Origin of the sequence: Gluconobacter frateurii, from assembly GCF_002723955.1 — a bacterium.
Lineage (GTDB): Bacteria > Pseudomonadota > Alphaproteobacteria > Acetobacterales > Acetobacteraceae > Gluconobacter > Gluconobacter frateurii.
On record NZ_BEWN01000004.1, the window covers coordinates 1 to 115,343 of the forward strand.

General features: G+C 56.3%; 103 protein-coding genes, 5 tRNA genes, 1 other RNA gene and 1 pseudogene (1 of these 110 running past the window's edge). 53 read left to right on the forward strand and 57 right to left on the reverse strand.

Going from position 1 to position 115,343, the window contains the following annotated elements:
- Nucleotides 1-812: 812 nt before the first annotated feature.
- Nucleotides 813-1,301, reverse strand: a complete 489-nt coding sequence (locus tag GFR01_RS16185) for a type VI secretion system baseplate subunit TssG (protein WP_099182508.1) — start codon at nt 1,299-1,301, stop codon at nt 813-815.
- A gap of 529 nt (nt 1,302-1,830) precedes the next feature.
- The gene (locus GFR01_RS10825; RefSeq protein WP_240284391.1) at nt 1,831-1,962 is read right to left on the reverse strand and encodes a winged helix-turn-helix transcriptional regulator; all 132 of its coding nucleotides are present in this window, start codon (nt 1,960-1,962) and stop codon (nt 1,831-1,833) included.
- Between the two features lie 39 nt (nt 1,963-2,001).
- Between GFR01_RS10825 and GFR01_RS16190 the strand changes: the two genes are divergently transcribed.
- Nucleotides 2,002-2,328 carry a DUF1348 family protein gene (locus GFR01_RS16190; protein WP_099182510.1) on the forward strand — a complete coding sequence of 109 codons (327 nt, stop codon included), beginning with the start codon at nt 2,002-2,004 and terminating at the stop codon, nt 2,326-2,328.
- A gap of 715 nt (nt 2,329-3,043) precedes the next feature.
- On the opposite strand, the gene GFR01_RS10835 is transcribed toward GFR01_RS16190, so the two are convergent.
- On the reverse strand, nt 3,044-6,787 hold the full coding sequence (locus GFR01_RS10835) for a glycoside hydrolase family 99-like domain-containing protein (protein WP_099182511.1): 3,744 nt from the start codon (nt 6,785-6,787) through the stop codon (nt 3,044-3,046).
- 129 nt (nt 6,788-6,916) lie between these two features.
- Here GFR01_RS10835 and metX point away from each other — a divergent pair, with 129 nt between their 5' ends.
- The 4 genes from metX (at nt 6,917) to GFR01_RS10855 (ending at nt 11,267) form a co-directional block, all read left to right on the forward strand.
- Nucleotides 6,917-8,110, forward strand: a complete 1,194-nt coding sequence (gene metX, locus GFR01_RS10840) for a homoserine O-acetyltransferase MetX (protein WP_063905549.1) — start codon at nt 6,917-6,919, stop codon at nt 8,108-8,110.
- Nucleotides 8,110-8,709, forward strand: a complete 600-nt coding sequence (gene metW, locus GFR01_RS10845; protein WP_063905550.1) for a methionine biosynthesis protein MetW — start codon at nt 8,110-8,112, stop codon at nt 8,707-8,709. Before metX ends, metW begins: the two co-directional genes overlap by 1 nt.
- A gap of 459 nt (nt 8,710-9,168) precedes the next feature.
- Nucleotides 9,169-10,473: a DEAD/DEAH box helicase gene (locus tag GFR01_RS10850; protein ID WP_063905551.1), complete on the forward strand. Its 1,305-nt coding sequence runs from the start codon at nt 9,169-9,171 to the stop codon at nt 10,471-10,473.
- Between the two features lie 101 nt (nt 10,474-10,574).
- Nucleotides 10,575-11,267 (forward strand): TIGR00266 family protein, encoded by a 693-nt coding sequence (locus tag GFR01_RS10855; RefSeq protein WP_244902267.1) that lies wholly within the window; start codon nt 10,575-10,577, stop codon nt 11,265-11,267.
- 192 nt (nt 11,268-11,459) lie between these two features.
- On the opposite strand, the gene GFR01_RS10860 is transcribed toward GFR01_RS10855, so the two are convergent.
- Nucleotides 11,460-11,549 (reverse strand) — tRNA-Ser (locus GFR01_RS10860).
- 236 nt (nt 11,550-11,785) lie between these two features.
- Between GFR01_RS10860 and GFR01_RS10865 the strand changes: the two genes are divergently transcribed.
- From GFR01_RS10865 to GFR01_RS10920, 12 genes are all read left to right on the forward strand, one after another.
- A complete protein-coding gene (locus tag GFR01_RS10865; RefSeq protein ID WP_244902268.1) occupies nt 11,786-12,307 on the forward strand; it encodes a Spy/CpxP family protein refolding chaperone in 522 nt (173 codons plus the stop codon).
- A gap of 130 nt (nt 12,308-12,437) precedes the next feature.
- Nucleotides 12,438-13,853, forward strand: coding sequence for a signal recognition particle protein (ffh, locus tag GFR01_RS10870; RefSeq protein ID WP_099182513.1), 1,416 nt, complete (start codon nt 12,438-12,440; stop codon nt 13,851-13,853).
- A 40-nt stretch (nt 13,854-13,893) separates the two neighbouring features.
- Complete coding sequence (rpsP, locus tag GFR01_RS10875) at nt 13,894-14,247, forward strand: 30S ribosomal protein S16 (protein WP_007283494.1); 354 nt, start codon at nt 13,894-13,896, stop codon at nt 14,245-14,247.
- Between the two features lie 31 nt (nt 14,248-14,278).
- Nucleotides 14,279-14,821 carry a ribosome maturation factor RimM gene (gene rimM, locus GFR01_RS10880; RefSeq protein ID WP_063905554.1) on the forward strand — a complete coding sequence of 181 codons (543 nt, stop codon included), beginning with the start codon at nt 14,279-14,281 and terminating at the stop codon, nt 14,819-14,821.
- Nucleotides 14,818-15,522, forward strand: coding sequence for a tRNA (guanosine(37)-N1)-methyltransferase TrmD (gene trmD, locus GFR01_RS10885; RefSeq protein ID WP_062016200.1), 705 nt, complete (start codon nt 14,818-14,820; stop codon nt 15,520-15,522). The genes rimM and trmD overlap by 4 nt, the downstream gene beginning before the upstream one ends.
- Nucleotides 15,523-15,546: 24 nt before the next feature.
- Entirely contained in the window at nt 15,547-15,939 is a 393-nt protein-coding gene (gene rplS / locus GFR01_RS10890) for a 50S ribosomal protein L19 (RefSeq protein WP_007283497.1), read from the forward strand.
- 20 nt (nt 15,940-15,959) lie between these two features.
- On the forward strand, nt 15,960-17,387 hold the full coding sequence (gene leuC / locus GFR01_RS10895; RefSeq protein ID WP_063905555.1) for a 3-isopropylmalate dehydratase large subunit: 1,428 nt from the start codon (nt 15,960-15,962) through the stop codon (nt 17,385-17,387).
- Nucleotides 17,387-18,013, forward strand: coding sequence for a 3-isopropylmalate dehydratase small subunit (gene leuD / locus GFR01_RS10900; RefSeq protein ID WP_010503995.1), 627 nt, complete (start codon nt 17,387-17,389; stop codon nt 18,011-18,013). Before leuC ends, leuD begins: the two co-directional genes overlap by 1 nt.
- The gene (leuB, locus tag GFR01_RS10905) at nt 18,010-19,119 is read left to right on the forward strand and encodes a 3-isopropylmalate dehydrogenase (protein ID WP_099182514.1); all 1,110 of its coding nucleotides are present in this window, start codon (nt 18,010-18,012) and stop codon (nt 19,117-19,119) included. Before leuD ends, leuB begins: the two co-directional genes overlap by 4 nt.
- Before the next feature lie 164 nt (nt 19,120-19,283).
- The gene (locus GFR01_RS10910) at nt 19,284-20,486 is read left to right on the forward strand and encodes a pyridoxal phosphate-dependent aminotransferase (RefSeq protein ID WP_167384246.1); all 1,203 of its coding nucleotides are present in this window, start codon (nt 19,284-19,286) and stop codon (nt 20,484-20,486) included.
- Nucleotides 20,483-21,694 carry a pyridoxal phosphate-dependent aminotransferase gene (locus GFR01_RS10915; protein WP_099182516.1) on the forward strand — a complete coding sequence of 404 codons (1,212 nt, stop codon included), beginning with the start codon at nt 20,483-20,485 and terminating at the stop codon, nt 21,692-21,694. Before GFR01_RS10910 ends, GFR01_RS10915 begins: the two co-directional genes overlap by 4 nt.
- 42 nt (nt 21,695-21,736) lie before the next feature.
- Entirely contained in the window at nt 21,737-23,425 is a 1,689-nt protein-coding gene (locus GFR01_RS10920; RefSeq protein WP_099182517.1) for a M3 family oligoendopeptidase, read from the forward strand.
- A 46-nt stretch (nt 23,426-23,471) separates the two neighbouring features.
- On the opposite strand, the gene GFR01_RS10925 is transcribed toward GFR01_RS10920, so the two are convergent.
- Nucleotides 23,472-23,996, reverse strand: coding sequence for a thioredoxin family protein (locus GFR01_RS10925; RefSeq protein ID WP_373317609.1), 525 nt, complete (start codon nt 23,994-23,996; stop codon nt 23,472-23,474).
- A gap of 72 nt (nt 23,997-24,068) precedes the next feature.
- On the opposite strand from GFR01_RS10925, the gene GFR01_RS10930 reads away from it, so the two are divergent.
- Nucleotides 24,069-24,401 carry a hypothetical protein gene (locus GFR01_RS10930; protein WP_099182763.1) on the forward strand — a complete coding sequence of 111 codons (333 nt, stop codon included), beginning with the start codon at nt 24,069-24,071 and terminating at the stop codon, nt 24,399-24,401.
- On the opposite strand, the gene GFR01_RS10935 is transcribed toward GFR01_RS10930, so the two are convergent.
- Nucleotides 24,396-24,833, reverse strand: a complete 438-nt coding sequence (locus tag GFR01_RS10935) for a DUF423 domain-containing protein (RefSeq protein ID WP_099182518.1) — start codon at nt 24,831-24,833, stop codon at nt 24,396-24,398. The genes GFR01_RS10930 and GFR01_RS10935 overlap by 6 nt on opposite strands.
- Before the next feature lie 119 nt (nt 24,834-24,952).
- Here GFR01_RS10935 and GFR01_RS10940 point away from each other — a divergent pair, with 119 nt between their 5' ends.
- The 3 genes from GFR01_RS10940 (at nt 24,953) to GFR01_RS10950 (ending at nt 26,942) form a co-directional block, all read left to right on the forward strand.
- Nucleotides 24,953-25,546 carry a DUF4142 domain-containing protein gene (locus tag GFR01_RS10940; RefSeq protein WP_099182519.1) on the forward strand — a complete coding sequence of 198 codons (594 nt, stop codon included), beginning with the start codon at nt 24,953-24,955 and terminating at the stop codon, nt 25,544-25,546.
- Nucleotides 25,547-25,562: 16 nt separating this feature from the next.
- The gene (locus GFR01_RS10945) at nt 25,563-26,123 is read left to right on the forward strand and encodes a cob(I)yrinic acid a,c-diamide adenosyltransferase (RefSeq protein WP_063905563.1); all 561 of its coding nucleotides are present in this window, start codon (nt 25,563-25,565) and stop codon (nt 26,121-26,123) included.
- Between the two features lie 240 nt (nt 26,124-26,363).
- A complete protein-coding gene (locus tag GFR01_RS10950; RefSeq protein ID WP_099182520.1) occupies nt 26,364-26,942 on the forward strand; it encodes a hypothetical protein in 579 nt (192 codons plus the stop codon).
- Between the two features lie 4 nt (nt 26,943-26,946).
- Here the strand turns inward: GFR01_RS10950 and GFR01_RS10955 are convergent, their stop codons facing one another.
- The 3 genes from GFR01_RS10955 to GFR01_RS10965 all read right to left on the reverse strand — a co-directional run bounded on the left by GFR01_RS10955 (nt 26,947) and on the right by GFR01_RS10965 (nt 31,190).
- Nucleotides 26,947-28,842, reverse strand: a complete 1,896-nt coding sequence (locus GFR01_RS10955; RefSeq protein WP_099182521.1) for an OPT family oligopeptide transporter — start codon at nt 28,840-28,842, stop codon at nt 26,947-26,949.
- Between the two features lie 73 nt (nt 28,843-28,915).
- Nucleotides 28,916-30,616 carry an alginate export family protein gene (locus GFR01_RS10960; RefSeq protein ID WP_099182522.1) on the reverse strand — a complete coding sequence of 567 codons (1,701 nt, stop codon included), beginning with the start codon at nt 30,614-30,616 and terminating at the stop codon, nt 28,916-28,918.
- Entirely contained in the window at nt 30,600-31,190 is a 591-nt protein-coding gene (locus GFR01_RS10965; RefSeq protein WP_099182523.1) for a hypothetical protein, read from the reverse strand. The genes GFR01_RS10960 and GFR01_RS10965 overlap by 17 nt, the downstream gene beginning before the upstream one ends.
- A gap of 101 nt (nt 31,191-31,291) precedes the next feature.
- Between GFR01_RS10965 and ispH the strand changes: the two genes are divergently transcribed.
- The 4 genes from ispH (at nt 31,292) to GFR01_RS10985 (ending at nt 33,886) form a co-directional block, all read left to right on the forward strand.
- Nucleotides 31,292-32,293 carry a 4-hydroxy-3-methylbut-2-enyl diphosphate reductase gene (gene ispH / locus GFR01_RS10970; RefSeq protein ID WP_061510492.1) on the forward strand — a complete coding sequence of 334 codons (1,002 nt, stop codon included), beginning with the start codon at nt 31,292-31,294 and terminating at the stop codon, nt 32,291-32,293.
- A 6-nt stretch (nt 32,294-32,299) separates the two neighbouring features.
- On the forward strand, nt 32,300-33,262 hold the full coding sequence (locus GFR01_RS10975) for a homoserine kinase (RefSeq protein ID WP_099182524.1): 963 nt from the start codon (nt 32,300-32,302) through the stop codon (nt 33,260-33,262).
- A complete protein-coding gene (gene rnhA, locus GFR01_RS10980) occupies nt 33,255-33,701 on the forward strand; it encodes a ribonuclease HI (protein ID WP_010503976.1) in 447 nt (148 codons plus the stop codon). The genes GFR01_RS10975 and rnhA overlap by 8 nt, the downstream gene beginning before the upstream one ends.
- A 109-nt stretch (nt 33,702-33,810) precedes the next feature.
- Nucleotides 33,811-33,886 (forward strand) — tRNA-Asn (locus GFR01_RS10985).
- Nucleotides 33,887-34,008: 122 nt separating this feature from the next.
- Here the strand turns inward: GFR01_RS10985 and GFR01_RS10990 are convergent.
- Nucleotides 34,009-35,235, reverse strand: coding sequence for an MFS transporter (locus tag GFR01_RS10990; protein WP_099182525.1), 1,227 nt, complete (start codon nt 35,233-35,235; stop codon nt 34,009-34,011).
- 61 nt (nt 35,236-35,296) lie between these two features.
- Here GFR01_RS10990 and gpt point away from each other — a divergent pair, with 61 nt between their 5' ends.
- From gpt to GFR01_RS11005, 3 genes are all read left to right on the forward strand, one after another.
- The gene (gpt, locus tag GFR01_RS10995) at nt 35,297-35,812 is read left to right on the forward strand and encodes a xanthine phosphoribosyltransferase (RefSeq protein ID WP_063905571.1); all 516 of its coding nucleotides are present in this window, start codon (nt 35,297-35,299) and stop codon (nt 35,810-35,812) included.
- Between the two features lie 50 nt (nt 35,813-35,862).
- Nucleotides 35,863-35,939 (forward strand) — tRNA-Pro (locus GFR01_RS11000).
- Nucleotides 35,940-35,957: 18 nt separating this feature from the next.
- Nucleotides 35,958-36,034 (forward strand) — tRNA-Arg (locus tag GFR01_RS11005).
- A gap of 156 nt (nt 36,035-36,190) precedes the next feature.
- Here the strand turns inward: GFR01_RS11005 and GFR01_RS16195 are convergent.
- The 27 genes from GFR01_RS16195 to rnpB all read right to left on the reverse strand — a co-directional run bounded on the left by GFR01_RS16195 (nt 36,191) and on the right by rnpB (nt 68,099).
- Nucleotides 36,191-36,877 carry an extensin-like domain-containing protein gene (locus tag GFR01_RS16195; protein ID WP_099182526.1) on the reverse strand — a complete coding sequence of 229 codons (687 nt, stop codon included), beginning with the start codon at nt 36,875-36,877 and terminating at the stop codon, nt 36,191-36,193.
- 39 nt (nt 36,878-36,916) lie between these two features.
- Nucleotides 36,917-38,026: a Gfo/Idh/MocA family protein gene (locus GFR01_RS11015; protein WP_099182527.1), complete on the reverse strand. Its 1,110-nt coding sequence runs from the start codon at nt 38,024-38,026 to the stop codon at nt 36,917-36,919.
- Nucleotides 38,027-38,113: 87 nt separating this feature from the next.
- Nucleotides 38,114-39,727 (reverse strand): dihydroxyacetone kinase subunit DhaK, encoded by a 1,614-nt coding sequence (locus GFR01_RS11020; RefSeq protein WP_099182528.1) that lies wholly within the window; start codon nt 39,725-39,727, stop codon nt 38,114-38,116.
- Nucleotides 39,728-39,831: 104 nt separating this feature from the next.
- Nucleotides 39,832-40,245: an Ivy family c-type lysozyme inhibitor gene (locus tag GFR01_RS11025; RefSeq protein ID WP_099182529.1), complete on the reverse strand. Its 414-nt coding sequence runs from the start codon at nt 40,243-40,245 to the stop codon at nt 39,832-39,834.
- Between the two features lie 19 nt (nt 40,246-40,264).
- Complete coding sequence (locus GFR01_RS11030) at nt 40,265-40,831, reverse strand: nicotinamidase (protein WP_099182530.1); 567 nt, start codon at nt 40,829-40,831, stop codon at nt 40,265-40,267.
- 80 nt (nt 40,832-40,911) lie between these two features.
- Nucleotides 40,912-42,255: a hemolysin family protein gene (locus GFR01_RS11035; RefSeq protein ID WP_099182531.1), complete on the reverse strand. Its 1,344-nt coding sequence runs from the start codon at nt 42,253-42,255 to the stop codon at nt 40,912-40,914.
- 86 nt (nt 42,256-42,341) lie between these two features.
- Nucleotides 42,342-44,378: an NAD-dependent DNA ligase LigA gene (gene ligA, locus GFR01_RS11040; RefSeq protein ID WP_099182532.1), complete on the reverse strand. Its 2,037-nt coding sequence runs from the start codon at nt 44,376-44,378 to the stop codon at nt 42,342-42,344.
- Complete coding sequence (gene recN, locus GFR01_RS11045; RefSeq protein WP_099182533.1) at nt 44,375-46,093, reverse strand: DNA repair protein RecN; 1,719 nt, start codon at nt 46,091-46,093, stop codon at nt 44,375-44,377. The genes ligA and recN overlap by 4 nt, the downstream gene beginning before the upstream one ends.
- Before the next feature lie 45 nt (nt 46,094-46,138).
- Nucleotides 46,139-47,038: an outer membrane protein assembly factor BamD gene (locus tag GFR01_RS11050; protein WP_099182534.1), complete on the reverse strand. Its 900-nt coding sequence runs from the start codon at nt 47,036-47,038 to the stop codon at nt 46,139-46,141.
- A gap of 68 nt (nt 47,039-47,106) precedes the next feature.
- Nucleotides 47,107-48,144, reverse strand: coding sequence for a UDP-3-O-acyl-N-acetylglucosamine deacetylase (lpxC, locus tag GFR01_RS11055; protein WP_099182535.1), 1,038 nt, complete (start codon nt 48,142-48,144; stop codon nt 47,107-47,109).
- A gap of 128 nt (nt 48,145-48,272) precedes the next feature.
- Complete coding sequence (gene ftsZ, locus GFR01_RS11060) at nt 48,273-49,814, reverse strand: cell division protein FtsZ (RefSeq protein WP_099182536.1); 1,542 nt, start codon at nt 49,812-49,814, stop codon at nt 48,273-48,275.
- A 57-nt stretch (nt 49,815-49,871) separates the two neighbouring features.
- Entirely contained in the window at nt 49,872-51,269 is a 1,398-nt protein-coding gene (gene ftsA, locus GFR01_RS11065; protein WP_063905583.1) for a cell division protein FtsA, read from the reverse strand.
- Nucleotides 51,266-52,249, reverse strand: coding sequence for a cell division protein FtsQ/DivIB (locus GFR01_RS11070; RefSeq protein WP_099182537.1), 984 nt, complete (start codon nt 52,247-52,249; stop codon nt 51,266-51,268). The genes ftsA and GFR01_RS11070 overlap by 4 nt, the downstream gene beginning before the upstream one ends.
- Nucleotides 52,249-53,160 (reverse strand): D-alanine--D-alanine ligase, encoded by a 912-nt coding sequence (locus GFR01_RS11075; RefSeq protein ID WP_099182538.1) that lies wholly within the window; start codon nt 53,158-53,160, stop codon nt 52,249-52,251. The genes GFR01_RS11070 and GFR01_RS11075 overlap by 1 nt, the downstream gene beginning before the upstream one ends.
- The gene (gene murB / locus GFR01_RS11080; RefSeq protein ID WP_099182539.1) at nt 53,157-54,071 is read right to left on the reverse strand and encodes a UDP-N-acetylmuramate dehydrogenase; all 915 of its coding nucleotides are present in this window, start codon (nt 54,069-54,071) and stop codon (nt 53,157-53,159) included. Before murB ends, GFR01_RS11075 begins: the two co-directional genes overlap by 4 nt.
- On the reverse strand, nt 54,068-55,504 hold the full coding sequence (murC, locus tag GFR01_RS11085; RefSeq protein ID WP_063905587.1) for a UDP-N-acetylmuramate--L-alanine ligase: 1,437 nt from the start codon (nt 55,502-55,504) through the stop codon (nt 54,068-54,070). Before murC ends, murB begins: the two co-directional genes overlap by 4 nt.
- A gap of 40 nt (nt 55,505-55,544) precedes the next feature.
- The gene (gene murG / locus GFR01_RS11090) at nt 55,545-56,642 is read right to left on the reverse strand and encodes an undecaprenyldiphospho-muramoylpentapeptide beta-N-acetylglucosaminyltransferase (RefSeq protein WP_099182540.1); all 1,098 of its coding nucleotides are present in this window, start codon (nt 56,640-56,642) and stop codon (nt 55,545-55,547) included.
- Nucleotides 56,639-57,832, reverse strand: coding sequence for an FtsW/RodA/SpoVE family cell cycle protein (locus tag GFR01_RS11095; RefSeq protein ID WP_099182541.1), 1,194 nt, complete (start codon nt 57,830-57,832; stop codon nt 56,639-56,641). Before GFR01_RS11095 ends, murG begins: the two co-directional genes overlap by 4 nt.
- 5 nt (nt 57,833-57,837) lie before the next feature.
- A complete protein-coding gene (gene murD, locus GFR01_RS11100) occupies nt 57,838-59,184 on the reverse strand; it encodes a UDP-N-acetylmuramoyl-L-alanine--D-glutamate ligase (RefSeq protein WP_099182542.1) in 1,347 nt (448 codons plus the stop codon).
- Complete coding sequence (gene mraY, locus GFR01_RS11105; RefSeq protein ID WP_007283537.1) at nt 59,181-60,272, reverse strand: phospho-N-acetylmuramoyl-pentapeptide-transferase; 1,092 nt, start codon at nt 60,270-60,272, stop codon at nt 59,181-59,183. The genes murD and mraY overlap by 4 nt, the downstream gene beginning before the upstream one ends.
- Complete coding sequence (locus GFR01_RS11110; RefSeq protein WP_099182543.1) at nt 60,272-61,648, reverse strand: UDP-N-acetylmuramoyl-tripeptide--D-alanyl-D-alanine ligase; 1,377 nt, start codon at nt 61,646-61,648, stop codon at nt 60,272-60,274. The genes mraY and GFR01_RS11110 overlap by 1 nt, the downstream gene beginning before the upstream one ends.
- Nucleotides 61,645-63,096, reverse strand: coding sequence for a UDP-N-acetylmuramoyl-L-alanyl-D-glutamate--2,6-diaminopimelate ligase (locus tag GFR01_RS11115; RefSeq protein ID WP_099182544.1), 1,452 nt, complete (start codon nt 63,094-63,096; stop codon nt 61,645-61,647). The genes GFR01_RS11110 and GFR01_RS11115 overlap by 4 nt, the downstream gene beginning before the upstream one ends.
- 8 nt (nt 63,097-63,104) lie before the next feature.
- On the reverse strand, nt 63,105-65,075 hold the full coding sequence (locus GFR01_RS11120) for a peptidoglycan D,D-transpeptidase FtsI family protein (RefSeq protein WP_099182545.1): 1,971 nt from the start codon (nt 65,073-65,075) through the stop codon (nt 63,105-63,107).
- An 84-nt stretch (nt 65,076-65,159) separates the two neighbouring features.
- Complete coding sequence (gene ftsL, locus GFR01_RS11125) at nt 65,160-65,975, reverse strand: cell division protein FtsL (RefSeq protein WP_099182546.1); 816 nt, start codon at nt 65,973-65,975, stop codon at nt 65,160-65,162.
- Nucleotides 65,972-66,943 (reverse strand): 16S rRNA (cytosine(1402)-N(4))-methyltransferase RsmH, encoded by a 972-nt coding sequence (gene rsmH / locus GFR01_RS11130; protein ID WP_099182547.1) that lies wholly within the window; start codon nt 66,941-66,943, stop codon nt 65,972-65,974. Before rsmH ends, ftsL begins: the two co-directional genes overlap by 4 nt.
- On the reverse strand, nt 66,940-67,410 hold the full coding sequence (mraZ, locus tag GFR01_RS11135) for a division/cell wall cluster transcriptional repressor MraZ (protein ID WP_010503946.1): 471 nt from the start codon (nt 67,408-67,410) through the stop codon (nt 66,940-66,942). Before mraZ ends, rsmH begins: the two co-directional genes overlap by 4 nt.
- Nucleotides 67,411-67,696: 286 nt before the next feature.
- Nucleotides 67,697-68,099: RNase P RNA component class A (rnpB, locus tag GFR01_RS11140), an RNA gene on the reverse strand.
- A 74-nt stretch (nt 68,100-68,173) separates the two neighbouring features.
- Between rnpB and GFR01_RS11145 the strand changes: the two genes are divergently transcribed.
- The gene (locus GFR01_RS11145; RefSeq protein ID WP_099182548.1) at nt 68,174-69,169 is read left to right on the forward strand and encodes an alpha/beta hydrolase; all 996 of its coding nucleotides are present in this window, start codon (nt 68,174-68,176) and stop codon (nt 69,167-69,169) included.
- Nucleotides 69,170-69,182: 13 nt separating this feature from the next.
- On the opposite strand, the gene GFR01_RS11150 is transcribed toward GFR01_RS11145, so the two are convergent.
- Both GFR01_RS11150 and zwf read right to left on the reverse strand, forming a co-directional pair.
- Nucleotides 69,183-69,563 carry a hypothetical protein gene (locus tag GFR01_RS11150; protein ID WP_082872800.1) on the reverse strand — a complete coding sequence of 127 codons (381 nt, stop codon included), beginning with the start codon at nt 69,561-69,563 and terminating at the stop codon, nt 69,183-69,185.
- Nucleotides 69,564-69,647: 84 nt separating this feature from the next.
- Nucleotides 69,648-71,117 (reverse strand): glucose-6-phosphate dehydrogenase, encoded by a 1,470-nt coding sequence (zwf, locus tag GFR01_RS11155; protein WP_099182549.1) that lies wholly within the window; start codon nt 71,115-71,117, stop codon nt 69,648-69,650.
- 269 nt (nt 71,118-71,386) lie between these two features.
- On the opposite strand from zwf, the gene GFR01_RS11160 reads away from it, so the two are divergent.
- Nucleotides 71,387-71,653 carry a DUF2312 domain-containing protein gene (locus GFR01_RS11160; RefSeq protein ID WP_007283547.1) on the forward strand — a complete coding sequence of 89 codons (267 nt, stop codon included), beginning with the start codon at nt 71,387-71,389 and terminating at the stop codon, nt 71,651-71,653.
- Between the two features lie 49 nt (nt 71,654-71,702).
- Nucleotides 71,703-72,284 carry a chromosomal replication initiator protein DnaA gene (locus tag GFR01_RS11165; protein ID WP_063905598.1) on the forward strand — a complete coding sequence of 194 codons (582 nt, stop codon included), beginning with the start codon at nt 71,703-71,705 and terminating at the stop codon, nt 72,282-72,284.
- A gap of 16 nt (nt 72,285-72,300) precedes the next feature.
- On the opposite strand, the gene proB is transcribed toward GFR01_RS11165, so the two are convergent.
- The 4 genes from proB to rplU all read right to left on the reverse strand — a co-directional run bounded on the left by proB (nt 72,301) and on the right by rplU (nt 75,132).
- Nucleotides 72,301-73,437 carry a glutamate 5-kinase gene (gene proB / locus GFR01_RS11170; protein ID WP_099182550.1) on the reverse strand — a complete coding sequence of 379 codons (1,137 nt, stop codon included), beginning with the start codon at nt 73,435-73,437 and terminating at the stop codon, nt 72,301-72,303.
- Entirely contained in the window at nt 73,434-74,444 is a 1,011-nt protein-coding gene (gene obgE / locus GFR01_RS11175) for a GTPase ObgE (protein ID WP_023942804.1), read from the reverse strand. The genes proB and obgE overlap by 4 nt, the downstream gene beginning before the upstream one ends.
- A gap of 78 nt (nt 74,445-74,522) precedes the next feature.
- A complete protein-coding gene (gene rpmA, locus GFR01_RS11180) occupies nt 74,523-74,789 on the reverse strand; it encodes a 50S ribosomal protein L27 (protein ID WP_007283551.1) in 267 nt (88 codons plus the stop codon).
- A gap of 28 nt (nt 74,790-74,817) precedes the next feature.
- Nucleotides 74,818-75,132 (reverse strand): 50S ribosomal protein L21, encoded by a 315-nt coding sequence (rplU, locus tag GFR01_RS11185; RefSeq protein ID WP_099182551.1) that lies wholly within the window; start codon nt 75,130-75,132, stop codon nt 74,818-74,820.
- Between the two features lie 283 nt (nt 75,133-75,415).
- Here rplU and GFR01_RS11195 point away from each other — a divergent pair.
- Both GFR01_RS11195 and GFR01_RS11200 read left to right on the forward strand, forming a co-directional pair.
- Nucleotides 75,416-75,505, forward strand: a tRNA-Ser gene (locus GFR01_RS11195).
- A gap of 500 nt (nt 75,506-76,005) precedes the next feature.
- The gene (locus tag GFR01_RS11200; RefSeq protein WP_099182552.1) at nt 76,006-76,179 is read left to right on the forward strand and encodes a DNA-binding protein; all 174 of its coding nucleotides are present in this window, start codon (nt 76,006-76,008) and stop codon (nt 76,177-76,179) included.
- A 1,009-nt stretch (nt 76,180-77,188) separates the two neighbouring features.
- Here GFR01_RS11200 and GFR01_RS15495 read toward each other — a convergent pair.
- The 7 genes and pseudogenes from GFR01_RS15495 to GFR01_RS16200 all read right to left on the reverse strand — a co-directional run bounded on the left by GFR01_RS15495 (nt 77,189) and on the right by GFR01_RS16200 (nt 87,967).
- Nucleotides 77,189-77,845: a DUF2971 domain-containing protein gene (locus GFR01_RS15495; RefSeq protein ID WP_102856504.1), complete on the reverse strand. Its 657-nt coding sequence runs from the start codon at nt 77,843-77,845 to the stop codon at nt 77,189-77,191.
- A gap of 473 nt (nt 77,846-78,318) precedes the next feature.
- Entirely contained in the window at nt 78,319-79,599 is a 1,281-nt protein-coding gene (locus GFR01_RS11215) for a hypothetical protein (protein WP_099182553.1), read from the reverse strand.
- Between the two features lie 502 nt (nt 79,600-80,101).
- Nucleotides 80,102-81,049, reverse strand: a complete 948-nt coding sequence (locus tag GFR01_RS15545) for an HNH endonuclease (RefSeq protein WP_145994569.1) — start codon at nt 81,047-81,049, stop codon at nt 80,102-80,104.
- Between the two features lie 1,026 nt (nt 81,050-82,075).
- Complete coding sequence (locus GFR01_RS11225) at nt 82,076-83,542, reverse strand: hypothetical protein (protein WP_099182554.1); 1,467 nt, start codon at nt 83,540-83,542, stop codon at nt 82,076-82,078.
- On the reverse strand, nt 83,539-85,800 hold the full coding sequence (locus GFR01_RS11230; protein ID WP_099182555.1) for a KGGVGR-motif variant AAA ATPase: 2,262 nt from the start codon (nt 85,798-85,800) through the stop codon (nt 83,539-83,541). Before GFR01_RS11230 ends, GFR01_RS11225 begins: the two co-directional genes overlap by 4 nt.
- A complete protein-coding gene (locus tag GFR01_RS11235; protein WP_099182556.1) occupies nt 85,787-86,506 on the reverse strand; it encodes a helix-turn-helix domain-containing protein in 720 nt (239 codons plus the stop codon). The genes GFR01_RS11230 and GFR01_RS11235 overlap by 14 nt, the downstream gene beginning before the upstream one ends.
- 674 nt (nt 86,507-87,180) lie before the next feature.
- Nucleotides 87,181-87,967 (reverse strand): annotated as a pseudogene (locus GFR01_RS16200) (FkbM family methyltransferase).
- A gap of 51 nt (nt 87,968-88,018) precedes the next feature.
- On the opposite strand from GFR01_RS16200, the gene tnpA reads away from it, so the two are divergent.
- The 7 genes from tnpA to GFR01_RS16035 all read left to right on the forward strand — a co-directional run bounded on the left by tnpA (nt 88,019) and on the right by GFR01_RS16035 (nt 95,340).
- Nucleotides 88,019-88,666, forward strand: coding sequence for an IS66 family insertion sequence element accessory protein TnpA (tnpA, locus tag GFR01_RS11245; protein ID WP_099182557.1), 648 nt, complete (start codon nt 88,019-88,021; stop codon nt 88,664-88,666).
- A complete protein-coding gene (gene tnpB / locus GFR01_RS11250; protein ID WP_099182558.1) occupies nt 88,663-89,025 on the forward strand; it encodes an IS66 family insertion sequence element accessory protein TnpB in 363 nt (120 codons plus the stop codon). Before tnpA ends, tnpB begins: the two co-directional genes overlap by 4 nt.
- A 52-nt stretch (nt 89,026-89,077) precedes the next feature.
- Nucleotides 89,078-90,604 carry an IS66 family transposase gene (tnpC, locus tag GFR01_RS11255; RefSeq protein ID WP_099182559.1) on the forward strand — a complete coding sequence of 509 codons (1,527 nt, stop codon included), beginning with the start codon at nt 89,078-89,080 and terminating at the stop codon, nt 90,602-90,604.
- Between the two features lie 578 nt (nt 90,605-91,182).
- Nucleotides 91,183-91,650, forward strand: a complete 468-nt coding sequence (locus tag GFR01_RS15550) for a hypothetical protein (RefSeq protein ID WP_145994570.1) — start codon at nt 91,183-91,185, stop codon at nt 91,648-91,650.
- 34 nt (nt 91,651-91,684) lie between these two features.
- The gene (locus GFR01_RS11260; RefSeq protein ID WP_145994571.1) at nt 91,685-94,042 is read left to right on the forward strand and encodes an endonuclease toxin domain-containing protein; all 2,358 of its coding nucleotides are present in this window, start codon (nt 91,685-91,687) and stop codon (nt 94,040-94,042) included.
- Nucleotides 94,042-94,632: a contact-dependent growth inhibition system immunity protein gene (locus GFR01_RS11265; RefSeq protein ID WP_099182561.1), complete on the forward strand. Its 591-nt coding sequence runs from the start codon at nt 94,042-94,044 to the stop codon at nt 94,630-94,632. The genes GFR01_RS11260 and GFR01_RS11265 overlap by 1 nt, the downstream gene beginning before the upstream one ends.
- 435 nt (nt 94,633-95,067) lie before the next feature.
- A complete protein-coding gene (locus GFR01_RS16035) occupies nt 95,068-95,340 on the forward strand; it encodes a hypothetical protein (protein WP_244902272.1) in 273 nt (90 codons plus the stop codon).
- A 382-nt stretch (nt 95,341-95,722) separates the two neighbouring features.
- On the opposite strand, the gene GFR01_RS15735 is transcribed toward GFR01_RS16035, so the two are convergent.
- The 4 genes from GFR01_RS15735 to GFR01_RS16240 form a co-directional block, all read right to left on the reverse strand.
- Entirely contained in the window at nt 95,723-95,878 is a 156-nt protein-coding gene (locus GFR01_RS15735) for a hypothetical protein (RefSeq protein ID WP_167384247.1), read from the reverse strand.
- Between the two features lie 152 nt (nt 95,879-96,030).
- Entirely contained in the window at nt 96,031-97,323 is a 1,293-nt protein-coding gene (locus GFR01_RS11275) for a tyrosine-type recombinase/integrase (RefSeq protein WP_099182562.1), read from the reverse strand.
- A gap of 449 nt (nt 97,324-97,772) precedes the next feature.
- On the reverse strand, nt 97,773-100,022 hold the full coding sequence (locus GFR01_RS11280; protein WP_099182563.1) for an FUSC family protein: 2,250 nt from the start codon (nt 100,020-100,022) through the stop codon (nt 97,773-97,775).
- 31 nt (nt 100,023-100,053) lie between these two features.
- The gene (locus tag GFR01_RS16240; protein WP_099182564.1) at nt 100,054-101,316 is read right to left on the reverse strand and encodes a UdgX family uracil-DNA binding protein; all 1,263 of its coding nucleotides are present in this window, start codon (nt 101,314-101,316) and stop codon (nt 100,054-100,056) included.
- Nucleotides 101,317-101,517: 201 nt separating this feature from the next.
- Between GFR01_RS16240 and GFR01_RS11290 the strand changes: the two genes are divergently transcribed.
- The 3 genes from GFR01_RS11290 (at nt 101,518) to GFR01_RS11300 (ending at nt 103,351) form a co-directional block, all read left to right on the forward strand.
- Nucleotides 101,518-101,982, forward strand: a complete 465-nt coding sequence (locus tag GFR01_RS11290) for a MucR family transcriptional regulator (RefSeq protein WP_063904803.1) — start codon at nt 101,518-101,520, stop codon at nt 101,980-101,982.
- Nucleotides 101,983-102,054: 72 nt separating this feature from the next.
- Complete coding sequence (gene sppA, locus GFR01_RS11295; protein ID WP_099182565.1) at nt 102,055-103,008, forward strand: signal peptide peptidase SppA; 954 nt, start codon at nt 102,055-102,057, stop codon at nt 103,006-103,008.
- Nucleotides 103,009-103,045: 37 nt separating this feature from the next.
- Nucleotides 103,046-103,351, forward strand: coding sequence for an integration host factor subunit beta (locus GFR01_RS11300; RefSeq protein ID WP_063904801.1), 306 nt, complete (start codon nt 103,046-103,048; stop codon nt 103,349-103,351).
- Nucleotides 103,352-103,825: 474 nt separating this feature from the next.
- Here GFR01_RS11300 and GFR01_RS11310 read toward each other — a convergent pair whose 3' ends face one another.
- Together GFR01_RS11310 and trxB are read right to left on the reverse strand one after the other, a co-directional pair.
- The gene (locus tag GFR01_RS11310) at nt 103,826-104,722 is read right to left on the reverse strand and encodes a LysR family transcriptional regulator (protein ID WP_063904831.1); all 897 of its coding nucleotides are present in this window, start codon (nt 104,720-104,722) and stop codon (nt 103,826-103,828) included.
- A gap of 117 nt (nt 104,723-104,839) precedes the next feature.
- Nucleotides 104,840-105,814 (reverse strand): thioredoxin-disulfide reductase, encoded by a 975-nt coding sequence (gene trxB / locus GFR01_RS11315; RefSeq protein ID WP_099182566.1) that lies wholly within the window; start codon nt 105,812-105,814, stop codon nt 104,840-104,842.
- 98 nt (nt 105,815-105,912) lie between these two features.
- Between trxB and GFR01_RS11320 the strand changes: the two genes are divergently transcribed.
- The 6 genes from GFR01_RS11320 to GFR01_RS11345 all read left to right on the forward strand — a co-directional run bounded on the left by GFR01_RS11320 (nt 105,913) and on the right by GFR01_RS11345 (nt 112,983).
- The gene (locus GFR01_RS11320) at nt 105,913-106,395 is read left to right on the forward strand and encodes an Lrp/AsnC family transcriptional regulator (RefSeq protein WP_007283564.1); all 483 of its coding nucleotides are present in this window, start codon (nt 105,913-105,915) and stop codon (nt 106,393-106,395) included.
- Nucleotides 106,395-107,510 carry a glycosyltransferase family 2 protein gene (locus GFR01_RS11325; protein WP_099182567.1) on the forward strand — a complete coding sequence of 372 codons (1,116 nt, stop codon included), beginning with the start codon at nt 106,395-106,397 and terminating at the stop codon, nt 107,508-107,510. Before GFR01_RS11320 ends, GFR01_RS11325 begins: the two co-directional genes overlap by 1 nt.
- 1 nt (nt 107,511) lies before the next feature.
- A complete protein-coding gene (locus GFR01_RS11330; protein WP_244902274.1) occupies nt 107,512-108,909 on the forward strand; it encodes an ArnT family glycosyltransferase in 1,398 nt (465 codons plus the stop codon).
- 50 nt (nt 108,910-108,959) lie between these two features.
- A complete protein-coding gene (locus GFR01_RS11335; protein WP_099182568.1) occupies nt 108,960-109,889 on the forward strand; it encodes a flagellar motor protein MotB in 930 nt (309 codons plus the stop codon).
- Between the two features lie 26 nt (nt 109,890-109,915).
- Nucleotides 109,916-110,782 carry a flagellar motor stator protein MotA gene (gene motA / locus GFR01_RS11340; RefSeq protein ID WP_063904797.1) on the forward strand — a complete coding sequence of 289 codons (867 nt, stop codon included), beginning with the start codon at nt 109,916-109,918 and terminating at the stop codon, nt 110,780-110,782.
- Nucleotides 110,783-110,850: 68 nt separating this feature from the next.
- Nucleotides 110,851-112,983, forward strand: a complete 2,133-nt coding sequence (locus GFR01_RS11345; RefSeq protein ID WP_099182569.1) for a prolyl oligopeptidase family serine peptidase — start codon at nt 110,851-110,853, stop codon at nt 112,981-112,983.
- Nucleotides 112,984-113,128: 145 nt separating this feature from the next.
- Here GFR01_RS11345 and rpsU read toward each other — a convergent pair whose 3' ends face one another.
- Nucleotides 113,129-113,332, reverse strand: coding sequence for a 30S ribosomal protein S21 (gene rpsU, locus GFR01_RS11350; RefSeq protein WP_007283570.1), 204 nt, complete (start codon nt 113,330-113,332; stop codon nt 113,129-113,131).
- A 189-nt stretch (nt 113,333-113,521) separates the two neighbouring features.
- Between rpsU and def the strand changes: the two genes are divergently transcribed.
- The 4 genes in view from def to GFR01_RS11370 are tightly spaced (each overlapping or abutting the next) and all read left to right on the forward strand, a layout consistent with a single transcriptional unit that may run on beyond the window.
- Nucleotides 113,522-114,034: a peptide deformylase gene (def, locus tag GFR01_RS11355; protein WP_099182570.1), complete on the forward strand. Its 513-nt coding sequence runs from the start codon at nt 113,522-113,524 to the stop codon at nt 114,032-114,034.
- The gene (locus GFR01_RS11360; RefSeq protein WP_015073864.1) at nt 114,031-114,519 is read left to right on the forward strand and encodes a MarR family winged helix-turn-helix transcriptional regulator; all 489 of its coding nucleotides are present in this window, start codon (nt 114,031-114,033) and stop codon (nt 114,517-114,519) included. Before def ends, GFR01_RS11360 begins: the two co-directional genes overlap by 4 nt.
- Nucleotides 114,516-115,214 (forward strand): response regulator, encoded by a 699-nt coding sequence (locus GFR01_RS11365; protein WP_099182571.1) that lies wholly within the window; start codon nt 114,516-114,518, stop codon nt 115,212-115,214. Before GFR01_RS11360 ends, GFR01_RS11365 begins: the two co-directional genes overlap by 4 nt.
- On the forward strand, nt 115,192-115,343 hold the 5' end (the start) of the coding sequence (locus GFR01_RS11370) for an ATP-binding protein (RefSeq protein WP_063904792.1). The gene runs 1,216 nt beyond the window's last position; 152 of the gene's 1,368 nt are visible here — the first part of the coding sequence; it begins with the start codon at nt 115,192-115,194; its stop codon lies beyond the right edge, outside the window. Before GFR01_RS11365 ends, GFR01_RS11370 begins: the two co-directional genes overlap by 23 nt.

Below are 115,343 nucleotides of genomic sequence, written 5' to 3' on the forward strand. Positions count from 1 at the left end.
TATAGAACTCGGCCGCTCAAGCATCGCACTACCAATGATGAAAAAAGTGGATCGTCGTGGAAGGCGTATTTTTTGAGGGTTGGAAAAACAGCCTGTCAGCGCAATCTACAAAGGTCGCTATGCGGGAGCCACACAGCATTGAGCGTTTGGGCGAATACAGCCTATCGCTTTCGAGCGAATGAAGCCCTCATAGAAAAGCATGGCTTTGTCTCGAAGGTCCACAGTAAAAAGCTGCCTCTCAAACCTAGGCCCGGCATATCCAGCGGTCCAATATCAGGGCGTCCGTCATCCCAATCCCGCGTTGAGCGTATTGTTGACGCATTAAAAATACAGAAGGACTGGTCTGGCTAATATCGTCTACAACATGCGTCGCTTGCTTTCCTCCGAAAAGATCAGAGCCGCCGCGTAGCAAACCCGATCACGATACCTCCTCCATATGCAGAGCGAAAGTCATCATTTAGAGTCCGCATTCGTCATCTGCGGGGCTTAAAATCAGATTCCAAGATCTTCAATCAGCGGTTCTTTGATCGCTTCATATAATTTATCCACATTGTTCAACACATTTAATTGCATCAACAGAATCTCTGGTGTGGGCGGTAGGATGAGGAGGCCAACTGTCGGCGCTTAGTTTGATGCAACCATACTAAAGCGGCGGAATTTCTTCCCTCATTAGTTCCCAACTCACGATACATTTGACATCATCATCAATGAATGTCCGTGCCAAGCATATAAGAAGTTCATGGTCCGAAGCATGCAGCAAAAAGCGACGATACTTTTCCAAGGTAAGGGGACAGATCTAAATTTCGATACGCCTATTCATGTCCCACATCTGTGCGCCGGCCCTTGTTTACATTCGGTAAGCAGGACCGCTGATCCGCAGGGACAGTGGTGCAGTGTCCGGAAAATTGATTGGTTGTGACGGGGGAGCTTATCCGTTCTCTCCAAGAGAGGGCAGAGCATCGTTCCGGCTCGGAAATCCCATTAGAGCAAGTAATTGCCCGGGTGGTAAGCTGCTCGCTATTCTCTGGTGTATCGGAGTTTCTAATACTTCGTGCTGTATATTTTGTTCCAGCTTTTGCGAATGGTATTCTTGGACGCTGTGCAAGCGTATCAAGGAAAGCGCTCAGGCCGGTCAAGCGAACTCGACGTCCATCAATCAAGGCACTAAAAAATCGTGGGAGGATACCGTCATGGCCAGTAAGGCCACCAAAGCCTGTCACGACCCTGAATTTTCCATCCGGTAAAGCATCTACGCTGATGATATCACTGGTAGGTGTTATTAATCCGAAAGTGAACGACATCTGGAAGAGGACAGTTACCCACTACTTGCTCGAAAATGGCCATGGCTGCGTCGAACGGCTTCAGGAGTTTGTTAATCGTCAGATTGGTCAGATGCAAACGGCCCTGATAGATTTCCGGGAGGTTTCATACCGACCTGCCGCGAGGGAGTCTGACCGTTAAGTTGACCATAGACTAGACGTCCAACGGGTCTCCCATCACCCAGTCAATCACCTACGTTTATGCTGGCAAGCATACTGTCGTAATTTCAACGGCTACTGCTAGTCATACAGAACTTTCCAAGATGGAACCGCAGCTTTCGAATGTCCTGAAATCTGCATTGGAACGCCACATAATCGTTAATATTTTTATCATTTTCCGGACTTCCGGTTGTTGCGCCCATAAAACAGCCTACAAAAGCGCATCAGCCTGAATTCCCATTCTGCCCGCATTGATCGCCTTAATGTGTTGAAGGGTTAGAGATCCCCTTCATGTCAAATCGGTTCAAGGTAATCCCATGGTATAAAGAAAGAAGACCGTAACATAGTCGCATCAACATTCTCGTCGCACCTGTACACTGAGAATGTATTCCACTTTTCGCGGAATTTCCGAGTAAACCGTCCGCAACACGAACCCATCTTGGTAGAGTTCGCGAAGCTGCGTTGTCCGCGTAATATTAGGCAAGTGCTTGCGGATGGGAAAGGTTTACTGTGCGTTTGGCGTATGAGTGACCCGCCAAGGAGGGGGTGGTTCCGGTCTTTTGGCAACGAGCGCTGGGAGCTCGACGAGAACGGCCGGATGGCACGTTGCGGTGCCTTGATCAATGACCTGCTGATTGATGTGGGTGCCTGGCTTTTTTGGTTGGTCGCAGAGGAAGCAACCGGACTCTCATCCGGGCCTTCAGATATTGGGTGTTGGGCTTTGAATGGCCGCATGACAGTGGGCCAAAACTTTCCCTGTTTCAGTCATTTGGCTCCGCTGCCAGACGTTCAACGAGCCCGCTCACAAGTAGGTGGATGCATTGGTTGCATGCCTTTGCAACCGCTTTAACGAAGCCCCGCTATCTCAGCGAAAGAGCGGGGTTTTCGGTGGTGCGCTCCACACGACACACCTTAAGGATTTGACTTCGGTAGGCTCAAATCAGGGAGCCATTTTTTCACCACACAAGCCTACCTGGCATGTCCAATCACATCGGGAGCATCCGGCCACATTGGTAATTGTTCCATTCTAGGCATGTCTGAGAATGGCATGAATGTTCGTGTTCCCCATTAGAGAACGAACCATCTGGCCTAGAGGTGCCCACCGGGTGCGTGCAAATGATGAGTGATCTGTCCGATGGAAAAATAAGGCCAAAGACAGTCATAATGATACGAACGTTCTTAAAACGTATATTGCTTTGCTTTACCTATTCTGTATACCGCTATCCACATCAACCGCCATATACGTGGTTTCTATACCCCTGGCGAGTTAGGTAAATAATTGTACATAAATTTATTTTCGCGTTGGTAACCTTATATGATGCCATGAATTCTGACAGATCTATGGATAAGTTGTTAACTGTCAGCACAAACTCTTTGGAGGGGAAAAGCACTAAAACAGGCATTCCAGACCAAGACAGACCCGAAAAATTTATCAGATACCTCGAAAGAAAATATAAGTTTCGCAGTAGTCATCCTGTTCGTATAAGCCAAAAAATATATTTAGTACGTTTTGAGAATATTAACAGATGAAAATTTGTTATTTTAAAAAAATACTCCAATCATTATTAATCTTGAATATCAAATTGGTTCATAATTTTCTTCTGGTATATCTCCTGCTGTTTCATTATTTGGCTGGAAATTTTCATTCTTCTCGAAATAATCCCGTGCATAAATTTTATCTCATTGACATGTCGGCCCTTGTTCAAAAGGTAGGTTGCTGAATTTGTATGGCGTCTATGGATATTCAAGGCTTCCTTAACATAAACAATACCTGTTTCATCCTGGTCCAGAAGCTCAAGATAAATTCGCCAGTCACCTGCAACGCTGAGTGTTCTGAGATCTTGCTGGCATCTTGAAAGGGCTGCCCGCATATGATCGCGTCTGAAAACAGCTCCACTCACATTTAGTATGAGATTTCGTTCTGAAAGGCATGCTTTCAGAAAATCTCTTCCCTGGAAATATCCATCATGATCTAGAATGCTCCCAGCAGTTTCAGAGCAATAGTTACGATAGGACGAGGTGAGGGGAGCACCACTCGCATCAATTGATCTGCTATCGCTGAACGCCATGGTGGCATCAGTATGTTGTTGTAAGGCGTCGAATAATTTTTCCAGAAATTGTGGATCAGACAAATCATCTGCTTCTGCAATCCAGACCCATTCCCCACGGGCTTCCTTCAAGCCTTTTTCCCACTGGCGAAAGACTGATCCAGAAGGTTTACGTCCTTTAATTATGCGTATTTCACGCTGCCATTCATGGGCAGTGTTTTGAGCGACCTCGACGCTGTTGTCTGTCGAGGCATCATCCAGAATAATAATCTCAAGCACTGGGAGTGTTTGGGTAAAAATAGAGACCAGGCGACTCTCGAGATAACGGGCGTAGTTATAGGATGGTACGACAACGGAAATTTTCGGTAGTTGCGAGATGGCACGATACAGAAGAGTCTCAACGTAAGGTTTGAAATGAATCTTGCGCTGCATTTTTCGTGCAATCTTTTTACGTTGAAGAAATAATTGTTTTTTCGATTTGCTCCCAAGTTCGAAAACGCTTTTCAGCATTGCATTGACGTCACCAAATGGCACGATTGAGTGTTTGAGGCTGCCTTCCGAATTCAAGGTTTCCAGAAAATCTGGAATACCGCCATTGTCTTTGAAGGTAATGCACGGCAGGCCAGCGCCAACAGCTTCAAGAGTAACGGACGGATAGGGATCTTCACGGGATGTCAGAACGAAGACGTCTGCTGCGGACAGCCAGTCCGACATGTTTCTGACATGTCCAGGCAGGTGAAAATTCCCTGATTTCAACGCCACATCCAGTTCGGAGCGCAGGCCATCCTTAAGGTTCGTGTCCATACCTCCCAGCCAGACGAAATGTGCTTGGTGCTGCGATGTTCGCCACAATTGAAGAAAAAGATCGAAGCCTTTCCGAATATCTGCGTAGCCTGCACCGAGCACAAGAATATCCGTTTCCCTCAGGCCCAGTCGCTGTCGAAACGAGCGTCGTGCCCGGACTTCAAGAGTGGGGGGGTGATAAAGGCCTTGTGGCAGGATCTGCAGTTTCGGATGGTTTTCAAGCCCGAGGCGCTGAGCGACAGTTTGTGCTGGTAACACGACTGAATGTGCCAGATCGCAGCTCGTTTTTGTCGCGTGCTCCAAATTTCTTGCTTTTAAGATATTCGGCAATTCGTGGATTAGAAACGTGTAGCCAATTTCAGCCTGCGCGAGTTTGGGTGCCAGGGCAGAAGATGCTGCGCTGTTTAGAATAGCCTGCTGGAAACCTTCTTTTTCCAGTGTGGCCAGGCGTCTACTCGTCTCTGGAGAGGTCACGGAAAGAATCTCTACAGGCGCAACACCTCTGTATTCATCGATCATCGCGCCTCCTTCCAGAAGGATAAAGCGAATATCCACTCCAAAAGATTTGCGAAGAGTCCGGCCTGTTTCAAGAAGAAGCCTTTGCGCTCCTGCGGGAAAGGCATCATGGCCGATCAGAAGAAGCCGGGCCCTGTTCAAAGAGCTTTTAAAGCCCGTACATGCTCTGGCGGTTGCATTCAGATAGGCGCTCCCGAAATGCACATCGGGTTCGAGATATGCTCCTTCCGCCCATTCGTTCCAAGCATTGATGCAAACAATCGGGTCCCCAAAAAACCGCTCTTTCTGGGCTTGATTGACGAGCCCCGTAAGCCAGCGTTCATAGAGCTCCGGCGTAGATCCATGGAGCACCAGTCCCTGTCCCTGGCGGCGTGCATCGTTATCCCAGGATGGGGAGGCTGTTCGTATCAAAGGGTAGGAGGTCGGGGGCTGCTTGAGAGCATTCTCGACAATGTCCGAGTAATCGTAGATCTGGCCTCGGAAATCTTCGTCCATGAGCTGAACGTGTTCGTTGATGAGGCTGCAATTCGAGACAACTTTATGGGGTGGAAATTCGATCGCTCCATCCACCCCGAAATCACGCGGATTTTCTGCATTGAAAGCCTGTCCCATGACGAAGATCGGGTTCAGGTGATGCCGTTTCCTGAACAGCCGGCGCCAGCGTTCAAAAGCCTGAGGAGCATCCGGAATTGTTCCTGGCCTGTAAACCATCAGCAAGGGGCGCCCCTGCACCTTGATGTAGCGAGGATCACGCATGTGCCGTGCGAAGCAATCGATCAGGGCAATATCGTCTTCTGGGCGATAATCCTGCGCGATGAGAATGTCGTTGTCAGAGCCGTCCCATCGACGGCTCCAGTTTTCATTGGCCCACATCAGACAGAACGGCAGGTTAATGTGCGGATTAGCCAGAAGCATCTCCAGCGGCCCATCGAGAAGTCGCTTGCGATTGAACCAGTAGAAATAGAAGACAAAGCCTTCAATCCCGGCGGCTTTGGCCATACGGGCCTGCGTGGCCAGTAACTCGGGAGAAGTCAATGTGTAATGCCCGAGGTCTCGGGGAATACGCGGCTGATAATGGTCAGCAAACCGGGGTAGGGCACGGGAGGTGTTGGTCCATTCCGTAAAGCCATCGCCCCACCAGGCATTGTTTTCTGGCGTAGCATGGTATTGCGGCAGGTAGTAAGCGAGCACGCGTGCCCGGCGAATTGCACTTTCTGGCAGAGGTTGGGTGTTTTCGAAAAGTGGGCCAGGGGCGCTGCGACGACGGACTTCCCGAAAAACCGTTACTTCCCCCTGCGGGCTTGCAGGATGGATGCTGGGTTTGTGCCTGTTTTCCAGATAATGCAGCAGGGGGTTGCTGTCTGGTTCGTGACGTAGGTAATTCTTGCGGTAGTAGACGGGATCAAACGCTTCAAAAGGCTGTCTGGCCTCCCGAAAGCCCTGGATCATATAGTGTTCCAGGGGATCAATGCCTGCTGCGGCGACGTCTGGATAAGTTTTCAGATAAAAAGCCGGATCGAACTCCGCGATAGGGCGCAGTGTCTGAGTATGACGGTTTAGCAGATAGTGCGCGAGAGCCAGCATCCCTTCGGGAATGGTGTAAGTCTGGGTGTACCAGGACGGATCAAACCACATGATTGGCCGACGGCCTTCCTTTTCTCCATGCGTAACGTAATGAAGCAAAGGATCGCCGAGAACGTCCCGGTACTGACTCAAATACCAGCGGGGATCAAAGAATGGATTGGGTTTGCGTCCCTCTTTCCAGCCACACTCATGATAATGCCGCAGGACAGCTGTGCCCAGATTTTTGAGATCAGGGTTGGTCTTCAGGTAATAGGCAGCATCGAAGGTCCCTGAATATCCGAGGATTTGCAGGACTGTGGGGCGCGTAGAGGCAGCTGGGGGGCTGGAACGAACGCAGGTTGCGAGACCGTCTGGCATGAGAGGTTTTTTTACTGTTTCTTAACAAATTTCAAGTGCGTTAATTTATCGTCAATAGAGAAAGAAATTTGCTGTGTCGCCGGGACAATGTCATACCGTCCGCCCCGGAGGCAGTTGAGGTAGAAACTGATGGACCGCAGTGTGTCTCCTTCCGTTGAGGAAGGTCCTGTCTACACGCATCAAACCATGTGTCTGGAAGAGGGGATGGCGCTGGAATGCGGTGCACATCTGGCCCCTCTGGAAGTCGCATACTGTACTTACGGAACGCTGTCTGCCGCTCGCGATAACGCTATTCTCGTTTGTCATGCGCTAACCGGTGACCAGTACCTTGCGGAACCCAACCCCCTGACGGGAAAGCCTGGCTGGTGGAGCCGTATGGTCGGTCCTGGCCTGCCCATTGATACGGACCGCTTCTTCGTGATCTGCCCGAATGTCCTGGGTGGATGTATGGGCTCGACGGGCCCTCGATCGATCTGTGCCGAGACGGGCAAGGCGTGGGACAGTGAGTTCCCTCCCATCACAATGCACGACATCGTGGCGTCTCAGGTTCGTTTGGTGGATTATCTGGGAATTAACCGCCTGTTTGCGGTGGTTGGCGGATCAATGGGGGGGATGCAGGCGCTGACATGGGTTGCGGATCATCCAGAGCGGGTTTTCGCAGCACTTCCCATCGCGACGTCGCCCTTTCATTCCGCGCAGAATATTGCGTTCAACGAAGTCAGCCGTCAGGCGATTTTTGCGGACCCTCACTGGCATGATGGCCATTATCGCGATTTTGGCGCCATTCCGGCGCGTGGCTTGGGGGTTGCGCGCATGATGGCGCATATCACCTACCTGTCTGAAGAGGCGCTCAGTCGTAAATTTGGGCGTCGGGTTCGCAAGGAAGCGGCCACGGCTGTTCCGGCCGCAAGTAGTCCGTCTTTGTTCGGTGAAATGTTTGAGGTCGAGAGCTATCTCCGGCATCAGGGGTCGACATTCGTGCGGCGGTTTGATGCGAATTCCTATCTGACCATCACGCGGGCCATGGATTATTTTGATCTGGCTGCAGAACACGACGGTGACCTGTCAGCACCCTTTGGAAAGTGTGAGACACGTTTTTGCGTGGTGTCCTTCAGCTCCGACTGGCTCTTCCCGACCTCTCAGTCACGTCTTCTGGTTCGTGCTCTGAACAAGGCCGGGGCCAACGTCTCTTTCGTGGAAATTGAAAGCGATCGTGGGCATGATGCTTTCCTGCTTGATGAACCTGATCTGGATCGAACGGTGCGCGGGTTCCTGAATGGTGCAGCCGAACATGCTGGTCTGACCAAGGTGGAGACACTCTGATGCGCGTTGATCAGCGTTTGATTGCGGAGATGATCCCTGCGAAGGCCAGGGTTCTGGATGTCGGTAGCGGTGACGGAACTCTGATTGACTATCTGTACCGCACCCGTGGCTGCGATGCTCGGGGGATCGAAATCGATATGCAGAGCGTTACCCAGTCGGTCGCTCACGGTCTGCCGGTTATGCACGGTGATGCCGATCACGATCTTGCTCACTATCCGGATGATGCTTTCGATTATGTTGTTCTTCAGAGAACGTTGCAGGCAGTGGAGCGTCCACGGGAAGTGTTGCGGCAGATGCTTCGCATCGGACGTCATGCCATTGTCTCTTTCCCGAACTTCGGTCATTGGAGGCTTCGGCTCCAGCTTCTGACGACAGGGCGTATGCCCATGACGTCTGTCTGGAGCACGCCCTGGTATTCCACGCCGAATATTCATCCCTGCACGATCAGGGATTTTCTCGCTCTTTGTGAAGAAGACGGGTATGTTGTGCAGCAGTGGCTTGCTGTTGACGAAGATGGACTGAAGGCGCCCTGGAGGCGGTCCATCCGATTTGCCAATCTGTTTGGCGAGCAGGCTCTCTTTCTTCTCAGTCGCGGGTAAGCTTTCACCTGAAGAAGGCACTTTCCATTTTGACAGGTGTGGAGAGCGTTCTTTTCTCCTACTGCATTCTTCTGCTGCTCATGATTCACGGCTTTGCAAAACGCGTGAAATAATAATGATTTTTTGTGAATCCAGGGGGCGTTTCTCTTGCGGCAGGGGGGAACGTGCCCTACATCAATCCGCAGATATTCCCGTTATTAACGCGGGGAGATGCTGACGGTTTCTTCGTTGTGCTGGTTAGTTTTGGCGCTCAGGTATCAGGCTTCATGATCCTCTTGGAAAAATGAAGTGGCCAAGGTGTGCCGGTCTCTGTGACTGGCAGGCAGGTTATGATGCTGTCTGACATCAGCTGAGGAACGTCTCTCATCAACTCTAGGCTCAAAGCAGGCGTCCTTTCGTGCTCCAAAAGTGCGACCCGGGCTGTGCGAGCCAGGCCTTGTTATCCCTCAGGAGGGGTCCATGACCAGTTTCGCAGAGCTCAATCTTGCCGAACCAATCCAGAAGGCGCTTGCCGAAGAAGGATATACGACACCGACCCCTATCCAGGCCGGAGCTATTCCTCATCTGCTGGAAGGGCGGGATCTCTTAGGTCTCGCTCAGACAGGTACCGGAAAAACAGCGGCTTTCGCCCTGCCGATCCTCGACTATCTTCTGCGGAACCGTCGTCCCCCCGCACCGAAGACGGTTCGTGTGCTTGTCCTGGCTCCGACGCGTGAGCTTGCCTCCCAGATTGACGAAAGCTTCGGGGCTTATGCCCGTCACATGAAGCTGTCTCATGCCGTTGTCTTCGGTGGCGTAGGGCAGGGGCGTCAGATCGAGGCAACCCGCCGTGGCGTTGATGTGCTGGTTGCAGCGCCGGGCCGACTGCTGGACTTGGTGGGGCAGGGTTATATTGACCTGTCGGCCCTCGAAGTGCTGGTGCTTGATGAAGCCGACCGGATGCTGGATATGGGCTTCGTCCGCGATATCCGTCGCATCATGGCGCTTCTGCCGGCACGTCGTCAGACGGTTCTGTTCTCCGCAACAATGCCGCAGTCCATCAGTGATCTGGCGCACTCCCTGCTGAGTAACCCTGCGACGGTTCAGGTTACGCCTGAATCCAGCACGGTGGATCGGATCCGGCAGGCTGTCATGTTTGTTGAGTCAGAGAAGAAGAAAGACGCGACACTGATGCTCGTTGAGAGCTCAAACGTTGTGCGTGCTGTCGTCTTCACGCTGATGAAGCATGAAGCGAACAAGGTTGCGGAGTTCCTTAACAAGAACGGCATTACCGCGGAGGCCATTCACGGGAACAAGTCACAGGGCGCTCGTGAGCGTGCCATGTCGGGTTTCCGTAACGGCACGGTCAAGGTACTCGTCGCCACGGATATTGCGGCACGTGGTATCGATGTCGACGACGTATCCCACGTTTTCAACTACGATCTGCCGAACGTCCCTGAATCCTATGTTCATCGTATCGGCCGTACGGCTCGTGCGGGACGTGACGGCTGGGCCGTGTCGCTCTGCGATGCCGAGCAGCGTGCATGGCTGAAGGACATTGAAAAGAAGATCGACAAGGCCATTCCGGTCGTAACCGATCATCCTTATCATTCTGATGCGGCCCAGAATTCCACAATGCGTCCTCCGGTTCTTGGTGGCGGACGTGGCGGCGGTCAGCGCGGTGGTGGAAATGGTGGCGGTGGCCGCCGTCGTTCCGGGCCGCCGGCGGCAGCTCGTGGAGCTGCGGGACGTCGTGGTGGCGCGCGTTCTGCAGGGCATCGCTGACTTTTTGAGAGATGCAGGTTTTGGGCGATAATTCGTTCTGAATCCTGTTTCTTCTGTAAAGATCGATTAGACTCCGTTCGATTGTCGGGCGGAGTTTTTTTATGCAAAGTGATATCAGCGGTACCGTCATGCCGGTGCTCCGCATTCTTCTGGATGCTGGAGAAAGCATTCTGGCAGAGACAGGAGAGTTTGCCTGGAAAAGCTCTCACATCTCCATGCAGACTGTTACAAGTGGGGCAGGACAAAGTGGCCTGTTTGGTGTCGTCACCCGGGCGCTAGCCGGGGGAGGGTTATTTATGACCCGATTTACGGCGCATTCTCAGCCGGGTCTGATCGCCTTCACGTCAAAAATTCCAGGTCACATTACTGAACATGATCTGCGGGGTAAGGCTTACCTCGTGCACCGGCATGGTTTTATCGCCGGTACGGAAGACGTTCGGATGGAACTGGCTTTCCAGCGAAATTTGGGCGCGGGTGTCTTTGGCGGGGACGGCTTCCGATTACAGAAGCTTTCGGGCACCGGCCGGTTCTGGTGTTCTCTGGGTGGAGAGGTCATCACGCACGATCTGGCTCCGGGCGAGCAGATCGACGTTCATCCCGGTCATGTCGGTATGTTCGAAGAAAGCGTGCAATTCGATATCACCGTGATCCCGGGACTTCGGAACAAACTTTTCGGCGGAGACGGATTTTTCATGGCGCGTCTCACCGGGCCGGGGAGGATATGGCTTCAAACCATGACGCCTTCTGGGCTGGCGCACGCATTGATGCCTTACCTGGGCACCCGCGGGGAGTAGTGACCCAAGGCTCTTCGCATCCTGTTCGCATATTTGCAGATCAGGATGGTTAAGATCTTATCGTGTGAGGGGACTGATGCAGGAAGCAACGGATTGCTTCCAAGCGCTGCTCAAGCAAGGCCTTTTAAGGGCGAGTTTTACCCGAAGTGAGCCCGTAGAGATTAAATTCTATTTGGTGCTGTTGCAGTAAAGTGGCGGAGAGGGTGGGATTCGAACCCACGGTACGCTTCCACGCACGGCGGTTTTCAAGACCGCTGCCTTAAACCACTCGGCCACCTCTCCTGACATCTGCTCTAAATATGAAAAAGGAGCAGAGTCGTATCCTGTTTTCAGGATGTGGGCGCTTCATGCAATGAGGAGGAAAGGACGTCAAGGGGTGTTATGAGTTACATACCCCTACGAGGTTTACGTTTCGAAACAGGAGTGGGGGAGTTTTGTAACAAGGAACGTGTCATCTTGATTGTCAGGGAAGCGGGAGTGCGCTTCCGTCTCCGACAACCCTCAAGGATATGACATCCATGACGGCCTTTCGTCTTTTTGCTTTTCTTCCTGTCGCTGCGTCTGTCGGGCTTCTGGCTGCGCCGCTTCTGGCTCAGGCCTATCCGGGTCAGCCGGCTCCGCCACATGCGGGAATGCATGGTGACCACGGTCCTGGCGATATGCCGCCTCCGTTTCCACCTGGTATCACCTTGACGGATGCGCAGAAGGCGCAGGTCCATACGATCTTCAAGCAGGCGCATGAGGATATGAAGGCTCAGCATGAAAAGCTGAAGGCCCTCCGTGACAAGATCCGCACAGAGCTGTCCGCTGAAGGGGATCTCAATCGGTCTCTGCTTACAGACCTGACACGTCAGGAGAGTGAGCTGCATACGCAGGAAGCACAGGCGCGTCTTGCAACGCAGGAAAAGCTCCACGATGTGCTGACGCCTGACCAGCGTCGTCAGGCGAATGCCACGATGGAGAAAATCCGTTCGCTTCATGAGCAGTTGGATGCCATTATGGGTCACCCGCCGGAAGATGGCCCACCGCCGGCTCCCTGATTTCCTGACTGAACCCCGCTCTATTGCTTGACGTCAGCGTCTCAAGGCGATAGAGCGGTCTTGTTTTCGGACACGCCACATCGCGAAGGCTCGCGCAGTGGCGTGTTTCTGTTTGCTGTAAGGTGGCCCGTTGTTCGATCAACTCTCAGGCAAGATGTCCGGTGTCCTCGAAGGACTTTCCAAGAATGGAAAGCTTACTGAGGGTGATGTCACCGAGGCAATGCGCGAAGTCCGTCTGGCTATGCTGGAAGCTGACGTTGCGCTGCCAGTGGTGCGTGATTTCGTCAACAAGGTACGCGAACGGTCTGTCGGGCATGAAGTGCTCGAAAGCGTGTCTCCAGGTCAGGCCGTTGCGAAGATCGTCAACGATGCCCTGATTGATGCGCTGGGCGGTGCAGGTGCAGTTCCACTGAACCTCGCTGCTGTGCCGCCTGTTCCTGTGCTGATGGTCGGTTTGCAGGGTTCGGGTAAAACCACGACATCCGGCAAGATTGCCCTGCGCCTGTCGCAGCGTGAAGGCAAGAAGGTTCTTCTCGCCAGTCTGGACGTCTATCGTCCGGCTGCTCAGCTCCAGCTTCAGCAGTTGGCAGAGCGCGTCAATGCCATCACGAAGCGTGTCACTGCCCTTCCGATTGTTGCCGGACAGTCGCCAGTAGAGATCGCCAAGCGCGCGCTCGATACAGGGCGCCGTGAAGGCTACGACGTCGTTATCCTCGATACTGCAGGCCGTCTTTCCATCGACGAAGCCCTGATGGACGAGGTGCGTCAGATTCGCGCTGTCACGAACCCGGCTGAAACGCTGCTGGTCGTGGATGCCATGACGGGTCAGGACGCGGTCAATACGGCCAAGTCCTTTAATGAGGCTGTTGGCATCACCGGCGTCGTCATGAGCCGTATGGATGGTGACGCACGTGGTGGTGCGGCTCTGTCCATGAAGGCCATCACGGGGGCGCCGATCAAGCTGACCGGCTCTGGTGAAAAGCTGGAAGCCCTCGAAGAATTCCATCCGGAACGCGTGGCCGGCCGTATTCTCGGTCTGGGTGACGTGGCTGGCCTCGTGGAACGTGCGGCCGAGACGCTCGACCACGAGGAAGGCGAGCGCGTCGCCAAGAAGATGCTCGCTGGCAAGTTTGATCTGGATGACTATGTCTCCCAGATCAACCAGATCAACCGCATGGGATCAATCTCGGGTATTCTCGGCATGCTTCCGGGTATGGGTAAGATCAAGGATATGCTGGGTGACAAGGAGATCGACACCTCGATCTTCAAGCGTCACAAGGCCATCATTTCCTCGATGACCCAGCAGGAACGCAAGACGCCGGGAATCATCAAGGCATCCCGCAAGAAGCGGATTGCCGCGGGTTCCGGAACGACGGTTCAGGAAGTGAACCGTCTGCTCAAGCAGTTTGACGACATGTCCACAATGATGAAGCGCATCAGCAAAATGGGCCTTGGTGGCCTGATGCGTGGCATGAGTGGGGCAGGTGGTCTGGCTGATATGATGAAGGGCATGGGCAAGCCAGGTGGCCGCCCGCCTTTCGCCTGATCAGTCTCAAGTTTTCAAGTTTGTCCTTCAGGAGTTTTTCATGAGCCTTAAGATTCGCCTTGCACGCGCAGGTGCCAAGAAGCGCCCTTACTACCACATCGTTGTTGCTGACAGCCGCAGCCCGCGCGACGGCCGTTTCATCGAGAAGGTTGGCGCATACAACCCGATGCTGCCTTCCGACCATGCTGACCGTATCCGCCTCGATGGCGAGCGTATCACGCACTGGCTGTCCAACGGCGCACAGGCCACGGATCGCGTTGCACGCTTCCTTGGTAATGCTGGTCTGGCTCCGAAGCCGACATACAGCGAGCAGCCGAAGCAGTCCGCTCCGAAGGCAAAGGCACAGAAGCGCGCTGCTGACGCCGCTGCTGCCGCTGCTGCTACGGCCGGCTGAGCAACTGCTGACGCACCAGGACGCCTGACCCGTGCCCCGCTTCAATCCTGACAGTGATGTTCTGATCGCCACCATCGGTCGCCCGCATGGTGTTCGCGGTCTGGTGCATCTGCATGCCGCCACCGACGATCCGGAAACGGTCGAAACGATCGGTGTGCTGCATGACGAGCATGGAGCAGCATGGACGGCGCGCTGGGTTTCTCCAGGTGTCGCAGCTCTGACGGACGGGCAGGGTAATACTCTGCCAGACCGGACGGCTGCTGAACGGGTTGTCAACCGCCGCTTATATGTTGTGCGCGACGTTCTGCCTGCCGTTGAGGAAGACGAGTTCTATCATGCCGATCTGATTGGCATGACGGCTGTTTCTGAAGATGGTGACGTTCTTGGAACCATTGCCGTGGTCCATGACTATGGCGCCGGTGTCAGTCTCGAGATTGATCGGGGTCTGATCGTTCCATTTACGATGGCTTGTGTGCCGCATGTCGATCTCGCGCAGCGTCGCGTGACCGTCGTGCCGCCGATCGAAGTCGAGGTTGAAGGTGATCTCGATGGAGAGGTTCAGGTCCGGGCATGAGCTGGCGCGCTGATATCCTGACCCTGTTCCCGGATATGTTTCCGGGTCCGCTGGGTTTTTCCCTGGCGGGCAGGGCGCTGGAGCGCGGGATCTGGTCTTGTGAATCGCATGATCTGCGTGAACATGGACTGGGTCGTCATCGCGCTGTGGATGACACGCCGTTTGGCGGCGGGGCTGGCATGGTGATGCGGGCAGATGTTCTGGACACGGCTCTTTCGGCGCTCCCAGCGCTGGATGGGCGTCCAGTCATTTACCCGACACCCCGTGGGCGCCGTTTGTCCCATGAGGATGCAGAGCGTTTCGTGGCAGGGCCGGGCGTCGTGGTTCTGTGTGGGCGTTTTGAAGGGATCGACGAACGTGTGCTGGAAAAGCACGATATCGAACAGTTCAGTATGGGCGATGTTGTGTTGTCGGGTGGAGAAATTCCGGCTCTGACGCTTCTGGATGCATGTGTGCGTCTTTTACCGGGAGTGATGGGTTCCCAGATTAGTGGGCAGGACGAAAGTTTTGCCGAAGGTCTGCTGGAGTACCCGCAATATACCAAGCCGGCGGTCTGGGATGGGCGCGAAGTGCCCGAAATCCTGCTCTCCGGCAATCATGGTGCCATCGCCCGCTGGCGTCATGAACAGTCAATCGCCGTCACGAAGGCACGTCGCCCCGATCTGTGGGATGCGTACCTGGCGCGACAGCAGGTTCATTGAATTTTTGTTTCCAGGAGTTTGGTCATGAACATTATCCAGCAGTACGAGGCGCGCGAAATCGAGCGTCTTTCCACGGCTCGCGCCGTTCCGGAATTCATCGCAGGTGACACGGTTCGCGTTGGCGTCCGCGTTGTCGAAGGTACGCGTGAGCGCGTGCAGAACTTCGAAGGCGTTGTCATTGCCCGTTCCAACAAGGGCCTGAACAGCAACTTCACGGTTCGCAAGATTTCCAACGGTGAAGGCGTGGAGCGTGTATTCCCGCTGTACGCTCCGTCCCTCGCCAGCATCGAAGTGGTGCGTCGTGGTAAGGTGCGTCGCGCAAAGCTGTACTACCTGCGTGGCCGTTCGGGTAAGTCTGCCCGTATTGCAGAGCGCCCGCGCGATCTGCCGAAGGCTGGCGAAAAAGCCGCTTCCTAAGTCAAGGTTGGAGTATAAGGATGCCCGTTTCTTCTTCGCCCAGAACACTGTTTGACAAGATCTGGGCCGATCACGTTGTTGACCGCCTCGAAGACGGGACGTGCATCCTATACATCGACCGTCACCTTGTTCATGAGGTGACAAGCCCGCAGGCTTTCGAAGGTCTGCGGATGGCCGGACGTCGCCTGCGCCGTCCGGACGCAACCGTCGCCGTGGTGGACCACAACGTCCCCACGTCCGACCGTTCCCAGCCGATCGAAGAGCCGGAAAGCCGTCTTCAGATCGAAACGCTGGAGAAGAATGTCGCTGAGTTCGGCGTTCCCTATTTTCCGCTGCGTTCCGCTTCTCAGGGCATCGTTCACGTTGTGGGTCCGGAGCAGGGTATTTCTCTGCCAGGCATGACAATTGTTTGCGGTGACAGCCATACCTCGACGCATGGTGCGCTCGGCGCGCTGGCGTTCGGTATTGGTACGTCTGAAGTTGAACACGTCATGGCGACCCAGACGCTTCTCCAGAAGCCCGCAAAGAACATGCGTGTTTCTGTTGAGGGCAAAGTGGGCCCGGGCGTGACAGCCAAGGACATCATGCTGGCCATTATCGGAAAGATTGGCACCGCTGGCGGCACTGGCCATGTAATCGAGTTTGCTGGCTCTGCAATCCGCGATCTGGACATGGCCGGGCGCATGACGCTCTGCAACATGTCCATCGAGGGTGGTGCGAAGGCTGGCCTGATTGCTCCGGACGAAACGACGTTCGCATACGTGAAGGGGCGTCCGTTCGCACCGAAGGGTGAAGCGTTCGAGCAGGCCTGTGCTTACTGGCGCACGCTGGCGTCTGATGAAGGCGCTCATTTCGACACGGAAGTGACGTTGAAGGCCGAAGACATTGTGCCTTCGGTGACCTGGGGCAACAGCCCGCAGGACGTTCTGCCGATTGATGGCGTTGTTCCGTCTCCTTCTGACTTCAAGGACCCTGCACAGGCTGCGCAGGTCCAGCGCGCTCTTGATTATATGGGGCTGACAGCTGGGCAGAAGATTGCCGGAACGCCCGTAGACGTCGTGTTCATTGGCTCCTGCACCAACAGCCGTCTTGAAGATCTGCGCGCTGCTGCTGAAGTTGTTCGGGGCCGTCATGTTGCGAAGAACGTTCGCGCTATGATCGTGCCGGGATCGGGCCTCGTTAAGGTGGCTGCCGAGGCGGAAGGTCTGGACAAGATTTTCCTTGATGCCGGTTTTGAGTGGCGTGAGGCAGGCTGCTCGATGTGTCTGGGGATGAACCCGGATCGCCTGACGCCGGGACAGCGTTGCGCTTCTACGTCCAATCGCAATTTTGAAGGCCGTCAGGGGCCTGGCGGCAGAACGCATCTGTGCTCACCATCCATGGCGGCGGCCGCGGCTGTGACGGGCACGCTGTGTGATGTGCGTGAGCTGATGAAGGAAACCGTCTGATGGAAAAGTTCACGGAACTGACCGCCATTGCGGCTCCGATGCCGAATGAAAACATCGATACCGATCAGATCATTCCGGCACGCTTTCTGAAGACCATTCAGCGCACAGGTCTCGGCAAGAATGCCTTTGCGGCGCAGCGTTACGACGATAATGGCAACGAGAACCCGGACTTTGTTTTGAACAAAGAGCCGTATCGTCATGCTGAAATCCTCATTACCTATGACAACCTCGGCTGTGGCTCCTCCCGTGAGCACGCTCCTTGGGCTCTGCTGGATTTCGGTATCCGCTGCGTTATCGCGCCGAGCTTTGCCGACATTTTTTTTAATAACTGTTTCAAAAACGGTATCCTGCCAATCCGTCTGCCACGGGAAATCTGTGACGAACTGATGGGCGATGCACGTCAAGGGGCCAATTCCCGTCTGACGGTGGATCTGGAAAAGCAGATCATCATTCGCCCGGATGGAAATGTTGTGCCGTTTGAAGTTGATCCCTTCCGTCGTCACATGCTGCTCGAAGGTCTGGACGATATCGGCCAGACGCTGGCGCATGATGCGGAAATCAGCAGCTTTGAACATCAGGCCAGCCGTGCATGGGTGCCGTCAATCAGCATGGGAACTGCAAAATGAGTGAAGCCCACAAGCTTCTTGTTCTTGCCGGTGATGGTATCGGCCCGGAAGTCATGCGTGAAGTTGCACGGATCGTGCACTGGCTGGATGCAAACCGTGGCCTGAAACTGGACATTACGGAAGAACTCGTTGGCGCGGCTTCGCTTGCTGTCCATGGCGTTCCCATCCGTGATGAGGTTATCGACCTCGCCCGGAAGTCTGATGCGGTTCTGTTTGGCTCGGTCGGTGATCCGGCCTGGAGCCATGTCGGGTTCGACAAGCGCCCTGAAGTGGCCATTCTGAAGCTGCGCAAGGAGCTTGAGCTTTTTGCAAATCTTCGTCCGGCCCAGCTTTTTGATGCATTGATTGATGCGTCTGCCCTGAAGCCGGAAGTGGTGCGCGGTCTGGATATCATGATCGTCCGTGAGACGGTCGGTGGTATCTATTTTGGTGAGCCGCGTGGCATCGAGACGCTTCCGGATGGCTCCCGTCGCGGGATCAACACGGAAGTTTACACGACGTCCGAAATCGAACGTGTCGCCCGCGTTGCTTTCGAGATGGCCCGTCAGCGCGGAAACCGTGTCTGCTCCGTCGAGAAGTGTAATGTGATGGAAAGCGGCCTCCTGTGGAAGGAAGTCGTTAGCGATCTGCACAAGTGCGAATATCAGGATGTGGAACTGTCCCACATGCTGGCCGATAACTGCGCCATGCAGCTCGTTCGTAACCCGAACCAGTTTGATGTGATCGTTACGGGCAACCTGTTCGGCGATATCCTGTCCGATCTGGCTTCCATGCTGACGGGTTCGCTGGGTATGCTTCCGTCTGCAACGCTTGGCATTGTCCGTGAAGATGGCAAGCGCAATGCGCTGTATGAGCCGATCCATGGCAGTGCACCGGATATCGCTGGCAAGGGCATTGCAAACCCGCTGGCGCAGATCCTCTCCTTCGCGATGCTGCTGCGGTATTCCCTGAACCGTGCGGACGATGCGGATCTGATCGAAAAGGCAGTGTCCAACGTGCTGGCCAGTGGTCTGCGCACGGCAGATATCATGTCACCGGGGATGGCACGTGTTGGCACAGATATGATGGGCCAGGCTGTCGTTCGTGAAATGGAAAAGCTGGCCTGATATTTCAGGCAGGCAGAGGTTTGAAAAAGCCGGATGGTTCCTGAGGGAGCTATCCGGCTTTTTTTTATGTCAAAAACGCACCTCTTATCTGCAGATGGGCTGTGGTCAAACGCCTATCGGGAGCGGTAGGGTTCCAGCGCGATAAAGCCTATCAGGAACCCATCATGTCTTTCATTGCCGACCGTCTGAACCGTATCCTGCCGAGCCAGACGATTGTGATTACGCAGAAAGCCCGCGCCCTGAAGGCGGAAGGCCGTGACATCATCAGCCTTTCCGCAGGCGAACCGGATTTTGATACACCGGACTTCGTCAAGCAGGCTGCCATTCGCGCCATCCAGAACGGCGAGACGAAATATACGGACGTTGCTGGCACGATGCAGCTCCGTGAAGCAGTCGCTGCCCGGCTGAACACTGATTTCGATCTGGATTACCGTGCCGAGGAAATTTGCGTTTCGACTGGCGGCAAGCAGGTCATTTATAATGTGATGGTCGCGACCCTGAACGCAGGTGATGAGGTCATCATTCCGGCTCCGGCCTGGGTGTCTTACCCTGATATCGTCTCACTGGCGGACGGAACGCCGGTTGTGATTCAAACGACGGCTGAGAACGGCTTCCGACTGACGGCTGACCAGCTTCGCGCGGCGATTACGCCGAAGACGAAATGGCTCATGCTGAACTCGCCCTGTAATCCGACAGGTGCCGCATACGACGAACATCACCTCAAGGCGTTGACTGAAGTTCTGCTGGAGCATCCGCATGTGTGGATCCTGACAGATGATATGTACGGCAAGCTGATGTACGAGGGCGCCGTCGCCAAGACGTTCGTTCAGGTCGAACCGCGTCTGCGGGACCGGACAGTGACAATGAATGGTGTGTCCAAGGCCTATGCCATGACCGGTTGGCGAATTGGCTTTTCTGCGGCTCCTGTGGAACTGACACGTCAGCTCATCAAGCTGCAAGGCCAGAGCACGAGCAATCCATGTTCTATTGCTCAGGCGGCCGCGAAGGAGGCTGTTTCAGGCCCGCAAGATTTCATCGGTGAGATGGTGAGCGTTTATGAACAGCGCCGTAATCTTGTGGTGTCCATGCTCAATGAAGCGCCTGGCCTGAGCTGTGCCAAGCCGGAAGGCGCGTTTTACGTCTTCCCATCTATCGAGGGAACGCTTGGTAAAACGAGTAAGGGCGGCCATCTGATCGACAGTGACGAGGCTTTTGTGACGGCGCTTCTCGATGAAACGGGCGTGGCGGCCGTTCATGGGAGTGCTTTTCTGACGCCCGGGTATTTCCGGATTTCGTATGCCACCAGCACGGAACTTCTGAAGGAAGCCTGCACCCGTATCCAGCAGTTCTGTCAGGGCCTGTCATGACGTTTCGTATCGCATCCCGTCTGGCAACGCTTCCCAAGCCTGCGACCATTGCCATGGCCGCGCGGGCCCGTGAACTACGGGCCGAGGGCAGGGACGTCATTTCCCTAGCACTGGGGCAGCCGGATTTTCCATCACCACCAGAAGCCATCGAAGCCGCCTATGCGGCGGGTCTAGCGGGGGATACGGGTTATCCGCCTATCCCCGGCCAAAAGGCACTGATCGACGCTATTATCCAGAAGTTCAAACGGGATAATGAGATCGCTGCGACACCAGACCGGATCATGGTCGCGAATGGCGGCAAACAGGTTATTTATAATGCTTTTGCAGCGACGCTTGAGGAAGGTGATGAAGTCATCGTTCCTGCGCCGTACTGGGTGAGCTATCCGCTGATCGCGCGCATGCTTGGTGGGAAGGCTGTAGAAGTCGCCTGTCGGGAAGAAGACGGCTTCCGTCCTGACCCGGCGGCCATCAAAGCTGCGATTACGTCCAAAACCCGCTGGCTTGTGCTGAATTTCCCCAACAATCCAACGGGAGCCATTCTGGAGCGCAAGGATCTTGAGGCGATTGCCGATGTCCTGCGTGAGGCTCCGCATGTTCTGATTATGTCAGATGAAATCTACGAGCATCTGACATTTGACGGCCGCAAGCATCTGTCTCTGCTTCAGGTGGCTCCGGATCTGGCGGATCGTATTCTCGTCATTAACGGTATGGCCAAAGCCTACGCCATGACGGGATGGCGTGTTGGGTTCGCCTGTGGTCCGGTGCCGCTTATCAAGGCGATGATTGCCGTGCAGGGTAACACGACGTCTGGTGTCTGCACGCTGGCGCAGGCGGGTTCTGTTGCCGCTCTGGACGGTGGCTTGGAGCGCATTGAACAGATGCGTGAGACCTATCAGCGTCGGCGCGACAAGATGGTGGCTGCCCTTCAGGCGATCCCCGGTCTGACCTGCGCTATTCCGGAAGGTGCGTTTTATGTCTATCCGGGTGTTGACGCACTTCTCGGTGGCACGTCCGGCGGTGGACGTGTTCTGAACACGGATGTGGATTTCGCCGAAGCGCTTCTTGACGAGGCCTATGTCGCCACCGTTCCCGGAACCGCCTTCGGATACAGCCCGTATCTGCGTTTGTCCTGTGCGGCGTCAGATGAACAGCTTGCGGAAGCTTGCCAGCGTCTGGCCGGGTTCGTGAAAGCGATTCAGAAACTCTGAGAGGCATGGACGGAGACGGAGCGGAATGTCAGAATTAGAACCATGACACAGACAATCCCTCCGTTCTCTGACCTGTCTTTTCCTCGCCCTGACGAAGCATCCCTGAAGGCGCGGTATGACGATATTGCGCTCCTGCTGGATCAGGGGCGCTCCAAGGATGCCGCGCAGGCTTTCGATTTTGTACGCCGCGAATATGAATCCTGGGCGTCACACGTCCACCTTCAGTTCTCGCGCAATACGCAGGATGAGCAGGCCAAGGCAGATCGTGATTACGCGGATCGTCTGTCGCCGATCGTGACTGACCATGAAGTCACCATCAAAAAGCGCCTTCTGGCAGACCCGGATCGTGAGGCGCTGGAAGCGCTGGTCACACCGCACGTGGTGCGTCTGTGGGAAGCCGATACCACGACGTTCGATCCGCGCATCAGTACAGATCTGGAAGAAGAAGCGCGCCTGACTGGCGAGTACACGGCCCTTCTGGCCTCAGCAAAGATCCCGTTTGACGAAAAAGTACTCAATCTTTCCGGTCTGGTGCCTTATTTGCAAGGTTCGGACCGTGAGATGCGGCATGCGGCCGAACAGGCACGCTGGGCGTTCTTCGAGGAGAACGGCGAGGCACTCGACACCCTCTACAGCCGCCTTGTTGAATTGCGTGACCGCATGGCGAAAACGCTGGGGTTCGAGAATTATATCGAACTCGGCTATCGTCGGATGCGCCGGACAGATTACGGCCCCGAGCAGGTTGCAGCCTTCCGTGAGAAGGTCCTGAGTTCCGTCACGCCGCTTGTTCAGTCTTTGCTGGAACGCCGTCGTCTGAAAATGGGCTGGGACAAGGTCTGGGCCTGGGATGAGGCGCTGATTGATCTTCAGGGCAATCCGAAGCCTGCTGGGGATCATGATCTTCTGGTGACCCGTGCTGAAGGTATGTTCCGGGCGCTCGATCCCAAGGGCGAAATGGGCGATTTCTACGTGCAAATGCGCGATCTGGGGTATCTGGATCTGAAAAACCGTGATGGCAAAGCGGGTGGGGGGTTCTGCACGTCTTTCCCGACGATTGGCAGCCCTTACATCTTCGCCAATTTCAACGGCACGCATAACGACATCGGCGTTTTCACCCATGAAATGGGTCACGCGTTCCAAAACTGGAAAAGCCGCGATCAGGACTGGGTCGATCAGCTCTGGCCGACGATGGAAGCGGCAGAAATCCATTCCATGGGGCTGGAATTCCTGACATGGCCGCAGATTGACGCGCTGGTTGAGGACGGAGCTGCGGACCGGTATCGCCGGATGCACCTGATCGATGCGCTGTCGTTCTTCCCTTATGGCGTCTGCGTCGATCATTTCCAGCATGAGGTCTATGCCAATCCGCAAATGACTGCAGCGGAACGGCACGAAACCTGGGCTCGTCTGGAAAAGATGTACATGCCATGGCGGGACTGGGGCGATCTGGCCTATCCGGCCAAGGGCGGCCGCTGGCAGGCTCAGCTTCATATTTACCGCCTGCCATTTTATTACATTGATTACGCGCTGGCTCAGTGCTGTGCACTTCAACTGTGGCTTCGCTCCCGAATGGACAAGGAAGGCACGTTTGAAACCTATCGGAAGCTCTGCTCCGAAGGTGGCTCAAAGCCGTTTGCACAACTAGTCGCAGATGCCGGACTGGTGTCACCTTTCGAGGACGACGCACTGGCGGAAGTTGTGCATGAGGCGGAGCAGGAACTCGGGATCTAAAGGCTATTTCTGGCTCCGAAGGCATTTCCGGAGCCAGAAAACAGTATCAGCCGCGGCTGTTCCATTCTGAAATCAGGTCCAGCACGGCCTGAGGGGACATGCTGCGCGCGTTCCCAAGGGCCTTCGACCCGTCACCATTCAGGGCCTTTCCATCCGGCGTCACGATAATCACAGTCGGGACGGCTTTAATGGTCACGCCATACTTCTGGGCCAGATCCAGATTGGTATTGATGCGACCAACATTGACCGGAACAATCACGAACTGACTGTCGAGCCATGCCTTGGCATCGGGTAGAGCAAAGATACCGGACAGCATCTTGCAGTCCGGGCACCAGTTTCCACCGAAATCGATGAGAACCTTGCGCCCGGTTTTCGCGGCAAGAGCAAAAGCATCGTTCACCTGAGCCTGGGCAACGGACGTGTCAGGATACGGTGCAGCGATCGGAGGAGCCGAGGTTTCGCTCAGATGTGGCGCCGGTGTCGTTGCGGCGTGAGCGCCCAGTGGGGCGGAAAGCGCCAGACCCAGTCCGGCAGCGGCGAGAAGGGAAACGCGCATAAAAAAGGCTTTCATTGAAGGAACGGACTGCATGACATAACGCAGTCTCGCAGAAAAACGATTAAAGCTGAACTCAACCTTAAGGTCATGTTCTTGATGAAGTCCAAAACGTCTTCTCAGCCACAGAAGGCTGTTCCGGAAGTCAGTATTGTTGAAACGCTCCTGCGAACTGTTGGCCTGGTAGGCCTGACACTCGCATTCGCTGCTGTATTCCGTTTCTGGCACCCTACGCTAAAGCTGGTGCAGATGGTCGCGGCTACACATGCGTGGCAGTGGCTCTACACGTTGTTCCATGTCGACTCCGCGCTGGGCCGGGAACAGATGATCCTGATCGGGATCATCGTTTTCTGCTTCTGCGCAGCGCTGATTGTTCAGATCGCCGTGCTTTCTCTTATCAAAGTGATACGCAGCAGATCATAGAGTTTCTGAAGAGGCTTTGCGCAGGCCGGAAGCCGCTACCAGCAGCCATGAAATCATCAGCAGCGTGCCGCCGTAAGGTGCGAGCCGCGCGACGGATAACGTGCCGATCTTCAGATCAAAGAGTGCGTATAAGGTTACCGGCGTACAGAAGAGCACTGTCCCTAGCACCATGATGATACATGCCAGACGGGCGAGACGCTGACCCAGCAAAGGTGCGCCAAGCGTGAGGCCACAAAGCGCAATGGCGTGCCACATCAGGATTTCAACACCTGTATGGAGAACGGTTCTGCCATTTGGGACAGCAAAGGCCGTGTCGGGCAAATGCGATGCCAGTGTCCCAAGAACGAGTCCTATTGCGCCTCCGAGTGCACCTGAAACGAAGCAGAGGCGGAAAATGCCGGAAAGGGCAGGGAGGCGAGGATTTGCGGACATGCGCCGAATGTACCATGAAGTGTTCCGGAACATGAATGGACCGTTTTGAACGCGGGGCCATTCACCCGTAGTGGCCGGGAGCATTTTCCCGGTCTCACAGATGAAAGGACTGTCTCTTCATGAGAGCCACCGCACGTTTTGCCGCCTTTGCGTCCCTGAGCCTGCTTGCTGGTCTTGCAGCCTGTAACGCACCGGATGCGCCGCCAGCTCCTGCTCTGCCTTCTGCGGCTTCGACTTATACGCTGTCCACCGCAGATGCTGCTTTCCTGCAGCAGGTTGATGCCATGGATCTGACGCAGATCAGTATCGCCAACCTTGCTGCGACGCACAGCAACAGTGATGTCGTGAAGGCTTTTGCATCCACGGTTGTTAGCGATCACACGACAAACCGCAAGGCTGTTGCAAAGATTGCCACGGATTCCCACCTGACAGTAACGGACAAGCTGAACGCTGGCGACGAAGCGCATGTTGCGACGTTTGGTCATCTGTACGGCGCATCTTTTGACCGTGTTTTCCTGAGCGAAATTAAGAGCGTTCAGACGCCAGCTCTGACATCAGCACTCACCACGGCGACACAGTCGGGCGGGACGGCAGACATCAAGACCCTGGCAGGTGACACGACGAAGATGCTGAAAGATCACACGACTCGGGCAGGTGATCTGAGCGGTGCGAAGACAATCAAGGGCCATCACCATCACTTTGGCCGTCACTAAATAGAGGGTTGCCCGGATGAGCATTCGGCTTGATCGTATCGTGACCCGGGGTGGAGATCAGGGACAGACGTCTCTTGGGGATGGTTCGCGCGTCTCCAAGGATTGTGCCCGGATCGATGCCATGGGGACGGTCGATGAGCTGAACGCTCTTCTGGGGATTCTTGAATACTATGTGCGGAAACACGGGAATACTTTTAATATTTCCGCTGATATTCGCCAGATACAGTCCTGTCTATTTGATCTGGGCGCAGACATCTGCATTCCGGATCCCGCTCGACCATCCAGTCTGACGGATAAGGCTGTCGCTTGGGTCGAAGGCTGTATTGAGCTTCTCAGGGTGTCACAGCCTGAACTTCGCAGTTTTATACTGCCTGGTGGCTCCCTGATCTCGGCCCATGCGCATCTGGCCCGGACGGTCACGCGCCGGGCAGAGCGCAGCCTGATTTCTCTTGATCCTGTCCCCGCAGAGGGGATCCGGTTTCTGAACCGACTATCGGATTATTTCTTTGTTCTTGCGCGTCACGCCAATGATGACGGTGCGGGAGATGTGCTCTGGCAACCGGGACAGTGGAAATAAAGAAACACGAATACAGTTCTATTGTTTTGATGACAGGCCATCTCAGACCTGATAGAAGACCGTTGTCTGACAAAACGGGTCATTTATGAATTCCGTGAATGCCGACTCTCAATTTCCTTGCCAGGACACGTCTCGCTGATCGGCCCATGGGCTTTTTCAGTCTCCCCGTCATTCAGGGAGGGCGTTTCTGTTGGGAAACACAGCATAAATTTCATTATTATTGGTTGAAAAAAACAAAGAATGCAGGACGATCAGCAGGTTAGCGAAGACAAACTGCGGGAGGCGCTGGCTCGTCTAGGGTCAGGATCATCATCCCGTTCCCAGAAGCCCCGCCCGGTTACCCCGACGACAGAACGTCGCCGTCGCTTTGTGCGTGACGGCCAGGTTGTCGTGGAACATCAGGCAAGCCGTGGGTTCGCCCAGCGAAACACGGTTCCGGCTCAGGAAGACCAGGAAGAAATCGAGCGCCTTCGCCAGTCGGTAAAGCGTGAGCAGCGTCGCTGGGAAGAAGCCGAAAAAAGCCTCACGGAAATCCGCGCGCAGCTTAAGGCTTTCGAGACGCGTGAAGCGCATGCCAAGATCCAGATTACGGAACTGAACCGGGACCTTCGGGACCATCAGGAGCATATCCAGTCTCTCAAGGCCCAGCTTCATCAGGCTCGTGAGCAGGCGGCTGAAGCGGCCCGTCGCACACCGCGCCCCGTCGGGCGCCCACGCAAGGTCGCTGTTGAAGAAGACGTTATGGTTGCCGAAGAGCCGGTGCTTGCAGACGTTGAAGCGAACGAGCCAGAGCCCGTTCAGTGGTGGGTAAAGGCCTGATCTCTCAGGCCGCCGGGCGGCTGACGCGCCGCCCGAACCAGAACATCACACCCAGGAACACGACCCATCCCAGCCCGGATTGAAGCATCGCAGGCAGGTGAAGGGACAGTGTTTCGGTGCTACCCGTGGCGCCGACAACGGCAGCCACGGCAACACCGACCAGACTTTCCCCAACAATAAATCCTGAAGCAATCATCGTTCCCTGATCCTTCGGGAAGCGACGAAGCATCCATCCCAGACCCGCACCAATTGCGATCGTGACGGAGACGTTTGCCGGCAGATAGATGCCCATGCCGACGGCCAACGGTGGCAAAGACATGTTACGGCGTTTCAGAAGTCTATCCGCAACCACCAGAACCACGCCGATTGCAGCGCCAATTTCCAGCATCAGCCAGTCAAGATCATGGGTCAGGATACCCTTTGCAATTGCGGCCATCAGGGCAGGCTGAGGCGCGGCCAGTGCGCGTGTCGGGTCCATCCCGTCGCGAGGCATGGCGCCGACAAATCCATACGCCTGATAAAGTGTCTGAAGCACCCATGGAATGACTATCGCCCCTACGGCACAGCCAATCAGCAGGGCCACTTCCTGTTTCCACGGGGCGGCCCCAACAAGCTGGCCGGTTTTCAGGTCCTGAAGGTTGTCATTGGAAACGGCTGCAGACGCCGTAATGGCGGATAGAACAAACAGGCCAAAGGCAATGACCATGGGTCGTTGGTCAGGCGAGAGAACGCCACCGCTTTCAAGTCCCCACAGGGCAACTGAGATGGCGATGATGGCGATAATGCCAACGCCGGAAATCGGGGAGGACGAAGACCCGATGATCCCAGCCATATATCCGCAGGCACTTGCCACCAGAAAACCAAGGCCGAAACACGCAGTAATACCCAGAATGACAAGTGTCGCCATGGATGTGCCATGCGGCATGACGGGCCAGAGGAACTGAGTGAACAGTCCTGACAGGATCAGCGCGAGAATAATGCTCAGGCCAATCAGCGTGCGAGGGGCGAGATCGAGATCCGTTTCAGCCTGTGACGCTCGATGTTTGGCAGACAGCGCTTCCTTCAACCCCTGAGCGACCGGCCCCGAAAGCGCAAGCAGGGTCCAGATCGCGGCTACGGCGATCGCTCCAGCGCCCATGAAGCGGACCTTGTGCAGCCAGAGGTCCGTCGTTGCAGCCAGTGGATCTGCCACCGGGTTCATGTGACCCAGAACCGGAATCATGATGCCCCAGGCCAGCAGAACTCCGAGCAACATGGCGATGCCACCGGCGATACCAACGAGATATCCGGTTCCCAGAAGGGCCAGCGAGAAGCTGATATCAAGACGAAATGCCGACGCCCCAAAACTCGTGGCGGCCGAAACACCATCGGAAAGAACGCGGAGCCCGGACGTCGCAAAGGCGACGACCGCCGAAACAACCGTGCCTTTGGTCAGGGAGCGAAGGCTTTCTGCATCTCCTTCCGGGGACGATGCCCGCAGAATTTCTGCGCAGGCGGTTCCCTCCGGGTAAGGAAGATCGGAACTACTGACCAACGCCCGACGCAAGGGGATAGTGAAGATCACCCCCGTCATGCCACCGGCAAGTGTCAGCAGAAGGGAGATGACGTAAGGAAATTCATGCCAGTACCCAACCATGATGAGGCCAGGGAGTGCTGCGAAGATGCAAGAGAGGCTTCCTGCCGCTGAAGCCTGCGTCTGGACCATGTTGTTTTCGAGCATCGTGCCGCCGCCCATGAGACGCAGCACGGCCATCGAAATGATTGTAGCGGGAATGGATGAGCCGAACGTCAGACCGATCTTCAGGCCCAGATAAACATTGGCTGCGGTAAAGACGAGCGTAATGAGCGCACCCAGAATGATGCCCCTCAAGGTCAGTTCGCGGCTGTCCATATATTTCATGATGGGGGCAATCCTGTGATGTCGCTTGAGTACGGGGGCATTACGCTGCAGGGCGCGGCTCTGCAACCATTCTTCAGAAAGCAAATGAAAGGCTGGACTGATAATACAGTCCGCTTTTCGCTCCGGCATTTTTCAGATCATGCGACGCAGCGAACCAGGCCACGACGTGAGTCCAGTTCCAGTGGCGGTTTACAGCCCAGGTCAGCAGGCCGTTTGGTGCAACACCGACAAAATGACTGTGGAACTTTGGAAAATTATAGGCGGACGTGATCGAATACACCGAAGCCTGCGTGGTCTGCCGCCACAGTATCGGTGCTTTCACCCGAAGCGAGACCTTTCCATAAGAGCCGACGAGGATAGGAGACAGATTGATAAGGTTCGCGGCGCCGATATAGCCGGTGTAATCCAGATAGGGATTCTGGGGAGCAAATGGCGCACTGTAGGTGCCAACCGTTCCCTTCTGACGGGTCTCGTTTCCGCCCGAATACACGTCTGTCTGAACGCCAAAGAAAGGTTTGAACAGCAGGTCCGACCGTCTGTATCCCACGGTTGTATTCACGGAATACGCTGAGACCTGGCGGCGCGCCGTTGTGCCATAGGGCGTGAAATTACCCTGCTGCCACAGAACACCCAGCGCATATTCCAGTTGCTGGGCCGTTCCATACCAGCGAAAGCCAAGATTGTTACGATTGGTCGCGCCGGTCACGGATTTGATCGCGGTTGAACTCAACGTCGGCACCGATCCCGTCTTTCCACCCAGATGAAAGCCAATCCAGAACAGGTCCAGATAAGACTGGATACGCTGCTGGCCCAGATGGAAGGCTGGCACATCAACAGTTGTGTTGAAGCCATAAAGCCGCGTGTTCCAGTCCTGCGTGTCATGGAACATGGCTCGGGGAGCAATATTCGTGGCCACAAAGTCATACAGATCAAAACGGATATGCGGTAGAATCGCGTAGGCACGCGGCCCATTCCAGGTGATCTGGATATTGGGTGGCTCGCGGTCATAGAGAACGTAAGATGGCGCATCGAGAAACTGCTGTCGCCCGAACATCAGGCCCGTTTTTGCCGTGCCAATGGTCTGTTTATATTCGATGAAAGCCTGATGCAGATCCAGCCGCTTCCGATACGTGCTGCCATAGCTGTATCCGTTCCAGCCGGCGGCTGTTCCGTTCACGAGCTGCCCGAAAATGCGCCAGTGTTCCCCAAGGTGCAGGTCGGCACCGAACATGTTCCGTGTCACGAAACGCCCTGATCCCGGGTGCGGGATTGTTCCCAGCATCGGGTAGTCATTGTACCAGTTTCGCAGGCGGGTGCGTTCTGAGAGCGAGAGCCAGATGGTGCGTTCGTTGTTCAAGGCAATGAATTTCAGCGGGTCAAACAGATCGTCCCGATGGCTCTGGTTGCGCAGATAGGACCAGTCTTCCGCCCAAGGCGCCACACCATAACGGCCAACAGGACCAAAACCCGCGCCTTCACCGTTTCCACGATTGAACCCACCCCAGCGCGGCTGTCGGCCAATAGGGGCGAGATTCTGACGAGTGGTCAGACGCCTGGGTTGTTCCAGAAAGCCCGCATGGGGAAAGTTCTGGATTTCCGGGCGCTCTGCATGATGAACCTTGATCCGTTCTTCTTTCGATGCCGAAACGTCAAGGGGCGCAGAAAGGGCTGAAGACCCAAAGCCTGCCAGACAGGCCAGGGTCATTTTCAGCGTAATGCGGGTTTTGACGACGGGTGAAAGAGGAAGGAAAAGGCCGTTACTGTGTCCGGCCACGGAATTTTACGACAGGAAGATGGGCACGGTTATAGTCCAGCTCCTCGCGCGTCAGCTGATAGCCGATTTCCAGCGTATAGGGATTGTCCTGAAGGTTCTTGGCCGCCGGAAGGTCAATCAGGCGAAGTTCCGTCCGTACCGTCTGGGCGCTCACATTGGGTTCAAGCTTGAACGTGTCTGTGAAGACCTTTTTGTCCACGATCTTTCCGTCACGCATGATGACGATAAAATAGGGGACGTCGATGCTGCTGCCTTCAGCCGCCGGGCCGCGTGTCAGGTTCATGGCAAGGCTGATGCGGGTCCGCACCATCTGCTCACCCTTCGGCCCTTTGGGGCCGCGTTGGCAGTCTCCAGCGATGGATGTGAGCTGGGCATGACTGACCAGGCTGCCAACATCCAGTCCACGTCCGTCATAGACGAACCTGTCAGAGGCTGCGCTCGGAATATCCGTAGCAGGGCAGGCAGGAGCGAACATGCCCGGATTGGATTCGTCGCACCCTACCAGTGTCGAAAGCGCGACAACGGCAAAAGCCGGGACAAACAGGGACGTGGCAAGGCGCCGGAAGGCTGGCATCTGCTGTAGAAACTCCCACAAAGCGGCCCGGACGTTGCGACATGCCTCAATCCGGTCGATAATGGTCCTACATATCGAACTCCGCCCGCTTGGGGAACACCATGCCAGAACAGACAACTCTTGCACCAGAAAGTGCTGCACACCAGAAGACGCTCCGGGTCCTGCTCGCCGGCCCGCGTGGTTTCTGCGCCGGTGTGGATCGTGCGATCCGCGTCGTTGAAGAAGCCCTGCGTCGTTATGGCGCGCCAGTCTATGTGCGTCATGAAATTGTTCATAACCGCACTGTGGTCGAGGGATTGGAAGCCAAAGGCGCCATTTTCGTTGAAGAACTCGACGAAGTGCCAGCCGACGGGCACGTCGTTTTCTCGGCTCATGGTGTGCCGAAATCCGTGCCGGCTGAAGCGCAGCGCCGCAACCTGCTTTATCTGGATGCAACCTGCCCGCTGGTCTCCAAAGTTCATCGTGAGGCAGAACGTCATTTTGCTGGCGGTGGTCCGGAGCAGCTTCATATTCTGATGATCGGTCATGCCGGCCATCCGGAAGTCGTAGGCACGATGGGTCAGCTCCCTCCCGGGGCTGTGACGCTTATCAACGATGCCGAGGAAGCCCGCACGATCCAGCCGGAAGATCCGGCAAAGCTGGCGTTCATCACGCAGACGACGCTGTCCGTCGATGATACGGCTGAAATCGTTGATATTCTTCGCTCGCGTTTCCCGCTGATCGAAGGGCCGAAGCGCGAAGACATCTGCTACGCCACGACCAATCGTCAGGAAGCTGTGAAAGCCATCGCGCCTGAGAGTGATCTGGTCATTGTCATTGGTTCGCCGAACTCCTCCAACTCGCAGCGCCTGCGGGAAGTGGCAGAGCGTTCCGGTGCACGTCGTGCCCTTCTGGTGCCGAAGCTGGAAAACCTCGACTGGTCCGTGCTGGAAGGCGTGGAGACACTCGGTATCAGTGCTGGTGCGTCTGCTCCGGAAAGTCTGGTGCAGGAAATGGTGACGGCGCTTGCTGCGAAATACACGCTGAAGATTGAAGAGCGGATCGTGAAGGAAGAAAACATCAACTTCCGTCTGCCAGGTCCGCTTGCTGGTGAGGACAACTGAGATTTCATGGCCGTCTATACGGAACTGGCGGCCGAGACGCTCGAAGCGTTCCTTGGCACATATGACATCGGCACCCTGATCTCGTTTCAGGGAATCGCTGAAGGCGTCGAAAACAGCAATTTCCTGCTTCAGACGACGGGTGGGACTTTCATCCTCACGCTTTTTGAAAAGCGCGTGAAAGCCTCTGATCTTCCATGGTTTTTGGGGCTGATGCAGCATCTGTCGGGGAAGGGGATGAACTGTCCTCTTCCTGTTGCGGGGCGTGACGGGGAGGCTCTGCGGATTCTTGCAGACCGCCCCGCCGCCATCACGACCTTCCTTCCGGGACGCGCCGTCTCCGAGATCACCGCTGAAGCCTGCGGGCAGCTTGGTCAGGTTCTGGCTACTTTCCACGAGAAGGGACGGGACTACACGGCGGAGCGTCCGAACGGGCTCTCCGTGCACGCCTGGAGGCCTCTCCTTGAAAGCTGTCAGGGTGCTGGGGACGATCTGCTTCCCGGCCTGACAGATGAACTGGTGCAGGCTCTGGACCGGATCGAGGCTTCCTGGCCCGCAGAAGGGACGCTTCCACGAGGCCAGATTCATGCGGATCTGTTTCCAGATAATGTCTTCTTTCAAGACGGCAGGATCTCCGGGCTGATCGATTTCTATTTCGCCTGCACGGACCTCTTCGCCTACGATCTGGCCATCTGTCTGAATGCGTGGTGTTTCCGGGACGAAAAGGTTTTCGAACCTGCCTTCGCTCAGGCCATGATTGATGGCTATGAGACGGTCCGTCCTCTCGATGCTGCGGAAAAAGCTGCTCTGCCCATTCTTTGTCAGGGCGCTTCCATCCGCTTTTTGCTGACGCGCCTCTATGACTGGATCAATACGCCCGCTGATGCGCTTGTGACCCGCAAGGACCCACTCGCTTATCTTGGGCGGCTTCGGCATTTTGCGGGATACGCCACAGGGCACGCCAATGTCTGAGACAGAAAGCCTGCTGGTGGAAATCTGGACGGATGGGGGCTGTAAGCCCAATCCCGGTCCAGGCGGATGGGGTGTTCTTCTGTGCTGCAAAGGCAAGGAGAAGGAGATGTGGGGCGGTCATCCGGAAACGACCAATAACCGGATGGAACTGACCGCCGCCGCCGAGGCGTTGGAAGCGCTCAAACGTCCCTGTCAGGTGAAGCTCCACACGGATAGCGAATACCTGAAGAATGGCATTACCCGTTGGCACACAGGCTGGGTTCGTCGGAACTGGCGTAATGCGGCAGGGGACCCGGTGGCCAACATGGATCTTTGGCAGCGTATTCTGGATGCGGCCAAACCGCATGAGATCGAGTGGCTCTGGGTTCGGGGACATTCGGGGGATGTGAATAACGAGCGGGTGGACGTTCTGGCCACGCGGGGGCGGGAAGAGCTCTGAATAAAGCCATGTTTTCTGCGTCTTACTGAAGAAAGTTCAGAAAAATGCAGAAAGTTGAAAAAAGGGGCTTTACCGACCCCGTCGGTTGGACTACATACCTCCTCACCGGTCCCGAATAGCTCAGTTGGTAGAGCAAGCGACTGTTAATCGCTGGGTCGTAGGTTCGAGTCCTACTTCGGGAGCCACTTTTCTTCTTGAAAAACTGGCCACGGTACAAAGAAAAAGCCCCTCACGGGGCTTTTTTCATTTGTGCTGTATTTGCTTTTGACCACCAATCCTTTCGGGCATTGGCGGTCAAATAAAGCATTCAGAGAATTTCAGGGCGCACGTCTTCGAGACGATCCAGCGACCATAGTTTCGGGAAAAGCCGGATCCACACGACGGCCACCAGAATGGTTCCGACGCCGCCTGCAATGACCGCAGCCTCTGGCCCGATCGCAGCTCCAAGCGTGCCGCTTTCAAATTCTCCCAGCTGATTGCTTGAGCCGATGAACAGGGAATTCACAGCCGAGACGCGCCCACGCATGGAGTCTGGTGTGGCGAGCTGAATCAGGGACGAGCGCACCACGACGCTGATCACATCCGCTGCACCCAAGACCATCAGGGCGAGAACAGAAATCCATGTAATGTGAGAGGCACCAAAAACAATGGTTGCTACTCCGAACACGACAACTGAAATGAACATGGTCACGCCGGCGCGTCGTCCCAATGGGTGTCTGGACAGCCAGGCGGATGTAACCAGCGCCCCTACGGCCGGAGCTGCTCTAAGGAAACCGAGACCAATTGGTCCAACGTGCAGAACGCTATCTGCATAGACTGGCAAAAGAGCTGTCGCGCCACCCAGCAGCACCGCAAACAGATCGAGAGAAATCGCTCCAAGGAGATCCCGGCGTCGGTTCAGAAATCCCAGACCTGCAAAAACGGATGCAAACGTTACAGGTTCTTTTGCTGGAACCGTGTGGTGAAGCTGAAGTGCCAGTGTCCCGAAAAAGGCGAGTGCGAATCCAAGTGTCGCCAGGCTGTAGCAGGTTACCGCTCCCAGGCCGTACAGCAGGCCACCCAGACTTGGCCCCACGATGGAGGCGGTCATGAACAGGGACGACAGAAGTGCCTGCGCGCGTGGCAGAAGTGCAGGCGGAGCGATGGCAGGCAGAAATGCCTGCTGACAGGGCATCTCAAAGCTGCGAAGCGTGCCATAGAAGGCTGCAAATGCATAAACGAGTGCAGGTGTCAGAATCTGCATGGCAGCAGCGGCTGCGAGAGCACCTGTGCTCAGAATTTCCAGGATCTGGCAGACCAGAACGATGTTCCGGCGATTGAACCGGTCTGCCACATGCCCGGAAATGAACGTCAGCGGCACCATGGGCAGGAACTGCGCCAGTCCCAGATAGCCAAGTGAGGCCACGCTGTGGGTCAGGGCATAGATCTGCCAGCCGATGGCAATGGTCATGGTCGTTGCGGAAAGCTGCGAACAGATTCGGCTTATAATCAGAGGGCGAAGGCCGGGGAGGGCCCGCAATGCTGGGTCAATCATCCCACCACATTAGGCATTTCTGCTGCTCAAGTTTATTGCAAAATTCCGAGACGGAAGGCAGATGAAGGTCATGACTGCCACACAGACACCCAAACCCGTAACGTACGCTACTGTCACCTGGGACCAGCTCCACCGTGACGCCCGTACCCTCGCCGCAACGCTCATGGAAAAGCACGGGCCGTTCCGCGGTATCGTTGCAATCACGCGTGGTGGGCTCATCCCGGCTGCCATTCTCGGCCGCGAGATGGGCTGCCGCCTGATCGAAAGCGTTTCCGTCATCAGCTATGCTGGTGAAGAAGGCACCCAGCACGAGCCGAAGGTTGTGAAAGCTCCGTCAGCAGCTGGCGATGGCGAAGGCTTCCTGATCGTCGATGATCTGGTCGATTCTGGCATTACGGCGAAGTACGTTCGTGAAATGCTCCCCAAGGCTGTTTTCGCCTGTCTGTATGCAAAGCCGGACGGCAAGCCGCACACCGATCACTACGTGACGGAAGTTGCTCAGGACACGTGGGTGCTGTTTCCGTGGGACACAGCGCCGCTTTTTGTGCCGCCGCTCGTAAGAAATGAAAAAGAGTGAAAAAACCCTATTGCTTCTGAAACTTACTGCCCCTATGTTCCGCCTCGGTTCGGGGCGTGGCGCAGCCTGGTAGCGCGCCTGTTTTGGGTACAGGAGGCCCCCGGTTCGAGTCCGGGCGCCCCGACCAGTTTCAAGATTTTCTACTGCGCCCTTAGCTCAGTTGGATAGAGCAACAGCCTTCTAAGCTGTGGGTCGCTGGTTCGAATCCAGCAGGGCGCGCCACCCAGCGCGCCTGTCTCCCTTTCACCAGATCATCTGGATAAAAGGGACAAAAAAATTAATCTCAAAAATGTTTTTTTGGCTCCGACTGACTATTTCGAGAAGCCCGTTTCCAGAGGCTTTGAGAACATAGCGATTCGTGTGCATCAGGCTGGCCCGTCACTGGCACAGTCCGAATCCAGTTGCCTGAAAGTGGAAGTGGTTTGCATGGAGGCTGTCATAGTCTGGAGATAGAACAGTTCCGAACACCTCGCAGGCCCTCTTTTTTAGAATATGAAGATAATGCCCGTTCGGTCCGGGCTTATTCCATGCACCGACTGAAATTTCCTGTCCGTCTGCAAGAATAAATCCCGAGACATCAATTGCATCCGCCGTAGCATGGCTACTCTGGGCGCCGGGACGGTTCCTGACATCTCGACAGGCAAAACTTCCCAGATGAGTGATACCGCGTAAATCCGTTCCAAATATTTCCCGTGTCACAGGCTTGGCAATCATTGCTTCAAACAGATCCCAGCGGACTGCGAGGTTGCAGGAGGCCAAAAAGCTTCGAGGTTCGAGAATAATTGCCGGATCACTGACCGTCACAACATCAGTCAGAGGGCAGTTTTTTGTGCCTGTATGATTATGTGGCTGAAGATGAAGAGAAGAGGTGCGGAGGGACGCCCGACAAAAGGAATCTGAATTTGCCAGAATACGCAGCTTGAAGGGCGTTATGAACGTCCAGGCATTTCTGAGATCCAGTGGTTGCGTTGGATCGTATTGAGGTGGGAGCCACGCCTTGTGAAAAAAGCACAGCCCAGTCACGACGAGGCATAGCAATACCACGGTAGATCCTCGCCTGCGCATCGTTGCCCGTCACCTTTCGCTTGGAAGCAGCATTGTCTCTCAGGGGGACTGCGGAACAATGCTGATCATTTCGTTCGGTTCTGGCTCATTAACCGGCGGAAAATTCCTCGCCTGGCTCCGCTGGGGGCGACGGGTACGGCTCGCTGGCGACAGGCTCTGTTCCTTCCCTGTGGCGAGTGCGCGCTCAATGGCTTCCAGAACGCGCATATCCATCAGTCCTTCCTCTCCATCAGGCTCAGGATCCTGATCGTTCAGGATACAATCTGCGAAGTAGGCAATCTCGCCTCCGAATTGCTCCGTTGGAGTGTGGTTATGGGAGGTCGTGTCATCTTCAGTCGTGACGGTGTAGCTGATGCCCGTATCCGGACCGAACATGAAGCACGGTGAAGACCTGACAGATGCTTTTGTACCAACCAGCCGAAGTTCTTCTGTCGGGGCACAGGCAAAACTGACGGTGAAGGTTGCCAGGCCGTATTCTGCAAATCGCAGGGTGACGGAGACCGTGTCCTCAAAATTGAAACCTCGGCCAGGTGTCTGGAAGCCATGGGCAGATACACCAACTGGCTCACGTCCAATAAGGTTTCGCAGGGCGTTCAGGGGGTAAGTTCCAAGATCCGGAACCGGGCCAGACCAGAAACCAGAGTGCCCGCGATGGTTGGCTTCCGCGAAGTTCTGCCCGAATGAGGCATTGAAGAACAAAATGTCACCGAACTCGCCATTACGGCTGCGGTCGATCATTTCGACTGTTCCGGGTTCACAATGCAGCCGGTAAGCGACCATCAGCTTTCCGCCGCCTTTTTTCTGGGCAGCAATAATCGCTTCGGCGTCCTTGACGCTTCCGGCCATAGCCTTTTCGAGCAGAAGGTGTTTTCCACCCTCTAGAATTGGAATGGCATGTTTTGGGTGAAGCGCGTTGGGGGTGGCGAGATAAAAGGCATCAATGTCTGGGGATGCAATCAGACTGGGCAGATCATCGTAATGATAGGCAGGAATATTGTATTCTCGAGCCAGCTTTTCTCCTTTTTCCGGATCTCCGGTCACCAGTGCGGCCAGAACTGCATTTGGCGCACGTGCGATGCCAGGCATGAATGCCTGCTGGGAAATCTGGCCACCTCCGACGACAGCGAAGCGGATTTTTTTATCAGTCATGCTCGTTACCTTTTCCCCTGTTGAAAAAGGTAACGAGAAAATCTCCGGATCCGTTGCGATCTTTCTGATTTTCTCTCCGCCTTCCTGTCAGGGCTGCGCGAGCCCTTCCAGAAGACGTGCAATGGCTTCAGCTCCAGGATCAGGAACATCTTTTAGTTGTGCCAACGGCACATAAGCGGCACGGCCCGCACGAGCATGCATTGTGCGTGTGGCATCAGCTCCTTTACGAGCAGCCCGTGCAGCTTCATGCAATCCGCCGCTCTGAAGGGCGGCTATGGCAGGGAAGAGGGCATCCAGCATAGTGCGGTCACCGGGCGACGCGCCGCCATAGCTGTGCATGCGCTGCAATCCCGCTTCCAGGCCGGATCGCCAGTTTTCCTGCTGTCCCGCAGTAGAAAACATGATCGAAAGCAGAACGCCGCTTGATCCACCAGCATTACGTGCGAGAAGGCGCCCGATTGTTGCAGTGAGTTGTTGAGGGGAGGCCAGGGGGAGGCGGTCGATATCTTTCAGTATAACGCGACCCGCTTCCGCAAAGGTTGAGCCTGCATCTCCGTCACCAATCAGGGCATCCAGAGCATTGAGATCCTTTTCGTTGTCGATAAGGATTTTGGCACCCTGGCGGATGAATTTTTCGACATAGCCATTAGAAGACGCTTTGAAGGCGAAAGTCTCAGGGAGCGATGGGGTGGGCTTTGTCTGAACGTCTTTAAAAGGGGCAATACCTGGCCATGCCCATGGCTCCACAGGAGCTTCCAGTGCTTCAGTAAAAGCTGCTTTTGCAGGAATTGCCGACAGGGAAAATCCGTACATATCCAGTGACGTCATCAACGGGGCGGGCCCAATAATGAATGCGGTGCGCTCCGCTAGAGACGTTCGCGCGAGGGCATCTATGATAGCCTGCGCCTCCAGAACTGGAACCGCCCCTAACATGTTGACCATGATGGCGTGTTTTCCATGCGTCAGATGTTTGGTCAGCGTCTCTGCGGCACGCGCAACCAGCGCATCCAGTTTCTCTACGGCGATGCGTTCTGCTCCAGGCTCTCCGTGAATTCCAAGACCAAGCTCGGCTTCATGGTCGTCCAGCCGCGTCTCGTGCTGTGGGTCGTAAACATTGACGTCCGTCAGTGCCAGGCCGATCGACGCCGTCGCCTTAATGGCATCCAGGGCGGCCTGTTTGACATCAGCCAGACTGGCTCCAGCTTCTGCCGCATGTCCTGCAATTTTCTGAACAAGCACTGTTCCCGCGATGCCACGGGCATGTGACCCTTGTCCCAGCGCAATGTCATCCGCCACGATGACCAGCTCAACATTCTTTCCCAAGGCCCGGGCCTGCTCCGCAGCCAGTCCAAAATTCAGTCGGTCTCCGGTGTAGTTCTTGACGATCAGCAGGCAGCCAGAGTCACCTGTCACTTCCAGAATGGCCGCGAGAATGGCATCGACATTGGGGGAGGCGAATAATGCGCCACAGACCGCGGCGGTCAGCATGCCTTTGCCTACAAATCCAGCGTGGGCAGGTTCGTGCCCGGAGCCGCCGCCAGAAACAATGGCGACTTTCGATTTATCCCAGTGCCGCCTGAGAACAACGTGGATATTGTCATGTCCCGAAAGGCGGCAGAGGTGACTTCCAGCAGAAGATCTCAGAAGTCCGTCTATGCCTTCGGTGACGAGAGTGTCGCGGTGATTGTAAAAGCGCTTCATCGTATCCTGGATCCTCAACGGACTGATAACGAAGAGAATACCTCAACCTGACTTACGGACCAATCACCTTCCCGCGACCCTCCCTGTGATACAGATATTCTGGATCAGTCTGATGGATTATTCTTCGTATAGGCGTCTCTTAAAGCCTTTTCGATTTCAGGGGTTGGTGAGCCCAGAACAGTCTGTTTCAGCGCGTTGTTAGCCTTGATCGAGAGGAGCCCCCAGGAGCCCGAATGATCGGTGGCCAGAACCAGTTCCAGCTGTTGTGCCGCACAGTCATGAGGCTTGCACATATGACCAAGCGCATATGTTTTCCCCTTCTGTGTGAAATATTCGACCGGGGTGGACGTGCCTTTACCTGAGACAACCCAGGCCGGAAGCGTAATCATGGTCTTGTAAGCCTGTCTGAAACCTGACGTGTTCAGCAGGTCCTGCGTCGTAGGTGGTGCAGCAGCCGCTGTCATGGTTCCGCAGACTATGGTGCAGGCTAGCGTAAAGATTTTGAGGCGCTGTTTCATGAAGCGTCCTTCTTTCGCGTCAGATGTGTTCCATCAGACGGACACCCTGTGCTTTCAGATCGCTGAAGAGCGCAGTCTGGTCGCCAGCAATGCCACGGCAGGCTCCGAGGGCGATGTCTGTCCTGAAACCACAGCGCATGGCGTCCCGGGCGGTTGCAGTAACGCAGAAATCCAGCGCCAGCCCGCAAACAACAATATGGGTGATCTTCAACCCGCGCAGAAGGTGATCCAGCCCGGTTGACGTTTCATGGTCGTTGTCGAAAAAGGCGGAATAGCTGTCGCGATCCTGAGCCATGCCTTTGTGAATGATATGGCTCACCGGTTGGAGGTTCAGAGCCGATGGAAAATCAGCGCCTTCAGATGCTGCAATACAGTGCGCTGGCCAAGGGCCACCTTCTTTCTTGAAGGAACAATGGTCCGCCGGGTGCCAGTCCTGCGTCGCTACCACAGCGGAAAATCCTAACTGGGAAAGGGCATTGATCGGCGCAATGACCTGATCCCCAGCTGGAACGGCCAGCGCTCCGCCGGGCAGGAAATCGTTCTGGACGTCTACAATAATCAGGGCGGACTGCTGAAAATCAGGCAAGGGAGGTTCTTCCAGAACTGAGTGAGATCACAATACTGACGATCTTAAGCAGTCCCGGGCAGCATAAGAAAGGCGGCTTTTCAGAGACGGGTCACGAGAAGCTGGTTGATGCGGAAACCCTCAACGTCCACGACTTCAAAGCGGAAGCCAGACGACTCAACGCTGTCAGCCTTTCGGGCCATGCGACGAAGCCTGTTCATCACGAAACCACCGACCGTATCGAAGTTCTGCGCATCGTCGAACAGCGGAATATCGAGCTCACGGATGACATCTCCGATTGGAGCTGCACCGTCGATCAGCCAGGAATTTGCATCACGTCGAACAATGGCCTGCTCTTCGAACGGGCTGACCAGCCCATCCATCAGAGCGCCCATAATGTCCTTGTAGGTAATCAGACCGACGACCAGACCATATTCATTCACAATCAGTGCAAAGCCTGCGGAATGGGCATCGAACTGCGCAAGTGTTTCCCAAAGATTCAGCGTGTCGGGTAGGGAGAGAACATCGCGGCGCATCTTGAAGATCTGGCTGGCAACCGGCGTCAGGCTCTCTTTTGACTGCGGTTCGTCCACTACCGCCACTAACACGTCCTCGGCACGAATGGAGCCAATGACGCGATCCAGACCACCATCGCAGAGCGGGTAGCGAGAGTATGGTCGGACACGCACCTTGTCCCGCTGGCTTTCGGGAGTTTCCTGAACGTCCAGAAACACAATCTCATCTCGTGGCGTCATTGCAGACGTGACGGAACGATCCTGCAGGCCCAGAACGTTCTGGATCATCTGGTGTTCCTGCTCCAGCAGGATACCCGAAGCCGTACCCGCGGCCAGAATAGCCCGAAGGTCTTCTGGTGTGACAGGTTCGACCGTTGCAGCGGCCGGAATTTTCATGACACGCAGGAGGACGTCCGAGATACGGGAAAAAACCCAGACCGCAGGATAAAGCACTTTGAGGGCGAGAGCAGGAAACCAGCCAACCTTGAGTGCAATCCGGTCCGGCGCATTCATGGCAATCCGCTTGGGAAGCAGATCGGCAAAGAGAACAAATAAGCCTGTGATGAGAATAAAAGAACAGGCCGACCCGGTATTCGATGCTAGGGCCGGAGAGAACCCAATCCATTCCAGACCAGCAGCAATAGGCTCACTCAGCATCGACTCGCTGATGATGCCGCCCAGAACGCCGACAGCATTCAGACAGATCTGTAGGACGGTAATGACCTGTCCGCTGTTGCGCCGCAGTTTGAGGAATGCGACCGCCCTGGGATCACCAGCTTCGGCCTTAGAGCGAAGCCGGACATCCCGGGCAGCGGCAAATGAGATCTCGGACAGGGAGATCAATATGGAGACCGCGATCAGAACGACGGTCGCGACAAGGCCCAGCAGGAGAAGAATAATCATGTGCTGGGTAGGAGATGATACTGACATGCGGGCGGCATCATACTCCGAAGAACAGAAACAAAGCCAATTATCTTCAGATGGCAGCCATGCGGGTCGATAATGTCATAAGACTGTCAAAGACCGGCTAGTGTTCTCCAACCGGCCTCGTCAACAGTTTCAAGCCCCAGATCAGCTGCTTTCTTTGCTTTCGAGCCGGCCTTTTCCCCAAGAACTACCAGAGACGTCTTTTTGGACACACTATCTGTGACCTGAGCCCCAAGACGTTCGGCAATGGCCTTGGCTTCCGGGCGCGTCATGGTTGTCAGGGTGCCGGTGAACACGATGGTCTTGCCGGAAAGGTGGCCATCTGAAGGTGCGGCTTCTGCCTCAATCGTGTGCAGTTCAGCTCGCAGGTCATCCAGCGTGGCAACATTGTGCTCTTCGGAGAAGAAAGCGACCAGTTCATCCGCAATCGCGCCCCCAACGCCCATGATGGACCCGAGGGCTTCTCTTTCTTCCGTGCCGGTCTGCGCCGCAACCATGGCGTCACGCCAGTTTTCGAAAGTACCGTAATGGCGAGCCAGAAGCTGTGCGTTGCGCTCTCCGATGCGTCGGATACCCAAGCCGAAAATGAGACGGGCGAGGGAGATGGTTCGGCGTTCTTCAATGGCACGAAGCAGGTTTTCGACCGAAAGCTGACCCCAGCCATCCCGCTTCAACAGTGCATCCTGATGGTTTTTCAGGCGGAAAATATCCCCAGGCTTGAGAATGTAACCCGCAGCATGAAATTCCCGGATGCTCCGTTCGCCCAGCCCATCGATATCGAAAGCCGCACGGGACACCATATGGATCAGGCGTTCAACGACCTGTGCTTCACAGGTCAAGCCACCTGTGCATCGGCGTACGGCTTCTCCATGGACGCGTTCCGCCAGAGACCCGCAAACAGGGCAATGGTCCGGAAAAACATATTGTGGACCGCGCGGCTCATCACTCTCGACCACCCCTAATATCTGGGGAATGACGTCCCCGGCGCGTTGCAGACGCACCAGATCACCATCACGAACGTCTTTACGCTCAATCTCGTCTTCATTGTGCAGCGTCGCACGGGAGACGATCACGCCGCCCACATTGACCGGCTCAAGATGGGCGACGGGTGTAAGTGCGCCTGTTCGACCCACCTGAATTTCGATCTTGATCAGGCGTGTCATCGCCTGTTCAGCCGGAAATTTCCAGGCAATCGCCCAACGGGGGGCACGGCCTGCAAATCCTAGGCGATCCTGAAGGGAAAGATCGTTTAATTTGAAAACGATACCGTCGATATCGTAGTCCAGACCTGAACGTTCCCGCGCGAGCTTGTCCACGTAGGCAGGAATGTCCCGGGCGTGTTCAATCAGTTCTGACAATGGATTGACGGTGAAGCCCCAGTGACGAAGCGTCTCCAGATATCCCCAGTGTGTGTCGGTGACGGGTGAAGATGAGTACCCCTGGGCGTAGGCGAAGAGCGAAAGCGGTCGACTACGCGTGATCTCCGGATCGAGTTGCCGAAGAGAGCCAGCAGCGGCGTTGCGAGGATTGGCAAAAGGTTTGATGCCGCGTTTTTCCTGCTGCTCATTCAGCTCAAGGAAGTTCTTCTTTGACAGAAAAACTTCTCCCCGGATTTCCAAAACATCCGGGGCATCATTCGGGAGAGTGGCAGGAACATCGTTCAATGTCAGAAGGTTAGCGGTGACATCTTCCCCCTCGATCCCATTGCCGCGCGTGGTGCCACGAACGAATTTACCGTTTTCGTAGGTCAGGCTGATGGAGAGCCCATCAATCTTCGGCTCGGCAACAAATTGGAGGGCTTGAAGACCGTCTTCCGTCAGTCCCAGAAACCGGCCAACGCGAGAGACAAACCCGTCAAATCCTTCAGCGCCGAAAACGTTATCCAACGACAGCATCGGCACGAGGTGCCGGTGTTTGCCAAATGCGGAGTCAGGAATGGCCCCCACGCGTTCGCTGGCACCGCCTTCACGCTTCAGTTCCGGGTGAACCTCTTCAAGTTGCAGAAGTTCCTGACGCGCAGCGTCATACTCCGCGTCGGAAACTTCCGGATCATCTTTGCCATGATAAGCTTCGTCCCAGCGGGCAAGCAGGGCTTCAAGTTCGGCGTGACGATCGGCAGGAATCATGCGGTCTGTCCCAGGAGGCTGTCAGCGGCGCCGCGAGCCGCATCGGTAATAACGTCACCCGCCAGCATGCGCGCGATTTCCTCGCGTCGGGCTTCGCGGGAAAGGGGCTCGGCGAGCGTTTCAGTGCGCTCGTTGCGAATGCGCTTGGCAATGCGAAGGTGATGGTCCCCTCGGGCGGCAACCTGCGGACTATGGGTGACGACCAGAACCTGAACGTCCTGTGCCACCTTGTGCAGGCGGTCGCCGATCGAAGAGGCTGTCGCCCCGCCAACCCCAGAATCCACTTCGTCAAAGACCAGAGTTCCAATGTCGGAACGCTGGGCCAGCACAACCTTAAGGGCCAGCATCAGGCGGGACAGTTCGCCGCCTGATGCCACCTTCGCAAGTGGGCCAGGTGCCTGGCCGGGGTTGGCGGCGATCAGGAAGGAAGACTGTTCCATCCCCCGACTGTTCCACTGTTCCGGCGCTAAAGGTAATAACGAGACAATGAAGCGGGCACGCTCCAGCTTGACCGGCTTCAGTTCGCGCGTGACGGCCTGCTCCAGCTTCTGCGCAGACTGTTTGCGGGCTTCCGAAAGCTGCCGGGCCGCATCTTCATAAGCCAGTCGGGCTTCGGTTAGAGCTGTTTCCAACCGCGCCAGCTCAGCATTGCCAGAATCAAGAGCTGCAAGACGGGCTTTCAAGGATGCGAGAAAAGACGGTAGCTCCGCGACAGCGACATTATGTTTGCGGGCTTCGGCGCGAAGCGCGAAAAGCCGCTCTTCAGTCTCTTCCAGAAGGCGAGGGTCACCTTCCGTATCGGCCGCAAGGCGTGTGAGAAGCATTTCGGCATCTGCCAAAGCCTCCTCGGCTTTTTCCAGAGCGTCCAGAGCTTCCTGCGCCTGTCCCTGATGCGCGGAAGACTCGTTCTCGGCATCGGTAGTGGAGGGAAGAAGGCGCACGAGAGCCCGGCTTGCCGAGCGTAATGCCGCAGCAGGACTGGAGGAGCGTCGATCACGCGGTGTGAGTTCTGCAAGAGCGGCCGCGACAGCTTCGCCGCGCTTTTCATCCTGCTGCAAGCTGACGCGCAGGGCAGCAAGATTGTCTTCCTCACCTTCTTGCGGAGCAAGAGTTGAGAGATCATCGACCGTCGCACGAAGCCATTCTTCCTCGCGCGCCGCAGCGTCCATATCGCTGCGTGCTTTTTTGAGTGCCGTGCGGGCGGCTGCCCATTGATGGAAAGCTGCCGATGTCTGAGCAAGCAGTGCGGGCTTTACGCCAAACGCGTCCAGAAGATCCAGATGCGTGCTCTGGTCCGCCAGCCCCATCTGTTCGTGCTGGCCCTGAATTTCCACAAGCTGGGATGCGATACGGCGCAGGAGCGTAATGCCAACGGGCTGGTCCGACACATAGGCACGGGAACGGCCGTCCTGCGTGACAATGCGACGTAGCACCAGAGGCTCCGACGGATCTTCCAGAGCAATGCCCTGTTCGCCCAGAAGGGTGAAAACCGGGTGCTTGAGTGGAACTTCAAAAATAGCCGCGACACTGGCCTGCGTTGCGCCAGACCGGATCAGGCCTGCATTGGCGCGATCGCCAAGGGCAAGGCCCAGACTATCCAGCAGAATGGATTTGCCCGCGCCGGTCTCGCCCGTCAAAACGGTGAGACCGGAGGCCAAGGCCAGATCGAGCTTTTCGATCAGAACCACGTCACGGATCGAGAGATGGGTCAGCATGACGGGAATGTTGTGTGGGGGGAGGCGTGTTTCAAACGCCTCACATCAGAATACGCTGTGCCAGGCGCGCGTAAAGAAGCCGCGCGGCTTGCTGGTTGGCTTCTGGGTGATGGGCTGTTTGAAATCATCAGACAGGAGTTTGCTGTCCCGCAGATTTGCATAGGCATAGCGGTACCACTGGCTGTCTGGATAGTTATAGCCGAGAACAGAGGCCGTCTGGCGCGCTTCATTTTTCAGGCCAAGGGCCAGATAGACTTCCACCAGACGTTCCAGAGCCTCAGCCACGTGATTTGTGGTCTGATAGTCCTGAACTACGCGCTGATAGCGGGTCATCGCGGCTTCATAATTACGCTGCTGCTGATACCAGCGGCCAACAAGCATTTCCTTGCCGGCCAGATGGTCACGGCAGAGATCGATCTTGAGCTGTGCATCGCGCGCGTAAGACGTCTGGGGGAAGCGGGTAATCACTTCTTCCAGAGCATTCAGAGCTTCGACCGTTCCCTGCTGATCACGCTGCACGTCAGCAATCTGCTCATAGTAGCAGAGCGCGCGCAGGTAGAAGGCATAGGCTGCATCCGGACTGGTCGGATGCAGTTGCAGGTAACGCTCAAGCTGCTGCACGGAAAGAGCATACTCACCCTGCAGATAATAGGCGTACCCTTCCATCAGCTCAGCGTTTCCGGTGAAACCGGAATACGGATAATTCTGCTGAAGAAGCTCGAATTCGCCACCCGCCAGTTCGTAACGGCCGGACCGCAGGGCGTCGATACCGTAATTATAGAGCGTCTCTGCATCCGCCGTCTTGGGAATGACAGGCTTCTCATGCTTGTGAGAAAACAGTGAACAGCCCGACAGAAGCAGGAGCCCACTGACGGCCGTAGCCTTCAGGATCAGACCCCGCCCGCTGGAGGACACTTCAAAATGACGTTGAGTGCTGCTTGGCATACCTGCTCTTCCCGTGAAGCCCGTCTTATATCACGGGAATGCGGCGGCGAAAGACCCGCCAGTCATCCTCATGCCGCAACGCGTGTGCGTCGGCTGTTCCGAACGGGTGCAACATCGCCTTCCGGCTCAAAACGCCAGTTGCGACGATCCGAGAAAACAGCGTGAAGAAGCTCGTTGTTGATCTTGTGTCCGGACTTGTGACCAATAAAGCCAGCCTTCAGACGGTGACCGCAGCAATAAAGGTCCCCGATGGCGTCCAGAAGCTTGTGGCGGGCAAATTCCCGCTCAATTTTCAGGCCTGCGGGGTTAAGGATATTATCCCCGTCCACAACAACGGCGTTGTCCAGAGAGCCGCCGCGCGCAAGGCCAATGCTCTGGAGATATTCAATATCTTTGCGGTTTACGAAGGTTCTGCAGAACGAAACTTCTTCGAGAAAGCGCTGCGGATCAAGCTGCATGGCATAACGCTGGTTACCAATTGCAGCAGCTTCGAAATTCAATGAAATAGCAAGCGAAAGCCCACGTTGTGCGGGGCGGAGTTCGGCAAAAGCGCCGTTGTCACCTTCCGCACGGATATTGCGGAGAATTTCGATGATTCGACGTGGCTTCTCAAGAACGGCTGTTCCGGCACAGCGGATCAAAAAAGCAAACGCATCCGCCGAGCCGTCAAGAACCGGAAGCTCTGGCCCGCTGACGCGAATCAGGGCGTTATCGATTTCCAGCGCGTGCAAAGCGGCCATGAGATGCTCGATGGTCGCGACCCGCAGAGACGGGTCATTTTCACAGGCAACAACAGTGGAAAGCTTCGTATCAATGATCCGGTCATAACGGGCCGGAAAAGAAGGTGAATCTGGATAGTCACTTCTCTGGAAACGGATTCCGGTATCGGCCTCGGCCGGAAGCATTTCGAGATCAACATTGATGCCGCTGTGCAGAGCAATGCCACGGCATGAAATCGGCGAAGAGAGAGTTGTTTGCAGGGTCTTCAAATGGGGGCGCCCGGAGTAGGGAGGTGCCTGATTGGCGTCAGACACGCTGGAAAGGATCTGTCGGATCTGGTGATCCGCTGATGCAGACTTTCCGTGATGCGCTGGCTTGGCCTGCATGAAACCCCCGATGATTTGGACTGGTGTAATAAAACCCAGTCATCGGTTCAGTTCCACTCAATGATTGTTGCCGGATATTACCCGGCCTCTCCCGCGAGGCAGGTCATCGCGGGAGAACCATAACGCTGTCAGCGGCGCAGATAGGTTGGGATATCGAGCGTCGAATCGTCCGTTCCGTCAGTGGGTGCCTGATTGTGGCGAGGGTCCTGAGACCCATGCTGATCGGAAGGGTAAGCCTCACGTGAGTGCGGCTCCGACCGCGGGGCCGGCTGCGTAGGCTGCTGAGGCGCCGGGCGGCTGCGGAAAGCACCTGTCATCAGGCCAAAGAGGCTGCGGGGCGCCTCAGGTGCTGGATTCCGAGGCGGTTCAGAAAATAGTCCAGCGCGCGGAGAGCGCTGGGACATATCTTCTTGAGGCGCTGGGGCGTGCTGCTGTGGAGCAACATGTGGCGGCGGTGCAACCGGGCTTTCAGCTGCAGGCGCAGGCTGCGGCTGCTGGGGCTGAGCGTTTGGGTCCAGGCTGAAGTTCGGGCGAGGCGGCCCACCAGCATAGGTTGAACCTGGCTGGAAGTTCTGCGGCGTCTGCCGTGGCTGGGACGTATTCTCACGCGGAGCAGAGGCGGTAGATGCCTGCTGCACCGGGGGCGGTGCGGAGGTCGTTTCCGTGCCCTGCGGTCCATTTTTGGACTGGGTATCAATGCCGGTGGCAACAACAGATACGCGGATCCGGCCATTCATGTTTTCATCAATGAGCGCACCAAAGATGATGTTGGCCTCTTCAGCCACTTCCTCACGGATACGATCCGCCGCAGCGTTCACTTCATAAAGTGTAAGATCTTCACCGCCCGTGATGTTGATCAACAGGCCGCGAGCCCCTGCCATGGAAGCATCTTCAAGCAGCGGATTGGAAATGGCGCGCTCGGCAGCAGCAACAGCACGGTCTTCGCCGTCTTCCTCGCTGCTGGCTTCGCCCGTTCCCATCATGGCCTTGCCCATCTCTTCCATCACGGCCTTGACGTCCGCAAAGTCGAGATTGATGAGACCAGGAGAGACCATCAGGTCCGTGATGCCACGAACGCCCATGTTCAGAACGTTGTCAGCCATTTTGAAGGCTTCACGGAACGTCGTGTTCTGATTGGCCGAATTGAACAGATTCTGGTTCGGGATGACGATCAGAGTGTCAACGTGCTTCTGAAGTTCGGCAATGCCGGACTCAGCAGCAAGCGTACGACGGCGGCCTTCGAAATTGAACGGTTTGGAGACAACACCAACTGTCAGAACGCCTCGTTCCCGCGCCATGCGTGCGATGACAGGCGCCGCACCCGTTCCTGTGCCACCACCCATACCGGCCGTGATGAAGACCAGATTTGCCCCTTCGAGCTGGCGCTCAATTTCCTGTGCAGCTTCTTCGGCGGCTTCACGGCCAATCTCCGGCTTGGCACCAGCACCAAGGCCGCGCGTCAGATGCGGACCAAGCTGGACACGGCGCTCAGCCTTGGAGTGGGCAAGCTGCTGCGCATCCGTATTGGCTACAACGAACTCAACACCCTTGAGCTCCGAATCGATCATGTTGTTTACGGCATTCGTGCCGCCACCGCCTACGCCGACGACAGTAATGCGGGGGGCCAGTTCAACGTGAGAGTTCGGGGTCGGGGTAAGGTTCAAAGTCATGATCAGGTCCGGAACTGCGAGGAGGCAAAGTAAAAAAGGGCGTTAGTTCTGTTTAGCTCATCCACGATCGCGGATGAAGCCCACGAAACGCTTCAGAAGGCCGCCAGATCGGGGTTCGGGAGCAGAAATGTCTCCAAAATCCCGATCAGCGCCCGCTGCCCAGGCCAGAAGCCCCGCAGCGGTGGAAAAACCGGCCGAAGCTGCAGCAGTCTCCGGCAGGCCATGAACGTTCAGCGGTTTGCCCATGCGAACCGGCCGAGCGAGAATACGTGTGGCGACAGGAACAATGCCTTCCATAAGGGAAGCACCGCCCGTCAGAACGACACGCCCGTTGGCGAGCCGACCCAGGCCGGCATTGTCCAGAGCATGGCGCACAAGTTCAAGCGTCTCTTCAACGCGAGGCTGAATAACGGAGATCACTTTAGAGCGCGGAATACGGGCCAGACGGTCCCGTCCTTCCCCAATCAAGGGAACAGAGAGAATTTCGCGCTGGTCGTCAGAGCCAAGTTGTGCGGCACCATACATGGTTTTCAGGCGCTCTGCCGTTTCCAGAGACGTGGAAAGTACGCCAGCAATATCGCGCGTGACATGCAACCCACCGACCGGGATTTGCGCCGTATGGATCAGCTTGCCTTCACAGAATACGGCCAGAGACGTTGTGCCGCCTCCCATTTCAACAACAGTGACACCCAGATCGCGCTCTTCGTCTGCCAACACAGAGACACCGGATGCAAATGGACTTGAGACCAAACCATCCAGCTTCAGTTCTGAATGCTGGAGAACCGTATCCAGCGTGCGCAGGGCACTGGAATTCATATCCACAACATGCAGCTTTGTAGCAAGCTGCTCACACTGATGCCCGCGCGGATCTGCAATACCCGGCATCGAGTCAACGACATAACCGATCGGAAGCGTATGAATAACGTCGCGCCCTTCGGACCACGCCCGTGCCTGGCCATCCGCAATGAGACGCTGCACATCGCCGTCCGTAACTTCCCGGCCACCAATTGGCAGATGCGCATCAATCAAGCGACTTCGGGGATGGCCGCAGGACAGATTGACAACGAGCGAGTCCATGCGTCGCTCGGCTGCTTCTTCGGCCTGTCCAACAGTTGCACGGATCGCGGCTTCAGCTTCACGGATATCGACAATAGATCCAGATCGAATGCCGTGTGAACGACGCCAGCCATAGCCTAGCACCTGAATGGATCCGTCGGGCTCGCCCTTCCCAATCAGGCACGTCATTTTGGTTGTGCCGATATCCAGCGCGCCAAAAACGCCATTTCGCCACACACGCGGCTTGGACGTTTCCTCAGGCGGTAGCGGCAGAATCTCCCGTGGTGTTCGGTTCAGCGCAACATCACGCTCCCCGCCCACCGGAATCAGAGACCGGCCCCGCAGACCGCGCCGGCGACGGAAGGCCGGAAGATCGGACGTTGGTGTGAGATCGGTCATGGCTGTTGTGTCGTCTGGTTACTGTCAGAAGGAGGGGCGGATGTGTCGGACTTGGCGGCCTCAGGTTTGGCCGAAGCAGCGTTTGCCGCATCAGGTGGCGGAGAAGGAGCGGGAGTTTGATGAATGACCATCCTGTCGGGCAGTCGCATGTCAATCGACACGACGGGCCGGTCCAATAACTGCATGGTGCCCTGATACCGGGCCAAACGGGCAAAGGCCGCTGCTTCCTCGCCTTCTGGCAGGAGCACAGTTGTTCCGTCTTTCAAAGTGACGTTCCAGCGGCGGTTACCCACGCGGACCAAGGCTGTAACGCGCGATTTTACATCAGGCTGCTTCGCCAGCGCGTCGATCACGCTGGACGCAGCCATATTGGCTCCGTCACCGACAACCAGCGGAAGTTGAAGGAAAGCCTGCGCATTCTTGCCCGTCAGTCCCTGATCCGGAACCTCTTCGCCTGCTCGGTTGATCAGGGTGAAATGGCCATGGGTCTGCCAGACAGCGACGGGCGTCCGTTCCGTTAGATTGATGATGACCGTGTCTGGCATACGACGCTCGACCGTGGCGTGATCGACGAACGGCAGTTCATCAATCCGCTTGCGGGCGGCCTCAACGGAAAAACCAAAAATCGGCCGACCAAGACTTGTTCCCAATGCCTCGTAAATCGACTCTTCACTCGTCATGCCCCGACCATTGATGACGACATGACGGATGGGCAACGGCTCCATTGCGACAAGTTTTTCGCGCAACGGCGCGAAGCGCTCTTCAGAGGCTGCATCGTAAAGAAGGCGCGCTCCCATCATGCCTATTCCCCCGACCACCAGCAGCACAATTCCGGGCCGGATCAGACGTCGTTGACGACGCCAGAACAGCTTTGCCCGTGATGGCCGATCTTCATACGGCGGTATGGCCGCCGGGCGGTTGGCCCGGAAAGACGGATCACGGTGGAAATCGGGTTCCTGAGGGCGACCGTCCCTGCGCATCAGCGGTTCAGTGCCTCCCGAACCATCCAGTCACACAGGTCTGGATAGGAAATACCACAATAGGCAGCCTGTTCCGGCAAAAGGGATGTTGGGGTCATGCCTGGCTGTGTGTTGACTTCCAGAATGATGAGCGTGTCAGTCTCGTCATCGTAGCGGAAGTCTGTCCGGCTGGCCCCGGCGCAGCCGAGTGTCTGATGAGCGCGCAGAGCGTAATCAAGCGCACGTTTTGTGACATCCGCAGGCAGGTCAGCGGGCACAACGTGACATGAGCCACCAGCTTTGTACTTTGCCTCGAAATCGTAAAATGCAGCGGTTTCGGCTGGCAGGATATCGGTCACGGCAAGTGCGTGATCCCCCATGACACCCGCTGTCAGCTCACGTCCGGGAATAAAGCTTTCAACAAGGGCTTCCTTGCCAAAACGCCATGCCCGCGCGATTTCGGCGCGGCGGTTGTCTCCTGCACGGATGATCTCAACGCCAACGGAAGACCCTTCCGCGACCGGCTTGATCACATATGGGACGGGAAGGGGGTCAGCCTCTGCCAGTTCGGCAACCGTGACGACGCGACCTTCTGCAACCGGTAGGCCAGCTGCGGCAAGAAGGATACGCGTAGCCCCCTTATCCATCGCGACAGCGGACGCCCGGATGCCAGAATGCGTATAGGGCAGGTTTAGCCATTCCAGAACGCCCTGAATGGCCCCGTCTTCACCTTTGGGGCCATGCAACGCGTTGAAAACAACGTCCGGAGCAGCAGCCTTCAGGGCCTGAATCGTGACAGCAATATCGGACCCGACGTCCACAGGCGTAACATCATGGCCTTTCTCGCGCAGGGCAGAGATGGCGGCCTCGCCGCTGACAAGGCTGACAGGTCGCTCGCTGGACGTACCGCCATAAAGAACTGCGACCTTCATACCGTCTTCTCTCCCGTATTCCTGCGACCAATGCGTCTGATTTCCCAGTGCAGGTCAATACCGCTTTGATCCAGAACTTTTCTGCGAACGGTCTCACCAAGTGTTTCAAGCTGTTCGCTTGTCGCTTCGCCGAGGTTGAGCAGGAAATTGCAGTGTTTCTCACTGACCTGCGCACCGCCAAGCATCATCCCGCGACAGCCTGCTTCATCGACCAGCGCCCAGGCCTTATGACCTTCCGGATTGCGGAATGTCGATCCACCCGTACGGGCGCGCACGGGCTGAGAGGCTTCACGAGAGGCCCGGATTTCCGCAAGGCGTTCACGAATGGCCTCTGGGTTGTCAGGCGTACCACGCAGGCGGGCACGGATAACAATCGCCCCGTCTGGCAATTCGGAATGGCGGTAATCGAAACACAGCTCTTCGCAGGACAGGCGGCGCAGTTCACCATCAGCCGTCAGGATTTCGGCCCAGTCGAGAACAGCTTTGATATCGGAGCCATAGGCACCAGCATTCATGCGCACCGCACCGCCGATGGACCCCGGAATCCCAACAAGAAATTCCAACCCTGCCAGTCCAGCCGCAGCACTGTGTTCGGCCACCGTGACATCCAGAGCCGCCGCTCCCGCGATGATGCCGTCCGCTTCGACCTGAATATCCGAAAAGCCACGGGCCAGACGTACGACGACGCCCTCGATGCCACCATCACGGATAATGACGTTCGAACAAGCCCCGAGAACGGTCAGCGGCAGATCGGTTGGGCGGTTACGCAGAAGATCGGCGAGATCTTCCACATCTTCCGGAACGAACAGCCAGTCCGCAGGGCCACCAGTCCGGAACCACGCGCGTGCACCCAGAGGCGCATTGGCTGTCAGGCGTCCGCGCAGTCCGCTGACAGGGAAAGCGTCGTTCATACCGCGCTTTCCGCTGTTGGCTTCTTGGCGTTCAGGGCTTCAAGATCATGCGGGAGTGTCTGAGCCCATTGTGTGATTGTACCCGCGCCAAGGCAGACAACATAATCACCCGGCTTGGCGATGGCGTTGATCATTTCCGGGAGAAGCTCGGGAGAAGGCAGCGGGACAACGGATCGGTGGCCACGATCACGCAGTCCCTCAACCAGAGCATCCCGATCTGCGTCTTCAATCGGGCTTTCCCCGGCGGCATAGACATCTGCTACGATCACGGTATCCGCATCATTCATGCAGGTGCAGAATTCGCCAAACAGCCCTTTGAGGCGAGAATAACGATGAGGCTGCACAACAGCGATGACGTTCTTCGCGCCGGCCTGACGGGCAGCTTTCAGAACAGCCGCGATTTCAACCGGATGATGGCCGTAATCATCAATGATCGCCACGCCATTGTATTCGCCAGTGCGGGTAAAGCGACGCTTCACACCCTTGAAGGACGCTAGGCCAGACGCGATCACGGAATCACTGATTTCCATTTCCAGCGCCACGGCAATAGCGGCCAGCGAGTTCAGAACGTTATGGTGTCCCAGCATCGGCAGGCGGAAAGGTCCAGCCCGACGCGTCCGGTTATGGGCACGGTTCGTCACCACAACCTCGAATGTCGCACCGCGCTTGTCCATCACAACCTTTTCGGCGCGGACATCGGCCTGCGGGCTGAAGCCATAAGTGATGATGCGATGGTCAGACAGGCGTGGAATCATCTGCTGAACCTGCGGGTGATCAACGCACAGGACTGCAAAACCATAGAACGGAATGTTGGAGACGAACTGGTCATAGCCCGCCTGCATGGCTTCTTCCGTCCCCCAGTGATCGAGATGCTCGGGGTCCATGTTCGTGATGACGGCAATAACGGCCGGAAGGCGCAGGAAAGACCCGTCGCTTTCGTCTGCTTCCACGACCATCCAGTCTCCGGAGCCCATGCGGGTGTTGGTACCGTAAGCCTCAATGATGCCACCGTTGATGACGGTCGGGTCCAGCTTGGCATGTTCCAGAACACAGGCTACGAGGCTCGTCGTCGTCGTCTTGCCGTGTGTGCCGCCAATGGCGACGGACCAGCGCAGACGCATCAGCTCTGCCAGCATTTCGGCGCGACGCACGACCGGGATCAGCTTTGCACGGGCTGCAACAACTTCCGGGTTGTCTTTCTTGACAGCCGTGGACGTCACAACAACCTGAGCATCGCCCAGATTGGCGGCATCATGCCCGATATGGATCTGGATGCCCGCCTGACGAAGACGCTGCACATTCGCGCTTTCCGCAATATCCGAACCCTGAACCCGGTAGCCCAGCATATGCAGAACTTCCGCAATGCCGGACATTCCGATACCGCCGATACCGACGAAATGAATGGTTCCGATGTTCAGGGGCAGGGCGCGCATGGGGCAGGTACTCTTGAGGTAATAGGACAAAAGAAAAAGATCAGGACTTGAGGCCTGATTCGATGAGGTCGGCTACCTTTGCGGCAGCATGAGGGCGAGCAAAATGTCGAGCGGCTTCCGCAGCGGCGGCGAGACGGTCTGGATGTGTCAGCAGATCGGCGACCAGGGCCGTAACGGCGGCGGATGTAAAGTCCGGCTGGCGGATCATCCACGCTGCACCTGCATCCTGAAGCGCCTTGCCATTGGCACCCTGCTCGTCCGAGGCTGCAATAGGCAGCGGGACCAGAATGGACGGCAGACCCGCCATGGCCAGTTCGGCTACAGAAGAGCCGCCTGCACGGCCGATCACCAGATGAGCGGATTTCAGACGGTCCGGCACGTCGTTGAAGAAGGGCTCGACGTCAACATCAATGCCCGCTTCTTCGTAGATGGCGCGAACACGGTCTGTGTCTTCGGCGCGAACCTGCTGTGTCACATGCAGGCGTGTGCGAAACCCGAACGGCAAAGCCGCCAAAGCTTGCGGAACAACATCCGAAAACACGCGCGCACCAAGAGACCCGCCCCAGACAAGAATGCGAACGGTTTCAGTTGGCGCTGCATAGGTCTGGCCAAAAAGCGCTTCAATTCCCGCCCGAACGGGCATGCCCGTCAAGGTCACGTGAGAACCCTGCGGCAGGCGGGCCACATTCTCATAGGATGTGGCAATCAGCGGAGAAAACCGGGACAGGAACGCATTGGCCTGACCCAGAACAGCATTGCCTTCATGGATGACCATCTCCGGCCGACTGGCTTTCGGCAACATCCGGGATGCTAGCAGAGGCGGAATGGACGGATACCCCCCGAAACCAACAACAGCTGCCGCATCCAGCGTCTTCAGGATCTTGCGGGCTTCCAGCATCCCGCGCAGCAGAGCCGTCACACCACGCAGTTTGCCGCCAATGCCCTTGCCCGCCACGCCAGCACCGTCCAGCACATATTGCGGGCGATCCTTGAACAGACCCGTCTCACGGCGTCCATGTCGGGCATCCGTCATGAGAACAAGATCATGACCACGTTCCGCCAGGACTGTTGCAACAGCTTCAGCGGGGAAGAAGTGTCCTCCCGTTCCGCCAGCAGCAATGACAATCGGGCGTTTCATGGTGTGTGTCTTTCAAGCAGGGAACCGGGGGTGTAAGGCGTCGCGACGCGCTGGGCAATCCTGCCGGGACCAACGTGATGGCGCGTCAAGGCCAGAACCATGCCCATTGTCATTGCCACAGACATGGCCGAGCTGCCGCCATAAGAAATGAACGGCAGCGTCATGCCTTTCGTCGGAATGAGATGGAGCGTTGATCCCATATTGACGAAGGCCTGCAACCCGAAACCGGTGACCAGACCTGCGGCAGAGACGATCACAAACGGGTCTTCCTCCCGCATCAGCTTCAGCAATGTGCGAAGAACGATAATCCCGAAAACAATGATGATTCCAAAGCACAGCAGCAGCCCGTACTCTTCGCCCGCAACGGCGAACACGAAGTCAGCGTGAGCATCAGGCAGCAGGTCCTTGACGCACCCTTCGCCCGGGCCACGGCCCAGAAGACCACCATTGCCGAAAGCGCGCAGAGCTGTGTCGATCTGATAGTGATCGCCGACATCCGGATGCAGGAAGCGCTCAACACGGGACCGAACGTGCGGGAACATGACAAACGCCATACCAAATGCGCCAACCATGCCCGCAACGCAGAGGCCGACCCAGTACAGGCGCAGGCCATCCACGAAAAGCTGCGTCATGAAAACCATCGTGATGACGGACAACATGCCGATGTCAGGCTGGGATTTCAGAAGCGCCAGAATGACGCCGAAGCACGCAAAGGCGAGAAGCATGCCGGGAAAAGCAATATTTCCGCGTAGCACAACGGTTCGGCGTGCAGACAGAAGCCATCCTGTCACCACAGCAAAACAGGGCTTGAGAAACTCGGAAGGCTGCACCGACATCATGGGCAAGGCAATCCAGCGCCGGGCGCCCTTGATCTCCATGCCATGAACAAGTGTCATGGCCGTAGCAGCGAGGGCGATGATCCCCCCGATGAAGGCCAGCTTCTTGACGCCTTCACGGGACAGGTAAGAGACCCCCAGCACGATCACTCCAGCGAGCGTCAGGAAGATGACCTGCTTGAGAATGAACATGTTGCGGGAGGCGCCGATACGTGACGCCACGGCTGGACTTGCCGCGAGCATCAGAACGTAGCCCAGGCCAATCAGGATGCCGACGCAGGCGAGCGTGACCCGGTCGGTATTGCGCCACCAGCGGGCGACAGCCGATGAATCGACACGGGAGGTACCCGCCATGACCGTCACCCTTCCTGTTCTGTTGTGAGCATTTCGCCCGAATGGCCTGATTTCACAATATTATCGCAAATCTGGAGAAAGTGTGACCCACGATCCTCAAAACTGCGAAACTGATCAAAACTTGCACAGGATGGCGAGAGCAGAACGGTTTTCACGCCTTCCGCCAAAGCCGCTTCGAACGCCGCGGGGACGGCGAGATCCAACGTTTCGCTCACCGTGAAAGGCACGTCATGAGCCTTGAGTGTTTCTGCCAGAATGCCCGCATCCCGACCGATCAGGAACGCCTGCGCAATCCGGTCAAACCACGGGACCAACATGTCGATGCCGCCTGCCTTGGCTGTTCCGCCTGCAATCCACATGACTCGATCATAAGACCCGAGCGCTTTGGACGCAGCTTCTGCGTTGGTGGCCTTGCTGTCATTGATGAAAGCTACACCATCGCGTTCGGCGATTTTCTGAAGTCTGTGTTCGAGGCCGGGGAAGGACGCTAGCCCCTTGCGGACCGCGTCGTCATTCAGTCCAAGATGGCGCGCCATAGCCCAGGCTGCAGAAACGTTCTGAAGATTATGTCGGCCCGGAAGAGCATCCCCCACAAATTCAGGTACCGCCTCAGGGTCGAGGAACGTGACTGGTACGCCTTGTGCTGTAAGCTCCTCAGCGATTTTCTGGCACCAGGGATCATCCTGCCCGATGGCAGCCAGATCATCTGACGTCATATTGTCAAAGACATGGGCTTTGGCGGCGGCGTACCCATCCATATCGCCATGACGATCCAGGTGATCAGGCGTGATGTTCAGCAGGCAAGCTGTTGAGGCATGGAAACTGTCGAGCCGTTCCAGCATGTAGGACGACATCTCGATGACATAGACGCCCTGATCAGGAAGCAGGGGAAGGGCGAGGGAGGCCGTTCCCAGATTGCCACCCGCTGCGCAAGGCACTCCGGCGGACTGGAGCAGATGGGCCAAAAGGGCCGTTGTTGTGGATTTTCCGTTCGTACCGGTTATGGCGGCAAAACGTGCTTGTGAGCCGGCTTTTCTGACTGCGCGATAGAGCAACTCTGCATCGGACAGGATCTGAATATTTTGCGCGCGCGCCAGTTCGGCAACGGGGTGCGGGGTCGGAAGAATATGAGGAATACCCGGTGACAGCACGAGGGCTGTCATACCCGACAGATCCGTCAGAGGAGCGAGCGTCAGGCGGTCATGAGGTGGAAGGACAGGGTTGCGATCATCCCACGCCTGAGCCTCGGCCCCCATCCCCAGAAGCGCATCAACCACGGCTGCACCGTTACGGCCGAGACCGCAGACGGCGTATCGCTCACCTGCAAGAAGATCTGTCGGAAATCCGTTCATCTCAGTTTCAGCGTGGCCAGACCACACAGCCCCAGAACAATGGAGACAATCCAGAACCGTACGACGATCTTCGGCTCCTGCCAGCCCTTCTTTTCGAAGTGATGATGCAGCGGAGCCATCAGGAACACACGTCGTCCGGTGCGTTTGTACCAGAACACCTGAATGACGACGGACAGCGTCTCCGCCACGAACAGGCCACCAACGATGCACAGAACAAGCTCATGCTTGACGGCGACGGCAATGGCGCCCAGCGCTCCGCCAAGTGAAAGGGAGCCTGTATCGCCCATGAAAACGGCTGCTGGAGGCGCATTGAACCATAGGAAGCCAAGCCCGGCGCCAATCAGTGCGGCACAGAAAACCGCTAGTTCGCCAGTGCCTGGAACCGGATGAAGCTGGAGGTAATCCGCAAAGACGTGGTTGCCAACCAGATAGGCGATCAGCGCAAAAACCAGTGCAGCGATCACAACGGGAACGATGGCGAGCCCATCCAGACCATCCGTGAAGTTCACGGCATTGCCGAAACCCGTAATCGTAATCATGGCAAAGAGCGGGAAGGCATAACCCAGCGGCAGAAGGATATCCTTCACAAAGGGAAAGGCTACGGCGTTGCGAATTTCCGGTGGCGTCAGATGCTGGAGCCAGATGCCAGCAATCAGGGACGCCGCAAATTCACAGCCCAACCGCATCCGCTTTGAAACGCCCTGTGTGTTGCGCTTGGAAAGTTTCAGGTAATCGTCCGCAAACCCGACTGCTCCGAAAGCCGCAGTCGTCAGCATGACTGCCCAGACGAAACCGTTTGTCAGATCTGCCCAGAGAAGTGTGGCTGAAAACAGGGCAATCAGGATCAACATCCCGCCCATAGTCGGCGTGCCCGCCTTTTCCAGAATATGACGTTCAGGGCCAAGTGCCCGGATAGGCTGGCCTTCGCGCTGGATCCGCTTGAGTTGCGCGATGAACGGATTGCCGAGCGCAAGCGAGATCACCAGTGCCGTCAGGCAGGCACATCCGGAACGGAATGTCAGATAATGGAAAAGGTTGAAGAAGCCCCCATGCGACGAGGCATGTGAGGCAACAAGATTGAAGAGCATCAGGCAGAAACCGGGTTGGAAGCGTTATCGAGAGCGGCGATGACATCGCGCATCCGGCTACCCAGGCTGCCTTTGACAAGCAGAAGATCGCCGGGCCGGAGGGCGTTGAGAAGGAGAGGGGCGAGCGAACGTGAGTCCGGTGCGTAAGCGCCGCGGAGAGCTTCAGGCAGAGCGTCGTAAAGGGCGTGCATATGCTCGCCACAGCAGAAAGCAATCGCGTTCGCAGCCACCACAGCATCTGCCAGAGAGCGATGCTCGGCATCCGCAAACGCACCAAGCTCGCGGATATCGCCTAAAGCAGCGATGCGGCGCTTTGCGGGCAGCAGGGCAAGTGTTTCCAGCGTCGAGCGGATACTGGTCGTGGAGGCATTGTAGCTCTCATCAAGCAACTGAACACCATTGAGCACTGCACGCATCTGACCGCGCCCGGCACCCGGAACAAAATCCGCAAGAGCATGAGACGCTTTGGAAACGTCCTCCCCAAGCGCATCAACGGCGCCCAGAGCTAGTGCCGCATTCCGCGCAAGATGGCGACCCGGCGCATTTAGATGAACGCTTATGTCTCCAACGTCCGGAAGCGTCAGGACAAAGTCACTTCCATCTGCCGTGCAGACAAGACCTGTGAGCCGGATTTCCGAGGTTGCAGAAAGACCACTGTGCCAGAGCTTCGCATGGGCCGGGAGTGCCGCACGGAACAAATCCTGCCCGATCGCATCGTCGGGAACGATGGCCGTGCCATTCGCAGTCAAAGAACCAAAGAGCGTAGCCTTTTCGCGCGCGATTTCTTCCACACTTCCCATATGGCCGAGATGCGCCGTCCCAATCGTGGTGATGATCGCCACATCCGGATGCACTTGCGCGGCCAGAGGCGCAATTTCGCCGACATGGTTCATGCCAACTTCACTGACGCAGAACCGTGCGTCCCGTGGCAGACGGGCGAGCGTCAGAGGGACACCCCAGTGGTTGTTGTAGGACGCGACGGCCGCATGTGTTGGACCAAGAGCTGACAATGCCGTACGCAACATGTCTTTCGTGGTGGTCTTCCCCACACTTCCCGTAACGGCAATGACCTTTCCGTCAAAACGGTCACGCGCGTAACGCCCCAGGGCCTCAAGACCCCTCATCGTATCCGCGACGATCAGCAGGCGAGGATCTGTCGAACCCTGCGTGTCATGAACCATGACGCATGCAGCGCCGGCTTCCAGGGCCTGAGCAATGTGTCCATGGCCATCGCTGGTTTCGCCTTTGAGGGCAATAAACAGATCGCCGGGCTTCAGGGTGCGTGTATCGATAGAAATACCCGTCGCGCTGACATCGGCTGCAAGCGTGCCCTGTGTAGCGTCACGAAGTTCTTGACTGGTCCAGAGAATGCTCATGCGGCACCTGCCAGTTCACGGATCACGCTGCGATCATCAAACGGAAGAACCGTCTGGCCAACAATCTGCCCCTGTTCATGACCTTTGCCCGCGACGACCAGAATGTCACCGGGCTTAAGGGCCTCCAAACCGGCTGCAATCGCAGACCGGCGATCACCGATTTCCAGTGCATCCGGGCAGGCTGCATGAATGGCAGCGCGAATGCTCTGCGGTTCTTCCGTGCGTGGATTATCGTCTGTGACAATCGCCACATCGGCCATGCGGGCCGCAACTTCGCCCATGAGCGGACGCTTGCCACGATCCCGATCGCCACCGGCCCCAAAGACCACGACCAGACGGCCTTCTGTATGCGGGCGAAGGCTTGCCAGAACGCGTTCCAGAGCATCAGGCGTATGGGCGTAATCTACATACGCTGCGGCACCATTGGACAGTTCAACGGCACGCTCGCAGCGTCCACGCACACCCGTTAACTGTGGGAGCAGATCCACAAGACCATGTGCGTCGTCTTCTGTCTGCCAGCACATCGCCGCAGCCAGCATCGCATTGTCGGCCTGGAACAGCCCTGGCAGACCAAGCGTCATTTCCGGCAAATCTTTGCCATAGAGAGAGAAGCGCACAATCTGGCCCGTCGGTGTTGGGCGTGTCTCCAGAAGACGGAGGGTCTGTCCCGTTTTGCCTGTCGTCCGAAGCGTCATGCCGCGTTGTGCTGCGATAGCGTGCAGTGCGTTCAACGTGTCCGCGTCCATGTCGGCATTAATGGCCGCAATCCCGTTGGCAGGCAGAAGATCTTCGAACAGACGCAGTTTTGCGGCCCGATAGGCCTCAAGAGTGCCGTGATAATCCAAATGGTCCCGCGTCAGGTTTGAGAACCCGGCGGCATTGAGCCTGACACCATCCAGCCGGTGCTGCTCCAGACCATGAGACGACGCTTCAAGGGCGACATGATCCACACCGTGCTGAGCCAGCGACGCCAGGGTGGCTGCCAGTGAGACCGGATCGGGTGTTGTCAATGAAGGCGGAGGCGGAACATCGACATTCGCAATCAGCCCCAGCGTGCCAAGGCTTGCAGCCTTGAGACCCTGAAGAGTCCAGATCTGACGCAGAAACTCAGCCGTGCTGCTCTTGCCGTTCGTTCCGGTGACTGCTGCGATGCAGGATGGCTGCGGGCCTGCAAGTGTTGCCGCCGTCAGTGCAAGCAGACGTTTGGCGTCAGGCGTCAATAGAACCGGGACGTCTGCTTCAGCGGGATGATCTGCAATGATAGCGACAGCACCATTTGCAATAGCCTGAGGAATAAACGCTGCTCCGTCCTGTTTCGCACCCCTTAGGGCGAAAAACAGTGTGCCTGGTCGAACCTGTCTGCTGTCTGCTGTCACAGTCAGAATTTCAGGGTCGACGGAAGGCGACAGAACGGAACCATTCTGCCGGAGAAGTTCAGAGAGACGCATGGGCAGGCTCAGTGCTGTGTCTTGGGAGAATGCGCCTGATTGCGCGGATCACCGGGATCATTTCCGGGACCGAGGGCACGATAGCCCGCTGGCACAGACGGATTCATGGGAATGGCGAGAGACGCTTCAATCGCGTCTTTGTTGGCCGTGTCCGGGAACTGGTTCAGAATTGGCCCAACACGTGAGATGATTTTTTTCACGGTCGGCGCGGCGTTCCATGCGGCTGTGGTCCAGCCATGGGTCGCGGCGGTTCCCTGCGGGCTGTCGAGCATGACATAGACCGCATAATGCGGGTTGTTCATCGGGAAGACGCTGGTGAAGGCCGAAACGTTGACGTGCTTCAAATAGCCGCCATGGGCACCGATCTTTTCCGCCGTACCTGTCTTGCCGCCAACATAGTAACCCGGAACTTCAGCCGACTTGCCGCTTCCAAGTGTGACGTCGAGACGAAGCAGTTTGCGAAGCAATGCAGAGGTCTTCTCTGACAGAACCCGTGTTCCCACCGGGGTCTGTGCGCCAATGTCATCGCCATTATCCGTCTCATCCGGTTTGTAGGCGACGGGACGCACTTTGGCTTCTGGAGTTTGCGCCTCATCCTGCTGGTCGCGCGCTACAAGTGTCGGCTTGAGAAGGATACCGCCATTCACGGTCGCTGCGGTTCCGCGGACAATGGCCAGAGGCGGTTCGGCAACACCATGACCAAAGCCGACAGTCATGACGGTTGAAATACCCCAGTTCTTTGATGCGGGCACAAGGGGGCGCCCGGCTTCGGGCAGTTCGACCGGAACACGATTGAAAAAGCCCATGTTGCGCAGCCAGTCCTGCTGGCGTTGAGCACCGACATCCAGAGCGATATGGGCCGCAGCCGGGTTTGACGAGTATGCCAGAACGCCGGGCAGAGACAGCCAGGGCGCAAAATGATCGGTCTTCATGTCACGGATGGTGAAGCGTCCGACCCGGATGGGAATGGTCGAGAAACGATCCCAGATATGTACAACGCCAAGCTGGAGACCCATGGCAGCGGTCTGAAGCTTGAATGTCGAGCCCGGCTCGTACATGCCCGTCACAGCACGGTTAAAACGGGCATCATTCGGTGCATGGTTGAAGTCGTTGGCGTCATAGTCAGGCAGGCTGACCATGGCGAGGATCTCGCCGGTCCGAACATCCATGACAATCGCTGAGGCACCAATAGCCGAGAACTCGTCCTTGGCAGCCGCAAGTTCATCATGTGCAACGGCTTGAACACGAACATCAAGAGACAGCCGAAGCGGCGTACGGTCCGAATTCAGGCGTTGATCGAAAAAGCGTTCGACGCCAGCAATGCCATGGTCGTCAATATCTACGCTTCCCATGATCTGGGCAGCGGTCCGGCCAAGAGGATAGTGACGGCGCTCGCCAGCCTCAAAATAGATGCCAGGAATACCAAGATTGTTGATCGCGATTTCCTGCACCGGAGAAATATCGCGGGCAATGTAGACGAACTGCTTTTTCAGTGAGAGGCGACGGACTGTTTCCGCCTCATCCAGTTTCGGCAGAACGGTTTTCAGCTTCTTCGTCGCATCCTCCGGATCAATCAGCTCCATCGGATTGGCATAGACCTGCGCCACGGGAAGGGAGAGAGCCAGAGCCTGGCCGTTTCGATCCGTGATGGTTGCACGCTTGACGGATGGCAGAACGAAATCGCCAGCCATCTCACCGCGCGGATCACTCTTGGGAATTTCCGGAACCTGAGGGGCGATCTGGCGCTTTTCCGGCTCCATGGGCATCAGGACGGTTGCAAAGGTCGCCTTAAGAGCGACAGCACCATAGATCGCAAGAAACCCCATGCCAGCCACCAGAAGGCGGCCATGCATCTGGTCAAGGTTCAGACGACGGGATGAAGGCTTTGGTCCCGTTGCCTGCGAGCCGCGCTGCTCCGCCCGTTTTTTCTGGCGCGCTGCGCGACGCGAACCTGATGGGGGTGGCACGTCCTGAGGCATCGTGCGGCGTTGCGTCCTATGTAAGGTGCTCGCCCGAAGCTATCCGGAAAATACTTAACGAGCAGTTAACAAGAGAGAAGGGTCTCAGTTAGCCAACGGAACCGGCGGGGGCAATGCGTCTCCGTCATTTCCCAGTGCAGAACTGGCATGATGATGGATGCGCGGGCGCTCTTCTTCAGCAACCCGCGTCAGGGAAGCTTCCCTGACCTGATGCGCAGGCTGGCTATGCCAGGCTGTTGCAACGACAGGCGTCGGGCGTGTTCCACGGTAGCTTACAAGCCGAACGCTAGGTGTCACGTCCGAACGTGCCGTGCTCAGGTGAGGAGCAACGGGACGCGTCGTTGCAACAGACGCCAGTTCGGCGTCCGGAGAGTGAACGATCCGGTCCGCGTGCGGATGAGCCGCATGTGGTGGGATAGCCTTGGCCGTCATGACATGCGGCGTTGTCGGAAGAGGCTGTGGCGTAACTGCTGCAATGACAGGGGCATGCGTAACGGGTGCGGCAGGGCGCACAACCGGCGTTGCGGGCAGCGGAAGGTGGGCTTCGGTTGCGGCGCGGTTCACAACTTCATGCAGACCTTCACGCGGATCAATCGCAGCAGCGCGCGATCCAGGAGCTGGAAGGCGCGCTTCCACGCTCGCCATGCGAACAAACTGATCAGGCGCCATAGGATGCAGATCGGGAACGAAGCGGGCTGCCAGCGTATTCAGGCGATCCGGCTGATTGAGAAGCGCCCACTCCGTCCGCAGCATGGCCGTCTGCGAGCGGACCTTCTGCGTCTCCTGCACGATCTTGGTGATCTTCTGGTCAAGGACCGTCGTCTCATGTTTCTTGGTGTAGAGAAACAGGCCAGACCCTGCGGCGAGGACAGCGCAGGCGATGGTGAAGGGCCGGATCATGCTCGGTTTCCTGAGGCGGACGGTTGTGGGGCGGAATTACGAACCAGGGCGCGCAGACGTGCGCTTCTTGCTCTGGGGTTTTCCCGCGCTTCCTCTTCCGTGGCAGGCAGGGGGCGGGAATGGAGAAGAGAAAAAGCCGGCGGCTCTTTCCGGACAGGGGCCGGATCATAGCGGGACGGGTTGGCGGTACGGCCAGCCAGTTCCGCCATGGCACGCTTTGCCAGACGATCTTCAAGGGAATGGAACGTCACGACGACAAACACACCGCCGGGAGCCAGAAGACGAGGGGCAGCTTCCAGCGCGCGTTCAAGTTCGCCAAGCTCATCGTTCACGGCAATGCGAAGGCCCTGAAAGCTGCGGGTGGCAGGGTCGATCTTGGAGCGATCTTTGGGAACGCAGGAGCGCACGATATGAGCCAGACGGCCTGTTGTCGTGATCGGCTCTTCGGCGCGCGCGGCAACAATGGCGCGGGCAATACGGCGGGACAGCTTCTCTTCGCCGTAGCGATAAAGAACATCTGCCAGATCGCCTTCCTTCATGGAATTAACGAGGTCAGCGGCAGATGGTCCGTCAGTTCCCATCCGCATGTCCAGTGGACCATCATTGCGGAAGGAAAACCCGCGCTCTGCCTGATCGATCTGAAACGACGATACGCCCAGGTCCAGAACGATCCCGTCAAATGGACCATCCTGACCGACGAGCTCTTCCATGTTCCCGAATGTTCCCTGATGCATGATCAGGCGGCCATTGGCCTGTTGAGCCATGGCCTCGCCGCGGGCAATGGCCGTGGGATCACGATCAATACCGTGAAGCGTGCAGTCCGCACTGTTCAGAATAGCGCGGGCATAACCACCACCGCCAAAAGTGCCGTCCAGATAGCGGCCACCATCGCGGGGGGAAAGCGCCTCAAGCACTTCCTTTAGCATGACGGGGACATGCCCCTGATGGACGAGGGTAATCGCGTTCATGCCGCAACTCCGTTGGCCGGTCTGCGGCTGCCTGTCAGTTCTTTCGCCCGTGCGCGTGCCTGGAGACGGCGCTCTGCGGCGGCTTCCGGATTCCAAATCTGGAAAACGCGCCCCAGTCCCATGAAGGAGACTTCGTCTGTTAGCGAGGCATGCGTACGCAGGACATCGGGAAGAATGATCCGGCCTTCCTTGTCGCTGTCCAGTGGGTAGGCATCCGCATACAGGCTGGCAGCAAGGTCATCGTGATCTTCGGAGAACGGATCGTACTCGTCGAGCGGCTGAGCCAGAGAGGCGAAAGCAGCGGATGTCCAGGCCTCGATGCAGGGATGCAGATGCGATGGACGAAGAATCACCAAGGCCTCACCAGGCTGTGCCTGTGTTCTGAGAGCGGATCGGAAAGGAGCCGGAATGGAAACACGTCCCTTGGCGTCAAAGCGGTTCTGATGCGTGCCGAGGAACATGCTCATTGATGATGTGCCTCCCTTCACTTCAGGACCCGCGCAAGGTGTTCAGGTATTTCTCTGTTCTTTCTTGGGATACCATGGGATTTTATGGGACGTCAAACACATATCTGCGAAAAACGGCAGAAAACTGCGGCTATTTTCAATGCGGGAATTGTGACGCGATTTTTTGCTATTTATTAGGAATTATCAGGGATAATCGCCGGGCGAGATCTATACCTGCCGCTATTTGTTCTCTTTATGTTCTCACAATATCTCTTCTGGCGAGTATTGGAGAACGGTTTTGATCAGAGGTGCCAGACGGCCTGTAAGCCGGGTTCTGTCCGCCAAAGGCGGGACGATCATTCCTCTGGGACATACATTGCTGCATGCCTCACGCAACCAACCCGAACGACGGAGTGAGACGCTCCCGGCCATCTTGCGACAGCCTGCCGTTCCTATTCGGTTTTGCTCCCGGTAGGGTTTACCGTGACCGACGCCGTTGCCGGAATCGCGGTGCGCTTTTACCGCACCGTTTCGCCCTTACCCGCAACATGTTCCAGAAGGAACAGTCCGGCGGGCGGTCTGTTTTCTGTGGCACTGTCCCTAGGGTCGCCCCCGCCGGCTGTTAGCCGGTACCGTTTTCCCATGGAGCCCGGACTTTCCTCCATGACAGGGATCCTCATCCCGGTCACAGCGATCGTCCAGCCGTCTGGCGGGCGGACCTTGCGCCGGGAGCGAGTGCGGGTCAAGGGCAGACTTTCGGTTCATTTGTCGCCATGGTGCTGGAATGCAACCAACTTTTGCTCTGCGGATCTTTCTTTTCTGGCTGGAATGGCAGGCCCGGCGGCGGGGGATAGTCTCCCGTTCAGTGCCTGTCGATGTGATCCCGGATATTCCTGCGCCTATGCCGTCAGCCGCCGCGCTCGCCCAGATCCGGCGCATCACCGGGCGCCCCAGCTTCCCTGAATGTCTGTCTTCCCTTCGAATTCGCAAGTGGATCGAGATCAAGGTCCCTGGTGAAGTCGGGGAGCGACCTGCACGGCTCTATCGCCCAAGGGGGAAAGTCACTGGAGTCGTGCTGTTCCTGCATGGCGGAGGATTCGTTCATTGTGACACAACATCCCACCACGGCATCTGCTGCCGACTGGCCGCAACATCGGGCGCGATGATTTTGTCACTCGACTACCGCCTTGCCCCTGAGCATCGTTTTCCGGCTGGCCTGAGAGACGCACAGGGAGCCCTCAAATGGCTCCGGCAGGTTGTTGCGCCCGATCTTCCGATTGCAGTGGCGGGGGACAGTGCTGGTGGAAACCTCTCAGCCGCGCTTACGCACTGGAGTCGGACTGACCCTGATATCACTTTGTCTGCCCAGCTTCTTTATTACCCGGCAGTCAGTGGCCCCATCATTCCACCGTCCCGGCAGGCATACGGCCAAGGCTATATGCTCACGACGGAGTTGCTCCACTGGTATTGCGGTCAGACGCTTGCATCCCCGGAGGACCTGTTCGATCCGGAGTTCTCGCCTGTCTTTGCCGAGACCTTCAGGGATCTTCCGCCTGCGATGATCGTAACCGCCGGATTCGATCCGCTGAGAGGCGAGGGGGAGCTCTACGCCCGTCTTCTCCGAGACGGAGGTGTAGCGGTTCGGTATCGACGGTTCCCGCGCATGATTCACGGCTTCCTGAACGGTTATGCCTTGTTCAGGGACGGTCGGACAGCATTGCGGGAAGGCGGAGAATTTTTGCGGGAAGCTTTCAGGAAGGCCGGATCACGATCTTCCTGAAAGTCTGGTTTTGTCAGGGTTGAAGCTGACGGAAGGAACCGGGTGTCCCTGCATCGGTTTGGAGCGTCCGTTCGCTGCGATCCACTTTCACGCTGAACAGCTTGTCGGCTGAAGGCTTGTCGCCCGGGCAACCGTTTCCGTGCCGTCCCAGAACGTCAATAACCGGGTTATTATCCGCAGCAGTACCATTCACGACGAACACCAGGCACTTTTTGGGCATGTCCGTCAGGCCGTCATTGGTCACGACGAGGCGGAGATGTTCCACAAGGGCTGTATTGTCGAACCAGCTCAGCTTGTTGAACGTGAACTTGTCGTAGGAAAAATCCAGAAGTCCGGTACGAACGATCACGAACATCAACAGAAACGCCGGCACCACAATCAGGAGCCGGCGCATCAGGTGCTGTTTGAGTGTACGGGGCGGACGCCGTGTGCCCCGTGAAAAACGGGGCTTTGCGTTCGCGTTGTCAGTCAAAAGCGTTTACTCCATGTCTTCGTGCCATTTGTCGCCACGTTCAGCGAGCATTTCCGCAGACGTCTCCGGTCCGTACGAACCGGCACTGTAAGTCTGCATCGGCACCTTGTTCTCGCTCCAGGCTTTGAGAACAGGCTCAGCCCAGCGCCATGCCGCTTCGACCTCGTCGCGACGGATGAAGAGAACCGGATTGCCCCGTACCGCGTCAAGCAGAAGGCGCTCATAAGAATCAGGGAAGGGAAGACCTCCCTCCATCCGGATCGTTGTATCCAGATCCGCAGTTCGCAGGGTGTATGCGTCCAGCGCAGGATTTTTGACGTTTAAATGAAGCTCGATGCCTTCATTGGGCTGAACGCGGATCACCAGAACGTTTCCTGCGGGTGCCGACCCAAAAAGCGTAGTCGGAGCAGACCGGAAACGGATGACGATCTCGCTGACCTTGCGGGCGGAACGCTTGGCGGTGCGGATGTAGAACGGCACGCCCTTCCAGCGTGGCGTATCAACCCAGGCACGAACAGCAGCATAGGTTTCCGTGTTGCTCGGCTGACCCAGTTCTTCCAGATAGCCGGGGACGCTCTGGCCTCCGACAACACCTGCCGTGTACTGGCCACGGACGGTCTCGGCTGCAACCGTTTCATCGGTGATGGGACGCAGCGCGTTCAGAACTGCCAGTTTCGCATTGCGAACCGTGTCGGCTTCCAGGGAGTCCGGTGCTTCCATCGCGACAAGACACAGAACCTGAAGAAGGTGGTTCTGGATCATGTCCCGCATTGCGCCGGACGTGTCGTAGTAGGATGCGCGCCCCTCTACACCAACGGTCTCGGCAGCGGTGATCTGCACGCTTTCAATCTGCTCGCCTGACCAGATTGCATTCATGATCGGATTGGCAAAGCGAAGTGCCAGAACGTTCTGGACCGTCTCTTTCCCAAGATAATGATCGATGCGGTAGATCTGGCTCTCCGGGAAATACTGACCCACACCATCATTAATGGCTGTGGCGGTCGCCATATCCGTGCCGATCGGCTTTTCCAGAACCACGCGTGAGTGAGGCGTTACGAGACCATGGCTGTGCAGGTTCTCGCAGATGCTTCCATAAAGCTGCGGCGCGGTAGCAAAATAGTAGACACGGATGCGGTCAGCCGGAGCTTCGGACAGAACGGCGGAGAGATCTCCCCACTGACTGTCGGCTCGGGTACCATCAAGTGTGACGTAGTGTATAAGGCCCAGAAAACGGTCTACAAGGACCGGTGACCGGACATCATCGGGTATGAAGCGTTCCAGCGCCTCTCTGGCGCGGGCAACGTAGCCCTCCCGGTCGATATCCGTACGGGCCGTCCCGATGATGCGGGCATCATCAGGAATCTGCCCCATACGGAGACGGTTATAAAGCGCAGGCAGAAGCTTGCGCATCGTGAGATCGCCGGTGGCGCCAAAGATAACATAGTCGAATGGCTCGACCTGCTGGACGTGTTCCATGAGTGCTCTCTGACCTCTCGAACCCGGATTGTCGGGGAAAAGGGTTTAGGGTTCAGACCTTTGCAGGCACGGTCTAGTTCCGCTTTGGGGGGCTTCCTGTCAAGGGAACGGGCATGCACGACATCGGGAGGATACATCACGGAAACGCGTGCGTTCCCTAAATGTGCGCATAAATCCGTTGACCTCCCAAGCCCCGGCGCGATAAGCCGCGCGGCTGGTATCGCATCTTTGCGGCACCCTGGACTTATGCCTGAAAAAGGAAATCGAACATGGACGCAGAAAGCAAAATCGAAGGCGCCGCAACGGGTGGCATTGCTGCCGACCGCCTGCGCTCCATCATCGAGCGGGTTGAGCGTCTGGAAGAAGAACGTAAGGCTCTGGCAGGGGACATCAAGGATATTTTCTCCGAAGCCAAGTCTGCCGGGTTTGACGTGAAGGTGATCAAGCAGATCATTAAACTGCGTAAGCAGGAGCCTGCCGAGGTGGAAGAACAGGAAACCCTCCTCGACATTTATCGTCGTGCTCTGGGCATGTAATCTGGATTAACTCAGCATCGTCAGACTTCCCTAACATCCGGACCGGAACATGATGTCCGATATTTCATGGCTGCCCACCTGGGCAATGATGTGTCTCCTGATCATAGCCGGTCTGTTTGGGCTGGCGTTGCTGTGCATGCCATTTGCGGTCTTCGGCGTGAAGCCAAGGTTGCAGGAACTGGAATTCCAGATCGCGGAGCTGCGCGCTGAATTGCAGTCTCTCACGCTTCGCCTGACCGCACCTCCTTCAGACAGGACGGTGGCGTCAGGCCAGAGCGTAGAGGGCACCCTGCGTGCGCCTCTGCGCTCTACACCAGAGAAGATGCGCTCTGGGGAGCCTGCACCGTCAAAGACGGCAGATTATTTCGAGCCCGCAGCAGTTGTCCGTGCCGACGGCCCGACATACGAGGATGGCCCGATGGCTGCTGATCCAGAGGTTCTGCGTCGTGCCGTTAAAAAGCAGGAGCCAGCGAAAAGCTGGTCTCGTGCGCCTTGGGAAGATGAGCGTCCGCAAACGGGTAACCGTGAGCGTGAAGAACTCGCACCGCGTTCTGTAGCAACCCGCAATGACGACGAAGAAACATTCCGTCGCCGCGCCGAACCAAAGCTCCGCTGGCCGCCAAGGGGCTAAAGCACTGTTATGACGATCAGTGCTGATCCAGAGCGAGATCGTCTCGGTGGATCAGAACATCCCGGCCCCTGTAGCCCAGAAGCTGTTCCATTTCTGCTGAACGATGGCCCACCAGCTTGCGGCATTCGTCAGCATTGTAAGACGGCAGCCCCCGGCCGATTGTGTTGCCACTCTCATCCTTGATGAGCACGAGGTCGCCACGCTCGAAATACCCATCAATGGCCGTAACGCCAGCAGGCAACAGAGAGGCGCCAACAACCAGAGCCTGTCTGGCGCCGTTATCAACAATGAGTGCCCCTTTGGGGTGCAGGCTGCTGCCTATCCATCTCTTGCGTGCCGAACCGGTATCGGTCTGGGGGAGGAACCATGTGCACAGGCCGCCATCCAAGAGCCTCTGAAGAGGATTCTGCGTCTGACCTGCTGCAATGACCATGGCCGCACCAGCGCGGTTAGCAATGCGTGCCGCCATGAGCTTGGTCCGCATGCCTCCGGATGAGTATCCCGGCGGAGGCTCACCACCCATCGCCATGATCTCATCGGTGACCTGTTCAATCACAGGAATATGGCGTGCATGGGGGTCTGTGCGCGGATCAGCAGTATAGAGGCCGTCAATATCCGACAAAAGTACTAGACAGTCCGCCTCGATCATCTGCGCCACGCGCGCGCCAAGGCGGTCGTTATCGCCAAACCGGATTTCGGATGTGGCAATCGCATCATTTTCATTGATGACGGGAATGCATCCGAGATCGAGCAGTGTCTGAAGGGTGGCTCGGGCATTGAGATGCCGTTCCCGGCTCTCGGTGTCATCCGGCGTAAGAAGAAGCTGGCCGGCAACGAGGCCATGTTCGCCTAACGCCGTGCTCCATCCCTGAGCCAGGCCGATCTGTCCAACTGTGGCGAGAGCCTGCTTTTCGTCGAGCCGAAGTCGACGGTTCATCAGACCGAGCTGATGACGGGCAAGCGAAATCGCTCCAGATGAAACAACAACAACTTCCGTACCCGCTTTCCGCAGATTGGCGATGTCTTCGCAAACGCTACGGAGCCAGTCCGTCCGCAGCGTTGCCTGTGCGCTATCAACCAGAAGAGCGCTACCAATCTTGATGACAATCCGGCGCGACTGCGCCAGGTGAGGGGCAGCGGCCGGGGATGTCATGCCTGTTTGCTTTCCTTCGCAGCATTGACGCGATCCTGAAGCAGCCGGAGTAGCTCGGGCAGCCCCTCTCCAGTCACGCCAGAGAGCGTCAGTACTTCGGCGCCAGAAGCTTTGGCGAGGGCACGCTTCTTGGCCGATTTCTGTTCGGCTGTCAGAGAGTCGCACTTGTTGAGCACAATGATTTCCGGCTTCGCGGCAAGGCCCGGATCATAAGCTTCAAGCTCATGCCGAATCAGGCGCCAGTGCTTTACGATCTGCGATTCTGTTCCATCAATCAGATGAAGCAGTGTTGCGCATCGTTCGACGTGACCCAGGAAGCGATCACCCAGACCGGCGCCTTCACTGGCACCCTCGATCAGACCGGGAATGTCCGCGATGACGAATTCTTCCGTCGTGTTCAGGCGCACGACACCTAGCTGCGGATGCAGCGTCGTGAACGGGTAGTCCGCAATCTTCGGGCGTGCACGCGATGCTACGGAGAGCAGCGTCGATTTGCCTGCATTCGGGAGGCCAACAAGGCCAACATCCGCAATAAGTTTCAGGCGCAGCCAGACCCAGCGCTCTTCGCCCGGCCAACCCTTGTCGGCACGGCGTGGCGCACGGTTGGTGCTGGTTTTGTAATGGGCGTTACCACGGCCACCGTCACCGCCTCGGCAAAGGAGAATTTCCTTACCGGCTTCGTCCAGATCCGCGAGGAGGGTTTCGCGATCTTCATCGAAGATCTGTGTACCGACGGGGACGTCAATGATGACATTATCCGCAGCGGCACCAGTACGATCAGAGCCAGCACCATTTCCGCCCTTGCGGGCCTTGAAATGCTGGGTGTACCGGAAATCGATCAGCGTGTTGAGGGCAGGGACTGCGCGAAAAAGCACGTCGCCGCCGCGCCCGCCATTGCCGCCGTCAGGGCCGCCGAATTCGATGTACTTTTCCCGACGGAAGGCGATCACGCCGTCACCGCCATCGCCGGAACGTACATAGATCTTGGCCTGGTCGAGAAATTTCATCGTATTATCCGCAACATATGAAAAAGGCCGGCCCTAAGAGAGGACCGGCCCTTCCGCTCGCGCTTGGGGCGCGGTGACTTATTCGGCGGCTTCCGGCAGCGCCACGGAAACGTGGACGCGGCCTTCGGCGCGACGCTGGAACTTCACATGTCCGTCCACGAGGGCGAACAGGGTGTGATCGCGACCAACGCCGACATTGCTGCCAGCCTTCATCTTGGTTCCACGCTGACGGACAATGATGTTGCCTGCCAGAACGCTCTCGCCGCCGAACTTCTTGACGCCGAGACGGCGACCGGCGCTATCGCGCCCGTTACGACTGGAACCGCCTGCCTTTTTTTGTGCCATGGCTGTTTATCCTTCCTGGTGCGGGCTATCAGGCCGCGTTGATCGCGTCGATGCGCAGCACGGTGACGTGCTGACGGTGGCCGTTCTTGCGACGGCTGTTCTGACGGCGACGCTTCTTGAAGATGATGACCTTGGCCAGACGATCCTGTGCGACCACGGTGGCCGTCACGGTTGCGCCTGCAACCAGAGGTGCGCCAACGGTGACGCTGCCTTCGCAGCCGACCATCAGGACGTCGGAGAAGGTCACGGTGCTGCCGGCTTCCGCCTCAAGCTTCTCAACCTTCAGGATGCTCTCGGGAGCAACACGATACTGTTTTCCGCCCGTGCGGATGACTGCAAACATTCTGGAAACTCTCGCTGTTCCGATCTCGTGGCTGCTTTTGCCGGGGTATTCCCGATCTGGCGCAACCCAGTCGCTTCTTATCGTTGGTTCCTGTCATATCTATGAAAGACGGACAGAACAGGCGGGTCGATACAGGCCAGCAGCCTTTGCGTCAATCAAAAACAGCATAGTGAGGCGCTTCAAGCATGCTTTTTTCAAGGTACTTGGCCGAGCCCTCTTGCAATGTCCTGAAAACCTCGCCATAAGCCGCTCCATCGATCAGGCCTGTTTACGCAGGCTGTACGGAGAGGTGCCAGAGTGGTCGATTGGGGCGGTCTCGAAAACCGTTGTGCCTTCGCGGGTACCGTGGGTTCGAATCCCACCCTCTCCGCCAGATAAATCAAAAATTCCCAGATTTTTCAGAGAGTTATCTGATTTATCAAAATTCATCCCGCCTTGGGCCCCATCTTAAAAAATGCTTCATCGTGCAGCGTCCGGACGCGATATGCGTCGTCCTGTAAATTTATCGACGCGACCTGCTAACTGAAATCCTGTCATTCCCCGAGGCATCCAGATAATCTGAGGCCGAGACTGAAGCAGCACTCCGCAAAAATTCGCTCAGAAATTTCTTGAAATCGTCGCCCGTGTTCAGCTAACGTTCTCTCGTTAGTTGACGCCACGTTACAGAAGACTTCCACAAGGGAAGTGCACGACCTGCCTCTGATCGAAGCAGCAATTTTGCAGAATCTTGAACGCCCAAAAAACCAGCGAAACCGGTGTCATCGTGAGCCCTGCAAGGGGCATGGTTGGATAAGCGTGTCATGGATTCTATACTATCAAGTCGTCTTTCGGATGACTTTTTCATAAGCCGTCGCGAAGCTGCGATACGGCTCTGTGTCTCTCTCTCTCTCCACAATTGATCGGTATGTCGCGGCTGGAGTTCTGCAGCGCTACAAGATCGGACCACGCCGGACGCTCTTTCGGCTACGCGACGTCGAGCATCTCGTCCGTCGCGACGATGTCGGCTTTCAGGCACCTGCGCCAGTGCGCTTGAGGTCGGATTTCTAGTCATCTCGCCCCTTCAGGGCCAGATCCCCGCAAATCCCGCTTCAATGCTGAAAGTCGCCCAGATGTTTGATGTCGCTGAAATAGAATTCTCTTGGGACGCTCCCTGGGGCTCCCTCGAAGTCAAAAATGTTGCCCAGGATTTTTTCTACTGGCTTCTCACGAATGTCTTCAGAGGCCCCACGGATGGAACTTATACAGATCCTGATCACCCGCAGGGCAGTTGGTCACTGTTAGACATTTCCAAAGCCATCGAGCGCTCTTTGCCGCGTGATATCGGCGCAAGGTGGTCCCGCGTTTATTTTGAAAGCCCAAATTTCTCGGACAGAAAAATAGATGAAATCATAGAGAGGCTGACACTGCGACAGCCCCATTCGATAATAGGGGCCCGCACTTTTGGGCACAGACAGATGCACTCATGGAATTGCTGTTCGCTTGGACATCCTTCTGGTCTGATGCATTGACACTGGATGACCTTCTTCCGCAGCTGACATCAGGCCGGATGATCCAGGTTTATGACGAATACCGGAAGGCAGGTCTGCCACTCAATGTGATTGCAGAGCACGTTCTCTTTTATAAAAGACCAATCCGATCCGATGAGCAGCGCGATGTTGCTCGCGCTTTGAGGGATCTTGGTTGGACACAGCATCGCACTGCTCAGGCCCGGCGTTGGATAGCACCCCCTGATTTTCCATCGCGAGACCGAAACAAGCCCCGATGGCATCACAGGTGAAGCCCCTTTGAGGCACAGTGGAAAGCAGCACGCTAGGGGGCGCCGTAGAAGCAAATCTGACACCCCCAAGTTGTCAGCTATGGGGGGTAAACGGAATGTCCGCTGTTCAGATGAGACAGCGGACATCATCAGCCTATTTTCACCAGACTACGTCTGTTGTTTCGATCCATTTCTGGATGGAAGTGTGCTGAGGCGTCTAGAACATCCGATCAGGCTGCAATTGCGTCTGTCAAACTCCGAGCTAAGACGGATTTTTCGTAGCACAAAAATCGAGAGGTTTTAATCGCAATTTATAATATACTCATCTTTTTTAAGTGAGAATTTATAAAACTCAATACTTTTATTGAACTCTCTTATTTTGGATTTTAAGCTTTCTTCAAATCTTTCTTCAGATTCGTCCCCAAAAAAAACTTTCGTTATAGTTCCTTGTAGAAATTTCACTAATCTTTTGCCATTATTTATTTTGACAAAATATCTCCATTCTTTCTCGTAACTCCATGTTTCTGCTTTTTTACTTAAAATATCTCTCATTAGATCGACTTTTTTATCAACCTTGTATTGAGGGATAAAGCCGAACGGTTCGAATTTTGGTCTAATATCAGTATATTCTACTTTCTCCAACATATTAGAAGGCGTTTCTTTTATAGAATATTCTAAGCAAACTCCTTTGTGATTTTCAGCGTAATGTGACCACATAAGAATATTCGAATTACATTCGGAAAGACAAAATATTCCAATTCCTTCTATACCACATTTCCATTCGGAAATAATTTCCTCATCTGTTTTCCTATATAATTCTTTTCGTAAGTTCTTTATGAAATTAGCCCTATTATGAATTTTATTTTTCCTTATCTGTCCTTTTTTATCTTTTTTCGTATTATCATAAATATCACCAAGTGTTTTATTATCTAGTTTTTTTCTATAAAAGGAGCGCAATCAAAAGGATCATTGAAATCATTTGGGTTTTCCGCCCAAACTGTTTCGTTTTTAATACCAGAGAGCAAACGGTCCTCATTCGGACGACTATATTTATATAAATATTGAGGAAGGGAAGAGGACATATTTTGTTCCTATTATCATTTCTAATTTACATGCTGAAGAGTGGCAGCTTCATATCTCTAGCACGCTATGCCGCGTTCAGATTCCCGTGAAGCTTCTTAAGAATAGTCATCTCGACCTGCCCCTCCCGAGCTTCATTTCGCTATCGAGCTTCTCGTCGTCGGTCCGTTATGCGGAGTGTACTCGAGGCATACTACGTCTGAGATGTAGGCGACTGCCGCCTGTCTGCTCCTGCGTCACTGAACGGACAGGCAGTTCAGGGGGGGGGGGGAACCGAGCAGTCTGCTTTCCGAGTGGAAACAGTCAGAAGCAGACGTTTCCGATCGCTTCAAGTAGTTCACCTCTTCAGTCTATGCTGAAGGTGAGTCGGCGGCCGGGGGCGAGTTCGGATTGGGGATAAGTCTTATTACCATAGGGCCTTGGAAAGGTTCCCTGCTATCGAAAGCGTATGGTCGCCAACTCCCAACATTTCCGTAATGCTGGAAAACATCGTCAAAGACTGGACTTCCAATAAAATCTGGCTCTTTCACATCCCTGTCAGAGAAAGGAAGATGGAAAACGAATAGAAAACAACCTAGCCGAAATTCACCCACGATGTGCGGGAGCGGCGACTTCTCGTCCTTTCGGATGTAGACCGTCAGTTGTGCAGACGAATTTGGCGGAAGCGGTACGATTGCAGCCTGCACTGGTAGAAGGGCGCGGACTGGAGACGGCACTACTCCGTTACGCACCCAATCTATAGTCCGAGTGAGGTGAACCAAGTTGTCCTCGGGAATGATCGAAAGCACAAACTTCGCTAATGTGCGGTAACAGCGTTCCGGTATGATGGGCAAATCACCAGCCAAATCAATCGTGACCACGCCGTCTTCGTTACGAAGCTTCTCTCTCGGCACGGCGACAACCATTTTCTCGCCATCGTTGAGGATCGTGCCTCCATGACTTTCTATGCGAAGGTTTCCGGCGCGGCCAGTAATTCCAAGGAAAGCACGCTGGATTTTGAGAAATTCAAGAAGGTGCGGCTCCAACTCATTGCCGAAGAACTCGTTGCAATCGTCACACTCGTCTGCGAGTGTCAAATGAATGTTCCCAAGTGCGCGCGAGATTGCATGCGCTTGTTTCACGAATTTGGCCCCATCCGCCCTGGAACGTCGACAGAACCGACAGGTGCGCCGCTCAATCTGTGCGTTGCCGACCTGCGTGCGCCGATCAGTACGAGCTACACAGCAATTATATTTGCTCAAAAGCCCACCAAACAACTGCTCATGTTTGGTGATATCCTCCTCCTTCACCGTACCATTCGACCACCCGACCAACATCTCGAAGACGCTAATCTGCGCCGATGTCCACTCCCTCGCCGGAACAACAACAAATCCTTCATCGTCGGCGAGCCCCCCAATTAGCTTAATGAACGCACCAAGCTGCGGGGCGTGTGCGCGCCGCTCGGCACAAAAGTTAGCGATGGCGGTTTTCAGCACTGGGGTGGCGCGCTGGACCGCCTCGGTGTTTATTTTGCCATCCTGAACCGTCCCAAAGATACCGAAGAACGCTACGATGTCAGACTCGCCACAAACGTGGAAATCTAAGCGGTGGTGTCGATCCTTCGTGAAGATATCGACCGAAAATAGGGGCATTACGCGATAGTCCTCGAAATGTGTATATGCGGGGCACGGTCGTCAGGGTTCAAGAGGTACTTAACTACCGGCTGCGACAAGTCGACCTCACCAGTCCGCATCGACGATAGCCTCGCACTCATAATCGGCCAGATGTGCTCCTAGACCCACAGGTCGTCGATAGAGTCTTTTTTTTGGGGGGGAGATAAGCGCAGATCGACTTTGGCGCGCCGTACCGTCATGTCAGCTTTCGGGAAACACGAAACTCGCCTACAAGATCGGTAAAGTAGGCGACTGCCGCCGGTCTGCTTCAAATTCATTGAGCAGACCGGCGGTTAAGGGGAGGAGTGGAAGGGCACGAAAACGAACGCTCAAGATATTGAGGCCCGTATCTGCAGGATCAATCCATCATCTCACGTTTCCACCCAACTCTTTCCTGCGTCTTATAATCGGCAGATTAGATACCATCCAGACCGTATAGATCTTTTATGAGTATCGCTTAATTCCCAACGCTGTCGTCACGTCATTCCATATCACTTGGACCATCTGCCTTGAGGTGTTCTCTTCGATGACAGCGAGGGTAAAGCACTACAAGGTCGTTAACGGACGTATCGCGCACACCTTTAGCAAGAATAATGCGATGGTGTACTTCGAACATCTTCCTTCGATCCTCAATTTTTATCCATTGATCATTTGCTGCGGTATAACCGCACTCTTCATCTTCGCATGTATATTCCCCAAATTTTTTAATATTTGAATCAAGTGCTGCATCTACTGCTGCTTTCGATCTAGCTTTTTCATATCGCGCTCTGCGTGGAATTAAATAACCCTCACGATATTTTTTTTCTTCCTTGATTACATTCGATGGAATTGACGAAGGACGATCCAGTATCACTTCACGTAGTCGACAACTGCCAATTTTGGAGGAAAGTCCAGAAGCTAGCTTATCAAGAGGGATTACATTCGTTCCGTCACTCTGATTGAATGGACGTGGCTCGCAGCTTAGAATATCCGCAAACGATACCGGGGGGTGACTCAACCAAACTCGGAGAAATGGCACTCCCATAGGCCACCGAAATTTACCATCATCCGAATTAAAATCTTCTCGCTGTAAATCTTCTTTATGTAAGATTTCTTCAGCAGGCAGATTCCCTGGATAGGCTAGAGCCACACCGTAGAGCGCGCGTGGAACTCCCCCATATTTAGCAGCTCGTTTCAAGCTACCCATAGCAAGTAAAAAGGGCTGTCGTGGATTCCCGCCCGTAGCTTTTACCTCTTTGGCCCGATTACATAGATAAAATTGCATACTATTTCCGGGAAGTACAGCAGCGCACCAGCGTAGACGCCCGTCTGCACCAAACTCACCTTCGCCGTATCCCATCACAGCACCAACAATGGATCCGAAAACAGCCTCCAATTCGGCCACATTTACTTCAGGGCCAGTAAACATCGGGGTCGTATTAATACTCATGCGAACTCTCTACGTTAATTCAACCCTGCAGTCTTTATATGTTTCGAGAATGCGATTTGTTGCAATAGCCATCATATGGAGCAGGAGCGCAATATAATTTATGGTAGAGTACCTATGCCTCATTTTGAGATGTTATTTTGGACTTGTGCTTGATCGCATGTGAGGCAGCTTCACGGACTAGGATGGTTCTGGTCTGAACAGGCCTCCAGGATTAGGCGATGCCCTGTTCTCGCAGAGCGAGCCGGTGCTGAAAACGGCTCTGCCAGCAAGCCTTCTATTTGGCGCCACCCATCAGCTGCATGTTAACCACATCAAGATGATCAAACCCCAGATTGCGCAGATTGTCATGCTCAGCTCTGGTCAGATTTTCCGCACTTTGGGGTGGTTGCCACAACACATCCTCACCTCGCACCACCCCCATCTTGGTCACGATCACAAGGCTATCATTATAAGAACGTAGCGCTTTCTGGATGATCTGGTTCGTGACATGCTAGCCATAGAAGTAACAAGTACCGATATGATTGACGCTAGCTTCGACAGCAAAGCTTTGAGCTAGTGATGTCCGGTATGTGAAAAGCGATCTAGACGGCTGCAGGTCTTACATGAAGGCGTAAGCGGCAGGTCCGCTTACGCCTTCATGTCGGTCATATAGGCGCGTTGAATGGTTTCCCGAAAGCCGACATTGCTCTGCAAACCACCATAAAGCGAGTTTTGGGACTTAGCTGCCGTTCGTAGGCACAGTGGCGAAAGTCACCTTCTGGCGGGAGCGGACATTTCTGTGGCTTCATATGCCCAATTGGCGTACCCAGCGCGAAGCTGTCGCCTCTGCTTCCGGGTAATGAGCGCGGTAAGGTGTGTCTGGCAAAGACCGACCCTCGGCAGGCATTCTCTCCCAGCGCCACTTCAATTGCGGCATTCTTGGACGGCTCCGGGTGCGCAGCCAATCGCAGCAGCCCTCTGCGTCGCTCAAGCGACGTGGATACCCGGCTGCTGGAGCCATTTGTCCACAGACTCTTGTGGATAGCGTCAGACCAATCTCGCTGGAACGCCGCTCAGCCAGCTCTGGTGCCAGACGCCAGCACGCCACTGCAGCTTGGCAGCACCGATAGCACCGGCTTCGATCTCGACAATGGCCATCGCGCGATCCACATCGTCAACATGACCATCCGCTGTCTCCTTGGGCCCGACGGCGAGCCCCATGCCCGTCTTCCCGCCCGCAAACGCCATGTTCGTGACGGCGAGGCAGCGCGCTTGCGACAGATTGCTCAGCCCGAATGCCCGCGCGTGCGCCCAGCGACCAGCGTCGATCGAACAATCGAAGATCGGCGTGAATATCCAGTCGGGCTGGAAGACGGTCACGACAGCTGGTGCGAAGACCGGCATCTCGCAGTCTTGGCAGATGAGGATCACGCAGCGGCCAAGGCCGTCGAGATCAGCAACAACCAGCGTGTCCCCGGCCGCATTGTCTTCAAGCGTGAGCCCTTTTGCATCAGGCTTGTCGATGCCATACTTGGCTGCAGTCTTGTGATCGACGCCGGCCGGCCAGAGCTTGCGCTGTCGCCACAGCTCCGTCCCCCGTGCATTGAGGACGCGCGTCTCATTCCAAGGCTGATCCTCGCCACTCAAGGCATTGCTGTTGCAACTGCCCGCGACGATGAGCTTGGGCACAGGCTTGGAATTCCCGGCGAGCGCGTCGGCCAGCCAATCATGGTGCGCCTCGTTCATGGCCAGCTCGGGCATGACTGCGATATCGATCCCGCCAAGTTCGGTCAGGGCCGCGAGCGCCGCGGCACCGGCGTCGAAATGAGGAGCTGGGCCATAACGCGCGAAGATACGGTCAGCATGGGGACGCGGCTCAGCGATAAGGTCGCCCGAAGTGATAGCCAACGGCACGAACCCAACCGTCTCGGATCCTGGCACGGAACTGGCGGGGACACCGGTGAACGGATCGAGCGGGATCGCCTTCATCTCGACCCTGATCGCACGGCCATCATGAGTCAGCGTGCGGGGCGCCACGGTGAGCGCCGCGAAATAATCAGAGAAGAGGTCTGCATTTGACGCGTGCGGGTTGCGGGACGCGCGCAGCAGCGGCCCGCGGGCTATCAGCTGCCAGTCAGCGGTTTGAAGATAAGCGCCGCTTTTGCGCCGCATAAAACGAGCATCGCGCAACCAGTCCGGCAGCGGTGGTGCCGCGGCAGTCAGGATGGCACGCGGATGGATGCGATAAAAGGCGTGATCGATTGCCTGCAGCACCGCCAATATGCGGCCACGCCAGACTTCCACGCTGAAGATTTTGCCTTCTACAAGATCCTTGAGCAGGTCGTGAGCCTCTGCTCCGGAGTGCCGCGCCAGAAAATCTGCGGCGAGATCTGCGAAGCCGACGTCTGGTCTTGGCGCGATTGCACGCTGCGAGGCGGTCCACGATGCCGCCAGCGAATGATAATCGACGAACAGGGTGGCCGGGCTGCGCTCCGGCGGGGCGGCCGCGTTCATTCCTTAGGCCCAGGCCGCTTTTTGAGGGCGAGGCGCTCTTGAAGCAGCGCCAGCTGCGCCAGTCCCTCCCTCGGCGCCGCCGGATTCCTGGCCAGCCGGCTGCGAAGCTCGTCGAGATGGGGCAAATCGACTTTTGCTCTCCAAGGCAGCACGATCCGCGCCTCCACGAACCTGCTGAGCAGCTCGACCAAGATCTGGACCAAGAACGGATAGTTCTCGTCGCGGGTACCCGGCTTCTCGTCGAGCAGCTCGGCGAGGGTATTGATGAAGTCAATCGCCCTCGCCAGGTTACGCGGACTCCGGCTGTAATATTGAAGGAACTGCTGCTGCCGACGCTCGGTCGAAGAAAGTGCCTTCTGCACAAACTCGATCGCCAGTTGCGGGTCTTTTGCTCGCAGTACCGCCTGACCGAGATCAATGAAGCGCACGACGAAAGCATTGGAGTTCCCTGTCCAGTCCAGTGCCTTTACCGCGTTGCGTGCCGCGTCTTCCGCACTGATGGCGCTGGCTGGAAGACGCGCCAGCCTGACATGCAGGTCGAAACGCAGGCGTGTCAGTTCGGCGCGGCTGCGCGCCTCATCCGATGAGACGGTCTTCAGCCCATTTTCATAGAATCGGCGTGCCGCATCCGGTTTGCCGCTGGCGACCTGGACATCGCCTCGCAGCAGCGCAAGGTCCATCTCCGAGATCAGCAGTTCGATGCGCGCGTCCCCTGAGATGCGGGGCGCAAGCTCGCCGCTCAGCTTGCCAAGTTCCACGATGAGCTGTTTGGCGGCGTCGGCATTGTCCAACATAAGGTGCAGCCGTGCCGCGCGCCGGCGGTTCGACAGAAGCCTCAGTTTCGCATCATCGCCCTGCAGGACCACCAGGATCGCTGCCGCTTCGTCGAGCAGCAGCAGTTCCTCGTCCTCCTCGATCGCGAGGCCCGCCACGTCTAAATAGAATCCGATATAGTCCACCAGCAGCGCCGACCATTGTGCCGAATTAGCGGCGGCAAGCTCGCGGAGCAGATTGAGAGCCAGCGACATCATAGTCGCGGCATCCGTATCCTCGCTGTTGCGCGCGAGATGGATGACCGTCGCGATCAGTGTGCGGATATATTCGCCACTGGTCTCGCCATCGACCGGATCCTCAAGCAAGCTTTCGATCAGTTGGGTGACCTCCTCCACCGCGCGCTCTGGATCCCTCGAACGCAGGCCGAGGATGTATTCCGACGTCGCCTGCCGCGGCTGCAGCCGTCGGCGGACCTGCGCCACCCAGTCCTCCCTGAGCTCGGGCATCTCGAAGCTCGCGTTGAGGAGCTTGTTGGCGAGGTTGAGATAATCGAGTGTGAGCGGATCGCTCGACGGCCGCTCCGATGTCACGAAGGCGATGGCCTCGTAGAAGGGCACGTTGGGCGCCTGCCGCACGGCGAGCCATTTTTGGTCGAACTCGATCTCGTCGGCTGCGAATCCGCCCTTGCGGCGCAGTTCCTTGCGAGCCCGGGCCCGGGCGTCGGATTCCTCGGACGTGTTCTCACGCGCGACGCGCATGGGAACGGCATGGAGCTGAACGCCCGCCGACCGCTTGGCACGGATGGCGCCACCCACCTGCGCGATGCCGTCAATATTCTGACGGTTGTAGATGTAGCAGAGCGCCACTTGGTCGGGGATCTGCATCGTGCAGATGCCCGCAACGTCAGCAAAGCCGGTTCGGCTGTCCAAGAGGATGTAATCGTAATTTGTCCTCGCCCAGTCGCGCAGCGCGGCAAGAAGGACACCACCCGCCTCGTCCGCGAAAAAGCTCGACCAGTCGAAGCGGGACAGAGCGTCCTCGTACGAGACCGGTTCTGGAGTCGCGATCGTCGCGGCCCCCGCGCCGATATGGTGAAGCGCGCCCTCTCTGGCAAGACCGTCGACATAGAGTGGCCGGACCATCTCGTCGAACGGCGCGCCCTCTCGGTAGCTCTCGACCAGCTTGGCGACGTCGTCCGTGGACCGGGCCTCCCGCAGGGCGCTCGACCATCCCCATACGAGGTCGAGCACGCCAGGTGCCGAACGGACCGCTCGGGCTTGGATCGGCTCCTGCATGCCCCGGAAGTAATAATGAAGGCCAGGGGCCTCAAGGTCCCAGTCCATGACCAGGACACGCTTGCCGTTCAGCGAAGCAAGAAACGCCACGTTGGCGAGCGCCATGGTCCTGCCCACGCCGCCCTTGAACGAGTAGAAAGTGACGATCTTCCCCGGACGTGATCCGGCAGCGGATTCAGGTGTCGGCAAGCGCGGCGTCCTTTTCCGTCACCACAGTCTCCAGCTCGTGCGCGAAGGTCGGCGCTACCCGCATGAATTCCGGCATCTCGCGCTTCTCACTGCGCGCCCAAGCCCGGACCGGCGGCGAAAGCCGCGTGCGCATCATCCGGCCGCCAGCCTGTTCGGCGAGATCGCGCGTTGCGGGCGTCAAGAAGTTAATAAGCCTCGTACCTTCGCGGCGATAGTCCACCGCCCCCATCTCTCTCAGCTTGCGCAGATTGCGGCTTACCGTTTCCGGCCGATGGCCAATCTCCTCGGCCAGCTCGACCCCCGTCAGGTCGTCAGCCCGAAGTGCCCGAACGTAGGGCGCCAGACTCTCGCTCGCGAGCAACTGCTCGAAGCCAGCATCGGCGCGCTTAGCGGCGATATCCGCGGCGAACTGGTGGGCGAAACTGATTTGGCCAAGGTCGAAGGCATGGCCGCTGGCAGTGCTCCGGCTGGCGGCATCCCGCCGCGCAGCGCGTCGAGCCTCCGGTTCCGCGCCTGCAGACGCCTGCACCAGCAGGTCCTCGAGCTGCGCCGCCAACGCGCGTATCTGCGCCGGATCCTTGTCCCCCGCCGCCTCGCGCAGACGTTCGGCAAGCTCCGTGTAAACGGCATAAGGCAGGGTGAGCGGCCCTTGATCCGCCACCAAGGAATCGAGATGGGTCCAGCGCTTCACGTTTGTCATGGCCATCAATTTAATCAGCCAACACTAAGTGTCAACTAACTATCAATGACACTTTCTTGACATGCCGATGGCGGACGCCATCTTTCGTATCCAATGCCCAGCCCGCCGTACCGTGCTCGCCGACAAGATTGCGAGGTACACTATGCGGGACCGAAGCGCTGCTTCGAGACCGTCCGACGCAAGCAATGTCTGCGTGAACTGCTTTGTCGACGATGATCTCAAAAAGGTCATCTTGCGTCATCGGCGAAAGGGCTGCTGCGCCTTCTACGGTTCACGCGGTGTGGCGGTCCTGCCGTTCCACGGCATGGTGTGGATTATCTCGAGCGCATCATCCATGCGAACTACAGTCGCGCGGTAGACGAGCTGCCTTGGGAATGCAGATATCGGGGCGGCTGAACTGCGCCCTATCCGTATTCCGGACGGACGGTGGAGGATGGCATAACGGCCGACCTCGTCTGGTTTAATGGAACGCCACGCTCTTTCCATCGGGCATCGAAACTCGCAACGATTACCAGTGAAGCTGGGTGATCGCTTCCACCGGTATGTCAGACGAAGGCGTTAATATCGTTCGGCACGTAGTTTAGTCGAGTAAGAACGTCTGTTATTTTACGTTCAAGCACGGATAGCGGACGTTCTGCTTCTCCCCCCTTAGCTGACAAACTTCTCCTCTCCAGCGCCAGTCAGAACCTGGAGAGTAAGATATTCCCCCGGCTACGACCACGGCGCTCATACCCACACCGGCGCAGCACCGGAAAGACGTCCTGGACCCACCGGCCATGCTCGGTATCTTCCATGATGAGATGACCAGGCCACAATGTCGCCGGCGCCTCGCGGAAAAACGGTAGGAGAGCCCGGTCTTCGTAGCCTTCGATATCGATCTTCAGCACATGCACGGCCGTCACATCGCAGGCCTGCAGAATATCCAGAAGCGGACGGATCCGCACCGCAGCGCCATGTCCCGCACCAATCCGACCACCGCCAAAATCCCCGTTCACGCACGAGCTGACCAGAGCCCTCCTGATCGCCCACCGCGACACGCAAGAGATCGGCCCGCATCCCGTTTAGCTTCATATTGGTGGCCAGCCGCCCGAACAGGACCGGGTTCGGCTCGATGGCGATGACGCGGGCTTCTCTCTGCGCAGCAAAGAGGGAGAAGAACCCCATATTCGCGCCAACATCCACAAACGTCCCGCCTTTCGGCAGATGGCGACGCAGCCATTTCAGCTCCCGATGATTGTAGTACGTGCCACACACCGCCGACTTTGCGTCCGTCTGGTTGTCCTGAGGGTAAAACCGCACCCTCAGTCCGAACAGGATCGCATCGACAGGACCTGAGGAGCAGTCTTTCTTGAACCGCTCCATGAACGGCCGTCGCAGACGACTGTATCCCAACGGCGTGTTGAAAAAGACCTTCCGGATCTTCTTCTGCACATCCGTCGTAAGCGTCCGGAGATGACACGCTGCGATCCTGCTTGAGGTGTGCCTTTATCGTGCCTTCACTACGGGTATTGGAGTGTCATGATGAATCGGGAAGAGGTTTGGCGAGACCGGCTTGTCCTGTTTGCTGAGAGCGGGCTGACGCAGACTGCTTTCTGCAGCCGCCATGGTCTCAGCGCCAAAGCTCTTCGTCTCTGGGCGCGCCGGCTCGGTTTTGTCTGGCCACCCCCGATCAAGGCTTCGACCCCGGAGAGTGCATCAGGAGAACGGGCTAAGGAATTCTCTGGCTCGTCTAGGACGGATCTTGCGATCCCCGTAGGGGATCTGAAAAGTCTTCTGGCCGTCCGGGTGCGTAAGACATGGACGCCCGAAGAGAGTTTGGCGCTTCTGGTCGATGCCCGGCAATCAGGGATGTCGCTGGATCGCTATGCCAAAATGAACGGTCTGACTCCCAGTATGCTGTATCGTTGGCAGAAACAGTTCGCAGATCAAATCGCAGAATGTCCGGCTGAGCCCCTGGCACGTCAGCCGAAATTTGCCTCAGTTAAAATCGAAGAGATCCCTTCCACGCCCCAAACACAAGTCTCTCCGCTTGTCTCGAAAGACAGGCAAAACCCCGAAGCGCATATTGAGATCTTGCTGCGCAATGGGCGTATCCTGCGGGTTACTCCTCCGATCGACTTCGACGTGATGACCCGACTGGCGGATGCGCTCGAGGCTGCGGCATGATCAGCCTGCCACCTCATATCCGGGTCCATGTGGCCCTGGGCTACACCGATCTGCGCAAGGGAATCGACGGGTTGTCGGTGCTGGTGCAGGAGACGCTGCGGGCCGATCCGTTCAGCGGGCATGTGTTTGTGTTTCGCGGCCGAAAGGCCGGACTGATCAAGATGCTGTATCACGATGGCAACGGCATGTGCCTGTATGTGAAGCGCCTCGATCAGGGGATCTTTACGTGGCCGGTCACACAGGCCAGCCCAGGAGAACCGGCGACGGTTCTGCTCACCCCGGCCCGATTGTCGATGCTTCTGGAAGGGCTGGACTGGCGGGCACAGGCCCCTGCACGACGCATGCTGATGGCAGGGTAAAACGCGCCGATTTTTCTTGCAAAAACCCCCAGAAAACTGGCATTTTATACGCATGCGGATTGCCCTCGACAACCTGCCATTTGACCCGGTTACCCTGCAAGCCATGGTGCGGGATCTGGCGGGTGCAGTCGATGAGGGGCAGATCGAGATTGATCGCTTGCGGCAAATGATCCGGGAGTTCCAGCGCGCCAGGTTCGGTCGTCGTGCCGAAACACTCGAACCCGACCAGCTCCTGTTTACGCTTGAGGCTGATGCTGACCAACGGCCCCCTATGACGCCGATCTCCACGACACTACCGGACATCAGCGGCATAGCGCCGACCGTAAAACCATCGCATCGCAAAGCCCTGCCAGAGCACCTGCCGCGCACGGACGTGACGATCCTGCCCGAGGTGACAGCCTGCCCGTCCTGCGGTGGCGCACTGCGCGACGCAGGCACGACTACCAGTGAAATGCTGGACTGGGTTCCGGCCTCGGTGCGGGTCGCGCGGATCAACCGGCCCAAATGCGCGTGTCGCGCCTGCGGGACGCTGCATCAGGCTCCGGCGCCTGAGCGCATCGCCGAAGGATGTCTCGCCACGCCGGGTTTGATCGCGCATGTGCTGACCAGTCGCTATTGCGATCACCTGCCGCTGTATCGCCAAAGCCAGATGTTGGCCCGTCACGGTGTCGCTCTCGCGCGTTCCACGCTGGCCGATTGGGTCAAGGCCGCCGTCTGGTGGCTGGCCCCGCTGCGCGACCAGTTGATGAACCATGTCTGTGCCGCAGAACGAGTTTTCGCAGACGACACCCCACTGCCCATCCTTGATCCAGGACGCGGACGCACCCGAACTGGACGGCTCTGGGCCTACACGTGCGACGATCGTTCCTTTGGCGGTACGGCCCCACCCGCCGTGGTGTTTTATGCGACACCGGATCGCACGTCCGCCTGGCCCGCCCGTCATTTGAAGAACTATCGCGGCGTTCTGCAAGTCGACGGTTATGCCGGGTTTGAGCATCTGACACAGGACGGAAAAATCCATCTGGCGGCCTGCTGGGCACACACGCGCCGCAAGTTTTATGAGTTGCACCAGACAGGATCGCCAATCGCAACCGAGGCTTTGATGCAGATCCGGTCTCTGTATGAAATTGAGGCATCCCTTCGGGGATTACCGCCTGATCAGCGTCGAACCCTTCGACAGATGCACAGTCGACCGCGTGTTGAGGCGCTGGAACTCTGGCTCCGACAAAAACTGACTTTGCTCCCCTCCCGCGCCAGACTGGCAGAAGCGATCCGCTATGCGTTAAACCGCTGGGATGATCTCGCGCGGTTTATCGAGGACGGGCGCATAGATCTCGACACCAATCCGGTAGAACGGGCCATTCGACCTGTCACGCTTGGTCGCAAGAATGCTCTGTTCGCGGGCAGCGAGGGCGGCGCCAACCGATGGGCCATCGTGGCGTCCCTGGTCGAAACGGCCAAGCTCAATGGGATCGAGCCGTTTACCTGGCTGCGCGATGTGCTGACACGCATGATCGACGGACATCCAGCAGCTCGCATCGCCGAACTGCTTCCATTTCCCCAAAGCGCCAACGGCTGATTTGGGGGGATAGTATTGAAAAAGTCAGATTGAGGTGTCTGCTCAGGATTTTGTATGCAATTGGGAATGAAAATTCACCATGATTACAAAGCCCTATACATTATGATATCGAACCTAAATGTTGAGCAGAAGCTCCAGCGGGACTTTTTCAACACAATCGGGGGATAGCGGAAAGTCCGTTTCATACGCCCAGTCCGTTAAAAGCGGGCATCTCAGCCAGTCTCAGAGCAAATTATCCTGAGAAACAATGTTAAAACCACGCGTCGAGGATAGGTGGTTCCAGATAGGGCGTCAGTTGCACGAGAGAGGCAAAGCTTCTGGTTTTCTTCCTGCCGCTTTCAGATTATCAAAATCAGCTCTCTTAGTGAGAAAACGTGTAATTCTATTACTAGAGTTTATCCATATAAAGTCATTAACGGTTTCATTATTTATGGTTTTTGCTTGAAAATTTCATGACTGACAAAGAGTTTCTTGACCTTTCGCAAGGTATCATTTCGTAACGAACGTCCACCTTTGGCCGCCCCCGTTATGACGAGGATATGGCTCTTCAACCAAGCCTATTTAAGTGAGATAATTTCATGAGTTCTGATGCAATTTTTGGGCTACCGTCTGCCCAGACAGACCACAGCATCATTTTTGCCACCGGTTCAACCGGAGCTTTGGGCTCAGACGCTTTGGTTGCTGCTACAAATGGGCAGAGCAGCCCAAGCGGTACCGGCAACTATTTGGGAACAACTTTTCTCGCGAAGGCGGTCGATCAGCTCTATGCTGCGAACTTGACGCCTATTCATGAGAAATTGGCGGCAGTCTCAACGAGTTCTTCCATAGCCAGTCCCAGTGTCGAGAACGACCCGAATTCCGCTTCTTCATCAAAGATATTTTTCGTCACTAGCATACCTACCGAAACGAGTAATACGGCAGCTCCCTCAACAGATCTTTCTACGAGTCAAAATAACGGAGCGGTTGCTATCCAAGCAAGATCGTTAGTCGATACGTCTTCTTTTTCCTGGCCGACATTTGCTCCAGCAGTTGCTGCAGTCGTTTGATACTGATGCTGCCGCCGTTAAATACCTTTTTAATATGATCGAAGAGCGAGATCCTACAGCCGACGAGCAGAGCGTCTACAGTGCAAAAATAGATGCACTCCCCGTGACGGTTACGGTTGTTGGCAACATCGTGCATTACAATCGGGAAATCACGCCAGTCGCCTCGGAAATTGCCCATCTACAAATCACAACAGACAAGCTTCAGAGCCAATTCCAGACGGCTATGGGACAAACTGTTTCCGATGATATCATTTCAGCGGGAGAGGATGATCTCGCTCAAGGCGTTCCTTTTAGTACGCTGCGCGAGGCTATCTTTAATTCTTCAGCAGAAACGAACGCGATCAGTACCGTCTATCAGAACATCTACGGTCAAGCTGCAACCACTTCAGACCAGCAATATGCTCAGCTCCAACTGTATCAGGGCGGCGTGACCTTCGATCAGTTCCAAATCAACGAGGCCCATTCCGCCCGGGAAACAGAAGCTCTCAAGCAGATCATTCGTGATGTTCAGGATCGTGAACCTGCGGATTCAGACAGCGCCTGGATCCAGGGTACAGAAGATTCGATCGGAAATGGACAGATCAGTTACGCTGACGCTCGTAACGCACTCATCGACTTTGAAGGAGAAAACGGAGTTTTCGACGCCTATGAGCAGAAGCTCTATGGCGTCAACGCAAGTGATGCCGATCGACAGTGGTTGCGGGATTCCCTGCATTCCGGCTGGAGTTTGGCGGCTCTGCGAAATGTTGATGCCCATTCGGATCGAGAAACAGCAGCTCTTCAGCAGCTTATTCGCGACATTCAGGATCGCGAGCCAGTAGATGCAGACAAGGCGTGGATTCAAGGTACCGAAGATGCACTGGGGAGTAGCCAGACAAGCTTCACAGCTACACGTGATGGACTGATCGACCTCGATGGTGAAAATGCAGTCTTCGATGCCTATGATCAGGCGCTTTATGGATCGAATGCAGATCAGGCGACCCGCGACTGGCTGCGCGCCTCTCTGCATGCTGGCTGGACGATGGCCGGTATCCGTGAGGTTGATGCTCATTCAGCTCTGGAGAAGCAGACGATTGGTCAGGTCATCCGGGACGTTCAGGGGCGCGAACCCGACGACACTCGTGACGCAGCATTTTTCTCTGAGACCATGGATGATTTGGGGGCTGGCAGGGAAACTCTGGCCCAGGTCTATACAGGCCTTGCCTCGTGGGACGCGGATTTTCTCAAACCGGCCATGACGTTCATCACGTCACAGAATGTCGGGGCTGATGATGCCTGGATTGTCTCGTCCATCCAGCAGATTGGTGCTCGGGAAACGACTTATTGGGGCGCTGTGCAAGGTTTGGCACAGTCTGATGCAGCCTATGCCCAGATCCAGAACGTCTATGCGGACTGGGGGCAGCTTCCCCCAAACACGACAGAACTTCAGACAGCAGGCACGGCGCTTTATAATCTCTCCTATGCCTGGATCACCACAGTGCAGACTTTGAGTGCCGATCAACTCGCTACGCAGGCAGCAGCCTATAATCCATCCGTATCTGTTTCTTTCCAGGATATGGTCAGCAACCTTGCATCTTCCACGACACAGGCCGTTGGCCTGGAAGCCAATTTGCTGGTTAATACCTATCTTGAGACCTCAGCAGATCCTGATGCTGCCAAAGCTGATCTTGCGGCAGGTGGTGAGAATGCGCTTGCCGCAGCCTTGGATGAGGGGTCTGTCCTGACAGAGCTCAAGAAGATTGAAAACGAAAACACTAATGACTGCGATCCTGTCGTTTTTCGAAATAACAAGACCATCGTGGAAAATATCAAGAACAGTGACGTTATGGCTGCCAACCAGACGTTTGGCGACGTCAACGGGAGCACCTGGGATCAGAGCTACAAAGATCTGGGGATTCAATGGAAGACAAAGACGAGCGGAACAACCACTAACCAACAAGGTTTACCTTACGAGGCCTGGGTGCAGAACCGGCTCAATCCATCACAGGATGCGAACGGCGTGATCTGGCTTCAGCCTCTGAAGGCGAACTGGAAGGTCTTCGATCACTGGGACGAAAAGAATGCCATTGCTACAAGCGACAAGACGATTAACCTTGCAGCTCCGAGCTACAAGAGCAGTCCTTACGCTGTCGCTGCCCGGGTCGAGGCCAGTGTTGACAAGATGCTTGGCTATATCACTGACGGAACCAAAGATGAAACCGTGAGGTTCAATGCAGGGGATATTGGTTCTTACGTGCTGAACCTGGCTGTTCCCTATATTGCGGATCCTGAGGCGATGGATCCGCAGACCGCTGCGGAATGGAAGGCCCTTTGCCGCGCCTATCATGATGCCCTAGCTGAAATGTCAGCCGAAAGCAAAATCTTCACGTTCAATATTACTACGGTAAGCTGATGAATAAGCCACAACCCCAAGAACGCTCTCGTCCGCCGCGTACAAAGTACAAATCGTGTTTTGTCGGTCGAACTGATAAATTCATTGCTATTGTCTCCGACGAAATCTGGGCCGGGATGTATTTCTCCCGCCATGGGCTGGCGATTCATGCGATCCGGGAGGTCACGCCTGAATGGATTGGCGCTCACGTGCGGCAGGCGCTTGAAACAAGCGAGTACTGTGCGCCTCCTCTGGGTGTCTCGATTGATCACGGTCAGCTCGTAACCATGAAGGGCGCCTCAACCGAGAGACGACTGGCGTTCTGGGACGAGATTGCGAGCACATATGGCTACAAGGACAGGGAAGCGGCCTGGAAGAAGCGCGATCAGCTTTTTATTTCGTGGTTTTACGAGACCGAGCCTGACATCATCATTAGAGCCTCGAAAAGTTCACGAAGCGGAAGTCACAGTGCCTGGCCACGCGGCATGAACGAAGGGCGGGTGTTTCATGTTCCCTTTGCTGCATCCGATGAGGAAATTGGTGAGACCGTGTTGAAAGCACTGGCAAAATGCGAAGGACCAGGGAAATCGACACAGCCTGTCTTTCCTTAAAAACGGAAGGAGTGGGCCTCCCTCGTCATCTGGTCTTGGAACGTATGACTTTGGAGGCGCGGATCGCGTTTCTCCTTCTCGCGCTCCAAGAAATAGAAAACCGTGTTGCTGGCGACAGTAAAACCATCGACTTCAGAGTGAAGGATATTGCCTGACGATGGTTGCTCCAGGCGAAAACGGTATTGTGCGATACGCTCAGCTGATCCGCACCCGGAAGTATGTTGCGGTGATTTCCATGGACAATCGCGGGGGCAGCTTCTTCTCTGTCACCGGATGGTCCACGTTCATTGATCGAAAAGACGCTACGCCCGAGTGGATCGGGGAAAACCTGAAAAAGGCGCTTCAGACAAGTCGGGACCTTCTCACGGAATGGGGTAACTCCCCTTTGCGAGCTGAAAAAGTGTTGCTGAAAGTAAAAAATCGGGTCCGCTTTACATGGAGTTCTGGGGCCGGGTTCAGGAGACATACGGCTTCAAGGACTGGCGGGATGCCCGGAAAAAATCAGCTCTGGTTTTTGCCGATTGGGAATGCGAGCAGACGGATCAGGTCCGTCTGGCAGCGTCGAAGGGGCGGGGAACAAGTCACTCCGCCTGGTATTCGAACGAAAATGCCGGGAAGGTCTTTCATGCCTCGATCAATGCCAGCGATCAGGAGTTTGGTGAGATCGCCATACAGGCCCTTAATGTCTGCCAGCCAAACTATCTGTGAACTTCCGCTTTTGGGAATTCCACTTGGTGCGGTCTACCTCCGAGAGGTGGGCGTAAGCAGCCGCCAATTGTGCAATTATCGGACGCTTACGGAGGACCAGCCCGGTCCTCCCTTGCGAAGCCAAAAAAACGACAGAACCCCTCTGATCATTTTTCATCATGAGAGAGGGAGAGAGGTTGAGTTCTGCACCGCCGCCCTCCGGGCGGCGCGACCCCGGAACGGGAGCGCGTGCAGGTCCGGATGACGCGTCACAGCGTGATGCGGACGCCCCCGGCAGGGCACGAAAATGAAACAGTTTTAAGGGACTGTTTTGAAAGGGTTTTTGGAGCTTTGCGCCAAAAACCCAGTATCGTGCCATCTTAAGCGATCTGGCAGCACGATTTCATGGCGCATTGCCATGGTCTGAGGTTGCTGATCGGGCATCGCTCTGATCCGCTCTCGGCGTGTGACGCTTGAATGACGCATCCCAGGTCCGCGCGATGGCGACATGACGCATGGATGACGCGTCACGGAGGGTGTCCGGACTGGCATGACGCATGAATGACACATGCGTGACGCGTCATCGGGCGTTTGAGGGGCCTTCAGTGCGATCAGCAGAGTTCATGCATTTTGCCACAGACGCAAAGAGGGATTCTGAAGGCGCAGGAACCATTCCTTGTCCGGAAAGATTTTCTGAAGTTTGAGGTCTGTTCAGGCGTCTGAATCCTCGATGTCAGAGTCTTTCCAGGTGAACAGCGGCGCACTGTCAGGATTGGGACGCTGAGGCTTTGCGACCGCCTCACTCGATTGACCGGCACAGAAGCGTTCCCAGGCAAACATCATCTCTGAACGCCTGTTGAAGAGATCCCCGCGGCGATAGGCGGCCTCAACCTTGTCACCGATGGCATGGGCCAAAGCCATTTCGGCGACCTCGCGTGGAAAGTCGGTTTCCTCGGCCGCCCAGTCCCGGAAGCTGGAGCGCAAACCATGGATCGTCACATCCTTCGTGCCTGCGGCCTGATGGAGGGCCTTCGAGACTGCGACATCGCTCAACGGTGATCCGACCCGGCCACCGGGAAACACGAAACTGTCCTCACCGAGACTGGATCTCAGGGTGTGGACTTTATACAGCAATGCTATCGCTCCGTTCGTCAGGGGCACACGATGCTCCCGCCCGGCCTTCATCCGCTCGGCCGGGATGGTCCAGATCTTTTTCCTTAGATCGATCTCCGACCACAGGGCCTTGCGGACCTCGCCAGACCGGGTTGCGGTCAGGCAGACGAACCGTGCAGCAAGAGCTCCCACGCCATGCTCGGCGCCGAGCCGGCTATAAACCGGCGGGAGGTCGCGATAGGGCAAGGCGGCATGATGCAACACCTTGGTGACGGCCGTGGGCTTGGGAAGGATGTTGGCCAGATGCCCCCGCCAGCGGGCCGGGTTCTCACCCTCGCGCCAGTGATGGCTCTGCGCATAGTCTAGAATACGCTCCATCCGGCCACGCAGCCGTGTTGCGGTCTCGGTTGTGCTCTCCCAGATCGGTCGCAGGACAGCGAGCACGTCCTCTGTCTGCACGCTGCCAATCGGTTTCTGACCGAGGACGGGATAAACATGACGGTCCAGAGAGCTGCGCCACATGGGCGCCGAGCGCGGATCTTTCCAGCCCGGCGCCTGTTCGGTGATGTACTGCTCGGCAACCTGCGCGAAGGTGCGCTCCTGAACGTCGAGGCCCTTCTGGCGGCCCTTTTCTTCCAGGGGGTCGGTCCCCTCCAGAAGCAGGCGCCGGTTCTCGGCTGCCCGGAGTCGGGCATCAGCCAGAGAAATATCCCGGGCGGGACCGAGTCCCATCTCCCGTCTTTTGCCGGTCTTTGGGCTTTTATAGCGGAAGGTCCAGGCCCGGGTGTCGCCCCGGACGGTGATCCATAAATTTCCGCCATCGCCGTGAACCCCGTCTTTGAGGGAGGCGACCTTGCGGGCATTCATCTGGTTCGGCGGAAGCTTGCTCATGGCTTTTCAGTCCCATCTTCCGTCCCACCTTACGGGATGGGTTTCAATGCGTCTATCTGCTTCTTCAGGATGGCATGGATTTCTGTAAAGCCATGAAAAACAAGGGTTATTGCGCTGATCTGCTTTTCCGTGATACCCTACATCGGCGGACACCCTCTCCGCCAGATAAATAAAAAAATCTTTATTAGTCCGTGGACGGTTAGGGTAGAACGATACACTCGATCTCTGGAGCCACTTTAGTGCTTACAGGCTTATAAAAGTCTCAGGCCTTGCACGTATTGTTCAAGAATGTGTCGGGCACGTTTCGTGCGACTGAAAAGTATCTCGTGCAAATATACAGAAAAGAACTGAGGCTGATATTTTCATAATATGCTGTGAAGCGGCAGAACGGGTGCAATCTTTAATCAATGTTTGCCAGAACGTATCGTATCTGATGATTTAGGATACTCTTACTGTGATACGCCTTGGAGCTTCAGATGACTACGCTCACCCTTGAAGGGGCGACTGGCATCAAGGAAGTCGGCGTTAGTCTGCATGGTGTAGGCAATTACGACGAGATAGGTGATGGCGCGCGTCATCTCCAGCCGTGTCACGAGATCTGTTTCATGCTCATCCAGCGCACGTAAACGTCTGACAGCAGCATTGGCAACACGTGCCGCTTTGTCATGCCGTCGTGTGGATTGTTCAACATAGTGAAGCACCAACTGGATAGGGCGGCGCGCGCTGTCTGGCAGATATTCCCGATCCAGCAATGTGCGAAGGCGAATGATATTCAATCCGAGCGTCAGAGTTGCCAATGTTCCGAGAATACAGGCTTCGATAAGTGGGGCAGGGGTTGGGCCCGCGTGACGGATAAGGCGTGCGAAGCGGTCGGTATTACGCCCGATCCACACACTGATCTGGGGCGCGTAGTTTGGATCCGCCAGATGGCGCAACTCGGTAAGCATGATGCGGCGCAGACGGAGTCTTTCGTCTGAACTGCTGAACGGTAGGACTGTGCGGAACACCAAAACACTGATGCCAACAGCCATCACGACGGCCATATTGCTGTTGTAGAATGCGACTTCATTCATGACGTGATGATTTTCCAGCCCCAGCATCGCAGGGAGCAGCAGACCATAGGCCGCTGCTCCTCCCGCGGTAGAGGGATTTCCTTTGGCCAGGCCCCCCAGAAACATTGCCGGACCAAGGAAAAGAGTCAGTGTCTCAAAGGTTGTAACCTTTGGCATCAGAACAAAAACCAGTACCCATGCTACAACATAAGCGGCGAGTGCACCTTTCAGGAATTCAGTTGTTCCGAGAACAGGGTTTTCCTTGGTGGCAAATAGCCCGCAAACCAGCGTTGTGATGGCAATAAAGCCAAGCCCACTTGGCCAGGCAGTTATTTCATAAATCAGAGCCGTAACCAAAACGGCGCAGGCGCCGCGTAAGCCGTTATGAATGGCTTCGCGCGTATCCCGATGGGTCTGGCGTTGAAAGTGAAAATGGTCGCCAGGAATGGTGTGTGTGCTGGCCTCATATTCTTTGATGGCGAGTTCGAGATCTCCAAGCAGTTCGCCCAGAGACATGAACAGGACGCGCTCATCGAGATGGGCCTCCGTGTCCTGTTCATTCAGTCGCAGATCAAAAGGATCAGCCCCCGGAATGGGTTCGTTGCTGTTCTGAAGATCCGTCGCGCGATGCGGTGCGGCATACAGGCGGCAGACGTCCCGAAGATGTTGCAGCTCTGCCAGTAGGTCCGGAACGGTCTCCGTGTTGGATATTCGCTTCGGGAAATCCCTGAGGAAGGAGAGAATTTCGTCGGCGGCCTGTGTGAAGGCGGGATGCTCATGATTGAGGAGCTGGAGGCGCATGGCCATGCCAAACCCGCGTGATAGCAAGGCGGACACAGAGGCCAGAGCGGCACGGGCGTGGTCGCCTTCGTGGCCGTGCGGGCCCATTTCCACTTCAGCAAATTCGATCTGATCGTTGATGCTGAGGATGGTGCCAAACTGTCGACGTGCTGCATTCAGGGCGCCGCGCTCTTCGCCAAGAATGCTGCATAATGTCCCGGTTACGAGAACAAGCGCAGATTCCAGCTTCTGGCGCAGTTGCGCCCGCGCCTGTCGCTCCTGGGTCGTTGCAAAGATCAGCCCCATGAACGCTTCGCACAGAACTCCCAGGATAATGTACGTTGTTCGGGAAACGGCCACCGTGAAAATATTGTCAGGGTCAGACGCTGCGTCCATGCAAATGATCGAACAGGTATATCCTGCAAGAACAAGGGCATAGGAGCGAAAGTTACTAACAAATGTTGCTAGTCCGCTGCACATGCCAATCCAGACGGCAATCATGGGAAAGAACAGCCAGGGAGCCTGTGGAGCCGCAGCCATCAGGGCTATCGAGGCGACTGCGCCGGTAATGGTCCCAATGATACGCCATTTGGCTTTTGACTGGCTTTCGCCGCGCGTAGCCTGCGCTACGGCCCAAACGGTCATCGCAGCCCAGGCAGGGCTGTCGAGTTCCATCCAGAACGCAATGCCGATCGCGAGAGATGCCGCAAAGGTATTTCTGAGCGCGAATGTGAGTGTCGCTGCCGAAGGGGCGTAGATCCACGACAGAGGCAGCTTGACCCTGGGCCGCAGAGCTGAGGACGCGCCTGCACCTGAAGGAGAGCTGTTCGGAGTCGGACGTCCTGCTGACGTAGTGCTGCCACTCATTACGTGGCTTTCTTACCCCCGATAGGTCCAGTTAGGCGAGAGCGGAAATGGCCATTCTCAAATCTGCGACAAATTTTATGTATTCGCGTGTCTTCGCATTCTCATCCGGTAAACGAAGCAGATAAGAAGGATGGACCGTTACAAGACCAATGCTGTCATCGTCGAGTTTGAAGAGACGGGAACGTTCGCGAGAAACTGTAACAGGGCGGCCAAGGAGTGCGCTCGCTCCAGTCACGCCCAGCATGACTGTTACTCTAGGACGCAGAAGTCGACGTTCAGCTGAAATCCAGGGGGCACACGCATGCATTTCAGTTGTTCCGGGTTTCTGATGAATACGTCTGTTGCCTTTCTGAACAAACTTGAAGTGTTTGACGGCATTACTGATCCACGCCTCGTGACGGTCTCCACCCGCCTCGCGAAGAGCTCTGTCGAAAAGCTTTCCCGCCGGCCCCACAAAAGGTCGTCCCTGAAGATCTTCCTGATCGCCAGGTTGTTCACCGACAAACAGAATGCTGGCGGTCTCAGACCCTTCACCAAAAACGGTGCACGTTGCGTGATGACAAAGATCGCAGAACGAACAGTCAACAGCTAGAGAACGCAGGTGAGGGAGGGACTGTACCTCGCGAGTATTCTCTTCCGTCGGTGTAACGTGCACTGTACCCAGTTCATGCCAATAGGCATTGGCACGGGTTGCTGTGGCGGTTTGCAAAGCCTGATGGACCAGATCAGCGTGCGGAGCATCTGCATCTGTCATTGCTGGGCCTATGCGATAATCCTGACCATTCCAGCAAAGTGTCCTGTGATCTGACAGAAGAATCCATGGCGCTGTTCGCAGTCTGCTGAGCGGACCAATTTGGCTATCAGTAAGCTGGGGAGGGCAGTCTGTTCTTATGATCTGCCAGTCCGCGATACGATTTTCCGGAAACGTGCTTCTAAGACGGAGAATTTGTGCGCGGACTTCCGCGGCAATCTGTTCAAAATCTTTAAGGTCGGTCGCGGATGGTTCTCCATATTTCTGAATATGCTCAAGGGAACGATAAAGCCGATCAAATCTGTCAGGAATTGCGGATGCAAACACCGAGGATATTAACCGACCGAAAAAACGAGGTATTTTCAGTGGAGAAGAAGCATTCGGAAGAATACGTTCGCTTTGTGGGGCGTATAATGTCTCTGTTTCCTGTATGGACCAGTGAACAGCGCTGGCCTCAACCTGCCTGCTCAGGAAATCACGGCTCAGTGATCGCCATCCGAGGAAATCACTTGGAGAGCAGAGTTTGGCATTGAACGATTGCATAAGGCTCACGAAAGAACGTTGGGGAATTTCAAAAATGCTACAGTTATGATTACTTCTTTTTTAGGCTGCATATTCTAGAAATTTTGTTAAACTTGATTCGCTATCTGCATGGTATTGTGTTGTATATTCAACGTTCGTACAGGCAGAATGTTTTCGCGCCGTGAATGGCTAAAAATTATTCCGTAGGGAAGGTAAAGTATTATGTCGGAGAACACATCCCACCCGGATCTGCTGGAGCTTACTGCGCAGATTGTTGCGGCACAGGTCTCCAAAGGAAGTGTGGATGCGGAAACTCTTCCGGCATTGATTCGGCAGGTCTATGAAGCCCTCGCCAATGCTGGAGTTCCGCAGCAGGCGCCTGAACCAGAGCGTCCGCAGCCCGCTGTTCCCATCAAGCGCTCGGTGTTCCCGGACTATATTGTCTGCCTCGAAGACGGCAAGAAGCTGAAAATGCTCAAGCGTCATCTTCAGAGTGCTTACAACATGACGCCGGAACAGTACCGTGAGCGTTGGGGTCTGCCGTCTGACTATCCGCTTGTTGCCCCTAACTATGCTCAGCGCCGCTCCGCTCTTGCGCGTGAAATCGGTCTCGGCCGCAAGATCAGCGCGACGGGAGAGGGCAAGAAAGAAAGCCCGCGCGGCCGCCAGTCCAAGAAACAGGGCTGAAGATCTTGATTTCCCAGCATAAGATCATGTGGGGAAATTGACATTGTCTGTCGGTCCGGAGACTACTGTTTCATGAATTCTGAAGCAGATACCCTTCTCCGGACCCAGACTGAAAGACGGCGGCTTCTCCGATGGAGAATTGCCGCCCTTTTTCTTTTTATCGCAGCCCTCGTTGTCGCTGTTGGTAAAGGCCACCCAGTCGCAGTTGATCTGGGAGGGCGGCCTCACATCGCGCGCCTCGTTATTCGAGGTGTCATCGGTAACGATGTCTCGCGTATTACTGCCGCCCTGAAAAAAGCCCAGAATTCTTCTTCCGTGACTGGTCTTCTGGTTGTTGTAGACAGTCCAGGAGGTGGTGTGACGGGTGGCGAGCGCCTGCATGATGCGATCGAGCAGTTTGCTTCCAAAAAACCGGTCGTCGTCACAATGGGAGATATGGGAGCGTCAGCCGCCTATATGCTCTCTGTGCCCGCGCAGCATATTGTCGCACTCCCATCCACGCTCACGGGTTCAATCGGTGTGATCCTGCAGCGTCCGGATGTTTCGCCTCTGCTTGGACGGGTGGGAATCGATGTGGCGGCCATTACTTCGGGAGCCATGAAAGATCAGACAGATCCCACAAGTCACCTGACCCCCGAAGGCAGGACAATGCTTCAGGGGCTGGTGAATGACCTTTTCGACCAGTTTGTTGGTATGGTTTCCAAGGGGCGGCATCTTCCGGAAGATAAGGTCCGTAGTCTTGCTGACGGCCGCGCGTATACAGGCCGGCAGGCTATCGGGCTTGGCCTCATAGACGAACTTGGCGATGAGGATGCCGCTCGGCTGTGGCTTCGCAAACAGTTGAAAATTGGCAATGCTCAATACCCTGTCATGCCGCTCCTGACAGAGACATCGCGACATTGGTATGATCTTCCGCATCGGCGCGCCATTCTGGAGGGCGTGTTCGGGGCAGGCATAATGGAAAAAATGGATAGGCAGCTGGCTATCAGCAGCCTTGACGGGGCCGTTGCGATCTTGCAACCCTGAAACCAGTTTCATGGGCGGAGGCAGATAGGCTGCAATCATGACCAGATCGGAACTTATTGCCGAGCTTTCTGCACAATATCCCAACCTTCTGGCGCGGGATATTGAACGGATCGTTCATACGATTTTTGATGAAATTGGCGCTGCCCTTTCGCGTGGCGACCGGGTTGAGCTGAGAGGCTTTGGCGCGTTCATTCCACGCCAGCGTGACGCTAGAACGGGGCGTAATCCCCGAACTGGCGACACAGTGTCTGTGGACGAGAAGAGCGTTCCTTTTTTTAAGGTCGGGAAGGAATTGCGCGAGCGAGTCAATCATAGCGCAGTGCGTTCTGCGGGTGAGGACTAACGGGCTGCCGCGTTTCCAGAAGCAAGGCTGTGTTGTGCTGTCCTTGCATCATTTCGTGAAGGAATGGTGGCAGGTACCCATTTGGAAGTCTGACACGCATTCAAATGAGGTATTCTCCTCAGCATGTGGGGAGAAGCTTTCTTGCGCTCTGTATTGAACTCTTTCTGGCTGGTAGTCGGGATGGCTGCGTTGATGCAGCCCTGTCACGCTGCATCAACCGTGCCGAAGTCTGGACATACCGGTATCAGGCACGTAGCCCAGCAGCATATTTCTCAGAAAAGTTCAGGGGTACCTTGCTATAGATCGCAGGCAGGGCTGATCTTTTTGAAGGGGAGCCCAGGAAAAGGTCATCTTGGCCATTCCAATAGCTTTGCGCCGATTGGAGAGGCTGTTTTTCGGTCCTCGGCGGATCAACATGCCTGCATCCTGGAGCACGGACGCCGCGGCTAAGAACCACGACGTCTGTTAAGCGGACTATTCCTGTCCTTTGAGACTGCTGATTTCAGTCAGCAGAAAGTCCCTGAACACGGCGATTCTTTTGGACGTACGGAGCTCTTCCGGATAGACAAAATAGGCTTCTACCAGAGGGACCGGCTGATCAGGCAGGACGCGCACCAGATTGGAATAGGATGCCGCAGTATAAAGTGGCAAAGACCCGATACCTGTTCCTGCTGAAATAGCATTTGCGACCGCGGCGATATTGTTGATAGCCAGACGGCTTCCACGATGGGCCAGCCCTTCGTGTCGCAAGAGATCAAGCATCCAGTTGACATTAGGCAGCGGAAGGTTGCGCCCCGCAAAGCCTATGATCTGATGTTCTGCCAGTTCCCGCAGATTGGTAGGCGTACCGTAACGCTCCAGATAGTCCGGGCTGGCATAGATAGGCATCGGGAAATTGGCGAGATGTCGCTGAACAAGATCAGGCTGCGTGGGCGGATGGAGTCGGATAGCCACATCGGCCTCACGCATTCCAAGATCCAGATCAGCATCTTCAAGAAGAAGCGTAACCTCGATATCAGGATGCATTTCCAGAAAGCGATGCAGTCGCGGAGACAGCCAGGAGAGGCCGAACCCGGTCGTGGTCGTAATCTTGATCTTTCCAGCCGCACGCTCCTTGCTCTCGCTAAGAAAAGCCTGCGTCAGAGCCAGCTTCGAGAAAACTTCCCGTACGGTCCGGTTCAGGACTTCACCCTGTTCCGTCAGAATAAGGCCCCGGGCATGCCGATGAAACAGCGGTACCCGTAACACTTCTTCCAGTGCGGAAATCTGCCGCGAGACGGCAGACTGACTGAGATTCAGTCTGTCGCCCGCATGGGTGAAGGATCCGGCTTCAGCGACTGCGTGGAAAATACGCAGCTTGTCCCAGTCCATGTGGTGGTCTCCCCGATCGCTGGCGCGTCGGTCTTCGTCCTTCTTGCCCATGTCACCTGGCGTTATTTCTGCGGTGTGTCGTTGAAGGGACGAAACTGTCTTAACCTGAGGCGAGGGTCAAGTTTTTGTCATAGCAGGTATGCCAGAAAGATATCGTTCCGCCTCAAGAGCTGCCATGCAGCCGGTGCCAGCGGCGGTGACTGCCTGTCTGTAAATGCGATCCTGGATATCACCGGCAGCGAAAACACCCTCAACAGAAGTACCGGTTCCTCCCGCCTCTGTCAGGATATAGCCATCTTCATCACAACGCACTTCGTGGCGGAATGGCCCCGTATTCGGACTATGGCCAATGGCAACAAAGACCCCATCAACCGCCAGAGTAGTGGTCTCACCTGTCTGGGTGTTCCTGAGCTTTACGCCGCAAACGACTTCCGGAGTGCCAGCTCCCAAAACTTCTTCAACTGCCTGGTTCCAGTGAAGTTCAATCTTCGGATTCGCGAAAAGGCGTTCCTGCAAAATCCGCTCTGCCCTCAGCCCATCGCGACGATGAATGAGATGAACCTTGTCAGCATGATGGGTGAGGTACAGGGCTTCTTCGACAGCAGTATTGCCACCACCAACCACGGCAACGGTTTTGCCCCGGTAGAAGAAACCGTCACAGGTCGCGCATGCGGAAACACCACCAGCCTGAAGACGTTTTTCCGACTCGAGGCCCAGCCACTTGGCCTGTGCCCCCGTTGCGATCACGACAGTGCGGGCATGATACTCGTCCCCGGAATCGCCTTTGAGACGAAAATAACCGTCCGTGGCCGGTCCGTTTCTGAGGTCTGCTTCCGTAATGAGATCGTAAATCAGACGGGTGCCAACATGCTCTGCCTGTTCCCGCATCTGCTCCATGAGCCACGGCCCCTGAACCGGAGCGGCAAAGCCGGGGAAGTTCTCCACATCTGTTGTGATCGTCAACTGACCACCTGGCTGGAGCCCTGTGACGAGAATCGGTTTCAGGCTGGCGCGTGCGGCGTAAATGGCGGCAGTGTAACCGGCAGGGCCCGCGCCTACGACCAGAAGGTCCGTATGATGGATTTCAGGCATGATTGATCCTCGTCCGTGTTTTGACCCCTCATATAAAGGTTTCGGACGCATGTGCCATCTTTGCGGAAGACGCCTCCTGCCATATACGTCAGATTCAAATGAACGCTTCTCTCTCTCCTATCCCCGTTGAACTGGATGCCATTGACCGGCAGATTATCGCCGAGCTTCAGGCAGACGGCCGTATGACCAATGTGGAGCTGGCCAGACGGGCTGGCATTTCTGCGCCTCCCTGTCTGAGGCGTGTCAGGCGCCTTGAAGAGCTGGGAATCATCAAGGGCTACCATGCCGAAGTTGATGCGCCTCTTTTGGGGTGGTCGCTGAATTTTTACGCGCTGATCGGGCTGGATAGTCAGAAAGGAAGTGTTCTCGAGGCTTTCGAGGCGCAGGTCGGGGCTTGGCCCGAAACACGGGAATGTCACATGATCCGCGGCGGAGGGGACTTTCTGGTCCGTCTTGTCGCCCGTGACGCCGCCCACCAGAACATTCTTACCCGTCGCCTGACGGATAGCGTTCACGTCGTTCGCGTCCAGACGCTTCAGACCATTCATACCAGCCGGGATCTTGCCGGGGTTCCCATCTGATGGCTCTGGGATCTGAAAGAACAGATCTCCTCTTGCCCGCACGGTTGAGCGTCATTGTTCCCTGCTACAACGAAGCGGAAAATGTGGCTCCCATGGTCGCGGCTCTCAGCCGGGTCCTTGCAGGTGAATACTGGGAAGTCATTTTCGTTGATGACAATTCCCCTGATGGCACTTCAGCCCGTGTTTCCGCCATTGCCGCTCACGACCCTCGCGTCCGGGTAGTGCGGCGTGTCGGCCGTCGAGGACTTTCCTCTGCCGTCATCGAAGGGTTCCTCTCGTCCAGCGCGACGTATGTGGCGGTCATGGATGGAGACCTCCAGCACGACGAAGCCGTTCTTCCGAAAATGATTGCTGCTCTTGATGCCGGATCACAGGTCGTCGTCGGTAGCCGGCATGTGGAAGGCGGCGACAATTCTGGCCTTGCCGGACATTGGCGTCACATGCTGTCGGATACCGGTATCCGAGCCGCTCAGGCGGTTCTGCCTCATCCCCTGACAGATCCCATGAGTGGCTTCTTTGCGATGAGACGGGATCTCTTTATCGCGACCCTTCCAAAACTGTCTGGCACCGGCTTCAAGATCCTGCTGGACGTTGTCATGTCCGCGCCTAAAGACACGACAATCACCGAAGTGCCGTTTGTTTTTCGGCCGAGGGTTGCTGGGGAAAGCAAGCTGGACGTTGTCGTGCTGCTTCAGTTTGCGACAATGCTGCTCGACAAACTCACGCATGGCTGGCTGCCGACCCGCTTTTTGGCGTTTGCGCTGGTTGGTCTTGTCGGCGTCGTAGTGAATGTTGTGGTCATGCAACTGGCACGCATGGCGGGAATGGATTTCTCCCAGTCCCAGCTTGTTGGTACGGCTGTCGCTATTCTGACCAACTTCCTCCTCAACAATCGTCTGACCTATCATGACCGCCGCCTCAAGGGCGCCCGGATGTGGCGGGGTTTTGCACTCTTTGCTGTTGTCTGTTCAGTTGGTGTTTTCGCCAATATCGGCGTCGCCCGAATGGTTCTGCATGATGTGGGCCATGGCCATTGGGACCGTGCATCTGCGGCCGGAGCCGTCATTGGGGTAGTCTGGAACTACGCGGTGTCATCAACGCTGATCTGGCGCTGAGATGCCGGCCATTACGGTTCGAAAGCGGGAAATGTTCTGGGCATTTCTCGCTGTTCTCACAGCTGTGCGGCTCACGCTGGCTGCCATTCTCCCCCTGACACCGGATGAGGCCTATTATTGGGTCTGGTCTCGCCATTTACAGATGGGGTATTTCGACCATCCGTTCATGGTTGCTCTCTGGATCCGGATCGGAACCTGGATTGCGGGAGACACACCTCTCGGGGTGCGTTTTCTAGGGCCTGTCTCTGTTTTGCCAGGAAGCTGGGCGTTATTCCATGCCGCCCGATCGCTGCTTCCCTCCCGCCCATGGCCGCTGTCTGGTTTTCAGGCTGTTCTTCTTTTGAACGCTACCCTGATGCTGGGTCTGGGGGCGGCTACCATGACGCCCGATACGCCTCTGGTATTTTTTGTCTCGCTGGCTCTGTACGCCATCGGCAAAGCGGTCAGTCTCCCTGCCAACAGGGCACTCGGATGGTGGTTGCTCGCCGGCATACTGCTGGGGCTGGCGTTTGATTCGAAATATACGGCCGTTCTGATCGGTCTTGGGCTTGGCGGCGCAGTCGTTTTCTCCCCTGCATGGAGGAAACAACCGGGTCCATGGCTAGCCATTCCAGTTCTGTTAGCCGCGACATCGCCCGTTCTGTACTGGAACGCGACCCACCATTGGGCAAGCCTGCTCAAACAGGGAGGACGTGCAGGGGACTGGCATCCTGCACGGGCAATCCAGTTTCTATCAGAACTCCTGGGTGGACAGATTGGCCTCGCCACGCCCCTGATCTTCGGTCTGTTCGCGATCGGCCTATGGACCTGTTGTAAGCGCAACAGGCTTCTTGGGTGGCTAGGGGCTCTTCCGCTGGCTGTGTTCATTTTTCACGCCTTCGGAGACCGAGTTCAGGCAAACTGGCCCGCGGTCGTGTATCCCGTCCTCGCTTTGGCGGCGGTAGAGGCGGGGCGACGTGTTCGCTGGGCTGTGACCAGCGGTTTTGTTTTGACGGCACTCGTCTGCATGCAGGCTGCGTTTGCACCTGTGCCGCTGCCGCCTTCAAAGGATCCTGTTGAGCGTCAGACCGCTGGATGGCCAGAGTTCAGCCAGAAACTGGGCGCGCAGGCTGTGGCCCAAGGAGCTACAGTCTTCATGGCGGAAGATTACGGCCTCGCGTCGCAGTTGGCTTTCAATCAGGCTCATTTGGATGTGCTGGGAACAGACCGTCGATGGACCCTGTTTCGCCTTCCTGTTGTGCAGGCTGGCAAAGGGCTTCGGGTCGAGGAAATACACCATATCCCGGAGCCGCTACCTGCAGATGTTCTATGCCGTGAAAGTCATGGGCATATGGTGCGCTGCTATCGCATGACAGTGGTGGAAAACCCGCTTGGCGTGCAGTTGCCACGTCACTCTTAAAGCTCTCCTTAACCTTTGACTGCCATACTTGAGGTCTCTCAGGAGGTGGAATGTCGAAAGCAGGTGGCAAGGACGAGCGCAAGATCATTATCAAGCGCTTTGAAGTGGTGGAGGGCGGCCATCACGGTGGAAGCTGGAAGATTGCTTACGCCGATTTTGTAACAGCCATGATGGCGTTCTTTCTCGTGATGTGGCTCATCAACGCCACGACGGAAGAGCAGCGCAGAGGCATTGCAAATTTCTTCAACCCCATGGCGATCCAGCAGGATATTCCGCCTCCGGCTGAGAACGTGATTCATCTGGTTCCAGATCCAGTAGCCTCATCCCAGAAACCCGCTGCCATTCATCCTGGAGATCCGGCGGGCGCACATCCGGATAACGGGGAACCAGGCCAAAATCACCTTCTGAATAGGGATGCCGGAGATCGCAGCACTCAGATCGTCGTCCTCCATGACCGGCAGGTTCAACCCGGTGTGCCCCCGGCAAATCCAAATGGGCAAGAGGCTCAGCAGGGCGAACTGCGTCGTGCTGCAACGGAAATCAACAAGGCGCTTGATGCTTCACCCCAACTGGCAGATGTGCGTTCTCAGGTCTCGGTCAGCATGGGAGATGACGGACTGCATGTGGAAATTGCGGATTCCGATCATCAGCCCATGTTCGCACTCGGTTCCGCTACCCCGACACGGCATGCATCCGATCTGCTGAAACTGATTGCGCCCTATCTGGAAAAGCTTCCAGGGCGCCTGTCCGTCAGCGGCTATACGGACGCAGCCCCTTATCGTCCTGGCCTTCCGGGGAACTGGAGCCTGTCCAGTGACCGGGCTGTGACTGCACGCGATATTCTTGTGCGCAGCGGCTTCCCTGACAGAAGGCTGAAAGCGGTCACAGGATACGCTGACCGGAACCTCTTTGACCCCGCCAATCCTCTCAGCGCCCGGAACAGACGCGTCGTTCTCGTCCTTTCCCCGGATCAGCCGTAATCCTTCGCCAGTCAGGAAAAATCTGAATGTTTATTCTTATCGGTCTGGGCGTTGTCCTTGCGTGCGTCTTTGGATCATTCGTTGCGTCTGGAGGGGCCATCGGGCCACTGCTCGCGTCAATGCCTTTTGAGCTCCTGACAATTCTTGGGGCCGCAGTTGGCACCTTCGTGATGGCCAATTCCATCGGTGCGGTGAAACACCTTCCCGGTGGAATTAAGAAGGCTATGAAAGGCTCCCAGTACACGCGTCAGGATTATCTGGAGCTGCTGGGCCTGCTCTTTCACATGACGAAGCTCGCCGCAGCCAAGGGAATGATGGCGATTGAAAGCCATATTGAAGATCCCCAGGGCAGCACGGTTTTCGGAGCATTCCCCAAAATTCGCGATAACGCGCATGTCTGTTCATTTATCTGCGACTATCTTCGCATGGCGGGAATGAACGCGACGGACCCGTTCCAGATGGATGACGTCATGGGGCGTGAGTTGAAGAAAAATCTGCGTGAGGAAATGCACCTCCCACATGCGCTTCAGTCCGTGTCTGATGCGCTGCCAGCCCTGGGTATCGTGGCGGCCGTGCTGGGCGTCATCAAAACGATGGCCTCTATCAGCAAGCCTCCTATCGTTCTGGGTGAGATGATCGCCGGTGCCCTTGTGGGAACCTTCCTCGGTATTCTTCTGGCCTACGGTATTGTCGCACCCATCGCCGGGCGGCTTGGAGGCGTCGTGGAAGAAGAGGCCTCTTACCTTGATCTGGTTCGTTCCGTTATCGTGGCCCATCTTCAGGGAAATGCCCCGCAGGTGAGCGTCGAAATCGGGCGCAAAAGCATCCCGTCGGACTTGATGCCGACCTTCCAGGAAGTTGAGGAATCCCTTAGTGCGGTTGCCGTAAACTGAGGTTGTTTTCCCGAGCGTGACCTTTACGATGCCGTCATCATCATGAATGACGGCCGAAAGGATCAGGCATGCGCCCCTCCGCACTGCGGGCTCTCTGTCTCTTACTTCCTCTTTTTCCTCTGGTCTCCTCAGCGCACGCTGACACCGTGAGTTCACCTCAAGTACCCTCCCGTACAGAGCTTGAGCGGGTCGATGGCTCCTCAGCTCTGCGCTGGGTAAAAGCAGAAAATGCAAAAACCCAGCAGGCTCTTACATCGGACCCGCGGTACAAACCTCTCTATGAGCGCATTCTTGCGGCTCAGCAGTCTCCAGACAGGTTGGCAGTTCCAACCCAGATGGCCGGAGAAATCTGGAATTTCTGGCAGGATAAAGCCCATACACGTGGAATATGGAGAAGCACCTCCATAGTGAATTTCCAGTCCGGGCATCCGATCTGGAAAACGCGCTTTGATCTGGATGCCCTTGCGAAGGCAGAACATGCCAACTGGGTGATGGAAGGCCTGAACTGCCTTGAGCCGGACGATCAGCATTGTCTGATGGGCCTGTCCAACGCCGGCGAAGATGCGCATGAGTTGCGGGAATACGATACATCTACGGACCGCTTTGTCCCTAAGGGGTTCGCTCTCCCGAATGGCAAGCAGGTCGTATCCTGGCTCGATCAGGACACACTTCTGGTGTCTCGGGACTGGGGCGCAGCAGATGCTGGCCTGACGACTTCAGGCTATCCTTACGTTGTTCGTGCCCTGAAGCGGGGCCAGTCGCTCTCACAGGCGCAGGATGTCTTCCGAGGAACGGCGAGCGACATGGAAGTGGCCCCCATGGTCCTGCGGGACGGGCAGGGGCGCCAGCTCTATCTGATCGATCGTCACAAGGATTTTTTCCATAGTGACGTAGAACGAGTGGACCCGAAGACACTCCATGTCAGCCAGCTTCCGATGCCAGAGAAGTATGATGGCCTGAGCTATCAGGATGGCCAGTTGGTGTTCCATCTTCTGCAGGACTGGAAGACGGCTCACGGCAATATTCCTGCTGACAGCATCGTCGCGATCGACCCGGAACATCCGGGCTTGCCGGAAGTCATCATATCTCCCACCGCGCGTCAGACGATTGGTGACGGGATGGAAGGCGCAATCGCAGCGACCAAAGATGGCCTGATTGTTGTGCTGTACGATAACGTGCAGCCAAAACTGATGCTCTATCGTCGTAGCGAAAATGGGCATTGGACTGGACGAGCCATAGAACTCCCGAAGAACATGGCTGCGACCATCGTTTCGTCAGATGCCAGAAGTTCGGACGCTTACCTTCAGTTGGAAGGGTTTATCCAGCCTCCGCAGATCTGGAGCGTGGATACTGCTCGTCAGACCACACATCTGCTGTATAGCCAGCCACATCTCTTCGATGCGTCTAAACTAACCGTCGAACAACAGTTCGCGACCAGCACGGATGGGACCCAGGTGCCATATTTCATCGTGCACGCAAAAAACTGGACGAAGAACAGCCTCAACCCGACGCTAATGACCGCCTATGGTGGCTTTGGTTTGTCCTATCTGCCTGTCTACCACCCCGATCTTGGAATCACGTGGTTCGAGCGCGGTGGCGTGTATGTGATGGCAAATATCCGCGGTGGCGGCGAATTCGGTCCCGCCTGGCACGAAGCAGCCCGTTACGCCGGGCACCAACATGCCTATGACGATTTTGCGTCCGTTGCCCGGGATTTGTTTACCCGAAACATCACATCTCCCAAGCGATTGGGAATCCGTGGCCGCTCCAATGGTGGCCTGCTGATGGGGGTAGAATTCACGCAACATCCCGAACTGTGGAACGCGACCATTATCGGTGTCCCGCTTCTGGATATGCTCAATTACGAACATATGGCGGCAGGCGCCTCATGGGCGGCGGAATATGGAAGTATCTCCACGCCGGAAGGCAAGGCTTTCTGGGAGAAGGCATCTCCTTTGCAGGCGCTCAAGGCAGATGTGCATTATCCGACGCCTTTCATCTTCACATCCACGCGTGATGACCGCGTTGGTCCTGTGCACGCACGTCTGTTTGCAGCGCGTCTGCAGCAACTGCATGTGCCGCTCTTCTACTACGAGGATACGGAAGGCGGGCACGCTGGTACCGTCAATGCGGCCGAGGTTGCCCATGAGAGGGCGCTGGAGGCCATCTACCTCAGCAAAAGGTTGATGGACCCACGTTGACCTGAACATCACTCCTTCTCTCGTCTGCAAGGGCGAGAGAACGGTTGCGGCAGATGCAGGCCGTGTCTGCCAAAACGGCAATAAAAAAAGCCGCTCCCTGACAGGGTAGCGGCTTTTCTCGTCCGTTCAGATAACGGGAAGGACTTTAGAAGCCTTCACGCTCCAGACGCTTGCGCTCCATCTTGCGGGCACGACGAACAGCTTCTGCTGCTTCGCGGGCGCGACGCTCAGAGGGCTTCTCGAAGTGGCGACGCAGCTTCATCTCACGAAACACGCCTTCGCGCTGCATCTTCTTCTTGAGCGCCTTTAGCGCCTGGTCAACATTATTGTCACGAACGAGTACCTGCACGGTGCCGTCAACTCCTTCTGGGCCCGCCTTTAGCGTCACCCGTGATATGGCAATCCAATTGGGATGGAGCCCTTAACACACTCTTTTGGCGGTACGCAATTCATTCGATGGTTCTTGTGCAGATTTTTATCCATGCGCAATCTGCTGGCGACTTGTGCGTTAATAATCAGTCACAGAGAGAGGAAGCTCATGGCCCTGCTTAAGATTGCCCGTATGGGCCACCCCGTCCTGCACCAGATTGCCGAACCCGTGAGTGACCCGACAGCGCCGGAAATCCGCCGTTTGATCGAGGATATGCTTGAAACAATGGCGGACGCACGCGGAGCCGGACTGGCCGCCCCACAGGTTCACGTTCCTCTGCGACTATTCATTTATCACGTTCCCGCAAATAGGGTGTCAGACCCGGAACAGGCAATGCTGCCCCGCGTTCTCATCAATCCGGAAATTATCCCTGTTGGTGATGAAATGATGTTGTGTAGTGAGGGATGCCTCTCGATTCCGGGTCTCAGAGGCGACGTCCCGCGTTATGCAAAAGTCCGTTATCGCGGTCTGGACGAAAATGGCGATCCTGTTGAAGGGGAGGCTGTCGGCTTCCATGCCAATGTGCTTCAGCACGAGAGTGACCATCTTGATGGTGTATTGTACCCGCAGCGTATTCAGGATTTTACGCGCTTTGGGTATGTGGAGGAAATGGTTCGGTGACAGCGCGGCCGCCTGAAGGGCCTTCCTCTGCCACAGCGCATCTTTACCTTCGTGAAGAACAGATCCGTCAGTCCTATGAGTCGCTCATGCTCGCCTGGCGAAGCCTGAATTCCGAATGCGAGGCCTTCCTGAGGGAAAATGGCCTAGGGGCAGCTCACCACAGAATACTTTTTCTTGTTGCAGCTCACCCGGGCATTACGCCGAGTGTTCTGCTATCCAGTCTTGGTATTACCAAACAGTCTCTGGGACGCGCCCTGGGAGATCTGAGAGAGCGTAATCTTTTGATCCAGGAAGAAGACCGCCATGATCGCCGCAAGCGCCCCCTGAAACTGACACCTCATGGAGAGGCAATCGAGCGCCAGCTTTTTCAGCTGATCCGTGAAGCCATGACACGGGCTTACAGAGAGGCTGGGGTCACAGCCGTGGAAGGGTTCAAGCGCGTCCTTTCTCCTCTTCAGATGGCTCCGGGAGGGGGCTTTCGATGAGCGACGAACATATTCTCGTTGTAGACGACGATCAGCGTCTTTTAAGGCTTCTCCAGCGATACCTTGCGGAGAACGGCTATCGGGTCACCATCGCCCAGGACGCCTTACAGGCACGGGACGTGCTGAAGCTGATCCAGCCGGATGCTCTGGTGCTGGATGTCACCATGCCGGGAGAAAGCGGGTTGTCTCTGACACAGTCCTTGAGGGCGGAGGGACTATCCCTTCCTATTCTTCTGCTGACGGCACGCGGTGAACCAGCCGATCGGATTGATGGGTTGGAATCCGGCGCAGACGACTATCTGGGAAAGCCTTTTGAGCCACGGGAACTCCTCTTGCGCCTGAGGGCGCATCTAAGGCGCGTCGTACCAGCGTTGTCGCCTGTTACGGAGGTGCCGTCTGTTCTCAGGCTAGGTCCTCTCGAATTTGACGTCGAGCGAGGCCTCCTGACAGGTCCGGAAGGGCCTGTTCATCTCACCGGGGGCGAGGCTGCTCTGCTGGGGGTTCTTACCACCCGGCCGGGCGTCGTCATGTCTCGGGAAGATATCGCGAAATCGCTGGATATGGACGAGATTGGCGAGCGGGCAGTCGACGTGCAGGTCACGCGTCTGCGTCGTCGCATCGAGGCCGATCCGAAGGAGCCAAGGTTCCTCCATACCGTTCGCGGCAAGGGTTATGTTCTCAAACCCGGAATCTGACGAGCGCTGGGGTAAGCTGGATCGTCCGCTCAGGCGTGTGCTGCCGCGCTCCCTTCTGGGGCGCTCCATGCTGATCGTGCTGATTCCACTCCTCGTGACGCAGGCTATCGTTCTGGGCCTGTTTTACGG

Coding starts and splice junctions, on each gene's coding strand:
- GFR01_RS16185 (WP_099182508.1), bottom strand. CDS start 1,301: ATGTCGTTCACTTTCGGATTAATAACACCTACCAGTGATATCATCAGC.
- GFR01_RS16190 (WP_099182510.1), top strand. CDS start 2,002: ATGAGTGACCCGCCAAGGAGGGGGTGGTTCCGGTCTTTTGGCAACGAG.
- GFR01_RS10835 (WP_099182511.1), bottom strand. CDS start 6,787: ATGCCAGACGGTCTCGCAACCTGCGTTCGTTCCAGCCCCCCAGCTGCC.
- metX (WP_063905549.1), top strand. CDS start 6,917: ATGGACCGCAGTGTGTCTCCTTCCGTTGAGGAAGGTCCTGTCTACACG.
- metW (WP_063905550.1), top strand. CDS start 8,110: ATGCGCGTTGATCAGCGTTTGATTGCGGAGATGATCCCTGCGAAGGCC.
- GFR01_RS10850 (WP_063905551.1), top strand. CDS start 9,169: ATGACCAGTTTCGCAGAGCTCAATCTTGCCGAACCAATCCAGAAGGCG.
- GFR01_RS10855 (WP_244902267.1), top strand. CDS start 10,575: ATGCAAAGTGATATCAGCGGTACCGTCATGCCGGTGCTCCGCATTCTT.
- GFR01_RS10865 (WP_244902268.1), top strand. CDS start 11,786: ATGACGGCCTTTCGTCTTTTTGCTTTTCTTCCTGTCGCTGCGTCTGTC.
- rpsP (WP_007283494.1), top strand. CDS start 13,894: ATGAGCCTTAAGATTCGCCTTGCACGCGCAGGTGCCAAGAAGCGCCCT.
- trmD (WP_062016200.1), top strand. CDS start 14,818: ATGAGCTGGCGCGCTGATATCCTGACCCTGTTCCCGGATATGTTTCCG.
- rplS (WP_007283497.1), top strand. CDS start 15,547: ATGAACATTATCCAGCAGTACGAGGCGCGCGAAATCGAGCGTCTTTCC.
- leuC (WP_063905555.1), top strand. CDS start 15,960: ATGCCCGTTTCTTCTTCGCCCAGAACACTGTTTGACAAGATCTGGGCC.
- leuD (WP_010503995.1), top strand. CDS start 17,387: ATGGAAAAGTTCACGGAACTGACCGCCATTGCGGCTCCGATGCCGAAT.
- leuB (WP_099182514.1), top strand. CDS start 18,010: ATGAGTGAAGCCCACAAGCTTCTTGTTCTTGCCGGTGATGGTATCGGC.
- GFR01_RS10910 (WP_167384246.1), top strand. CDS start 19,284: ATGTCTTTCATTGCCGACCGTCTGAACCGTATCCTGCCGAGCCAGACG.
- GFR01_RS10915 (WP_099182516.1), top strand. CDS start 20,483: ATGACGTTTCGTATCGCATCCCGTCTGGCAACGCTTCCCAAGCCTGCG.
- GFR01_RS10920 (WP_099182517.1), top strand. CDS start 21,737: ATGACACAGACAATCCCTCCGTTCTCTGACCTGTCTTTTCCTCGCCCT.
- GFR01_RS10925 (WP_373317609.1), bottom strand. CDS start 23,996: ATGAAAGCCTTTTTTATGCGCGTTTCCCTTCTCGCCGCTGCCGGACTG.
- GFR01_RS10930 (WP_099182763.1), top strand. CDS start 24,069: ATGTTCTTGATGAAGTCCAAAACGTCTTCTCAGCCACAGAAGGCTGTT.
- GFR01_RS10935 (WP_099182518.1), bottom strand. CDS start 24,833: ATGTCCGCAAATCCTCGCCTCCCTGCCCTTTCCGGCATTTTCCGCCTC.
- GFR01_RS10940 (WP_099182519.1), top strand. CDS start 24,953: ATGAGAGCCACCGCACGTTTTGCCGCCTTTGCGTCCCTGAGCCTGCTT.
- GFR01_RS10945 (WP_063905563.1), top strand. CDS start 25,563: ATGAGCATTCGGCTTGATCGTATCGTGACCCGGGGTGGAGATCAGGGA.
- GFR01_RS10950 (WP_099182520.1), top strand. CDS start 26,364: ATGCAGGACGATCAGCAGGTTAGCGAAGACAAACTGCGGGAGGCGCTG.
- GFR01_RS10955 (WP_099182521.1), bottom strand. CDS start 28,842: ATGAAATATATGGACAGCCGCGAACTGACCTTGAGGGGCATCATTCTG.
- GFR01_RS10965 (WP_099182523.1), bottom strand. CDS start 31,190: ATGCCAGCCTTCCGGCGCCTTGCCACGTCCCTGTTTGTCCCGGCTTTT.
- ispH (WP_061510492.1), top strand. CDS start 31,292: ATGCCAGAACAGACAACTCTTGCACCAGAAAGTGCTGCACACCAGAAG.
- GFR01_RS10975 (WP_099182524.1), top strand. CDS start 32,300: ATGGCCGTCTATACGGAACTGGCGGCCGAGACGCTCGAAGCGTTCCTT.
- rnhA (WP_010503976.1), top strand. CDS start 33,255: ATGTCTGAGACAGAAAGCCTGCTGGTGGAAATCTGGACGGATGGGGGC.
- GFR01_RS10990 (WP_099182525.1), bottom strand. CDS start 35,235: ATGATTGACCCAGCATTGCGGGCCCTCCCCGGCCTTCGCCCTCTGATT.
- gpt (WP_063905571.1), top strand. CDS start 35,297: ATGAAGGTCATGACTGCCACACAGACACCCAAACCCGTAACGTACGCT.
- GFR01_RS16195 (WP_099182526.1), bottom strand. CDS start 36,877: ATGCGCAGGCGAGGATCTACCGTGGTATTGCTATGCCTCGTCGTGACT.
- GFR01_RS11015 (WP_099182527.1), bottom strand. CDS start 38,026: ATGACTGATAAAAAAATCCGCTTCGCTGTCGTCGGAGGTGGCCAGATT.
- GFR01_RS11020 (WP_099182528.1), bottom strand. CDS start 39,727: ATGAAGCGCTTTTACAATCACCGCGACACTCTCGTCACCGAAGGCATA.
- GFR01_RS11025 (WP_099182529.1), bottom strand. CDS start 40,245: ATGAAACAGCGCCTCAAAATCTTTACGCTAGCCTGCACCATAGTCTGC.
- GFR01_RS11035 (WP_099182531.1), bottom strand. CDS start 42,255: ATGTCAGTATCATCTCCTACCCAGCACATGATTATTCTTCTCCTGCTG.
- ligA (WP_099182532.1), bottom strand. CDS start 44,378: ATGATTCCTGCCGATCGTCACGCCGAACTTGAAGCCCTGCTTGCCCGC.
- recN (WP_099182533.1), bottom strand. CDS start 46,093: ATGCTGACCCATCTCTCGATCCGTGACGTGGTTCTGATCGAAAAGCTC.
- GFR01_RS11050 (WP_099182534.1), bottom strand. CDS start 47,038: ATGCCAAGCAGCACTCAACGTCATTTTGAAGTGTCCTCCAGCGGGCGG.
- lpxC (WP_099182535.1), bottom strand. CDS start 48,144: ATGCAGGCCAAGCCAGCGCATCACGGAAAGTCTGCATCAGCGGATCAC.
- ftsZ (WP_099182536.1), bottom strand. CDS start 49,814: ATGACTTTGAACCTTACCCCGACCCCGAACTCTCACGTTGAACTGGCC.
- ftsA (WP_063905583.1), bottom strand. CDS start 51,269: ATGACCGATCTCACACCAACGTCCGATCTTCCGGCCTTCCGTCGCCGG.
- GFR01_RS11070 (WP_099182537.1), bottom strand. CDS start 52,249: ATGCGCAGGGACGGTCGCCCTCAGGAACCCGATTTCCACCGTGATCCG.
- GFR01_RS11075 (WP_099182538.1), bottom strand. CDS start 53,160: ATGAAGGTCGCAGTTCTTTATGGCGGTACGTCCAGCGAGCGACCTGTC.
- murB (WP_099182539.1), bottom strand. CDS start 54,071: ATGAACGACGCTTTCCCTGTCAGCGGACTGCGCGGACGCCTGACAGCC.
- murC (WP_063905587.1), bottom strand. CDS start 55,504: ATGCGCGCCCTGCCCCTGAACATCGGAACCATTCATTTCGTCGGTATC.
- murG (WP_099182540.1), bottom strand. CDS start 56,642: ATGAAACGCCCGATTGTCATTGCTGCTGGCGGAACGGGAGGACACTTC.
- GFR01_RS11095 (WP_099182541.1), bottom strand. CDS start 57,832: ATGGCGGGTACCTCCCGTGTCGATTCATCGGCTGTCGCCCGCTGGTGG.
- murD (WP_099182542.1), bottom strand. CDS start 59,184: ATGAACGGATTTCCGACAGATCTTCTTGCAGGTGAGCGATACGCCGTC.
- mraY (WP_007283537.1), bottom strand. CDS start 60,272: ATGCTCTTCAATCTTGTTGCCTCACATGCCTCGTCGCATGGGGGCTTC.
- GFR01_RS11110 (WP_099182543.1), bottom strand. CDS start 61,648: ATGAGCATTCTCTGGACCAGTCAAGAACTTCGTGACGCTACACAGGGC.
- GFR01_RS11115 (WP_099182544.1), bottom strand. CDS start 63,096: ATGCGTCTCTCTGAACTTCTCCGGCAGAATGGTTCCGTTCTGTCGCCT.
- GFR01_RS11120 (WP_099182545.1), bottom strand. CDS start 65,075: ATGCCTCAGGACGTGCCACCCCCATCAGGTTCGCGTCGCGCAGCGCGC.
- ftsL (WP_099182546.1), bottom strand. CDS start 65,975: ATGATCCGGCCCTTCACCATCGCCTGCGCTGTCCTCGCCGCAGGGTCT.
- rsmH (WP_099182547.1), bottom strand. CDS start 66,943: ATGAACGCGATTACCCTCGTCCATCAGGGGCATGTCCCCGTCATGCTA.
- mraZ (WP_010503946.1), bottom strand. CDS start 67,410: ATGAGCATGTTCCTCGGCACGCATCAGAACCGCTTTGACGCCAAGGGA.
- GFR01_RS11145 (WP_099182548.1), top strand. CDS start 68,174: ATGCAACCAACTTTTGCTCTGCGGATCTTTCTTTTCTGGCTGGAATGG.
- GFR01_RS11150 (WP_082872800.1), bottom strand. CDS start 69,563: ATGCGCCGGCTCCTGATTGTGGTGCCGGCGTTTCTGTTGATGTTCGTG.
- zwf (WP_099182549.1), bottom strand. CDS start 71,117: ATGGAACACGTCCAGCAGGTCGAGCCATTCGACTATGTTATCTTTGGC.
- GFR01_RS11160 (WP_007283547.1), top strand. CDS start 71,387: ATGGACGCAGAAAGCAAAATCGAAGGCGCCGCAACGGGTGGCATTGCT.
- GFR01_RS11165 (WP_063905598.1), top strand. CDS start 71,703: ATGATGTCCGATATTTCATGGCTGCCCACCTGGGCAATGATGTGTCTC.
- proB (WP_099182550.1), bottom strand. CDS start 73,437: ATGACATCCCCGGCCGCTGCCCCTCACCTGGCGCAGTCGCGCCGGATT.
- obgE (WP_023942804.1), bottom strand. CDS start 74,444: ATGAAATTTCTCGACCAGGCCAAGATCTATGTACGTTCCGGCGATGGC.
- rpmA (WP_007283551.1), bottom strand. CDS start 74,789: ATGGCACAAAAAAAGGCAGGCGGTTCCAGTCGTAACGGGCGCGATAGC.
- rplU (WP_099182551.1), bottom strand. CDS start 75,132: ATGTTTGCAGTCATCCGCACGGGCGGAAAACAGTATCGTGTTGCTCCC.
- GFR01_RS11215 (WP_099182553.1), bottom strand. CDS start 79,599: ATGCCCCTATTTTCGGTCGATATCTTCACGAAGGATCGACACCACCGC.
- GFR01_RS15545 (WP_145994569.1), bottom strand. CDS start 81,049: ATGAGTATTAATACGACCCCGATGTTTACTGGCCCTGAAGTAAATGTG.
- GFR01_RS11225 (WP_099182554.1), bottom strand. CDS start 83,542: ATGAACGCGGCCGCCCCGCCGGAGCGCAGCCCGGCCACCCTGTTCGTC.
- GFR01_RS11235 (WP_099182556.1), bottom strand. CDS start 86,506: ATGGCCATGACAAACGTGAAGCGCTGGACCCATCTCGATTCCTTGGTG.
- tnpA (WP_099182557.1), top strand. CDS start 88,019: ATGATGAATCGGGAAGAGGTTTGGCGAGACCGGCTTGTCCTGTTTGCT.
- tnpB (WP_099182558.1), top strand. CDS start 88,663: ATGATCAGCCTGCCACCTCATATCCGGGTCCATGTGGCCCTGGGCTAC.
- tnpC (WP_099182559.1), top strand. CDS start 89,078: ATGCGGATTGCCCTCGACAACCTGCCATTTGACCCGGTTACCCTGCAA.
- GFR01_RS15550 (WP_145994570.1), top strand. CDS start 91,183: ATGAGTTCTGATGCAATTTTTGGGCTACCGTCTGCCCAGACAGACCAC.
- GFR01_RS11260 (WP_145994571.1), top strand. CDS start 91,685: ATGATCGAAGAGCGAGATCCTACAGCCGACGAGCAGAGCGTCTACAGT.
- GFR01_RS11265 (WP_099182561.1), top strand. CDS start 94,042: ATGAATAAGCCACAACCCCAAGAACGCTCTCGTCCGCCGCGTACAAAG.
- GFR01_RS16035 (WP_244902272.1), top strand. CDS start 95,068: ATGGAGTTCTGGGGCCGGGTTCAGGAGACATACGGCTTCAAGGACTGG.
- GFR01_RS15735 (WP_167384247.1), bottom strand. CDS start 95,878: ATGCGTCATGCCAGTCCGGACACCCTCCGTGACGCGTCATCCATGCGT.
- GFR01_RS11275 (WP_099182562.1), bottom strand. CDS start 97,323: ATGAGCAAGCTTCCGCCGAACCAGATGAATGCCCGCAAGGTCGCCTCC.
- GFR01_RS11280 (WP_099182563.1), bottom strand. CDS start 100,022: ATGAGTGGCAGCACTACGTCAGCAGGACGTCCGACTCCGAACAGCTCT.
- GFR01_RS16240 (WP_099182564.1), bottom strand. CDS start 101,316: ATGCAATCGTTCAATGCCAAACTCTGCTCTCCAAGTGATTTCCTCGGA.
- GFR01_RS11290 (WP_063904803.1), top strand. CDS start 101,518: ATGTCGGAGAACACATCCCACCCGGATCTGCTGGAGCTTACTGCGCAG.
- sppA (WP_099182565.1), top strand. CDS start 102,055: ATGAATTCTGAAGCAGATACCCTTCTCCGGACCCAGACTGAAAGACGG.
- GFR01_RS11300 (WP_063904801.1), top strand. CDS start 103,046: ATGACCAGATCGGAACTTATTGCCGAGCTTTCTGCACAATATCCCAAC.
- GFR01_RS11310 (WP_063904831.1), bottom strand. CDS start 104,722: ATGGACTGGGACAAGCTGCGTATTTTCCACGCAGTCGCTGAAGCCGGA.
- trxB (WP_099182566.1), bottom strand. CDS start 105,814: ATGCCTGAAATCCATCATACGGACCTTCTGGTCGTAGGCGCGGGCCCT.
- GFR01_RS11320 (WP_007283564.1), top strand. CDS start 105,913: ATGAACGCTTCTCTCTCTCCTATCCCCGTTGAACTGGATGCCATTGAC.
- GFR01_RS11325 (WP_099182567.1), top strand. CDS start 106,395: ATGGCTCTGGGATCTGAAAGAACAGATCTCCTCTTGCCCGCACGGTTG.
- GFR01_RS11330 (WP_244902274.1), top strand. CDS start 107,512: ATGCCGGCCATTACGGTTCGAAAGCGGGAAATGTTCTGGGCATTTCTC.
- GFR01_RS11335 (WP_099182568.1), top strand. CDS start 108,960: ATGTCGAAAGCAGGTGGCAAGGACGAGCGCAAGATCATTATCAAGCGC.
- motA (WP_063904797.1), top strand. CDS start 109,916: ATGTTTATTCTTATCGGTCTGGGCGTTGTCCTTGCGTGCGTCTTTGGA.
- GFR01_RS11345 (WP_099182569.1), top strand. CDS start 110,851: ATGCGCCCCTCCGCACTGCGGGCTCTCTGTCTCTTACTTCCTCTTTTT.
- def (WP_099182570.1), top strand. CDS start 113,522: ATGGCCCTGCTTAAGATTGCCCGTATGGGCCACCCCGTCCTGCACCAG.
- GFR01_RS11365 (WP_099182571.1), top strand. CDS start 114,516: ATGAGCGACGAACATATTCTCGTTGTAGACGACGATCAGCGTCTTTTA.